Source organism: Actinocorallia sp. B10E7 (assembly GCF_039871655.1).
Lineage (GTDB): Bacteria > Actinomycetota > Actinomycetes > Streptosporangiales > Streptosporangiaceae > Actinocorallia.
Genome location: NZ_JBDPLZ010000001.1, coordinates 115,344 through 227,141, shown reverse-complemented (window position 1 = coordinate 227,141; position 111,798 = coordinate 115,344). Strand labels below are relative to the sequence as shown.

General features: G+C 70.6%; 106 protein-coding genes, 3 tRNA genes and 1 pseudogene (2 of these 110 running past the window's edge). 57 read left to right on the top strand and 53 right to left on the bottom strand.

Going from position 1 to position 111,798, the window contains the following annotated elements; genetic code table 11:
• On the bottom strand, positions 1–126 hold the start of the coding sequence (locus tag ABGB12_RS01065; protein WP_347673718.1) for a M57 family metalloprotease. Its footprint begins 507 nt before the window's first position; 126 of the gene's 633 nt are visible here — the first part of the coding sequence; its start codon is at positions 124–126; the stop codon falls past the left edge of the window.
• Between the two features lie 530 nt (positions 127–656).
• Positions 657–1,028: an integrase core domain-containing protein gene (locus ABGB12_RS01060; RefSeq protein WP_347673716.1), complete on the bottom strand. Its 372-nt coding sequence runs from the start codon at positions 1,026–1,028 to the stop codon at positions 657–659.
• 452 nt (positions 1,029–1,480) lie between these two features.
• Between ABGB12_RS01060 and ABGB12_RS01055 the strand changes: the two genes are divergently transcribed.
• Positions 1,481–1,894 carry an IS30 family transposase gene (locus tag ABGB12_RS01055; RefSeq protein WP_347673714.1) on the top strand — a complete coding sequence of 138 codons (414 nt, stop codon included), beginning with the start codon at positions 1,481–1,483 and terminating at the stop codon, positions 1,892–1,894.
• Positions 1,895–1,911: 17 nt separating this feature from the next.
• On the opposite strand, the gene ABGB12_RS01050 is transcribed toward ABGB12_RS01055, so the two are convergent.
• The 6 genes from ABGB12_RS01050 to ABGB12_RS01025 all read right to left on the bottom strand — a co-directional run bounded on the left by ABGB12_RS01050 (position 1,912) and on the right by ABGB12_RS01025 (position 6,917).
• Entirely contained in the window at positions 1,912–3,510 is a 1,599-nt protein-coding gene (locus tag ABGB12_RS01050; protein ID WP_347673713.1) for a hypothetical protein, read from the bottom strand.
• A gap of 114 nt (positions 3,511–3,624) precedes the next feature.
• Positions 3,625–3,939 (bottom strand): hypothetical protein, encoded by a 315-nt coding sequence (locus ABGB12_RS01045; RefSeq protein ID WP_347673711.1) that lies wholly within the window; start codon positions 3,937–3,939, stop codon positions 3,625–3,627.
• A 446-nt stretch (positions 3,940–4,385) separates the two neighbouring features.
• Complete coding sequence (locus ABGB12_RS01040) at positions 4,386–4,703, bottom strand: helix-turn-helix transcriptional regulator (RefSeq protein ID WP_347673710.1); 318 nt, start codon at positions 4,701–4,703, stop codon at positions 4,386–4,388.
• Positions 4,700–5,065 (bottom strand): type II toxin-antitoxin system RelE/ParE family toxin, encoded by a 366-nt coding sequence (locus ABGB12_RS01035; RefSeq protein WP_347673708.1) that lies wholly within the window; start codon positions 5,063–5,065, stop codon positions 4,700–4,702. The genes ABGB12_RS01040 and ABGB12_RS01035 overlap by 4 nt, the downstream gene beginning before the upstream one ends.
• A 634-nt stretch (positions 5,066–5,699) precedes the next feature.
• Entirely contained in the window at positions 5,700–5,981 is a 282-nt protein-coding gene (locus tag ABGB12_RS01030; RefSeq protein WP_347673707.1) for a hypothetical protein, read from the bottom strand.
• Positions 5,982–6,194: 213 nt separating this feature from the next.
• Positions 6,195–6,917: an SDR family NAD(P)-dependent oxidoreductase gene (locus ABGB12_RS01025; RefSeq protein ID WP_347673705.1), complete on the bottom strand. Its 723-nt coding sequence runs from the start codon at positions 6,915–6,917 to the stop codon at positions 6,195–6,197.
• Between the two features lie 143 nt (positions 6,918–7,060).
• On the opposite strand from ABGB12_RS01025, the gene ABGB12_RS01020 reads away from it, so the two are divergent.
• Both ABGB12_RS01020 and ABGB12_RS01015 read left to right on the top strand, forming a co-directional pair.
• Positions 7,061–7,999 (top strand): AraC family transcriptional regulator, encoded by a 939-nt coding sequence (locus tag ABGB12_RS01020; protein ID WP_347673703.1) that lies wholly within the window; start codon positions 7,061–7,063, stop codon positions 7,997–7,999.
• Between the two features lie 298 nt (positions 8,000–8,297).
• On the top strand, positions 8,298–9,536 hold the full coding sequence (locus ABGB12_RS01015; protein ID WP_347673701.1) for an MFS transporter: 1,239 nt from the start codon (positions 8,298–8,300) through the stop codon (positions 9,534–9,536).
• Positions 9,537–9,623: 87 nt separating this feature from the next.
• Here ABGB12_RS01015 and ABGB12_RS01010 read toward each other — a convergent pair.
• The 4 genes from ABGB12_RS01010 to ABGB12_RS00995 form a co-directional block, all read right to left on the bottom strand.
• Positions 9,624–9,700 (bottom strand) — tRNA-Lys (locus tag ABGB12_RS01010).
• A gap of 24 nt (positions 9,701–9,724) precedes the next feature.
• Positions 9,725–11,011: an MFS transporter gene (locus tag ABGB12_RS01005; protein ID WP_347673700.1), complete on the bottom strand. Its 1,287-nt coding sequence runs from the start codon at positions 11,009–11,011 to the stop codon at positions 9,725–9,727.
• 216 nt (positions 11,012–11,227) lie between these two features.
• Entirely contained in the window at positions 11,228–11,743 is a 516-nt protein-coding gene (locus ABGB12_RS01000) for a helix-turn-helix transcriptional regulator (protein ID WP_347673698.1), read from the bottom strand.
• Positions 11,744–11,840: 97 nt separating this feature from the next.
• Positions 11,841–12,755 (bottom strand): LLM class F420-dependent oxidoreductase, encoded by a 915-nt coding sequence (locus tag ABGB12_RS00995; RefSeq protein ID WP_347673696.1) that lies wholly within the window; start codon positions 12,753–12,755, stop codon positions 11,841–11,843.
• Between the two features lie 213 nt (positions 12,756–12,968).
• Here ABGB12_RS00995 and ABGB12_RS00990 point away from each other — a divergent pair, with 213 nt between their 5' ends.
• The 6 genes from ABGB12_RS00990 to ABGB12_RS00965 all read left to right on the top strand — a co-directional run bounded on the left by ABGB12_RS00990 (position 12,969) and on the right by ABGB12_RS00965 (position 18,583).
• Positions 12,969–15,119, top strand: coding sequence for a nitrate- and nitrite sensing domain-containing protein (locus tag ABGB12_RS00990; RefSeq protein ID WP_347673694.1), 2,151 nt, complete (start codon positions 12,969–12,971; stop codon positions 15,117–15,119).
• Positions 15,109–15,525, top strand: a complete 417-nt coding sequence (locus ABGB12_RS00985) for a roadblock/LC7 domain-containing protein (protein WP_347675001.1) — start codon at positions 15,109–15,111, stop codon at positions 15,523–15,525. Before ABGB12_RS00990 ends, ABGB12_RS00985 begins: the two co-directional genes overlap by 11 nt.
• On the top strand, positions 15,525–15,896 hold the full coding sequence (locus tag ABGB12_RS00980) for a DUF742 domain-containing protein (RefSeq protein WP_347673693.1): 372 nt from the start codon (positions 15,525–15,527) through the stop codon (positions 15,894–15,896). Before ABGB12_RS00985 ends, ABGB12_RS00980 begins: the two co-directional genes overlap by 1 nt.
• Positions 15,877–16,452 (top strand): ATP/GTP-binding protein, encoded by a 576-nt coding sequence (locus ABGB12_RS00975; protein WP_347673691.1) that lies wholly within the window; start codon positions 15,877–15,879, stop codon positions 16,450–16,452. The genes ABGB12_RS00980 and ABGB12_RS00975 overlap by 20 nt, the downstream gene beginning before the upstream one ends.
• Complete coding sequence (locus ABGB12_RS00970; protein WP_347673689.1) at positions 16,449–17,705, top strand: ABC transporter substrate-binding protein; 1,257 nt, start codon at positions 16,449–16,451, stop codon at positions 17,703–17,705. The genes ABGB12_RS00975 and ABGB12_RS00970 overlap by 4 nt, the downstream gene beginning before the upstream one ends.
• A 113-nt stretch (positions 17,706–17,818) precedes the next feature.
• Entirely contained in the window at positions 17,819–18,583 is a 765-nt protein-coding gene (locus ABGB12_RS00965) for a hypothetical protein (protein WP_347673687.1), read from the top strand.
• 49 nt (positions 18,584–18,632) lie between these two features.
• Here the strand turns inward: ABGB12_RS00965 and ABGB12_RS00960 are convergent, their stop codons facing one another.
• On the bottom strand, positions 18,633–18,890 hold the full coding sequence (locus ABGB12_RS00960) for a DUF6401 family natural product biosynthesis protein (RefSeq protein ID WP_347673685.1): 258 nt from the start codon (positions 18,888–18,890) through the stop codon (positions 18,633–18,635).
• A 163-nt stretch (positions 18,891–19,053) separates the two neighbouring features.
• On the opposite strand from ABGB12_RS00960, the gene ABGB12_RS00955 reads away from it, so the two are divergent.
• The 3 genes from ABGB12_RS00955 to ABGB12_RS00945 all read left to right on the top strand — a co-directional run bounded on the left by ABGB12_RS00955 (position 19,054) and on the right by ABGB12_RS00945 (position 22,487).
• Positions 19,054–20,796: a GMC family oxidoreductase gene (locus ABGB12_RS00955; RefSeq protein ID WP_347673683.1), complete on the top strand. Its 1,743-nt coding sequence runs from the start codon at positions 19,054–19,056 to the stop codon at positions 20,794–20,796.
• A 111-nt stretch (positions 20,797–20,907) separates the two neighbouring features.
• On the top strand, positions 20,908–21,843 hold the full coding sequence (locus tag ABGB12_RS00950; RefSeq protein ID WP_347673682.1) for a GlxA family transcriptional regulator: 936 nt from the start codon (positions 20,908–20,910) through the stop codon (positions 21,841–21,843).
• An 11-nt stretch (positions 21,844–21,854) separates the two neighbouring features.
• Positions 21,855–22,487 (top strand): DJ-1/PfpI family protein, encoded by a 633-nt coding sequence (locus ABGB12_RS00945; protein WP_347673680.1) that lies wholly within the window; start codon positions 21,855–21,857, stop codon positions 22,485–22,487.
• Between the two features lie 42 nt (positions 22,488–22,529).
• On the opposite strand, the gene ABGB12_RS00940 is transcribed toward ABGB12_RS00945, so the two are convergent.
• Both ABGB12_RS00940 and ABGB12_RS00935 read right to left on the bottom strand, forming a co-directional pair.
• Positions 22,530–24,707 (bottom strand): MMPL family transporter, encoded by a 2,178-nt coding sequence (locus ABGB12_RS00940; protein ID WP_347673678.1) that lies wholly within the window; start codon positions 24,705–24,707, stop codon positions 22,530–22,532.
• A 35-nt stretch (positions 24,708–24,742) separates the two neighbouring features.
• Complete coding sequence (locus ABGB12_RS00935) at positions 24,743–25,270, bottom strand: DUF6223 family protein (protein WP_347673676.1); 528 nt, start codon at positions 25,268–25,270, stop codon at positions 24,743–24,745.
• A 215-nt stretch (positions 25,271–25,485) separates the two neighbouring features.
• Here ABGB12_RS00935 and ABGB12_RS00930 point away from each other — a divergent pair, with 215 nt between their 5' ends.
• Together ABGB12_RS00930 and ABGB12_RS00925 are read left to right on the top strand one after the other, a co-directional pair.
• Positions 25,486–26,616, top strand: coding sequence for a sensor histidine kinase (locus ABGB12_RS00930; RefSeq protein ID WP_347673674.1), 1,131 nt, complete (start codon positions 25,486–25,488; stop codon positions 26,614–26,616).
• Complete coding sequence (locus ABGB12_RS00925; RefSeq protein ID WP_347673672.1) at positions 26,613–27,293, top strand: response regulator transcription factor; 681 nt, start codon at positions 26,613–26,615, stop codon at positions 27,291–27,293. Before ABGB12_RS00930 ends, ABGB12_RS00925 begins: the two co-directional genes overlap by 4 nt.
• A 47-nt stretch (positions 27,294–27,340) precedes the next feature.
• On the opposite strand, the gene ABGB12_RS00920 is transcribed toward ABGB12_RS00925, so the two are convergent.
• On the bottom strand, positions 27,341–28,894 hold the full coding sequence (locus ABGB12_RS00920) for an IS200/IS605 family accessory protein TnpB-related protein (RefSeq protein ID WP_347673671.1): 1,554 nt from the start codon (positions 28,892–28,894) through the stop codon (positions 27,341–27,343).
• 297 nt (positions 28,895–29,191) lie between these two features.
• Positions 29,192–30,307, bottom strand: coding sequence for a hypothetical protein (locus ABGB12_RS00915; RefSeq protein WP_347673669.1), 1,116 nt, complete (start codon positions 30,305–30,307; stop codon positions 29,192–29,194).
• A gap of 208 nt (positions 30,308–30,515) precedes the next feature.
• Here ABGB12_RS00915 and ABGB12_RS00910 point away from each other — a divergent pair.
• Positions 30,516–30,819 (top strand): annotated as a pseudogene (locus ABGB12_RS00910) (transposase); the annotation flags it as partial.
• Positions 30,820–30,953: 134 nt separating this feature from the next.
• Here ABGB12_RS00910 and ABGB12_RS00905 read toward each other — a convergent pair.
• Positions 30,954–31,496, bottom strand: a complete 543-nt coding sequence (locus ABGB12_RS00905; RefSeq protein ID WP_347673668.1) for a hypothetical protein — start codon at positions 31,494–31,496, stop codon at positions 30,954–30,956.
• A gap of 262 nt (positions 31,497–31,758) precedes the next feature.
• Positions 31,759–32,250, bottom strand: a complete 492-nt coding sequence (locus ABGB12_RS00900; RefSeq protein WP_347673667.1) for a SigE family RNA polymerase sigma factor — start codon at positions 32,248–32,250, stop codon at positions 31,759–31,761.
• A gap of 424 nt (positions 32,251–32,674) precedes the next feature.
• Here ABGB12_RS00900 and ABGB12_RS00895 point away from each other — a divergent pair, with 424 nt between their 5' ends.
• A complete protein-coding gene (locus tag ABGB12_RS00895; protein ID WP_347673666.1) occupies positions 32,675–33,055 on the top strand; it encodes a hypothetical protein in 381 nt (126 codons plus the stop codon).
• Positions 33,056–33,141: 86 nt separating this feature from the next.
• Here the strand turns inward: ABGB12_RS00895 and ABGB12_RS00890 are convergent.
• The 4 genes from ABGB12_RS00890 to ABGB12_RS00875 form a co-directional block, all read right to left on the bottom strand.
• Positions 33,142–33,217: transfer RNA gene (locus ABGB12_RS00890), tRNA-His, on the bottom strand.
• Between the two features lie 66 nt (positions 33,218–33,283).
• Entirely contained in the window at positions 33,284–33,895 is a 612-nt protein-coding gene (gene orn, locus ABGB12_RS00885; RefSeq protein ID WP_347673664.1) for an oligoribonuclease, read from the bottom strand.
• 36 nt (positions 33,896–33,931) lie between these two features.
• Positions 33,932–34,867 carry a DUF2510 domain-containing protein gene (locus ABGB12_RS00880; RefSeq protein WP_347673663.1) on the bottom strand — a complete coding sequence of 312 codons (936 nt, stop codon included), beginning with the start codon at positions 34,865–34,867 and terminating at the stop codon, positions 33,932–33,934.
• Between the two features lie 35 nt (positions 34,868–34,902).
• The gene (locus ABGB12_RS00875; RefSeq protein WP_347673661.1) at positions 34,903–35,541 is read right to left on the bottom strand and encodes a hypothetical protein; all 639 of its coding nucleotides are present in this window, start codon (positions 35,539–35,541) and stop codon (positions 34,903–34,905) included.
• A gap of 191 nt (positions 35,542–35,732) precedes the next feature.
• On the opposite strand from ABGB12_RS00875, the gene ABGB12_RS00870 reads away from it, so the two are divergent.
• A complete protein-coding gene (locus tag ABGB12_RS00870; protein WP_347673659.1) occupies positions 35,733–36,758 on the top strand; it encodes a phosphotransferase family protein in 1,026 nt (341 codons plus the stop codon).
• On the opposite strand, the gene ABGB12_RS00865 is transcribed toward ABGB12_RS00870, so the two are convergent.
• A complete protein-coding gene (locus ABGB12_RS00865; protein WP_347673658.1) occupies positions 36,755–38,215 on the bottom strand; it encodes a sigma-70 family RNA polymerase sigma factor in 1,461 nt (486 codons plus the stop codon). The genes ABGB12_RS00870 and ABGB12_RS00865 overlap by 4 nt on opposite strands.
• A 141-nt stretch (positions 38,216–38,356) precedes the next feature.
• Entirely contained in the window at positions 38,357–40,564 is a 2,208-nt protein-coding gene (locus tag ABGB12_RS00860; protein ID WP_347673656.1) for a substrate-binding and VWA domain-containing protein, read from the bottom strand.
• A 371-nt stretch (positions 40,565–40,935) separates the two neighbouring features.
• Here ABGB12_RS00860 and ABGB12_RS00855 point away from each other — a divergent pair, with 371 nt between their 5' ends.
• Together ABGB12_RS00855 and ABGB12_RS00850 are read left to right on the top strand one after the other, a co-directional pair.
• Positions 40,936–41,874, top strand: coding sequence for an endonuclease/exonuclease/phosphatase family protein (locus ABGB12_RS00855; protein ID WP_347673654.1), 939 nt, complete (start codon positions 40,936–40,938; stop codon positions 41,872–41,874).
• 23 nt (positions 41,875–41,897) lie between these two features.
• Positions 41,898–42,716, top strand: a complete 819-nt coding sequence (locus ABGB12_RS00850; RefSeq protein WP_347673653.1) for an RNA methyltransferase — start codon at positions 41,898–41,900, stop codon at positions 42,714–42,716.
• 98 nt (positions 42,717–42,814) lie between these two features.
• Here the strand turns inward: ABGB12_RS00850 and ABGB12_RS00845 are convergent, their stop codons facing one another.
• The 3 genes from ABGB12_RS00845 to ABGB12_RS00835 form a co-directional block, all read right to left on the bottom strand.
• Positions 42,815–43,819, bottom strand: coding sequence for a hypothetical protein (locus tag ABGB12_RS00845; protein ID WP_347673651.1), 1,005 nt, complete (start codon positions 43,817–43,819; stop codon positions 42,815–42,817).
• A gap of 112 nt (positions 43,820–43,931) precedes the next feature.
• Complete coding sequence (locus ABGB12_RS00840) at positions 43,932–44,300, bottom strand: hypothetical protein (protein WP_347673649.1); 369 nt, start codon at positions 44,298–44,300, stop codon at positions 43,932–43,934.
• Positions 44,297–48,655 carry an SseB family protein gene (locus tag ABGB12_RS00835; protein ID WP_347673647.1) on the bottom strand — a complete coding sequence of 1,453 codons (4,359 nt, stop codon included), beginning with the start codon at positions 48,653–48,655 and terminating at the stop codon, positions 44,297–44,299. Before ABGB12_RS00835 ends, ABGB12_RS00840 begins: the two co-directional genes overlap by 4 nt.
• 184 nt (positions 48,656–48,839) lie before the next feature.
• Here ABGB12_RS00835 and ABGB12_RS00830 point away from each other — a divergent pair, with 184 nt between their 5' ends.
• Complete coding sequence (locus ABGB12_RS00830; RefSeq protein WP_347673646.1) at positions 48,840–49,220, top strand: hypothetical protein; 381 nt, start codon at positions 48,840–48,842, stop codon at positions 49,218–49,220.
• Here the strand turns inward: ABGB12_RS00830 and ABGB12_RS00825 are convergent.
• Together ABGB12_RS00825 and ABGB12_RS00820 are read right to left on the bottom strand one after the other, a co-directional pair.
• The gene (locus tag ABGB12_RS00825) at positions 49,217–51,430 is read right to left on the bottom strand and encodes a transglycosylase domain-containing protein (protein ID WP_347673644.1); all 2,214 of its coding nucleotides are present in this window, start codon (positions 51,428–51,430) and stop codon (positions 49,217–49,219) included. The genes ABGB12_RS00830 and ABGB12_RS00825 overlap by 4 nt on opposite strands.
• Positions 51,431–51,626: 196 nt before the next feature.
• Complete coding sequence (locus tag ABGB12_RS00820) at positions 51,627–52,676, bottom strand: FKBP-type peptidyl-prolyl cis-trans isomerase (RefSeq protein WP_347673643.1); 1,050 nt, start codon at positions 52,674–52,676, stop codon at positions 51,627–51,629.
• 284 nt (positions 52,677–52,960) lie between these two features.
• Here ABGB12_RS00820 and ABGB12_RS00815 point away from each other — a divergent pair.
• The 3 genes from ABGB12_RS00815 (at position 52,961) to ABGB12_RS00805 (ending at position 55,131) form a co-directional block, all read left to right on the top strand.
• A tRNA-Arg gene (locus ABGB12_RS00815) sits at positions 52,961–53,034 on the top strand.
• Between the two features lie 142 nt (positions 53,035–53,176).
• Positions 53,177–54,625: an AlkA N-terminal domain-containing protein gene (locus ABGB12_RS00810; protein WP_347673641.1), complete on the top strand. Its 1,449-nt coding sequence runs from the start codon at positions 53,177–53,179 to the stop codon at positions 54,623–54,625.
• Positions 54,622–55,131, top strand: coding sequence for a methylated-DNA--[protein]-cysteine S-methyltransferase (locus ABGB12_RS00805; RefSeq protein ID WP_347673640.1), 510 nt, complete (start codon positions 54,622–54,624; stop codon positions 55,129–55,131). The genes ABGB12_RS00810 and ABGB12_RS00805 overlap by 4 nt, the downstream gene beginning before the upstream one ends.
• Before the next feature lie 7 nt (positions 55,132–55,138).
• On the opposite strand, the gene ABGB12_RS00800 is transcribed toward ABGB12_RS00805, so the two are convergent.
• Entirely contained in the window at positions 55,139–56,455 is a 1,317-nt protein-coding gene (locus ABGB12_RS00800; protein ID WP_347673638.1) for an FAD-binding oxidoreductase, read from the bottom strand.
• A gap of 32 nt (positions 56,456–56,487) precedes the next feature.
• Between ABGB12_RS00800 and ABGB12_RS00795 the strand changes: the two genes are divergently transcribed.
• Positions 56,488–57,462 carry a cobalamin biosynthesis protein gene (locus ABGB12_RS00795; protein ID WP_347673636.1) on the top strand — a complete coding sequence of 325 codons (975 nt, stop codon included), beginning with the start codon at positions 56,488–56,490 and terminating at the stop codon, positions 57,460–57,462.
• A gap of 109 nt (positions 57,463–57,571) precedes the next feature.
• The gene (locus tag ABGB12_RS00790) at positions 57,572–58,138 is read left to right on the top strand and encodes a DUF1444 domain-containing protein (RefSeq protein WP_347673635.1); all 567 of its coding nucleotides are present in this window, start codon (positions 57,572–57,574) and stop codon (positions 58,136–58,138) included.
• A gap of 12 nt (positions 58,139–58,150) precedes the next feature.
• On the opposite strand, the gene ABGB12_RS00785 is transcribed toward ABGB12_RS00790, so the two are convergent.
• Positions 58,151–58,723, bottom strand: coding sequence for a helix-turn-helix domain-containing protein (locus tag ABGB12_RS00785; protein WP_347673633.1), 573 nt, complete (start codon positions 58,721–58,723; stop codon positions 58,151–58,153).
• A 126-nt stretch (positions 58,724–58,849) separates the two neighbouring features.
• On the opposite strand from ABGB12_RS00785, the gene ABGB12_RS00780 reads away from it, so the two are divergent.
• The 4 genes from ABGB12_RS00780 (at position 58,850) to ABGB12_RS00765 (ending at position 62,930) form a co-directional block, all read left to right on the top strand.
• Complete coding sequence (locus tag ABGB12_RS00780) at positions 58,850–59,533, top strand: DUF4328 domain-containing protein (RefSeq protein ID WP_347673631.1); 684 nt, start codon at positions 58,850–58,852, stop codon at positions 59,531–59,533.
• Positions 59,534–59,621: 88 nt separating this feature from the next.
• On the top strand, positions 59,622–60,254 hold the full coding sequence (locus ABGB12_RS00775) for a TetR family transcriptional regulator (RefSeq protein WP_347673630.1): 633 nt from the start codon (positions 59,622–59,624) through the stop codon (positions 60,252–60,254).
• A gap of 30 nt (positions 60,255–60,284) precedes the next feature.
• A complete protein-coding gene (locus ABGB12_RS00770; protein WP_347673628.1) occupies positions 60,285–61,247 on the top strand; it encodes a quinone oxidoreductase in 963 nt (320 codons plus the stop codon).
• A gap of 42 nt (positions 61,248–61,289) precedes the next feature.
• Positions 61,290–62,930, top strand: coding sequence for a serine/threonine-protein kinase (locus ABGB12_RS00765; protein ID WP_347673626.1), 1,641 nt, complete (start codon positions 61,290–61,292; stop codon positions 62,928–62,930).
• Positions 62,931–62,933: 3 nt separating this feature from the next.
• Here the strand turns inward: ABGB12_RS00765 and ABGB12_RS00760 are convergent, their stop codons facing one another.
• Genes ABGB12_RS00760 through ABGB12_RS00745 form a run of 4 tightly spaced genes read right to left on the bottom strand, consistent with a single transcriptional unit; the run spans position 62,934 to position 65,972 of the window.
• The gene (locus ABGB12_RS00760; RefSeq protein ID WP_347673624.1) at positions 62,934–63,878 is read right to left on the bottom strand and encodes an alpha/beta hydrolase; all 945 of its coding nucleotides are present in this window, start codon (positions 63,876–63,878) and stop codon (positions 62,934–62,936) included.
• 27 nt (positions 63,879–63,905) lie between these two features.
• Positions 63,906–64,910, bottom strand: coding sequence for an LLM class F420-dependent oxidoreductase (locus ABGB12_RS00755; RefSeq protein ID WP_347673623.1), 1,005 nt, complete (start codon positions 64,908–64,910; stop codon positions 63,906–63,908).
• A 50-nt stretch (positions 64,911–64,960) separates the two neighbouring features.
• Positions 64,961–65,137 (bottom strand): DUF397 domain-containing protein, encoded by a 177-nt coding sequence (locus ABGB12_RS00750; RefSeq protein ID WP_347673621.1) that lies wholly within the window; start codon positions 65,135–65,137, stop codon positions 64,961–64,963.
• A complete protein-coding gene (locus ABGB12_RS00745) occupies positions 65,130–65,972 on the bottom strand; it encodes a helix-turn-helix transcriptional regulator (RefSeq protein ID WP_347673619.1) in 843 nt (280 codons plus the stop codon). The genes ABGB12_RS00750 and ABGB12_RS00745 overlap by 8 nt, the downstream gene beginning before the upstream one ends.
• Before the next feature lie 149 nt (positions 65,973–66,121).
• Here ABGB12_RS00745 and ABGB12_RS00740 point away from each other — a divergent pair, with 149 nt between their 5' ends.
• A complete protein-coding gene (locus ABGB12_RS00740) occupies positions 66,122–66,544 on the top strand; it encodes an ATP-binding protein (RefSeq protein ID WP_347673617.1) in 423 nt (140 codons plus the stop codon).
• Here the strand turns inward: ABGB12_RS00740 and ABGB12_RS00735 are convergent.
• Entirely contained in the window at positions 66,541–67,380 is an 840-nt protein-coding gene (locus ABGB12_RS00735) for an oxygenase MpaB family protein (protein ID WP_347673615.1), read from the bottom strand. The genes ABGB12_RS00740 and ABGB12_RS00735 overlap by 4 nt on opposite strands.
• A gap of 179 nt (positions 67,381–67,559) precedes the next feature.
• Between ABGB12_RS00735 and ABGB12_RS00730 the strand changes: the two genes are divergently transcribed.
• The 11 genes from ABGB12_RS00730 (at position 67,560) to ABGB12_RS00680 (ending at position 81,177) form a co-directional block, all read left to right on the top strand.
• Complete coding sequence (locus ABGB12_RS00730) at positions 67,560–68,495, top strand: methyltransferase domain-containing protein (RefSeq protein WP_347673613.1); 936 nt, start codon at positions 67,560–67,562, stop codon at positions 68,493–68,495.
• A 144-nt stretch (positions 68,496–68,639) separates the two neighbouring features.
• A complete protein-coding gene (locus ABGB12_RS00725) occupies positions 68,640–69,227 on the top strand; it encodes a precorrin-8X methylmutase (protein WP_347673611.1) in 588 nt (195 codons plus the stop codon).
• Positions 69,224–70,267 carry an Rv2231c family pyridoxal phosphate-dependent protein CobC gene (cobC, locus tag ABGB12_RS00720; protein ID WP_347674999.1) on the top strand — a complete coding sequence of 348 codons (1,044 nt, stop codon included), beginning with the start codon at positions 69,224–69,226 and terminating at the stop codon, positions 70,265–70,267. The genes ABGB12_RS00725 and cobC overlap by 4 nt, the downstream gene beginning before the upstream one ends.
• A gap of 90 nt (positions 70,268–70,357) precedes the next feature.
• Positions 70,358–71,590: a uroporphyrinogen-III C-methyltransferase gene (gene cobA, locus ABGB12_RS00715; RefSeq protein WP_347673609.1), complete on the top strand. Its 1,233-nt coding sequence runs from the start codon at positions 70,358–70,360 to the stop codon at positions 71,588–71,590.
• The gene (locus ABGB12_RS00710; protein WP_347673608.1) at positions 71,587–73,347 is read left to right on the top strand and encodes an AAA family ATPase; all 1,761 of its coding nucleotides are present in this window, start codon (positions 71,587–71,589) and stop codon (positions 73,345–73,347) included. Before cobA ends, ABGB12_RS00710 begins: the two co-directional genes overlap by 4 nt.
• Positions 73,344–76,190 carry a hypothetical protein gene (locus tag ABGB12_RS00705; RefSeq protein WP_347673606.1) on the top strand — a complete coding sequence of 949 codons (2,847 nt, stop codon included), beginning with the start codon at positions 73,344–73,346 and terminating at the stop codon, positions 76,188–76,190. The genes ABGB12_RS00710 and ABGB12_RS00705 overlap by 4 nt, the downstream gene beginning before the upstream one ends.
• Positions 76,191–76,341: 151 nt before the next feature.
• The gene (locus tag ABGB12_RS00700) at positions 76,342–76,896 is read left to right on the top strand and encodes a single-stranded DNA-binding protein (RefSeq protein WP_347673604.1); all 555 of its coding nucleotides are present in this window, start codon (positions 76,342–76,344) and stop codon (positions 76,894–76,896) included.
• Between the two features lie 213 nt (positions 76,897–77,109).
• A complete protein-coding gene (locus ABGB12_RS00695) occupies positions 77,110–78,396 on the top strand; it encodes a diguanylate cyclase (RefSeq protein ID WP_347673602.1) in 1,287 nt (428 codons plus the stop codon).
• 74 nt (positions 78,397–78,470) lie between these two features.
• A complete protein-coding gene (gene ettA / locus ABGB12_RS00690; RefSeq protein ID WP_347673601.1) occupies positions 78,471–80,132 on the top strand; it encodes an energy-dependent translational throttle protein EttA in 1,662 nt (553 codons plus the stop codon).
• 128 nt (positions 80,133–80,260) lie between these two features.
• The gene (locus ABGB12_RS00685; RefSeq protein ID WP_347673600.1) at positions 80,261–80,713 is read left to right on the top strand and encodes a thioesterase family protein; all 453 of its coding nucleotides are present in this window, start codon (positions 80,261–80,263) and stop codon (positions 80,711–80,713) included.
• Positions 80,714–80,805: 92 nt separating this feature from the next.
• A complete protein-coding gene (locus ABGB12_RS00680) occupies positions 80,806–81,177 on the top strand; it encodes a hypothetical protein (protein ID WP_347673598.1) in 372 nt (123 codons plus the stop codon).
• Between the two features lie 40 nt (positions 81,178–81,217).
• Here ABGB12_RS00680 and ABGB12_RS00675 read toward each other — a convergent pair whose 3' ends face one another.
• The 5 genes from ABGB12_RS00675 to ABGB12_RS00655 form a co-directional block, all read right to left on the bottom strand.
• The gene (locus tag ABGB12_RS00675; protein WP_347673596.1) at positions 81,218–81,835 is read right to left on the bottom strand and encodes a hypothetical protein; all 618 of its coding nucleotides are present in this window, start codon (positions 81,833–81,835) and stop codon (positions 81,218–81,220) included.
• A 40-nt stretch (positions 81,836–81,875) separates the two neighbouring features.
• Positions 81,876–83,372 (bottom strand): glycoside hydrolase family 13 protein, encoded by a 1,497-nt coding sequence (locus ABGB12_RS00670; RefSeq protein WP_347673594.1) that lies wholly within the window; start codon positions 83,370–83,372, stop codon positions 81,876–81,878.
• An 18-nt stretch (positions 83,373–83,390) separates the two neighbouring features.
• Complete coding sequence (locus ABGB12_RS00665; protein ID WP_347673592.1) at positions 83,391–83,774, bottom strand: globin; 384 nt, start codon at positions 83,772–83,774, stop codon at positions 83,391–83,393.
• Between the two features lie 11 nt (positions 83,775–83,785).
• Positions 83,786–84,823 (bottom strand): mechanosensitive ion channel family protein, encoded by a 1,038-nt coding sequence (locus tag ABGB12_RS00660; protein WP_347673590.1) that lies wholly within the window; start codon positions 84,821–84,823, stop codon positions 83,786–83,788.
• Positions 84,824–85,041: 218 nt separating this feature from the next.
• Complete coding sequence (locus ABGB12_RS00655; protein ID WP_347673588.1) at positions 85,042–85,323, bottom strand: hypothetical protein; 282 nt, start codon at positions 85,321–85,323, stop codon at positions 85,042–85,044.
• A 355-nt stretch (positions 85,324–85,678) separates the two neighbouring features.
• On the opposite strand from ABGB12_RS00655, the gene ABGB12_RS00650 reads away from it, so the two are divergent.
• Positions 85,679–87,307 (top strand): XRE family transcriptional regulator, encoded by a 1,629-nt coding sequence (locus ABGB12_RS00650; RefSeq protein ID WP_347673587.1) that lies wholly within the window; start codon positions 85,679–85,681, stop codon positions 87,305–87,307.
• The gene (locus ABGB12_RS00645) at positions 87,304–87,840 is read left to right on the top strand and encodes a GNAT family N-acetyltransferase (protein WP_347673585.1); all 537 of its coding nucleotides are present in this window, start codon (positions 87,304–87,306) and stop codon (positions 87,838–87,840) included. The genes ABGB12_RS00650 and ABGB12_RS00645 overlap by 4 nt, the downstream gene beginning before the upstream one ends.
• Before the next feature lie 87 nt (positions 87,841–87,927).
• Here the strand turns inward: ABGB12_RS00645 and ABGB12_RS00640 are convergent, their stop codons facing one another.
• On the bottom strand, positions 87,928–90,009 hold the full coding sequence (locus ABGB12_RS00640; RefSeq protein ID WP_347674997.1) for a prolyl oligopeptidase family serine peptidase: 2,082 nt from the start codon (positions 90,007–90,009) through the stop codon (positions 87,928–87,930).
• A 340-nt stretch (positions 90,010–90,349) separates the two neighbouring features.
• Between ABGB12_RS00640 and ABGB12_RS00635 the strand changes: the two genes are divergently transcribed.
• Positions 90,350–90,862 carry an HNH endonuclease gene (locus ABGB12_RS00635; RefSeq protein WP_347673583.1) on the top strand — a complete coding sequence of 171 codons (513 nt, stop codon included), beginning with the start codon at positions 90,350–90,352 and terminating at the stop codon, positions 90,860–90,862.
• 9 nt (positions 90,863–90,871) lie between these two features.
• Positions 90,872–91,087 (top strand): zinc ribbon domain-containing protein, encoded by a 216-nt coding sequence (locus ABGB12_RS00630; protein ID WP_347673581.1) that lies wholly within the window; start codon positions 90,872–90,874, stop codon positions 91,085–91,087.
• An 87-nt stretch (positions 91,088–91,174) separates the two neighbouring features.
• Here the strand turns inward: ABGB12_RS00630 and ilvD are convergent, their stop codons facing one another.
• From ilvD to ABGB12_RS00615, 3 genes are all read right to left on the bottom strand, one after another.
• Positions 91,175–93,043, bottom strand: coding sequence for a dihydroxy-acid dehydratase (ilvD, locus tag ABGB12_RS00625; protein WP_347673579.1), 1,869 nt, complete (start codon positions 93,041–93,043; stop codon positions 91,175–91,177).
• Positions 93,044–93,341: 298 nt separating this feature from the next.
• Positions 93,342–94,097 (bottom strand): nuclease-related domain-containing protein, encoded by a 756-nt coding sequence (locus ABGB12_RS00620; RefSeq protein WP_347673577.1) that lies wholly within the window; start codon positions 94,095–94,097, stop codon positions 93,342–93,344.
• Between the two features lie 184 nt (positions 94,098–94,281).
• Complete coding sequence (locus tag ABGB12_RS00615; protein WP_347673576.1) at positions 94,282–95,415, bottom strand: PP2C family protein-serine/threonine phosphatase; 1,134 nt, start codon at positions 95,413–95,415, stop codon at positions 94,282–94,284.
• A gap of 159 nt (positions 95,416–95,574) precedes the next feature.
• On the opposite strand from ABGB12_RS00615, the gene ABGB12_RS00610 reads away from it, so the two are divergent.
• The 6 genes from ABGB12_RS00610 (at position 95,575) to ABGB12_RS00585 (ending at position 99,677) form a co-directional block, all read left to right on the top strand.
• A complete protein-coding gene (locus ABGB12_RS00610) occupies positions 95,575–96,276 on the top strand; it encodes an energy-coupling factor ABC transporter permease (protein WP_347673575.1) in 702 nt (233 codons plus the stop codon).
• Positions 96,276–96,608: a PDGLE domain-containing protein gene (locus ABGB12_RS00605; RefSeq protein ID WP_347673574.1), complete on the top strand. Its 333-nt coding sequence runs from the start codon at positions 96,276–96,278 to the stop codon at positions 96,606–96,608. The genes ABGB12_RS00610 and ABGB12_RS00605 overlap by 1 nt, the downstream gene beginning before the upstream one ends.
• 1 nt (position 96,609) lies before the next feature.
• Positions 96,610–97,386: a cobalt ECF transporter T component CbiQ gene (gene cbiQ, locus ABGB12_RS00600; RefSeq protein WP_347673573.1), complete on the top strand. Its 777-nt coding sequence runs from the start codon at positions 96,610–96,612 to the stop codon at positions 97,384–97,386.
• Complete coding sequence (locus tag ABGB12_RS00595; RefSeq protein ID WP_347673572.1) at positions 97,371–98,120, top strand: ATP-binding cassette domain-containing protein; 750 nt, start codon at positions 97,371–97,373, stop codon at positions 98,118–98,120. The genes cbiQ and ABGB12_RS00595 overlap by 16 nt, the downstream gene beginning before the upstream one ends.
• Positions 98,121–98,255: 135 nt before the next feature.
• Positions 98,256–99,191 (top strand): ATP-binding protein, encoded by a 936-nt coding sequence (locus ABGB12_RS00590; protein ID WP_347673570.1) that lies wholly within the window; start codon positions 98,256–98,258, stop codon positions 99,189–99,191.
• An 18-nt stretch (positions 99,192–99,209) separates the two neighbouring features.
• Positions 99,210–99,677, top strand: coding sequence for a ribose-5-phosphate isomerase (locus tag ABGB12_RS00585; protein ID WP_347673569.1), 468 nt, complete (start codon positions 99,210–99,212; stop codon positions 99,675–99,677).
• Here ABGB12_RS00585 and ABGB12_RS00580 read toward each other — a convergent pair.
• Positions 99,674–99,889 carry a hypothetical protein gene (locus ABGB12_RS00580; RefSeq protein WP_347673568.1) on the bottom strand — a complete coding sequence of 72 codons (216 nt, stop codon included), beginning with the start codon at positions 99,887–99,889 and terminating at the stop codon, positions 99,674–99,676. The genes ABGB12_RS00585 and ABGB12_RS00580 overlap by 4 nt on opposite strands.
• Positions 99,890–99,914: 25 nt before the next feature.
• Positions 99,915–100,529: a DsbA family protein gene (locus ABGB12_RS00575; protein ID WP_347673566.1), complete on the bottom strand. Its 615-nt coding sequence runs from the start codon at positions 100,527–100,529 to the stop codon at positions 99,915–99,917.
• Positions 100,530–100,654: 125 nt separating this feature from the next.
• On the opposite strand from ABGB12_RS00575, the gene pepN reads away from it, so the two are divergent.
• On the top strand, positions 100,655–103,204 hold the full coding sequence (gene pepN / locus ABGB12_RS00570; protein WP_347673564.1) for an aminopeptidase N: 2,550 nt from the start codon (positions 100,655–100,657) through the stop codon (positions 103,202–103,204).
• Between the two features lie 51 nt (positions 103,205–103,255).
• Here the strand turns inward: pepN and ABGB12_RS00565 are convergent, their stop codons facing one another.
• Complete coding sequence (locus ABGB12_RS00565; protein WP_347673562.1) at positions 103,256–104,020, bottom strand: hypothetical protein; 765 nt, start codon at positions 104,018–104,020, stop codon at positions 103,256–103,258.
• Positions 104,021–104,171: 151 nt separating this feature from the next.
• On the opposite strand from ABGB12_RS00565, the gene ABGB12_RS00560 reads away from it, so the two are divergent.
• From ABGB12_RS00560 to ABGB12_RS00550, 3 genes are all read left to right on the top strand, one after another.
• A complete protein-coding gene (locus ABGB12_RS00560; RefSeq protein WP_347673561.1) occupies positions 104,172–104,885 on the top strand; it encodes a L,D-transpeptidase family protein in 714 nt (237 codons plus the stop codon).
• A gap of 460 nt (positions 104,886–105,345) precedes the next feature.
• On the top strand, positions 105,346–106,368 hold the full coding sequence (locus ABGB12_RS00555; protein ID WP_347673560.1) for a serine/threonine-protein kinase: 1,023 nt from the start codon (positions 105,346–105,348) through the stop codon (positions 106,366–106,368).
• 41 nt (positions 106,369–106,409) lie between these two features.
• Positions 106,410–107,855, top strand: coding sequence for a beta-N-acetylhexosaminidase (locus tag ABGB12_RS00550; protein ID WP_347673558.1), 1,446 nt, complete (start codon positions 106,410–106,412; stop codon positions 107,853–107,855).
• A 21-nt stretch (positions 107,856–107,876) separates the two neighbouring features.
• On the opposite strand, the gene ABGB12_RS00545 is transcribed toward ABGB12_RS00550, so the two are convergent.
• Both ABGB12_RS00545 and ABGB12_RS00540 read right to left on the bottom strand, forming a co-directional pair.
• Positions 107,877–108,173, bottom strand: coding sequence for a hypothetical protein (locus ABGB12_RS00545; protein ID WP_347673556.1), 297 nt, complete (start codon positions 108,171–108,173; stop codon positions 107,877–107,879).
• On the bottom strand, positions 108,170–108,946 hold the full coding sequence (locus ABGB12_RS00540; protein WP_347673554.1) for an MBL fold metallo-hydrolase: 777 nt from the start codon (positions 108,944–108,946) through the stop codon (positions 108,170–108,172). Before ABGB12_RS00540 ends, ABGB12_RS00545 begins: the two co-directional genes overlap by 4 nt.
• A 39-nt stretch (positions 108,947–108,985) precedes the next feature.
• On the opposite strand from ABGB12_RS00540, the gene ABGB12_RS00535 reads away from it, so the two are divergent.
• Positions 108,986–109,384, top strand: a complete 399-nt coding sequence (locus tag ABGB12_RS00535; RefSeq protein WP_347673552.1) for a MerR family transcriptional regulator — start codon at positions 108,986–108,988, stop codon at positions 109,382–109,384.
• On the opposite strand, the gene ABGB12_RS00530 is transcribed toward ABGB12_RS00535, so the two are convergent.
• Complete coding sequence (locus ABGB12_RS00530; RefSeq protein WP_347673550.1) at positions 109,381–110,091, bottom strand: hypothetical protein; 711 nt, start codon at positions 110,089–110,091, stop codon at positions 109,381–109,383. The two genes, ABGB12_RS00535 and ABGB12_RS00530, sit on opposite strands and share 4 nt — an antisense overlap.
• Before the next feature lie 83 nt (positions 110,092–110,174).
• Positions 110,175–110,792, bottom strand: coding sequence for a TetR/AcrR family transcriptional regulator (locus ABGB12_RS00525; RefSeq protein WP_347673548.1), 618 nt, complete (start codon positions 110,790–110,792; stop codon positions 110,175–110,177).
• 232 nt (positions 110,793–111,024) lie between these two features.
• Here ABGB12_RS00525 and ABGB12_RS00520 point away from each other — a divergent pair, with 232 nt between their 5' ends.
• Positions 111,025–111,798, top strand: partial view of an FAD-dependent oxidoreductase gene (locus ABGB12_RS00520; RefSeq protein WP_347673546.1) — the 5' portion only. It continues 492 nt past the right edge of the window; the window shows 774 of its 1,266 coding nt (coding positions 1–774); it begins with the start codon at positions 111,025–111,027; its stop codon lies beyond the right edge, outside the window.

Sequence of the window (111,798 nt, the reverse complement as noted above, 5' to 3'; positions counted from 1 at the left end):
GCATTCGGTGGCGCTTTCGCAGATGGAGCCGAAGATCGCGCCTGCCGAAGAGTTCGGAACGATGGCCAGCACGCCCGAGAGTAGCAGTGTGCAGAGAAAGGCCATGGCCTTCTTCACCTGGCTCACACGGGTCTCCTGTGTCTCTTTTCTCGGCAGGAGAATCCTGATCCTCTACGGGGCGGGTGTCAATACACTCTTGGTGTCCGCATCAGGCCCGCCCGCGACCGCCGAGTCCTTCGCTGAAACCAGAAGAGTCCGTGGCCTGTCCCGGGCGCGGTAAAGGTGAATTGCTGGATTCTTGTGTCACCCGGTTCGAAGGAGCGGCACGAGACGATGTGGCTGTCTTTCGGAGTTCCGTCGCAATATGCTGGACCTGATCGAGGCCGCCGCTGAGCGTATGGTCCTACTGTTTTTGGTCATACAAGGGGATTTCGGTAGAAGGTCTGCTCAGGGCGCGGCCATAGATAGGCGTTGGCTCGTCCCAGATATGCTGAAATTGTCTGCTGCATTGTCGGACGAGTTCTCCATCTTGGACGAGGTGGGTGGTTAAAAAGCCCGGCTGTCGCTTCGGTCGTGGTGTCGTCCGTGCTGGAGAAGAAATCATGGCTTACAGTCTCGTCGAGAAAATCGCCTCTTGCTGTGCGGCGAGGTAGCGTCTACCGAAGCCGCTGGTCCAGAAGCGGATTCCGGTAACCGAGTCCTGAACGCAGGCGCCTGTGATCGTAGAACCCTTCGATGTAGCGCACAAACTGACGTCGTGCTTTAGCCCGGCTAGCGAAGGTGAAGCGGTTGAGCCGCTCGTTCTTGTGTATGGAGAAGAACGACTCCGCGAGTGCGTTATCCCAGCAGACTCCGGTCCGGCCGACGGATTGCCGGATCCCCATCGCTGTGAGTTTCCGGCGTTCCGCGGTCGCCGGCCGGATGCGCCACTCGTAATAACCCGACCGGGACATGCCCAGCCACAGGCACATGTCCCGCACCGCATGGTTCGCCTTCTCCGCGTCGATGAGCTCGTATCTCGCGGTCACCGATTCTCGGCTGCGAAGAAGGCGCCTTGAGTTCAACCGGTCGAAGCAACACCTGAGGTAGAAGCGCCTATCGGGGTGTTGCAGGTGGCGAGGTTGGGACGTCCGGGCCTGTCGGATGCGCAGAAGCGCGAGGTCTGGGAGCGGTGGAAGGATGGTCAGTCGCTGAGCGATATCGGCCGTGCTCTGGGGAAGGCTCCCGGTTCGATCCACGGTGTCGTGGCTGCGAACGGCGGGATCGTCCCAGCTGAGCGGAAGCGGGCGCCGGGGTCGCTGACGATGGCCGAGTGGGAGGAGATCTCCCGTGGGCTGGCCTACGGAGAGTCGTTCCGGGCGATCGCTCGCAGGCTCGGCCGTCCGCCGTCGACGATCAGCCGAGAAGCTGGCCGAGGACTGGTCGCCCGTGCAGATCTCCGGCTGGCTCAAGCTCACCTACCCCGAGCAGGAGGACATGCGTGTGTCTCACGAGACCGTCTACCGCACTTTGTTCATCGAAGGCCAGCACCGAAGGCCAGCAGCGCGGCCGGATCCGTGACGCGGTGACCATCCACGAATGCCCTGCCGAGGTCGAAGACCGGGCCGTGCCGGGGCATTGGGAGGGCGACCTCATCACCGGAGCCCGCAACAGCCACATCACCACGCTCGTGGAGCGCAAGTCCCGCTTCCTTCTGCTGGTCGCGGTCAACGGCAAGGACACCACCAGTGTCGTGTCCGCGCTCACCCGGCAGGTCCAGCTGCTCCCTGACGGGCTGGTGGAGCCCCTGACCTGGGACCTCGGCACCGAACTCGCCGACCACAAGCGGTTCACTGATGTCGCCCCGGTTTCACGGACTCGACGGAAGCCGGGGGTCCGCCGTGATCTGGAGTAGGCCTCGTCGGGTTGGTGTCACTGGCCGAGGGCGGCGAGGGTGACCAGGAGGACGGCTTCGGAGGGCGGTGTTCCCTGGGCGGTGGCGTGGACCTCTGCCTCCAGGGCTGTGCCGGACCAGGCTCGGGCGTGTTCGGCGGCCCGTTGGGCGATCTCGGGGGCGAGGCGCAGCGCCGTCTGTAGTTCGTCGGCGGTGTCGGTCAAGGCCAGGCGAAGGCCCGCGATGAGGTCGTCTCCGGAGGCGGTGAGACGGGACAGGAGAGAGGCTCCGAACTCGGGGGTCTGTTTCGCCAGGTGCAACGTGCCCAGTGCCATGAACCGGCGCAGCCGTCGCCGATCGGCGTCGGGGTCGCAGCTCTCGTGAGGGTGAGTGGTCTGATGGTCTGTGACGGCGGCCTGCCATCGGGCGGCGGCTTCGGGGTCGGCGAACCAGCCGTCGAAACCTGGAGTGAGTCCAGTGGTGTCGAACGCGTGACTCCATGCAGCCGAGACGCCTATCTGTTCGAAGGCCTCCTTGTATGACTGACGTGGGAGCTTGGGCACCGCGTTGGGCGGCAGGGTCCTGCCGGGGTCGGCCCGGTGCAGGTTGATCGTGTCCTGTACCTCGGAGATCCGCTGGGCCAGGCCGGCGCGGTCGATGGTGCGGACGGTGCCGTCCGGGAGCCAGAGCTTTCCACTGGACGCGGCGAGGGCCTCTCCGAGTTCCAGGGCGAGTGGAGGCAGGTCGGTACCCGGTGCGCTGTGCCATCGGGCGTCGGCGGGGTCGAAGACCTCACCGAACCCCGGCGTGCCGAGCAGGTGCGCCAAGGCGGTCGCGTTGTCGAGCCCGTCCCGGTCGGAGATGGCGAGGACGCGGCCGGGCTCGTGCAGTGGCGAACCTTCGGGGAACCCCAGCAGCCACCACCGGTGTCCCTCACCGTCCAGGTCACGTAGACCGAGCCGGTGGGCGAGGCACACGCCCAGACACGTCGCCGGGAGTCCGCCGAGGCCACGGCGGCCCGGATGGTAGCCGAGGTCGTGCAGCGCCGCGCGCAGCGTGTCGATGACGGTGCCGTCACAAGGCAGTTCGACTTCCAGGGACCGCCAGAACATCGCTGACCGCTCGGCGGCGTCGATGGGCGGCGTCGGCATCTGGTACCCGTCGAGCCCGGAACCCTTGAGGACGGGCAGGTGCTCGTCCGGCAGCGGCGGGCGGGCCCAGGCGTATCCGCCGATCCGGCCGGTGAGCGCCAGAACGAGGCGGATGTCGTCCAGCGGCAGCCTGAACTCGTGTGCCGTCGCCACCGCCGCCTGGGCGAACTCCTCCACCAGGGTCCACGTGGTGGTGCCGCGCAGCGACCGCAGCCAGCGGGTCCGCTCGTTCCCGAACCTGTGCGCGTGATCGATGAACACCAACTGCGGGGACGCGCCGAGGAACAGGACGTCCAAGGGGTCGCACCGCAGGTACCAGCTGTAGCGTTCGGCCGCGGTCGCCTGCATCGCGGCGCCTCGGACGTACGCCTGGGCCAGGTCGGCGGGCGGCCCCTCCATGTCCTCACCGCTGAGCTCCCCCAGTGGACCGAGAGCCGAAGCGATGGCCTCGTCGAGCCCCGCTACCCCGCTGACCGGAAGTTCCATGGCACAAGACTGGCACCGATCAGCTACTCACCGTGGTCGAATCGTTGGAGTCGGGCCCATCCGACCGATCGACCCCCGGCACGAACGCCGGTCGCGGGATTTCCCGCGACCGGGCTACCCCGTCCGATTCGGCGCCCCCCGGCTCACCAGGAGCGGGATCAGGCGCGCGCGCCAGGTGGGAAGGTGGACCTGGCCGCTGGACATACCGCCGTGGGCGAACTCCTGGCGATAGACGTATTCGTCGTCGGCAACCCTCAGGTCCGCCCCGACCACGGCGAGGAATCCCTCTACCAGGAGCTTTTCGAGCTCCCCGGCCTCGGCCGGGACGGACACTCCTGCCAGGTGCCGCCGAAGCGCCTTCCACGCGTGGGGGTCGCCTCGCGTTCCCCATTGCGGAGGGGGAGAATCGAACAACTCGTCAACCGTCATGTCTCCACCCTTGTGGATACACGCCTGGTGAGGGAACGGCGTGAGTCGGCAAAATGGTGAAGTCGCTGATGCCAAGTGCCTGGACCGCGTCGGCCCCCGCGCTGACGACCCCTGCCTCGACGAGAGGACGATCCGACGACGTCCATGCCGCCTTGGGGGAACTCGCGGAGCGCGGACACGGTGGGTCCCGTAATCGCTGCTTGCGGGAGCAGCCTCACTGCCGACTGTTGCCGCGGAGGCCGGGATGTCCGGAACCTTCGAGGCGTCTCAACCCGGGAGATGCACGTGGCGCTCACGCCCATAGTGATGGGTAGGCCCAGGTGAGTCCGGCGTCTCCGCGCGTTTCGGCGAGGAGCCGGCGTGCTCCGGCTTCGACCTCGGGGGGAGACTCCGGCGTCGTGCAACTCTCGCTCCAGGATCTCCCACCCCGCTGTATCGGTTTGTGGTCAGGCGATCGCGGTGATGTCTCCGTTGTCGAAGTAGATGGCCTGGTGAAGACGTCCGCCGAGGGCGGCGGCGTAGCGTGCGAGTACTTCCTGCCCGGAGATCTTGCCTTGTTCGATCTGGGAGACCCGTCCCTTGGTCACACCCATCCGTTCGGCGACCTGTTCCTGGGTGAGGCCCCGGCCCCGGCGGATCTCCGCGAGCCTATGTCCGAGGACTTCGGCGAGCAGCTCTCTTTTGCCTTCGGCCACAGCGGCTTCCCCGCCCGCCCGCTCGACGTGTTCTGCCCGGATGTCACTCCACCGTGAGTAACCGCTCATCGCCTGTCTCCCTCCTCTTCCGCGCGGGACTGCAGATAGATCCCGTACCGCTTTTCGGCCAGCGGGATCGCCTCGTCGTACCATTCGTTCCACCGACCGGCCTTGTCTCCGGCCACCAGCAGGATGCTGGATCTCCAGGGATCGAACGCGAACAGGATCCGTACGGTGCCCGGTCGCAACTCCTTGAGATTCTTGATCGTCGAGTTGGTGATCGTGTCCACCAGGGGCCGTCCCAGGCTGGGGCCGCCTTCGGCCAGAGCATCGATCGCCTGGACGACTCGCGCGTGTGTGGCACCGTCCAGGCCCTCGATCCACTCTCGCACCTCATCGACGACGTAGATCTCCCACCCGCTCTCCACCATACGTGAAGTTTAGTAATAGGTATACCTTGGCCGCTGGCGGTTCCGGCAACCAGACTCGAACGAGGTGTCTGCCAAACGGGCGAAGCTCAGGCCGGGGGTGCAGGGGGAGGAGCCCGTTGCCGGGGTTTGGGGGCTCGGCCCCCAATAGGCACAGTCCCGAGCGGAGCGGCTGGGAGTGGGGAAAGAGCGGGGCCTGGCGGTAGGCGAACCCGAGGATGGCCGTCGGCCGGATGATCGTTTGCGCCGGACGGGCGGCGGACGAGCAGACAACGAGCTAACACGGCGGACGAACCACCCCATAAACGAAACCAGCGCGCCCATGATCGGAATCATGAACGCGCTGGTAGATGAACTGTGCGCCGCCAGGGACTCGAACCCCGGACCCGCTGATTAAGAGCCCGCTCGACGCATGATCCTTGTGTGTCGGCCGGTGATTGGCTGTGTTGTTTTGTGTCGTCTTGGGGACTGTTCGTGGGATTCAGGTTGCCAGGCAGCGCCGGATCCTGAGGGTTGGTGATCAGCTGTTGGAGCTGACGTGGAGCGAGCTGGAGTCGGTGATGGGCACCGGATGGGGGCACGCGTTCGCTCGTGCGGCGGCGTGGTTCGGTGTCATGCGGCGGTGTCAGTGGACCGGTCACTGACGGGGCGGTCTCATGGTGTGGTCTCCGAAGCCGGCGACCAGGTCGAGGCGTCCGCGTGCCTTGACGAGCAGTCGGCGAGCTCCGGCTTCGATCTCGGCGGGGGAGACGCCGGCGTCGTAAAACTTCTGCTCCAGTATGTTCCAGAGGCCCCGGTCCTGGCCATCAGAGCAGGCACGGCTGCAGCGGCGGTCTGGGCCGGAACCGGTGCGGCGAAAGCGATGATGGTGCCGCCGACGAACCGTCGTGGAGCAGGTTGCCTCCAGCAGCGCGTCCATCGGCGAGCTTAGCGCCGCTTTCCTGCCCCGACCGAGAGACGAGCGCGTCCGGTCCGTGAAGGAACCTATTGCCCCATTGACCAGGACGTCGCCCGGTCGGCCTCGACTCGCCCAGGCAAGGGTGAGCAGAGCGAGTGCCAGACGGTGTCCCAGGTGCGGTGGCCCGTAGGACTGTCGTAAAGATGCTGAAGCGTTCCGGGTCGGAGAGTGCGGTCAGCCCGCCAGCATCTGCTCAAGTCGGGCCGGGCCTGCGGCGTAGACGGCGCCGGCCGCGGCAGAGGCGTCATCGGGCCAGACCACGGGCTCGCCCGCGGCCAGGGCCGCGATGATCCTGGCCGCGACGACCTCGGGGTCCGCCTTCTGCGCTTCGACACCGGCCAGCATCTCGGTGTCGATGCCTCCCGGGTAGGCGGCGAGAACCTCGATGCCCTCGGCGGCCACGGCGGCGCGCAGGGCCTGGGTCATGGAGTGCGCGGCCGCCTTCGAGGCGCAGTATCCGGCCATCGGCGCGACGGGGGCCAGCGCGATGAGGGTCAGCACGTTGACGATCGCTGCGTCTGCCGGTGCCGCCCGCAACGCGGGAAGGAAGGCCCGGACGGTCCGGAGCGCGCCGAGGTAGTTGGTGCGCAGATCACGCTCGAACAATTCCAGATCGCCGTCGAGCACCGTCCCGAAACCGAGGACGCCGGCGTTGTTCACCAGCAGCGTCACGTCGGGTGCCGCGACCGCTGCGGCCGCGACGCTGTCCGCGTCGGTCACGTCCAGCTTCAGCACCCGCACACGCGGGTCCCGCCGGACCGGCTCGGCCACGTCCTCCGGCACCCGCGAACCGACATACACCTTGCGCGCGCCCTGCTCCAGGAGTTCGGCGACGAGGCGGGCGCCCAGCCCGCGGTTGCCTCCGGTGACGAGCGCGACGGAATCGGAGATCTTCACAAGACGTCCTTCAATCGATGATCACTGACATGCTCACCTTAGAAACCAGCACCTGAGATTGACGATGCTCGAAAGACTCGATTCATTGCCCCAAAGTCTCAGGACCTCCCCGCACCACCACGTCCGGAGCCTACGATCGGCGCATGGACGTGCTCGGTGACATGTTGGCCGTCGCCCGTGTCGACGCCGCCCTGATGGCGACCTTCGACGCGAGGGCCCCCTGGGGGATCGAGCTGCCGGCGCGGCAGGGCGCCTCGTTCCACGCCGTCGTCGCGGGCACCTGCTGGTTCACCGCCGACGACGCACCGCCGCGTCGGCTGGAGCCCGGAGACCTGGTGCTGCTGCCGACAGGAGCCCGCCACGGACTCGCCTCCGCCCCCGGTATGCCGTCGCGGCACTTCGACGACGGCCTCAAGCGGACCCTCATCCGGCCGACCGGGGAACTCGTGATCGAAGGGCCCGGCGCCCGCACCCGGATCCTGTGCGCCGGCTACGGCTACGACACCGACCTCGCCCACCCCGTCCTGAGCCTGCTCCCGCCCGTCCTCCACGTCGCCACGGCACGACCCGAGAACGGCCCCTGGCTGCGGACCCTGCTCGACCTGCTCGCCCATGAGACAGGCGACCGCACCGCGACCGGATCGGGTACGGCCGCCGTCCGACTGCTCGACCTCCTGCTCATCCACGTCATCCGGACCTGGCTCGACACCGCGGCCGACACCGGCGACGGCCCGCCACCCTCCTGGCTCAACGGTCTGCGCGACCCCCTCACCGCACGCGCCCTCGCGGCACTGCACGAGCGACCGGGCCACCCCTGGACCCTGGAGGCACTGGCCGCGACCGTGAACGTCTCACGCGCCACACTCGCCCGCCGGTTCACCCGCCACGTCGGCGAACCGCCGCTGAGCTACCTCACCCGGTGGCGCATCGAACTCGCCGCCCGCAGACTGCGCGAGACCACCCTGCCCGCCGCCACCATCGCACGCGAAGTCGGCTACACCTCCGAATATGCCTTCAACCGCGCCTTCCACCGGATCCAGGGCTGTCCGCCCGGCCGCTACCGCCGCCAGCCCGCCCTCTGACGAATGGGCAGTGTCCGGTGCGGACGGTGCCGCCTTTGCCGTACCGACGTCGGGTATGAGGTGTCCCCGGACCCCGAGGACGAGCACGGCACCGCCGCCATCGCCCGACTGGCCCCCGCCTCGGTTCAACGGCCATTGGTCGTTCTGATGTGGGGCACATGCTCATCGCGCGCGTGGTATTGCGCCTGATTGCGGTCCAGCAACCACCTCTCGGGCGTCGAACGGCCCGGTTCCCACGGTGGAAGCGGCCTCATAAACACCTTTACTGCTGGACCTCGAGTACAGAATCATGGCGCCGGTGAACGCGCATGTGATCAAGGTCAATGGGCGGTTTCGGCGGTTGTGGACCGCCCGGGCGGTGTCCTTCCTCGGTGATTCGGTCGGCCTGGTCGCGCTCATGCTCCATGTGGAGAGCGCTGGGGGAAAGGCCTTGGCGCTCGCGGCCCTGCTGCTGGTCGGCGACTTCGCTCCCGCGCTGCTCGGACCGCTGACCGGCGCGGTCAGCGACAGGTTCGACCTTCGCAGGGTGATGATCTGCTGCGAGCTTCTCCAGGGCCTGACCGTGCTGGTGATCGTGCTCTGGCTGCCGTCTCTGCCTTGGCTGCTGGTGCTCGTGGCGGTGCGGGCGATCGCCGGCCAGACCTTCCAGCCGGCGTCCAGGGCGATCGTGCCGGTCCTCGTCGATGACCGTGACCTGCCGCAGGCAAACGCGGCGATCGGGTTCGGCACCAACGGCGGTGAGGCGCTCGGACCGCTGGTCGCGGCGGCGCTGTTCCCGTTCGTCGGGGTGCGTGGGGTGCTGCTGGTCGACGCGGCGACCTTTCTTCTCTCCGCGCTGCTGCTGGTCTCGATGCCATCCGTCCGCCCGTCACCAAAAGAGACGACGAGCCTGTTCGGCGACGCACTGGAGGGCCTCCGGTTCATCTGGGGCGATCGGCTGGTCCGGGCGATCGGCCTGGGTTTCTTCGCGGTCGTGGCCTTCAACGGGATCGACGATGTCGCGCTCGTCCTTTTCGCCAAGGACACCCTCGGCCAAGGCGACTCAGCGGTCGGGATCCTGCTGGCGGCGGTCGGGATCGGGTTGTTCGTCGGCTATCTCCTGCTGAACCGGGTGAGGCGGTTCTCGATGCCGTTCCTGCTGCTCGCGGGCTTTGCGATCAGCAGCGCGGGCAACCTGCTGACCGGACTGACCTGGGCGGTCGCCGCGGCCTTCCTCGTACAGGCCATTCGCGGGCTCGGTATCGCCGCCATGGACGTGGCCGCGGGCACACTGCTCCAACGATCCGTGCCCGGCCCTCTGCTGGGGCGTGTTTTCGGCACCTTCTACGGAGCCATCGGGGTGGCGGCGGCGCTCTCCTATGCCTGGGGCGGGCTTCTGCTCGACGTCACCAGCCCGCCGACGACCTTCATGATCGCCGGTGCCGGAGGCCTGATCACGACCCTCCTGACCGGGCTCATGCTGCGTAGATCGTCAGATGACGGCACCAGCGCGAAGACGCACGGCACCGTGTCCGGAGAAGCAGCCGACAGCCACTGACACGGCGAGCCAACGCGGCGGACAAATCCGCCTGTAAACGCCACCAGCGCGCCCATGATCGAAATCATGAACGCGCTGGTGAACGGTTGGTGCGCCGCCAGGGACTCGAACCCCGGACCCGCTGATTAAGAGTCAGCTGCTCTAACCAACTGAGCTAGCGGCGCCGGTGTCTTTCGACGAGGAGAACATTACCGGGGTCGGGGGAGTTGTGCGAATCGGCGGGTGGCCCGGTGGGCGCGGTGGATCTGCCAGAGGCCCAGGAACCACAGGGGGTACTGGACGAGCCAGGCCAGGCGGAAGGCGTCGAAGGTGAAGGCGGAGGTGGGGCTGGCCAGGTCGAGGACGAAGCCCATGGTCAGGATGGTGATCAGGGCGGCGGTGAAGCCGCCGGCGTTGACGATGCCGGTGGCGGTGCCCAGGCGGTGGGCGGGGTTGTGCATGCGGGCGTGCTCGAAGCCGATCATGCTGGCGGGGCCGCCGAGGGCGGTGGCGACGACCAGGGCGGTGAGCAGCCACAGGGGGGAGCGGCCGGGCAGGGCCAGGACGGCGGTCCAGGCCAGGACGACCAGCGAGGTGATCCCTGCGGCCACGCGGACGTGGTGGGTGGGGTGGGCGCCGAGCCGGCGGCCGATGAGGGGTCCGGCGGCCATGGTGGCCAGGACGAAGACCAGCAGCAGGGTGCCCGCGGTGGCGGGGGACAGGCCCTGGGCGGAGACGAGGTAGGGGTAGCCCCACATCAGGGCGAAGGCGTTGGCGCTGAACTGGGTGACGAAGTGGGTCCACAGGCCGAGCCGGGTGCCGGGGTTGCGCCAGGCTTCGCCGAGGTTCATCCGGGTGTCGCGGAGAGTGGGGAGGGCGGCGGCGCGCGGCGGGTCGCGCAGGACGGCGAAGGACAGGACGGCGACGAGGACTCCCAGGGAGGCGGCCGAGCCGTAGGCGGTGCTCCAGCCGGGGCCTTGCAGGAGTGCGACGAGGGGCAGTGCGCTGAGGATCTGCCCGGCCTGCCCCAGGATGCCGGTGAGTTGGGTGAGGAGCGGCGCGTAGCGGGGAGGGAACCAGCCGGTGGCGAGGTTGAGGACGCTGATGAATGTGGCGGCGTCCCCGGCGCCGACGAGGACGCGGGCGGCGATGGCGGTCGTGACGTCGGGGGCGAAGGCGAGCAGGAACTGGCCCGCGGCCATCACCAGCGCCCCGGACGCGATCATCACCCGGGGGCCGAACCGGTCGAGCAGCAGGCCCGCGGGGATCTGGCAGGCGGCGTAGACCAGCACCTGGAGGACGGCGAACACCGACAGGACGCTGGCGGTCGCCTGGAAGCGCTCGGCGGCCTCGATGCCGGCGACGCCGAACGACGTCCGGTGCAGTACGGCGGTGATGTAGGCGAGGATGCCCACCGCCCAGAGGGCCCAGGCGAGCCGTGTGGCACGGGTGGCCGGAGACGGAAGGGCGGCGGGCATTCTCGGGGCGTTTGGCACGATCTAACACTTTATGCGGGGTTAGGAAGGTGCCCTGGCCTCGGGTCGCGTGGCCCGAAACACATGAAACCCATGAATCACGTCCAATACATGGGCGACTGCCTCCTTCGGCTAAAGAGCAAATGCATCCACGGGAAGCATTCCCCGCCGGGTGGAGACACACTCGGTAACGAATTGCTCACCCAGGGTGATTTCTTGCTCACCGTGGGGAGGCCGTCAGCCGATGAGCCGCTCGCTCAGCACGCCCCGCCACAGGGAGATCGCCGTGGCCCGGTTGGGCACTCCCAGCTTGGAGTAGATCCGGTTCACGTGGTTCTTCACGGTCTTCTCGCTGAGATACAGCTCGCGGGCGATCTCCCCGTTGGAGCGCCCGGCGGCGATGAGGTCCATCACCTCGGCCTCGCGGGCGGACAGCCCGAGCCCGGCCCGGGCCGCCGCCCGCACCGCCCGTACGAAGTCGAGGTGGTCGAAGTCCTCGGCGAGGTCCGTCCCCAGCACCAGGACGCGGCAGCGCTGGTTCAGTGCCGGCGCGAAGGCCGGGTCGTCCAGGACGACGACGTCGGGCCGCAGTTGCAGGACGAGCGGCAGCGGGTCTCCGGGGGTGTCGCCGATGACGAGGGTCTCCGCGCAGGCGCCGATCCGCACGACCATGGACGCGCGTACCGCGGGGTCCGCGTGCGTCACCAGAACTCTGAGCGGCTCGCGTCCGTTCGCGGTCGTGCCCGTGGCCATGTCGGTTGCTCCCGATGTCTAAGGCTCTGCCCGTTCGGATAAGCCGGGATCCTAACCGTCGGTATAGCCCGCTGTCACTGGCGTGTGGAGCAATTCCTCACAGTTGGGAAAGAACCTCGGAGGCCACCAGATCGAGATGGTCCAGATCGGAAGGATCAAGGACCTGCAAATACAGCCGCTCGGCACCGGCTTCGGCGAACTGACCGATTTTGTCCACCAATTCGGAAGGTGTCCCCGCCAGCCCGTCGGTCCTCAGCTGTTCGGGCGAGCGGCCGATGGCCTCGGCCCGCCGCGCGATCTCCGCCTCGTCCCGTCCGCAGCACAACACCTGGGCCGTGGAGTAGACGAGTTCCCGCGACGCCGCCGCGGCCACCGCGCGCACCCGCGAGAAGGCCTCCCGGGTTTCGGCCACCGAGCGGAAAGGCATGTTGTACTCGGCGGCGTAACGGGCGGCGAGGGCCGGCGTCTTCCTGCGCCCGAACCCGCCGATGATGATCGGCGGGCCTCCGTCCTGGACGGGCTTGGGCAGTGCCGGTGAATCCGTCAGCGAGTAGTGCTCGCCGGAGAACGAGTAGGGCTCCGACGCCCGCCACAGTCCCGTGATGATCTGGAGTTGCTCCTCGAGCCGGGCGAACCGCTCCGCGGTCGGCGGGAAGGGGATGCCGTAGGAGGCGTGCTCCCGCTCGTACCAGCCGGCGCCCAGGCCCAGTTCGACCCGTCCTCCGCTCATCTGGTCCACCTGGGCGACGCTGATGGCCAGCGGCCCCGGCAGCCGGAAGGTGGCGCTCGTGACCATGGTGCCCAGGCGGATCGTGGAGGTCTCGCGGGCCAGCGCCGCGAGCGTCAGCCAGGCGTCGGTCGGGCCGGGAGTCCCGTCCCCCGGTCCGATGACCTGATAATGGTCAGACCGGAAGAACGCATCGAACCCGCACTCTTCGGCTCGCAGCGCCACCCGGAGCAGCTGGTCGTAGGTGGCGCCCTCCTGGGGCTCGGTGAAGATACGCAAGCGCATGTTTTCGTCCCTTTAGATGATGTGTAGCCGTATTGTCACCGAACGTTACGTGTCGGGATGGTTGCCAATCTGTTTCCGAAGCCTCCTTATGTTCAGCGAAAACGCACGCTATGATCACTATCTTTGTGAAATGAGTCACATTGGGGGATTGGTGCGATGGGCGGTGAGAAGCGGCGTCCGACGAGGTCCATTCGGCGTTTGATCGTCTCGCTGTTGACGGTACCCCTGGTCACGCTCGTCGCACTCTGGGGGTTCGCCGCGTCGGTGACGTTGAAGGACAGCTTCCGGCTGGCCCGGGCGGGCTCCTTCCTGACACTCGTCGTGGAGCCGGTCGAGCGGCTCACCGCCTCCCTGCAGCATGAGCGCCGGATGTCCCTGGCGCTGCTCGCGGACAGCCCCACCGTCGGGCGGGTCGGCCTCCAGGCCCAGCGCGCCCGCACCGACGAGGCCCGCGCGCTGTTCGTCGCCGCGTACCGGGACCCCGGGTTCGACGACATCTCCACCGACCTGATGGACCTCAGGACCAGCGGCCTCATGCAGGACCTCGAGCGGCTGGACACCCTCCGCACCGAGATCGACGGCACCAGGGCCGACCGGGCGACCGTCCTCGAGCGCTACACCGAGCTGGTCGTCGCCGGGAACATGATCTTCGACACCACCGACACCGGCGACGTCGCCATCAACCGTGACGTTCGTGCCCAGGTCGCCCTCGCCCACGCCCACGAGCTCATCGCCTACGAGGACTCCCTGCTGACCGGCGCGCTCACCGCCGGAGCGCCGACCCGGGAGGAGCACGCGGAGTTCATCAAGACGGTGGGCGCCCACCGCTCCCGGTACGCCGAGATCGCCAAGATGATGAACGCCGAGGACCGCGCGTACTTCGAGCGGCTCCAGAGCTCCGACCACTACCTGGGGTTCCAGGAGCTGGAGGACCGGCTGGTGGCCGACCGCGGCACCAGGGCCGAGCCCACGATCGACGCCGGAGAATGGCACACCGCCAGCGAGCGCTGGCTGAACGACCTGGTGCGCTTCCACTCCGACATCCGCGAAGCCCTGTCCGTGCGGGCCGTCGAGTACGCCGAGGGCATCCTGCTGAGGCTGGCGCTCGCCGGAGGCCTCGGCCTGATCGCGGTGGTCGTCTCGATCACGTTCGGCGTCCGGACGGGCGGCCGGATGGTCCGCGAGAACCGTCGGATGGTCAACGCCCTGAACGGGTTCACCGACGAGCGGCTGCCGACCATCTCCGAGCTGGTGCACGAGGGCGCCGAGATCGACCCGGACGAGGGCATGCCGCCCGGCGACTTCACCATCACCGAGGTCGCCCAGGTGCACGACGCCTTCGCCAAGTCCCGGCGCGCCGTGATCGCGGCGACCGTCAGCGAGGTAGCCGCGCGGCGCGGGCTCGGCGAGGTCTTCGTCAACCTGGCCCGGCGCAACCAGGTGCTGCTGCAGCGGCTGCTGCGCCTGTTGGACGCCATGGAACGCAAGGCCGGGAGCCCCGAGGAGCTCAACGACCTGTTCGAGATCGACCACCTGGTCACCCGGATGCGCCGCCACGCGGAGGGCCTGGTCATCCTCGCCGGACGGCCCGCCGGACGCACCTGGCGCCGCCCCGTCCCGGTCGTGGACGTGGTGCGCGCCGCGGTCGCCGAGATCGAGGAGTACCAGCGGGTCAAGGTCCCGCCGATGCCGGACGACCTCGCCGTGGCCGGAACCGCCACCGCCGACGTGGTGCACCTGCTGGCCGAGCTGATCGAGAACGCCACCATGTACTCCCCGCCGGAGATGCAGGTGCGGATCACCGCGCAGGCCGTCGCGCACGGCCTCGCCCTGGAGGTGGAGGACCGGGGGCTGGGCCTGGACGACCCCACGCGGGAGGCGCTGAACCAGACCCTCTCCCAGGCACCGGACTTCGACCTGTTCGACAGCGCCCGGCTCGGGCTGTTCGTGGTGGCGCGACTGGCCAAGCGGCACGACATCAGCGTGCGGCTCCGCCCGTCCCCCTACGGCGGGACCACGGCGATCGTGCTGCTGCCGCCCGGTCTGCTCGTCGAGGCCGAGGAGCCGGAGGACCCCGGACCGCCGTCCGCGCCGGCGCCCAGGCCCGTGGTGAGGCCGGAGCAGCCGGTCGCGGTCCCGGTCGTCCAGGAGGGCGAGCTGCCGCGACGGGTCCGCCAGCGCAACCTGGCCCCCCAACTACGTGAACAGGGCGGAACCTCCCCGGCGGCGGAGTCCGACGGATCCGTCCGCCCACCGGAACAGGCGCGCAGCCTCATGTCCGCGATGCAGCAGGGTTGGCAGCGCGGCCGGGAGGAGGTCGCGTCACAGGCGCGAGAAGAAGGACGGGATGACCATGACCAGTGACCTCACCACCCAGGTCAAGGGGGAACTCAGCTGGCTGCTCGACGCGATGCTCGAGCGGGTGGTGGAGGCCCGGCACATCGTGGTGCTCTCCGGGGACGGGCTGCGGATCGCCTCCTCCAGAGGCCTGGAGAGGGAGCAGGCCGAGCATCTGTCGGCGGTGGCCTCCGGGTTCCAGAGCCTGGCGCGGGGGACCGCTGAGCACTTCCAGGCGGGTGCGGTCCGGCAGACCATCGTGGAGATGGAGCGGGGCTTCCTCTTCGTCACCGCGGCCGGCCACGGCGCGTGCCTGGCCCTGCTGGCCGAGGAGGGCGCGGACGTGGGCGTGATCGCCTATGAGATGGCCCTGCTGGTCAGCAGAGTCGGGCAGCATCTGTCCGCCGAGGCCAGGGTGCCGGGCAAGAACTGATGGACGAGCCCGCCTGGGCCGACGAGGACGCCGGCCCGATCGTGCGCCCGTACGCGTTGACCGGCGGCCGTACCCGTGACGAACTGGGCGGGCGCCTCGACCTGATCGATCTCATCGAGACGACGGGCGAGGAGCCGACCCGGAAGATGGACCTCGGTCCCGAACACCTGCGGATCCGGCGGATCACCGCCGATCCGCTCTCGGTGGCCGAAGTGGCCGCCGACCTGGACCTGCCCCTGGACGTGGTCCGCGTCCTGCTCGGAGACCTGCTCCGGCACGGGCTGGTCCGCCGGCGGAAACCCGCCTCGGTGTCGCGCCTCATGGACGCGCGACTGCTCAAGGAAGTGATCGATGGACTCTCAGCCCTCTAGCCCCGACCCCGTCGCGATCAAGATCATGATCGCCGGTGGTTTCGGTGTCGGCAAGACGACCATGGTCGGTTCGGTCAGCGAGATCCGGCCGCTGCGCACCGAGGCGACACTGACCGAGAAGAGCGAGGGGGTGGACGACACCGCTCAGGTGAGCGGCAAGACCACCACCACGGTCGCCATGGACTTCGGCCGCATCACCATGCGGGACGGCTTGAGCATCTATCTGTTCGGCACGCCGGGGCAGGACAGGTTCTGGTTCATGTGGGACGAGCTGGCGTACGGCGCGCTGGGCGCGGTGGTGCTCGCCGACACCCGGAGGCTGGCCGAGTCCTTCGCCTCCATCGACTACTTCGAAGGCCGCGGCCTGCCGTTCATCGTCGCGGTGAACTGCTTCGACGGGGCCCGCCAGTACGCCGAGCAGGACATCAGGGCGGCGCTGGACCTCGACCCCCGGGTTCCGATCGTGCTCTGCGACGCCCGGTCCAGGGAGTCGGCCAAGGAGACGCTGATCACGCTGGTCGGCCACGTCCTCGACGGCGCGGGGATGAAGGCGTGAGAGCACGTCTGGCCGTGGCGGTGACGCTGTTGCTGACCCTTTCCGGCTGCTCGGGGGACGGCGGCCGCGTGAAGGCGCAGAGAGTGCCCGGGATCACCGCGGCTCCCTGCCCGAACGCCGTGGACAAGGGGAACGGCTGCATCTATCTCGGCACGCTCACCGACCTGTCGGGCCCGTTCAGCGCGATCTCCGTCGAGGCGACCCGGGCGCAGGACGCCTTCTGGACCCGGGTCAACCGGCAGGGCGGGATCGGCGGCTACGAGATCGACGTCTCCAGGTACCTGCGGAACACCCGGTACGACGAGGCGACGCACGAGAGGCTCTACAAGGAGACCAAGGACAAGGTCTTCGCCTACGCCCAGATGATCGGCTCCCCGCACACCAACCGGGTGCTGCCCTCGATGCTGGAGGAGCAGATCATCACGACTCCGCTGAGCTGGACGTCGCAGTGGAACTTCGTCCCGAACGTGCTGGAGGCCGGGGGCAGCTACTGCGTCGAGGCGATGAACGCCGTCGACCACGCCTTGGACGCCTCCTCTCGGGATCACAAGCCTCACAAGATCAAGAGCGTGATGTCGATCGGCTACCCGGGCGAGTTCGGCGCGGACTCCGCGGGCGGGGTGAGGATCGCCTCCCAGCGGCGCGGCCTGGAGCACATTCCCGTCATCATGGACCAGGGGACGGGCGCCAAACCCGTCTCGCAGATCCTGAAGCGCAAGCCGGGCCTGGTCGTCATCGCCGCCACCCCCGGTGACACCACCGCGATCGTGAAGACGGCGGTCCAGCAGGGGTACAAGGGAAGGTTCGTCGGCCACAACCCGACGTGGATCCACAAGATGGTCGAGGTCCCCGGCTTCCAGGGCCGCTTCTGGCTGGCCGGGCCCTGGCGGCCCTACGCCACCGACTCTCCCGGCCACGCCGCCATGCGCGCCGCGCTCGGCGACGTCACCCCGTCCGACGCCTATGTCAGCGGTTGGACGTATTCGTACGGGCTCAAGGCGGCTCTGGAGAAGGCGGCGAAGACGGGGAGCCTCACCCGCGCCGGCCTGCTGAAGGCCGCGGAGGGTCTCGACCAGGTCGACTACGAGGGGATCCTCCCGGAGGAGGCGGGGAACATGAGCAGGCCCTTCCGGAAGACGGTCTTCAGCGTGCCCGACGAGCGGCAGTACACCGGGATCCGGGTCGTGGAGGACTTCTACGAGGGGCCGACCGCCCATGCGTACGAACTCACCGGTCCGTGCGCCGAGAGGTGACATCCCTATTCCCGTGTGTCCGGTCTATGCCGGAGCTTTGATAAAGGCGTACTTTCTGTATCTATCTCCTGGGTAGGGACATCACAGATAGTCACCTTTCGGGGGAGTAGGCCATGAACGTCGGCGATACGTTGCGGGACGTGTTCGACACCGTCATCCGGACCCTGCCACAGATCGCGGTATTCATCCTGGTGCTGATCGTCGGATGGATCATTGCGAAGGTGCTGCGGAAGGTGGTCGACAAACTACTGGACAAAGTGCACTTCAACCGGCTCACGGAGCGCGGCTGGCTGGGCCGGGCGATGGACCGCAGCGAGTACAGCGCCAGCGGCCTGGTCGCGGCCCTGGTCTATTACGCGGTCCTGCTGATCACGTTGCAACTGGCGTTCAACGTGTTCGGCCCCAACCCGATCAGCAACCTGCTGAACGCCATCGTGGCGTGGATCCCCAGGGCGATCGTGGCGATCGTGCTGGTCGTGATCGCCGCCGCGATCGGGCACGCGCTGAAGAACCTGGTGGACGGGGCGATCGGCGAGCTGTCCTACGGGCGGCTGCTGGGCAACATCGTGGAGATCTTCGTGGTCGCCCTCGGTGTGATCGCGGCGCTGAACCAGGTGGGCATCGCCACCACCGTCACCACCCCGGTGCTGGTCGCGGTGCTGGCCACGGTCGGCGCGGTGATCGCGATCGGCGTCGGCGGCGGGCTGGTCCGGCCGATGCAGCAGCGCTGGGAGCGCTGGCTGAGCGGCTTCGAGAGCGAGACGGCCAGGAGCGGCATCGGCACCGCCCGCGCGCGGGGACGCGAGGACGCGATGCGGGGCGAGGGCGCGACGGCCGAGACCGAGTGGGAGGCTCGGCAGCGAACCCAGAACAGGTGACGTCACCGGGTCGTCCCGTCCGTCCGCTCCGGGCGGGCGGGGCGGCCCGTCAGCGGCCGTCGATCAGCCGCTGGACGGCGAGCACGCGCTGGGCGTGCCAGTCCAGGCGGGAGCCCAGGCGCCAGCCGGTCTCCTCCAGGGCCTCCAGGAATCCGTCGAGGTAGTCCTGGAGGGTGGCCCTGGTGACCGGGAGCCCGCTGGCGCTGATGATGTCCCGTACCGCGGCGGCGTGCTGGTCGGCGGCGGCGGCCAGGCCCGGGGCCCAGGGGGCACGGCCCAGAACGGTCAGGAACGAAGAGTCCGGCATAAACCCCAAAGATAGTCAAAGTTCCTCCATGCTCATGCCGCGCCGACTCGCCCGGCCGAGGCCGGATCGGCCGCGGCACCGGCCTTCTGGCTTATGCAAAGAATCCGGTAAAGCGAAGAATGTCCAGATTCGCTGAGGGAAGGGGCCGGGTACGTCCCGAGCCATGGACTACGACGTGCTGGTGATCGGCTCGGGGTTCGGCGGCGCCGTCACCGCCCTGCGGCTGAGCGAGAAGGGCTACCGGGTCGGAGTCGTGGAGTCCGGGCCCCGGCGCAAGGACCACGAACTACCCCGGACGACCTGGCAGGTGCGCGACTACCTGTGGCTGCCCGTCCTCGGCTTCCGCGGGATCCAGCGCTTCCACCTGCTGCACGGCCGACGAGGACGGGGAGGCCGCGCCCTGGTCCTGGGCGGGGCGGGAGTCGGCGGAGGCTCCCTCGTCTGCGCCAACCTCCTGCGCCCGCCGCCCGAGGACTTCTACACCGACCCGCACTGGGCGCACATCGCCGACTGGAAGAGCGAACTGGCCCCCCACTACGACCAGGCGGCCCGGATGCTCGGCCTCACCGAGAACCCCTCGACGACCGACGCCGACATCCTGCTCCACGACATCGCGGAAGACCTCGGCGCCGCCTCCACCTACCGGCGCGCGCCCGTCGCCGTCTTCTTCAACGAGCCGGCCGGAGCCGAGACGGCCGACCCCTACTTCGGCGGAGCCGGGCCCCGGCGGCGCGGCTGCATCGAATGCGGCGAGTGCATGATCGGCTGCCGGCACGGGGCCAAGAACAAGCTCACCACGAACTACCTCCACCTGGCCGAACGGGCGGGCGCCGTCATCCACCCCGACAGCGAGGCGATCCGGGTGAAACCCCTGTACGGCGGGGGGTACGCGGTCCACACCGTCAAGCCGGGACGGCGGCTGCCCGGGACCACGCGGAAGTTCACCGCCGATCAGGTCGTGTTCGCCGCCGGCACGTACGGCACCCAGCGGCTGCTGCACAGGATGAAGGCGGCCCGCGTCCTGCCCAAGCTGTCCGACCGGCTCGGCGCGCTCACCCGCTCCTACGCCGAGGTCTACGCCGGGGCCGCCCGGCCGCGGGCCGTCGGGCGTCCCCTGTACGAAGGAGTGGCGGTCACCTCGTCCCTGCGGCCCGACCCCCGGACGACCGTCGAGGTGCTCCGGTTCGGAAAGGGCTCCAACCTCACCGGGCTGCTGCGCGTCCCGCTCCTGGACGGGGACGGGCTGCCGCGCTCGCTCAAACTCCTCGCCTACACCCTGCGGCACCCCCTGCGGACACTGAGGCTGCGGGACGTCCGGCGCTGGACGGAACGGGGCCTGACCACCCTGGTCCGGCAGCCCAGGCAGGGCCCGTTCACCCTCGGCACCCGGCGCGGCACCTTCGGGTACACCCTGCGCGCCCAGGTCGGAGCCCAGGGGTACGGGCCGAGTTGGGTCCCCATGGCGCACCGGGTGGCGCGCCTGCTGTCCCGCCGCCTGGGCGGCCCCCCGTCCGGCTCGCTGCTGGACCTGCTGGGACTCCCGCCCACCGGCCACCTCTTCGGCGGCTGCGTCATCGGCTCCTCCCGCAGGACCGGCGTCATCGACCCCTACCAGCGGGTCTTCGGCTACCCGGACCTGCACATCGTGGACGGCTCGTCGCTCACCGCCGACCCCGGCCCCAGCCCCGCCCTCACCATCCTCGCCCAGGCCGAACGCGCCATGGCCCTGTGGCCGAACAAGGGCGAGACCGACACCCGTCCGGCCCAGGGCGGGTCCTACGCCCGCCTGGCCCCCGTCCCGCCCCGGCGTCCGGCCGTCCCCGAGGACGCCCCCGGCGCCCTCCGCATGCGATTCCCCGACGCGGGCCTGGGCGAGCCGGAGAACCTGGCCGGCTGGTCCCGGTGACCCACTCGCCGCCCTCCGGCCGCCTCGGCGGCCGGGACCGGGCGACGCGATGGCAGGAATCGTCACGTTCGTGTCATTGCCGCCATGCGGACGGCGGGGAAGGCTGGGGGCGTGAGAGTGGTGTTCCTGACCTATCCCGGATTCCAGAGCCTCGACCTGACGGGGCCGCTGGAGGTCTTCAGCCTGGCCGGCGGCTATGAGGTCGAGACCGTCTGCATGGGGGGAGGGCCGGTGCGCTCCCACAGCGGTCTCGCCTTCGTGCCGGACCTCGCGGCGGAGGACTGCGAGGGGCCGATCGACACGCTGGTCGTGGTGGGCGGCGAAGGCGTCGTCGGGGCCGTGGGCGACACGGCGACGCTGGACTGGGTGCGGGAGGCCGCCACCCGGTCCCGGCGGGTGTCCTCGGTGTGCAGCGGGACGTTCGTCCTGGCCGCCGCGGGGCTGCTCCAAGGGCGGGACGCCACGACGCACTGGCGGGTCTGCGGGGCGCTCGGCGAGTTCTTTCCCGAGGTGACCGTCCACGACGACCGGATCTTCGTCGTGGACGGCGAAGTCTGGACCAGCGCGGGCGTGACGTCCGGGATCGACATGGCACTGGCCATGGTGGAGCGCGACCTCGGGCCGGACACCGCGCTGCGGGTCGCCCGCGAACTGGTGGTGTTCGTCCAACGGCCCGGCGGCCAGGCGCAGTTCAGCACCCAGCTCAGCGCGTCCAGACCCGAGCACCCCGCGCTGGTCGAGCTGCAGAGCTGGATCCCCGAGCATCTGGACGCCGACCTGAGCGTGCCCGCCCTCGCCGAACGGGCCGCGATGAGCCCCCGGCACTTCGCCAGGGTGTTCACCCGCGAGACCGGTCTGACCCCCGGCGCCTATGTCGAGTCGGTCCGGGTCGAGACGGCACGCCGGCTGTTGGAGTCCACCGCCCTGCCGGTGGACGTGATCGCCCGGACCTGCGGGTTCGGCACCCCCGAGACCATGCACCGGAGCTTCCGGCGGCGGATCTCGGTCACCCCCGGCGCCTACCGGCACCGGTTCAGCGCACGTTGAAGGAGCCGTCCATGCGTATCGTCTTCCCCCTCTACCCCGGTTTCACGGCGCTCGACGCGATCGGCCCGTACGAGGTGCTGTCGCGGCTGCCCGGAGCCGAGGTGGTGTTCGCCGCCGCCGAGCCCGGCCCGGTCGCCGCGGACACCGGCACCCTCACGGTGCTCGCCGAGGCCGCCCTGGCCGACATCACCGGCTGCGACGTGGTGGTCGTCCCCGGCGGCCCCGGATGCGTGGCGGCCGGGCAGGACCCCGCCTACACCGGCTGGCTGGCCCGCGTCCATCCCGAGACGCGCTGGACGGCGTCGGTCTGCTCGGGCTCGCTGCTGCTCGGCGCGGCCGGGATCCTCGACGGGCTGCCCGCCACCTCGCACTGGGCGGTCACCGACGTCCTGCCGATGTTCGGCGCGATCCCCACCGCTCAGCGGGTGGTCTTCACCGGAAAGATCGTCACCGCGGCCGGTGTCGCCTCCGGCATCGACATGGCCCTGTCCCTGGCCGCCGAACTCGCCGACCGCGAGACGGCCGAGTCCATCCAGCTCTTCATCGAGTACGCCCCCCAGCCCCCGTTCGCCACCGGCTCGCCCGCCGAGGCCCCGGCCCCCATGGTCGAGCGCGTCCGGGAACAGGTGCTGGGAGCCGTCTGACGGCGCACCCGGCCCGTCCTCCCGAGCCGCGCCCGAGCAGGATCAGACTCCGGCCTCCTCCCCGACCACGGCACGTGCGGCCGGGGTCGCCTTCGGCGGCCGGCGTCCGGGCATCCACCAGTTGGCCTTGCCGCACAGCTCCATCACCGCGGGGACGAGGACCATCCGGACGATGGTGGCGTCGATGAGCACGGCGACGGCCATGCCCAGGCCTCCCTGCTTGACCGCGATGTCGGGGCCGAGCAGGGAGGTGGTGAAGACGGCGATCATGATGGCGGCCGCGGCCGTGATGACCTTGGCGGTCCGCGCCAGCCCCCGGGAGACGGCCGCCCGGGTGTCGCCGGTCCGCTCGTACTCCTCACGGACCCGTGAGATCAGGAATACCTGGTAGTCCATCGACAGGCCGAACAGGACCGGGAACATCATCATCGGGACCCAGGTCGTGACCGGCATGGCGGCGGGGAATCCCAGGGCCGGGCCGAACCATCCCCACTGCACGACCGCCACCACCACACCGTAGGCGGCGCCGATCGACAGCAGGTTCATCGCGGCGGCCTGCAGGGCGATCGTGACCGACCGGACCAACGCGATCAGCAGCACCATGGACATCGCGATGACGACCAGGATCATCAGAGGCAGGCGCGAGCCGGACTCCTCGGCGGCGTCGATGGTGCCGGCGTTCGGTCCGCCGACGAGGACCTGTCCGCCGCCGGGCGTCCGGGGCAGCACGTCGTCGCGGAGCTCGTGCACCAGCTCCGCGGTGGCTTCGTCCTGGTACCCGGTCGTGGGGAAGGCCGTGAAGGCGACGGCCCGCCCGTTCTCACTGACCAGAGGTGGCGTGGCGTAGGCGATGCCCTCGGTCCTGCCGACCGCTTCGACGACGGGACGCAGATCGGAGTCCTTGGAGTCGACCTCGGCGGCGAAGACCAGCGGTGCTCCGTAGCCTGGTCCGAAGCCCTCGGAGAGGATCTCGTACGAGACGTAGCTGCTCCTGTCTCGGGGCTGGACGCTGGCGTCGGGCTGGCTCAGCCGCATCGACAGCGTGGGGGCGGCCAGCACCAGCAGGACCGCGCCGGCCAGCGTCGCGGCGACCAGCGGTCTGCGCTGCACCACGTCGGCCCAGCGCTCGGCGAGCGTACGGTGCTCCCGGGACGGCGCACCGGCCTCCTGGTTCCGGCGGGATGCGCGGCGAGGCAGACGCAGCGAGTCGATCCTGTGTCCGGTGAAGCCCAGGAACGCGGGCAGCAGTGTCACCGCGGCGATCATCGTGACCAGCACCGTGATCGACGTGGCGACGGCCACCCCGGTCATCAGCCGCTGCCCCATGACGACCAGGCCCAGCAGCGCGATCACCACGGTCGTGCCGGCGAACAGCACCGCGCGACCGGCGGTGTCGATGGCCTTGGCCGTGGCGTTCTCGGGTTCGTCGCCGTCCCGAAGGCCGTCCTTGTAGCGGGTCACGATGAACAGCGCGTAGTCGATGCCGACGCCGAGCCCGATCATCGCACCGAAGGCCAGGGTGAAGTCCGGAGCGGGGACCAGGTGCCCCATCAGCTTCATCAGCGCGAGGCCGGCCACGATTCCCAGGAGGGCGGTCACGATCGGCAGGCCCATCGCCACCAGCGACCCGAAGGCGATGAACAGGATCACCGCCGCTGCCAGGATGCCCACGCTCTCGGCCGGCCCCTGCGGGGGAGTCTCGGCCTTTTCCGCCATGTACCCGCCCAACCCAAGCGTGACGCCGTCGCCGGAGGCGCCCTTGACCGTGTCCACCAGGGGCTTGACCTCGGCCTTCTCCACCTCCTCGTCGTTCAACGGGATGGTCGTACGGGCGATACGGCGATCCTCGGTCACCAGGGCCTCGTCCTGGTACGGCGAGGCCACCGGTCCGGTGACGGGTGAGGCGGCCAGATCGGCGACGACCTTCTCGATCTTCTGCCGGGCGGCAGGGTCGTCGATGCCCTTCTCCGCCCTGATCGCAAGGGTCAGCGTGTCCCCTTGCCGCTCGGGGAAGTGCTTCTCGATCAGAGCCTGCGCCTTGGCGGAGTCGGAGTCTCCGCCGGTGAAGTCGTTGTCGGGGGCGGCGCCGTAGCCGAAGCCGGCGAACGCCACGATGATCACGCCGACGATCCAGGCCAGGAGGACCAGGCGGCGGCGCCGGTGACAGAACCGGGCCAGTCCCGCCAAGGGCCCGTCCGTGCGGGGATTCTCGATCGCCATCGTCTTCTCCGTTCGTCTTCGCTGCGGTCGGCCGGTCAGCTGGTGCGGCGGGAGCGGGCCAGGGCCAGCCCGTTGAAGGCCAGGCCGATCAGCCCCACCGCCACGGCCACGATGGCCCCGGCCCGCCCGTTGCCGGTGCCGAAGCCACCGGCGGAGTAAGCCAGGTGCAGTCCGCCGATGACCGTGCCGACCAGTCCCGCGGCCCCGGCCGCGATGGCCACGCGCCGTCCGCCGCCGGAACCGGTGCGACCGGCGGAACGGGCCGCCCTCCCGCCGACGACCGCGCTGATCAGCCCCATCGCCCCGGCCACGAGGCTCCAGGACCGCCCGGTGCCGAGATCGGCGGGGGCGGCCAGCCGACCGGTGTCCTCCTGCAGCGGCTCCGACGAAGGCGGGGAGCCGGGCTCCAGCCCGGGCTTCGCACCCGCCTCGGCAGGCCGCGCGCTCCACGCGGTCCTGTCGACCTCGGAGATCTCCTTGCCGTGCGTGGCCGCGGGTGCGGTGAGCCCGCACACTCCGATCAGTGCGGCTCCGGCGACGGCGAGCATGAATCGGACGAACATGAGATGGCCTTTCTTCTGCGGCTGGATGTCGCCCGATCATGTCCGCCGGACCCGTCGCCGGTCGTCCGCCGGATGCAGGCACTTCGCGCTGCGGCTCATGGCGCATCCCGTTGCCGAGGAAGCCGCAGACGCCGCGAAAGTACTGCGTGCGCGGTAGACGGACGCTCGTCCACAGGCAGGAGGCGCGCGCGGCGAGGTCTGGTTAGGGTGCGCTTATGAGCACGGGACTGCCCGGTATCCGGGCCAGGAGCAAGGACTGGGCGATCGCGGTCTGCGTGGCGGCGGTGCTGCTGGTCACCGCGCTGACCGGGGACCACCCCGCCACCGATCTCGACGTGCTCGGCTACGCGCTGGTGGTGACGAGCGGACTGGTACTGGCAGCCGGCCGCCGGGCCCCGGTTCTCGTCCTGGCCGTCACCGGGTTGTGCGCGCTGGGTTACCAGGCGATCGGTCTCGAGGTGCCCGCCGTCGCGTACCTGTTCGCGGTGTACGCCGCCATGCGGTCGGGACATCGGATCATCACGCTGGCCGTGAGCGTGGCCCTGCTGCTCTCCCTCCCGTTCGCGGTCATGGCCTCCCCGGGGGGCGCGTCCGTGGGCGACGCGTTCGCGCAGGCCCGGGGCATACTCGAGCTGGCCTGGCTGATCGCCGCCGCTGCCGCGGGCGAGGCGCTGCGGCAGGCCGAGCGGCGGGCGGACGAGGCCGAGCGCACCCGGGAGGAGACCGCCCGGCTGCGCGCGACCGAGGAGCGGCTGCACATCGCGCGGGAGCTGCACGACTCGCTCACCCACCAGATCTCGATCATCAAGGTGCAGGCCGAAGTCGCCGTCCACCTGGCCCGCAAGCGCGGCGAACAGGTGCCGGAGGCCCTGCTGGCGATCCAGGAGGCCGGCCGTGAGGCGACCCGCGAGTTGCGAGCGACCCTGGAGACGCTGCGTGACGACGCCAGGATCCCGTCGAACGGGCTCGACCACGTTCCGGAACTGGTGGAACGCGCCCGCGGGACAGGACTGGACACGACGCTGACGGTCGAAGGGCAGCGACACGACGTGCCGACCGCGGTGGACCAGACCGCGTACCGGATCGTCCAGGAGTCGCTCACCAACATCGCCCGCCACGCCGCCGCCACCACGGCCTCGATCCGGATCGACTACCGTCCGGGCACCCTCGCCATACGGGTCGACGACGACGGCAAGGCCGTGCCGGGCACCGCCCCGGTGCCCGGCATCGGGCTGCTCGGAATGCGCGAGCGGATCACCGCCCTCGGCGGCCGCCTGCGCGCCGAACCGCGCAGCGAGGGCGGCTTCAGCGTCCAGGCCGAGCTGCCCGTGGGCCGGCCATCGTGATCCGCGTCCTGCTGGTCGACGACCAGCCGCTCCTTCGCGGGGGATTCCGGGCGCTGCTCGACGCCGAGGACGACATCGAGGTGGTGGGCGAGGCCGCCGACGGCGAGGAGGGCCTGACACTCATCAGGGAGTATCTGCCCGACGTCGCGCTCATCGACGTCCAGATGCCGGTCATGGACGGCATAGAGACGACCCGGCGCATCGCCGCGGACCCGGCTCTGGCCGGGGTGCACGTCGTCATCCTGACCAACTACGGCTTCGACGAGTACGTCTTCAACGCATTGCGCGCCGGCGCCGCCGGATTCCTGGTCAAGGACATCGTGCCGGAAGACTTCCTGCACTCCGTACGCGTCGCCGCGCGCGGTGACGCCCTGCTCGCACCGTCGATCACCAGGATGCTGATCAGCCGGTACGTCGCGCAGCCGCTCAACCCGGGAGCCGGCACGGGGCTGAAGGAGCTGACCAACCGTGAACGCGAGGCCGTCGCCCTGGCCGCGCAGGGCCTGTCCAACGACCAGATCGCCGACCGCATGGTGATCAGCCCGGTGACCGCGAAGACCCACATCAACCGGGCCATGATCAAGCTCCAGGCCCGCGACCGCGCCCAGCTCGTGGTCCTCGCCTACGAATCCGGCCTGGTGACCGTTCCTCAACACCGTCCAGGGGTGTCCCTGTGATCAGTGGCCTGCCCCGAACGGTGCTGGACAGGCTAGTCCCCTCGCTTTCACGCACCCGGCGGCTGCGCGGATCGCGTCCGTGCAGCCTTGCGGGTGGGGCGGGTTCCCTCGCGCCCCGGGACGCGGCGTTCGGCCTGGGCGGTCCGATGCCCCGCACCATCACTCCGGTGGTGTGGGGGTGGTGCCGTCCGACGCCGGGCGCCGTGGCCCAGGGCGCGTCGCCCGATCACGAGGCTCGCGGCCTCGTGCCGGGTCGTCTTGCGCGTAGGAGTGCCGGTGGGCTTCTGCCAGTACTTCGCTCCCCACACGCTGGTGTAGGCCGCATCCACCGCCACCACGGCGATGCCGCATTCGGCGGCCATCGAGACCAGCCGTGCTTTGAGGCGGCTGGTGGGGATGCCGGAGATGAGTCGGCGGAAGCGGCGGTTGCGGCCGTGCTTCTCCCGGGTGGTGGCCTCGGCGAAGTCCAGGTCCTCGATCGCGATCGCTTTCGCGCCGGTGCGGCGGGTGTGGTGCAGCAGCCGGGTCAGGGCGTGCCGCAGCTGGGCGTCCCGGTGCTGGGAGGTGCCCGACAGGTCGTAGTCGAAGCGGACCGGTGCGCCGACGGGGTTGCCGTGGACGTCCAGGCGCCAGGCGGCCAGGTGGTCGGCGTTGGTGTCCACCGCCACCACCCCGCCCGCGCGTGCCGCCTCCAAGGGGAGGAGGCGTACCGCCGGGCGCTGCCAGGAAGCGTCCACGTACCAGCGCCCCCGATCAGTGTCGAGGTGCAAGCGGTAGGCGACCGCCCGATCCGCCTCCACCCGGTCCGCCCACTCCCCGCCCCGATGCGCGAAGGAGATTTTCGCGGCCAGGATGTACCGGCCGTGGGGTGCGTTGGCGAGGTCGGTCAGGGGTGCGGGGAGTTTGAGGCTGGCCTGTCCGTCGGGGGTGATGCGGATGGTCTCGTTGCCGTACCGTTTGCCGCTCTCGCCGTCGGCGGCCAGGAACCAGCGGGCCGCCTGCCACCGCTTCCGCCACTGCTCGGCGGTGAGGTCGGCTTCCCGCAGGTGGTGGCGGGTGCGGGCCAGGGCGCGGCCGCCGCGCACCACGTGCACCCGCCCGGCGGCGAAGTCGGCCGCGACCTTCTCGCGGCGCTGTTTCAGCAGGGCCAGGCGGCGGGACTTGTGAAACCACTCGCTCCTGGAGCGGTAGCCACCTGGGGCGCGTTTGCTGCCCTTCTCGCCCACAGGCAGGGCCAGACGACGGCCGATGGTGTCGATGGCGGCGTCCAGGCCGGTCAGGTGCGCGGCCTGGGAGCGCAGGGACAGCGCCCACTGGTCGTGGGTGGCCTTGGTGATCGCCCCCGCCCACCGCGAGGAGGACTGGCCGGTCAGGTTCCGTTTGCGCTCCGTCCACCGCTGCGCGGTGTGCCGGAGACCATCAGCGCAGCGGATCGCCAGATCACGGCCCGCCAACGACCCCAGATGCGCACCCACCCGGCGCAGCACCTCCTCGTCCCAGGGGGTGAGGCCCTTGAGACGGGTGCGGACCGACACGCCTTGGGGCTGTGCGACGACGAACGGCGGGGTGACCGGCCGCAGCGGCCCCACTCGCTCAGCCATGCCGGGCCGTCCGCGAAGCCGAGCGGCAGCGGTGGATCGCCGACATACCGCACCCCTTCTCACCTGCCCTAGGTCACCGGGTGTGACCAAAAGACAACCTACTCCCGGTGCGGTGGGCTCGGACGGGAAACCGGAACTCCCTCCTTCAAGCATCCGGAGAGACCAGCGACCGGCACCCGGCCGCCGAGACCGACCGCACGGGATACGCCGCGAGGTCCACGGACGAGGCCACAGACGACCAGAAGAACCTCACTGACACTCCTGAACACTCAACCGGCCTTTCGAGCCTCCCGGCCTTCAGGGCAGCTCGAAGATCGCGGCGTCGTAGTTCCCGGTCGGCGGCTCGATGTGGCCGGCGCCGAGGAGGCGCTGGGTACCGGGCAGACGGACCATGTCAGCGACTCCGGGGGTTCCGCGGACGACGTGGCCCAGGAAGCGTTCGGTCCAGCGGCCGGAGGCGGTGCGGTGGGTGAGGAAGAGGTCCTCCTCCGAGACCCCGTCCGGGTCCGACGTGTCCTCGGAGGCCAGGAACCAGAGTCCGCCTCTGCCGTCGGGGACGGGCTCGAAACCGATCGGCACGGCGGGGTCGGTCTTCTCCTTCCGCCATTTGCCGTTCTTATAGCGCAGCAGGAAGGAGTTCTCCTTCGAATTCTCATCCTTCCAGTCCGAGATGTGGTAGCCGACCATCCAGACGTCCTTGCCATCGATGACCGGTGCGTCGAAGAGGGTGATGGATTTCCTGGTCTGCTCGGGCAGGAGCGCGCCCGGGTCCACGGTCTTCCAGCGCCGACCGTCGAAACGCACGACCCTGGCCCTGTCGTTCTTGTCGAAGCCCCACGCCCAGATCGTCTTTCCATGGGCCTTCGCGCCCCAGATGGAGATCGGGGTCTTGGCCTTGCGCCAGCGCCGTCCGTCGAAACGCAGAGCGCGGGGCCGCTGCGAGTCGAACACCCAGACTCCGTGCTTGCCGGTGGCGGCGACAGCGGAGACGATACGGGCGTCCCAGTGTCTGACGAGGCTCCAGCGCCTGCCGTCCCAATGCAGCAGGTAGGTCGCGCCTCGATCGTCGAACGAGTCGGACCCCACGGTCCAGACGTTGTTCGCGGACGAGGCGTCGGCCGCCTTCATCCAGCCGTTCAGGCCGCGAGGCAACTCGGCTCGCTTCCACGTGGAGCCGCTCTTCCGGTAGATGAGGGGCCTGTTCTTGTAGTCAGGGTGGGCCGTGCCGAACGCCCAGACGTTCTTCCCGCCCGGGGCCAGGATGATGTCGAAGCCGTTGTCGGCCTTGAGCGTGTTGAGCCAGACGGGCTTCAGCGGGTCCCTTTCCGCAGCGGTCGCCGTGCTCACCGGGACCGTCAGAACGCCCAAGGTGGCCGCCGCCATCGCGAAACGGCCGAAACTGAATCCCATCATGGCGGACAGCTTTCCATAAAGATCAACTAGTGGTACAGGTTTCGGATCATCCCTCGGATGAGGCAGGGTGTCATTTCTGGGGCCGGGGGTCGGCCTGCAGCCGCTGGTTGAACTTCGCCTTGAGTTCGAGGAACTCGTCATGGGCTTCGGCGAATTAGGTGCGGCGTTCGGTGGGGTTCGCGGTGACGAAGCAAAGCCATTTGCCGTCGGCCGCAAAGAGCTCGTCGCGCTGGTCGACGGCTACCGCGAGTCGACCGAGTCGTGGGCCGACCTGCTGCGCGACTGCAAACGCTGCGGGATACGCCCCCGTGCTCGCGGTCGAGGACGGTGCGCTGGGGTTCCGGGGGCGCGCTGCGAGAGGTGTTTTGCAGGCCGAGGAACAGCGCTGCCGGTTAACAAGATCGCGAACATGCTGGAGGGCGCTCCCGAAGTCGGCGCACCCGGGCGCGAAGAAGCATCTGGCGGAGATCTGGAACGCCGAGGACCTCGACCACGCCCGCCGCGCGGTCGAGGAGAACGAGAACGCTCGTTCGGCTCTCCTCCGCGCGGGACGGGCTTTCTCGCGTTTCCGGCCTTTGCATGATGACCACGCGAACGCTTCCGCCTCATTGTGGGGGCGATGAGGCATGTCAGGGAGTGATGAGATTTACGCTCGTGCGAGGGAGATCGCCATGGGCAGAGGGACGGCGTGGAAGCCGCGCTCGGCCGCGCGGGTGTAGGAGTCGCTGCCGGGGATCTCGGAGAGGCGGCCGGTGAAGGGCGTGGAGGGGAGGTCTCTGGCGGACCAGCACCCCGCAGTGCTGAGGATCAACTCCTCGCCCACGATCGGGGCCACGCGCATGGTCGCGTCGATCCTGGTGGTTTGATCGGGCGGGGATCCACGCCAGATGATCGCCAGCATTCTGCCGTCGGGCGCCCAGAGGGCGCCGCTGTCGGTTCCTGGGAACGGGCCGCTCCGTCCGCGTGCTCCGGAGATCCAGGCGGAGAAGCCGTTCGCCACCGGCGGGCCCGCGAGCACCTGGACGGAGTCCAGGCTGGCCTCAGCGAAGATCTCCGGACCATCGGAGGAACGGCCGGTCAAGGTCGCCCGGGCGATGACGATGGTCGCTCCCGCACGCCGTGCCTCGGCGAAATCGTCTTTCAGCGGCCTGTTATCGCATCCGGAGACGGGCACGTCGGCGGGGGCCACCGGAGACGGAGAATCGGCCTTCGACGGAAGGGCGCCCAGGGAGCCCTGTGGAAGGGCGTTCGGGGAATCGTCTGCTTCGCCCTGGGACAGGTGCGGCCATATGAGGATGGCCGATCCGGTCACGAGGATCGCTGAGGCGCATGCCGAGGCGATGCGCATGCGGGTGCGCCGCCGTCTTTTCGATCGGACCTTCGCCATGACGGAGGCCTGATCGGGAGCCTGTGATGTCAGGGCCTCGCGAAGCTGCTGCTGATCCATCGGGTCAGTACCTCTCTATCGGTGCCTCGTCGGACAGACGGAGGGCCGCCCGCGCTTGAGATGCCTGCGAACGGACCGTGGCCGGTGAACAATCAAGCGCTTCGGAGATCTGTTTGTCGTCCCAGTCCGCCAGGTATCTCAGCACGATGACGGCCCGTTGTTTCGGTGAGAGCCGGGAGAGGAGACGCTGGACTTCGTCCCGGTCGATCACCTGGTCACTGCCATCTGGGACGGCACGATCGAGAAGGCGGTCGTCACCGGACGGGTCGGTTCGCCGGCGCGCCGTCTTCCGCCGATCCGAAAGGTAGGTCGTGACGATCATGCGCCGCACGTAGGCCGACGGTTTGTCCATCGCCGAGATCCTGCTCCACCGGTCGGACGCCTTCGGGAGAGCGTCCGCCAGAACGTCCTCAGCGGTGTGAACGTCTCCCGTGAGAGCTCCGGTGAATTGAGCAAGGGCGGTGTATTCGGTGTTGACGAAGCCCTCGAAGTCCATGGATTCCTTCCCGCCGAGGTGCGAGCCTCGTCGTACTAACGTCACCGGGCGGCCGAGATGTGCAGGCGGAGCGGAAGTCCTCACGCCGAGGCGAGGGAGCCCGCGCAACGAGTGGCCGGCCGGGTCGCGTGGCGTCCCGGCCGGCATCTTCCTCTCCCCGTCGAACGCGCACCATCGCCGCTCGAATTACAGCTCTCGTTTCTTCCGGCCCCCGCTGGACGGCTGGTACGCGAAGAACAGCGGAGAGAGGAGGCCGAAGCCCGCCAAGCCCGTTCTGGTCGACTTCGCCGACGGCTGGCCCGGCCGCCCTGTCCCGCCGTGGCCGCCGGCCGCACCGGGGGAGCCGTACGAGCCGCCGTCCGGCCGGGGCGTCGTCTCCCTGGTCGACCCGCCGGGCAAAGGCCGCTGCGTCGAGTGCCGGTGCATGCAGCTCCTGAAGATCAACGGTGAGCTGATCGGCCACAAGTACCAGGGCGAGCGCTGCCCGGGTTCCGGCAAGAGACCGGCCGAGGCTCCGTCGATCGGAGTCTGGTTGCCGCTCCTGCCTCAGCTCACCCCGCACGGGCTACGGCACGGTCACCAGACCTGGATGGACGAGGGCGTCGTTCCCTACGTCCTTCAGTCCGAGCGGATGGGCCACGAGGTGCCCGGCATGCGCGGGACCTACAGCCACGTGAGCCCGATCATGCGCGCCAACCTGATCGACGAGCTTCAGAGCCGTTGGGAGCAGTCGCTGAAGGAACGGGCCGCGATCTCTTCGGGCTCCCTGGTGCCCGCTCTGGACCGGCTTCTGAAGGCGCTCTGAAGCAAGATCACTCCCAGCTCGCCCCCAGAATCGGACATGCTGAAACGTCAGAGGCCCTTCCGCCGGAGCGGAAGGGCCTCTGAGCTTGGGGTGAGTGACCGGGCTTGAACCGGCGACACCCAGGATCACAACCTGGTGCTCTGCCAACTGAGCTACACCCACCATGTTCGCTGCTTCGCCTCTCGGTGAGGCAGCGAAACAAGTGTAGCGCGTCCGGGAGGGTGGTCGTTACTCGTTATCGGCGGACTCCGCGACGACCTTGGCGGAGAGGGCGCGGGCGGTCTCCGAGTCGGGGCCGGGCTGGGGGACGAAGACGGCGGCGCGGTAGTAGCGAAGCTCGCGGATGGACTCGGTGATGTCGGCGAGGGCGCGGTGGCCGCCGGTCTTGACGGGGCTGGCGAAGTAGACGCGCGGATACCAGCGCCGGGAGAGCTCCTTGATCGAGCTCACGTCGATCATGCGGTAGTGCAGGTGGGCGTCCAGCGCCTGCATGTCGCGGGCGAGGAAGGAGCGGTCCGTGGCGATGGAGTTGCCGCACAGCGGGGCCTTCTTGGGGTCCGGGACATGGCTCTTGACGTAGTCCAGGACCGTGGCCTCGGCCTCGGCCAGGGTGACTCCGCCGGGGAGCTCCTCGAGCAGGCCTGAGGTGGTGTGCATGTCGTGCACCACCTTGTTCATCTGGGCGAGCGACTCCTCGGGCGGCTTGATCACCACGTCCACACCCTCGTCGAGGATGTTGAGCTCAGGATCGGTCACCAGGACCGCGATCTCGATCAGGGCGTCGCGCGCAAGATCGAGGCCGGTCATCTCGCAGTCGATCCAGACGAGTCTGTCGTTCATGCCCCCAACCTTAAGGGCCCCGGGGGACAGCCCGCTTTAGCCGGCCTTCAGGGAGCCGATGACCAGGTCGACGTCGCCCTGGTTGCGGTGGCTGTCGGGGAAGGAGAGGAAGAGCCCGGCGGGCTGCTCTCCGGGGCGGTCGACGAGGATGATCACGACCCGTTCGGAGCGGAAGTTCCAGCCCTTGGACTCGGCCTGCGGGAAGCTCACGCGGACCTCGTAGTACCAGGCTTTCTTGCCGCTGACGCTGTAGGCGCGGGAGGAGACGTCCTCGACGTTGTTCTGGGGGTAGAAGCCGGGGCGGACGAGGCCGAACCAGCTCTTGGCGGCGGCCTCCAGGTCTCCGTTGGTGTAGAAGACGCTGGCCGGTAGCTCTGCGGAGTAGATGGAGGCGACGTACTCGCTGCCGGGCCCGTCGTACTCCTTCTGCACCGAGGCGACCTGGCCCTTGGTCAGGCCGAGCTTGGCGTACGCGTTGCCGGAGGGGATGGTGGAGGACGTCCAGTCCCCGCCGAGCTGGGACCAGGACAGCCCGGAGGCCGTGTCGGTGATCGTCCCGACGACGGGGGAGCGGCCGGCGCCGGGCTGGGAGGGGCCGGTGCTCTGGGACGCGCGGGGGGAGGGCTCGTCGGACTCGAACGCTCCGACGGCCAGCAGGACCGCCACGACGGCGAGGACGACGACGACGGCGCCGCCGCCGATCAGGCCCACGAGCATGGTCTGGTTGCCCTTGCGGGGCGGGGGGACGGCTCCGGGGGAGCCGGGCGGCGTCCAGGGCTGCGGGGTCCCCTGTCCGGGGGCCTGCCAGGGCTGGGGAGTGCCGGGGCCCTGCGCGGGCGGCGACCAGGGAGCGGGAGTCGGCTGTCCGGTGGGCTGGGTCGACTGGGTCCATTGGTTCCCGTCGAACCAGCGCTGGAGACCGGGGGTGCCGTACGGGTCCGGGTACCAGCCGGGAGGAGTCTGGCCGCTCATGGCGCAGACCCTAGGGTAAAAGAATAACAAAGCGGTCAAATGCCTCCGGCGGCCTCGAGCGGGCGCTCCAGAGGGCGGGAGTTGACCAGCCCCACCTGCTCACCGCTCAGCCGGGGCCGCGGCGGTTCCGCGGGCTCCGGGCCGGTGAGCTTGCCGATGTCGATGGCGCCGGGTCCGGGCGCGTGGCACCCGGGGACCTGGGAGTGCCCGAAGTGCCCCCCGCGTGACCAGAACCGGCGCTCTCCCAGCGCCTGGTAGGACGCCGGGACCGCCGGCGGCGGCCCGGCGGGCCAGCGCCGCACGACCCCCCAGGAATCCAGCCAGTCCAGCACCGGACCGAGGTCGCGCAGCGGACCCAGGGTGAACGGCTGGCGCGCGAAGCCCACCACCATGATCTGCAGGCAGGCGCGCCCCTCTGCGCCCACCTCCGGTCCGATCAGGCGGGCCGCCCGGGTCGCCGGCACCTGCTGTACCACCTCTCCGCGCAGGGGGTTCCAGACCAGGTGGGCGGGGGTGCCGCCGGACTCCAGCGTCTGGGCCACCGACCGGGCGGAGACCGTCTGCGGATCGTTCTCACTGGTGCTCCAGACGGCACGCGGCGCGCCGCCCTTGAGTCTCCCTCCGTCGTCTCTGGTCGGCAGGCGTCCTGCCCCGGGAAGCCAGGCTTCGGCCACGATCGCGAACCCCCAATCGGGCGGGGGTTTTCCGCCCTGGATTGGCCAAGTCCTACCGTCCTAACCCACTTACTAGGGGTTAGTCCAGTCAGGCACTACCCGAGTTGAAAGTCCCTTACACGGAGAGAAAGGGCCGCTTGTGGAGGGGGCGGGTGGCGCGGGGTAACCGAGTCGCGTTCTAATTGTCTGCCATGAGCCTCGAACCCGTACCCGGCCTGGATTTCCCTCAGCTGTCGCGCTGGCTGGAGCAGGCCCTTCCCGACGCCGGAGAGCTGACCGGCGCCACCCTGATCGCCGGGGGTAGGTCCAATCTCACCTACCGGCTTGACCTGTCAGGACGGTCGGTGGCCCTGCGCCGCCAGCCGCTGGGCCACGTGCTGCCCACCGCGCACGACATGGCCCGCGAGTACCGGGTGCTCAGCGCGCTGGCCGGGGCCGGCGGGGTTCCGGTGCCCCGGCCGCTGGCACTGTGCACCGACAAGAGCGTGCTCGACGCCGACTTCTACCTCATGGAGTGGGTGGACGGACGCATCCTGCGCACGGTCGAGGACGCCGCGGACGTCACCCCCGAGCAGGCGGGCGAGCTCTCCCAGCGGCTGGCCGAGGCCCTCGCCGCCATCCACACCCTGGACGTGGAGGCCGCGGGACTGGGCGACTTCGGCCGTCCGGAGGGCTACATGGCCCGCCAGCTCAAGCGCTGGGGCCAGCAGTGGGAACGTTCGCAGACCCGGGAGCTGCCCGCCTACGACAAGCTGGTGACCCGGCTCGCCGAGGGGCTGCCGACGCACTCGCCCGCGTCCCTGGTGCACGGCGACTTCCGGCTCGACAACGCGCTCGTCCGGCTGGAGCCGAAGCCGGAGATCGCCGCCGTCGTCGACTGGGAGATGTCCACGCTCGGTGACCCGCTGGCCGACCTCGGCCTGACCCTCGTCTACTGGCTGGAGCCGGGCGAGGCCGAGTTGCCCGTCGGCGCGACGGTCACCGCCGCGCCCGGTTTCGGGACCCGCGCGCAGTTCGTCGAGGCGTACGCGAACCTCACCGGCTTCGACGTCAGCGGCCTGGACTACTACGTCGCGTTCGGCTGCTTCAAGCTGGCGATCATCCTGGAGGGCATCCACGCCCGCTTCCTGCAGAACGCCACCGTCGGCGAGGGCTTCGACAAGATCGGGGACGCGGTGCCCATCCTCATCGACCGGGCACACGCCGTCCTGGGTTAGACGGGTTGTTCCTCCTCTTCCGGAGGGAAGGGGGGGACCTCCTCCAGCGGCGGGCAGTCCCAGGTGACCTGGACGCTGCCCGCCGGGGTGAAGTCGATGTCGACCTCGCCCTCTATGCATGGATCGTCCCGGGTGACCCGGAAGGCCACGGTCCGGCTCTCGCCTTCCGCGAGGGTGCCCGAACCACCGCCGCTCACCTCGGCGTATCCCGCGGCCGACCACTTCACCGGGCCGCCCGCGGCCGTGATGGTGATCGCGCAGGCCCGGGCCGGATAGGCGATGGCGCAGGTGGGCGAGGAGAAGAGCAACTTGCCCGGCTTGGACGCCTTTGAAGGTTTAGCGGTGGGTTTGTCGCTCTGCTCGGGGCTCGCCGTCGAGGCGCTGGGGGTCGCCGAGGGAGACGTGCTCCGCGACGGCTTCGCGGAAGGAGACCTGGTCGTGGTGGAGGTGGGAGAGGGCTCGTCCGCGGGCTCCTCCTCCGGGTCCTCCAGCGGCTCCGCGGTGTACTCGGGCGCGACCTGGCTGGTGTCGGCGGCCTGTGGATTCCCCGCTTCCTCCGGCCGCAGGAGGAAGAGTCCGCCCATGAGCAGCGCGACTGCCGCCGCGCCCGCCAGCGGCCACACCGCGGAGGCCGCCTTCGGCCCGTCTTCTTCGCCTCCCCGGCTTCGCGGCCCGGCGGCCGGGGCCCGGTGCCCCTGGAGGACGCCGTTCTCACAGGGCCACCCGTTCGCGTCGAACGGCAGGGCCCGCCGGGCGATCTGAGCCCTGTCCTGGTCCATGCCCGGGTCCAGCGCGCTGGCCAGCACCCGCTGCTCCAGGTTCGGCGGGGTCATCGCGGTCGGAAGGACGGCCAGCAGCCGTCCGAGCTGGATCCGGCGGTGCCCCACCCGGGCCTCGACGGCGTCGGCGAGCTCGTCGCGGGACCCCTCGGCCAGCGCCGCGGCCTCCTCCAGGGAGAGCCCCAGCACTCCGGCGAGCTCGGTGTCCGACAGCCCGTGCCGGATCGTCAGGTCGACCGCCTCGCGCTGCCTTCCGGTGAGCGCGCGCAGCGCGTCGTGCGCGAGGATCCGCGCCTCGTGGTACCGGCGGCGCTCCTCCATGGACTGGAACTGATCCGGGGCCTCGGGCGCCGGCCGCCGCTGGGCGGGACGGTCGGGGCCGCTCAGGATCCGCTGGCACTCCCGCCTCGCCAGCGCGTACAGCCAGCCGCGCAGGTGGCGGACGTCGCGCAGCCGCTCGGCGTGGGCCTGGGCGGCGAGCAGAGTGTCGTGCAGGACGCGCGAGGCGTAGGGCTCGTCTCTCAGCAGGGCGTGGCAGTAGTCGAAGAGCTGAGGGCCGTACCTGTCGTAGACCCGGGTGAGCGCGTCGGTGTGCCGCGCCCGCAGCGCACGGACGAGCTCCTGGTCCTCGTGTACGGCGTCGTGCAAGGCGTCGTGCTGACCTGTCCAACCGGCCAACGCAGGCCTCCAGCAGTCGGGGTAGGGATCCGCTTACATGACGGCTCGCACTGTGTCACGGTTGACAGGGATACGTCCATATCTGGAAGAGGGGCACGGCCGATGGCCGTGCCCCTCTTCCGTCGTCCGTTCAGCGCCGGGTCAGCAGGTGGTGCCCTCCTGGCCCGCGCACATCCGCCGGGAGAGCGCCTTCAGGAAGATCTGGGTGATCTCCTCGGGCGTCCTGGGGATGTAGGCCTCGCCACCGGTGAGGTTGGTGATCCGCTTCATGGTCTTGAGCTGGCCCGGACCCGAGCCGATGCTCACCATGATGACCTGGATCGGCTTGCGCTTGTCGACTTCGTTCTTCAGCTGCGTCAGCAGCTGGTTCAGGGTGATGCCGCCGTTCGGGTCGTCGTTGCCCAGACCGTCGGTGAACAGCACGATCGAGTTGATGCGGCCCGGCTGGTGGGTCTTCTTCATGTGCTGGTAGGAGGCGAGCACCGTGTCGTAGAGGCCGGTGTTGCCGGTCGGGATCGCCTTGATGCCCAGCAGCCCCTGCTGGATGCGGCGCAGGTGGTTGGCCGAGCCGAAGCGCTTGTTGAGCTGCTCGACCGGCACGACCTCCTTCCAGTCCTGGTCCCCGACCAGCCGGTCGGAGAAGACCCAGGTGCCGATCTGGCTGTCGGGCGGGAACTGGGTCAGGCCCTTGGAGGCGATGGTGAGGATCGTCTGCATCCGGCTCGGACCGCCCGGGGTGATCGGCTGGGCCATGGTGCCGGAGATGTCGACGACCGAGAGCATCCGGATCGCCAGGGAGAGCTTGGACCAGTCCTGAGTGATCTTGTAGATCTCCTCCGGGGTGCTCAGCGGCAGCACCTTGATGCGCTGGGCGCTCAGCCCCATGCTCTGGGTGAAGGTGGCCGGGGCCTTGCGGTCCGGGCTGCGGAAGCCCAGCGCCTGGTAGTTCTTGACGGCGTCCGGAGAGCTCAGCGTGTTGGCCAGCTCCTGGGCGGCCTTCGCCTTGGCCTTGTCCTCGGTGGTGACGGTCACCGGGTAGTCGAGGCTCACCATGCCCTCACTGGGGTAGATGGTGACGGCCTTCTCCTTGGGGTTGCCGGTGTTGTGCGCGTACACCGACTGCTCGGGCGCGATCAGCAGCGGGAAGCGCTTGCGGGAGTCCTGGTGGAAGTTCTGGTAGAGCGAGTCCACCGAGGGGACGGTGTGGTTGCGGATCGTCTGCGCGATGCCGGTGAAGATGGTGTCGGCGTACTTGTCGCTCTGCAGCAGCGTGCGCAGCATGGAGATGGACGACATCCCGGCGCCGGTGTTGACGGGGTCGGGTACCCGCATGTTCAGCAGCTTCGGGTCGATGAGCTGGTTCTTGGTGACCGCGCCGCCCTCCAGGCCGCCCGCGGCCTTCAGGAGGTTGTCCCAGGAGGGGTTCTCGGCGAAGCCGTTCTTCTGCAGGTACATCGCCAGCGTCTGCGGGACCGCGACGACCACCGGGGTGGAGGCGATCGAGACCTTGGTCGGGGTGATGGCCTTCTCGTGGGTGGCCTGGACCAGGTTGGACCACAGCGACGAGTCGGGGATCCACACGTCGGGCTTGGTGGTCTGGCCCGCCGAGACGCCCTCGCCGGTCAGCACGGTGCGCACGGCGCCGGGGTCGGTGCCCACGATCTTCGCCGTGTAGCAGGCGCCGTCGATCTCCTTGCCGTCGAACGCCTCCGCGGACTTCGTGACGGCCGGGGCGATGTCCTTGGCCACCGCGACGGTCAGCGTGGTCGAGGAGCCCGAGCAGCCGCCGCCGCTCTTCTGGGTGAAGGCGTAGATGGCGACGCCCAGCAGCAGCGCGAGGCCGACCGCGCCGGCCAGCGGGCCGATGAGCGCGCCCTTCTTGCGCTTCTTGCGGGTGCCGTAGGCGCCGGAGTTGAAGGCGTAGTCGCCGCTGGAGTAGACCCCGCTGCCGCCGCCGCGGTTTCCGGACGAGGACTGGCCGGGACCGGTGGGGAAGGGGCGGTCGTAGGAGCTGGTCGAACTGTTGGCCGAGGAGGAGCCGGACGGGGGGACCGGTGCCGACAGATAGGGTTCGGACGCCGCCGGGTTCTGCGAGTATGAGGGGCCGCCAGGATCGGAGGCGCCGGTGAATCCGCCGGAGCCGAACGACGAACCGGAGGCGCGCGAGGCGAACCACTCCGGCTGGCCGTTGGAGTCGTTGACGGTCCGGTCCGCGGGGAGTCCGGGATTGCCCGCCGAGGAGCCTCCGGCCGCCCGCGGGCTGAACCAGTCACTGCTGTCGGCGGACGGATACTCCGAGGAGGAGCCGTATCCACCCTCGCCCGGGAGGTCGCCGGGGGGACGAGTCATGGTGCTCTCCGGGTTCTTCATGGGGCCGTGCCTGGTCCTGGGCGCACCGGGCGTTGGTCGGAGGCACTTTAGCCGTATCACCCAGGTGTTACAAAGGTGTCTAAACCGTTGATCTAGCGGCGGAACGCTGCATGTCCGGATTTAATTGGATTACCTGTCGGTAGCTAAAGGGGGGAGGGCGCCCCTGTGTCCGCCGGTATGCCCTACGACACAGCCGAGAGAGATACCTTGCCTGGGGTGACAACTCCCCTCGCCCCCCGTTCGTTGAGGTTGTCGTGGGTACTGAAGCTGTGACCGAAACGTTGTCGGACGAACCAGGGAAGACCCGGCGTCCAGCGAAAAAACAGACCGCATTCGATCCCGGAGGAGGGGTGCGGAGCTGGGCCGCGTGGTCGGTCACCGCCCTCTGGGCGGGCTGGGCACTGGGCTGGGCACTGGGCCTCGACGGGCTGGCGTTGTTCGAGCCGGTGGCCGTGCCGCTCATCTCCCTCACCCCTTACCTGGCGGCGGCCGCGCTGGTCCCCGTCCTGATCGCCGCTCTGCTCCGCCGCTGGTACGCGGCACTGGCCGCGACGGTGGCGGCCCTCGCCTTCGGGGCGATGCTCCTGCCCCGCGCCACCGTCGACGCGCAGGTCGGCGCGGACGGCCCCAAGCTGCGGGTACTGACCGCCAACGTCTTCTTCGGGCGGGCCTCCATGGGGGAGCTCGTCCGCATCGTGGAGCGCGAACGGGTGGACGTGCTGAGCGTCCAGGAGTTCACCCCCGACGCCCAGAGCGGCCTCGACGAGCAGGGGTTGCGGGCACAACTTCCCTACGAAGTGGTCGATCCGAGATGGGGTGCGGGCGGCTCGGCGCTCTACTCCCGGTACCCGCTCACCGAGCTCCCCGCGCTGCCCGAGACGGTCATGGCCCACCCCCGCGCCGCCCTCGAACTGGACGGACGGCGGATCGAGATGACGGCGGTCCACCCGCTGCCGCCCCTGCCGGGCGAAGGACTCGAAGACTGGAAGCACTCGCTGTCCACTCTGCCGTCCGCCGGCTCGGACGACGGAGTGATCCGGGTGCTCGCGGGGGACTTCAACGCCACCCTCGACCACGCGCGCTTCCGCGGCCTGCTCGACCGCGGCTACACCGACGCCGCGGACCGGCGCGGCGAGGGCCTGGCCAGCACCTGGGGCTTCTCCGGCTTCCCCCGGCTGACGCTCGACCACATCCTGGTCCCGCGTAAGGTGGCGGTCCGGTCCTACGACGTGCTGCGGCTGTCCGGCAGCGACCACCGCCCCGTCCTGGCCGAACTCCAGCTTCCCTGACCGACCCTGGGACAATCAGCGCCATGGCCGAACTCATCCACGTCCCCGACGCCTCCGACCCCCGGCTGGCCGACTACGTCCGCCTCACCGACGGCCAGCTGCGCAAGAGCCTGGAGGCCGAGGAGGGCCTGTTCATCGCCGAGGGCGCCAAGGTCATCCGCCGGGCCCTGGAGACCGGCCACCGCCCCCGCTCGATCCTCATGGCCGAACGCTGGCTCGAATCCCTCTCCGACGTGCTGCCCGCCCTCGACTGCCCCGTCTACCTCGTCTCCGACGCCACCGCCGAGGCCCTCACCGGCTTCGCCGTCCACCGGGGCGCCCTCGCCTCCATGACCCGCCTCCCCCTCCCCACCCTCCCCGAGGTCCTCGCCGGCGCCCGCCGCGTCATCGTCCTGGAGGACCTCGTCAACCACACGAACGTCGGCGCGATCTTCAGGTGCGCGGCGGCGCTCGACGTGGACGCGGTGGTGCTGGCCCCCCGGTGCGCGGACCCGCTGTACCGCAGGTCGGTGAAGGTGTCGATGGGGGCGGTGTTCGCGCTGCCCTACGCCCGGATGGAGGACTGGCACAAGGACCTCGCGGCGGTGCGGGAGGCGGGCTTCAGGCTGCTCGCGCTCACACCGGCGGAGAACGCGCTCGACCTGGAGGAGGCCGTCGCCTCGGCGGGGGAGAGGGTCGGCCTGCTCCTGGGCTCGGAGGGAGACGGACTGTCCTCCCACTGGATCTCCGAAGCCGACGCGGCGGTGCGGATCCCGATGAGCGAGGGCGCGTCGGCCAGAGGCGTGGACAGCCTCAACGTCGTGGCGGCGGCGGCGATCGCCTGCTACGCGCTCACCCGATAAGCCCGCGGCTCACCCGTTCACCGCACGGATCGGCGAAATCCGCTTCCGCCGAGCGGGATCGCGGCGAACCGGCCCCGCCGTGCGTTCCCACGGGCGGATCAGCGGGCGAATCGGCCCCGGGTGAGGCGCCGGTGAGCGCCTCGGACGGGACGCTTCAGCTGGATGAACAAGGCGGCGAAGAGCGTGAGCAGCATGCTCAGCCAGATGGCCTGGACGCGGGCGAGCCTGTCCATGTCGTCGGTGCCGCCAGGGCGGATCGCCGCGACGTTCTGAGAGGCGCTCAGAGGCTGGGAGGCGGAGGAAGGCCCAGCCACCACCAGGGGGAGCTGGGCGCTGTTGTTATCCGGCGGCGAATCGCCGGGAAGGGCCGTCTGCGGGGCGGTCGAGGGGAGCACCGAGTAGGGGGTCGCCGCCGGGCCCGGAGGCGCGGACGCCTGGGGAGCCGGCGTCGCGGAGGGTACGGGGGACGCCGTGGGAGTGCTCGTGCCCGGAGCGGACGCGCTGGGAGTGGCGGTGCCCTTCTTCGCGATGGTGAGGAGCTGGACGACCGTCTTGGGGGCGGCGGAGCGGGCAGAGACGGCCGCGGTGACACGCAGTGAACCGGGTGCGGCGGTAGCGGGGACGGACAGCTCCACAGGGACGAAATCCCCCTGGGCCGTCACGTCACCGAGGTTGCAGGTGTCCGAGGCGAGCGTGCAGGTGGGGGCGACCTTGACTCCGCCGCTCGCCGTCACCTTCAGCTTGGCGGCTTTCGCCACCGCTCCCGCCGCGTAGACGTGCGCCGTCGCCTTCACCTTGTCGCCCGGCAGGACGGCCGATTCGGGGATCGACAGGACGACGTGCAACTCGGGAGCCGCGGTGGGCGTCTCCGTCGGTTCGTCCCCGGTGTTCCCGTCGACGTCGTCATCCGTCTCATCACCCGTGTCGGCGTCCTCCGGCGGCGTGCTGGGAGAAGGCGTCTGCGACGGGGCGGAGGAGGGGCTTTCCACGGAAGGGGAAGGAGGGGGAACCGGTTCGTCAGTGGGGTCCGCGGCCCCCACGGCGGTGGCCACGAGGACCAGCGCCGCCGCCAAAGTCGTGCCCGTCCTCGGAGAAGGGTGCACGCCTTAAGACCTCCGCATCCGTATAGGACTCAGGTGTACTTTCAGCAGCCTTCGTTAAGGCTATCCGTACACGGAACGGATGATCGAATCAATGTGAAGTCGGCGTTATACCTCAGATGAACTCCTCGTGGAGTTCCTCCACTTCCGCCCGCGGTGCCCAGGTCTGCCACACTCCGTGGTCGATCCGGTCGAGGCCGAGCCGCTCGGCCACCGGACCCCGGCCGCCGACGTACTCCACCCGCAGCCAGGTCTCGTGCTCGCCGACCACGATGAACCGCTCCCCCCGCCAGCGGCAGGCCGTCCGGACGTAACGCAACCGCTCGATCTCCGAGGCCGGCACGCTGCGACGGTACCGGCCCGGACGAGTCTCGGCGAAGCCCTCGGCGGGTTGCGTCGTGTACAGGCGGACCTCGCCTTCCGGAGTCGGGCTCGCCTCGTATTCCGAGCCCTTCCAGATCGCGACGTAACCATCCCGGATCACTGCGGGACCTCCTTGGGCTGCTGGGCCGACGTCCAGCCCAGGACGTCGGCGTCGTAGACGGCCACCAGGGTCGCCGTCCCGTCTCCGCCGATGAGGTACAACTCGGCTCCGGTGGGCAGCCTGGTGCTGTCGCTCTTGAACTCGCGGATGCTGCCGGCCGAACCCGGCGCGAAGCCGTCGCCCTGGAACGGGCCGTGCTCGATCACCCAGCCCGCCTCGCCCCACGCGTGCAGCTCCTCCTCGGTGCGTCCGCCGAACGGCACCCGGTAGAGGTCCTCGCAGTGGGCGTGCCAGCGCAGGACGTACACCGCCTCGTCGGAGAGGGAGAAGGGGGATTCGGGGTACAGCAGGCCGAGGGCCTGGTAGAGCTGCGCCGGGGTGGCCAGCTCGGCGCAGTCGGCCAGCGGGTGGATGAACCCGCCGACCCGGTCGTACCCCTGCTCCAGATACCAGCCGACGTGGCCGTGCGGCAGCACCTTCTGCATCACCATCACCTGGGGTCCCCGCTCGCGCGGAGCGGGGATCTCCACGATCGGGTTCTCCGCCGAGGTGGCCTCGGGCGAGATGCCCGCCTCGGGCGAGACGCCCGCCTCGGCGGGGGCGTGCGGCGCCGCGTAGGGCTGCGCGAGCTCCCGGTGCTGGCCCTGGCGGACGGGCAGCCCCACGGACACCGCCCACTCGCTGAGCTCGCGGACCTGACCGCCGGTCAGGGACGCGCCGATCCGGGTGCCGGGGTTGAGGTGCAGCGTCCAGTCGGTGCGGCGCCAGTGCGAGATGAGGTCGGTGAAACCGACGGTGACGTACCGGATGTCGCCCACGGTCTCCTGCAGCCGCAGGTGCGAGGTGAACACCCGGACGGACGCCCCCGGCCCGGGCGGGCTGGCCGACAACGCGGCCGACCAGTCGAAGTCCGGGTGCTCGGGGGAGAGTTCCTCGGGCGCGGTGGCCGGGACCGGGACGAGCACCTGGGCGGCCAGCGTCACCCGCAGGAAGTCGTCGGTGTCGCCCGCGAGCACCGCCTCATCCAGGTCCTGGTCGACCCGGTTGCCGGGTTCGAAGTGGGCGGGACGTGCCCGCTGCGGTTCGGCCGGGGCGACGGCGGCGCGCAGCCGGTCTCCCGGCACGGTCAGGTCGATGGGCGTTCCAGGGTTGAGCACCAGGGCCCAGCCGTGCTCCGGCCAGTTCGCGGCGAGCTCCCGGAAGTCCGGCATGACGAACCGGGACTGGCCGACCGCCTCGTGCATCCAGCGCGGAGAGGTGAACGCCATGATCGCCTGCTCGCCCTTGAGGGGCACCGGGTGCCAGGGGAAGTCCGGTTCGCCCGGCCTGGCGCCCCAGGGCGTGTCCGGGTCGGCGGGGATCATCACCTGGGCGGAGGTCAGCAGTCCGAAGAACGTCTCGGCGTCCCGGCGCTGCGCCGCCTCGTGCAGCCGCTGCTCCAGCTCGTTCTGCGGGGAGAAGAAACCGGGCCGTTCGAGGGCGAGCTGGTCCACCCAGGTCGACACCAGCGGCAGCTGCTGCCCGGTCAGCGTCGCCGACGCGGGCGTGCCCGGGTTGATGGCCAGCGTCCAGCCCAGGTCGGGCCAGTGCCGCACCACGATCGGGAACGGCACCCGCACGTAGTCGACCTGCCCGATCACGTCCAGCAGCCGCTCGGGCGAGGTGAACGCCGGCACCGCCGGAGTCCCGTCGATCTCTCCCGGCTGCCACGGGAATCCGGGACGGCTCGGCCGCGCCGCCGCGTCCGTGCCCGGCGGCACCGGCAGCAGCAGCTCCGCTCCCATCAGCGCCTTGACCAGCGACTCCTCGTCGGCGGCCCGCACCAGCTCGGTCTCCACCGGATTGGCGGGGAGGAACCGCCCCCGCCCGGCGGACGCCGCGGCCCGTTCGGGCCCTCCGGCCGCGGGCTCGGTCCTGATCTCCTCCACGATCGGCGGCAGCCCGTCGATCTGCGTCTGCGCCGGGTCGTCCCCGGCCGCAGGACCCCGAGCGTGCTCGGCGGATCCGAAGACCCGGGCCCCGTCGTCCGGCACGGCATCTGGAACGCTCCCGTGCTGTTCGGGCTCCTGCCGTCCGAGCAGCGCGGCCACCGCGTCGGGAATTTCCCCGCCGCTCCGCTCCGGCCCCGTGACCGGCGCCACGGGCACCTCCGGCATGGGCACCTCCGGCATGGGAACCCCGCTCTGCGGAGGCTCCTGGCCGCCGTCCGCGCCGGATCCTTCGTTCCGCTCGGAGGAGGCATCGGGCTCGGGCCTCCCGCTCCCCGGAATCTCCTGACCGGTGACGGCTCCCGGCACTCCGGGCGCCTCCTCCGCCGAAGGCGCGGGCTCGGAAGCCTCACCCGAATCCGGCCCGCCTGCGAAGCCCTCCCGTTCCGAAGCCGCACCGGAAGCCCCGTCTCCCGCGGAAGCGACGCCCGCGTACGGGCCTTCCGGTCCGGCGGGCATGTCGGAAGTCATGGCTCCGCCCGAAGACCCCTGCTCGGGGAGAGCGACGGTCTGCGGCGCTGCCGTGTGCGGGGCTTCCGGCTCGGCGGGTACCTCGGGGGCCGCGCCCTTGGGCGTAGCCGCCGGTTCGAGGGATCCGACGATATGCGGGGCTTCCTGTCCGGCGGGTGCTCCGGGGGCCGTGTCCTCGGCCGCTGCCGCCTGCTCGGGGGAAGCGACGGTGTCGTGCGGGGTTTCAGGTTCGGCGGGCGTGCCGGGAATCGTGTTCCCCGCCGAAGCCACGTGTTCGGGAACGTCGGTGGTCTGCGGCGCTCCGGTGCGGAGGGCGTCCTGTCGCGTGTCCGCTCCAGGAGCTCCGGGAGCAGTGTTCCCGGCGGAAGAGGCCTGTTCGGGCGAGTCGGCTGCCTGGGCGGCTCCGGCGCGGAGGGTTCCCGGCGTGGTGGGAGCGCTGGAAGGCACGGCCTCCGCAGGGAGGGTCCGTTCGGGAGAGGCGGCGGTCCGCGGCTCTCCGGCGGGGGAGATCGTCTGGTCGGCGGGTGCTTCGGGCGTGCCGGGGAGGGCGGGACCGGCAGGAAGGGTCTGCCCGGCCGTGTCGGAGGCCTGCGGTGCCTCCGGGCGCGGACTCGTGTGTTCGGCGGGCGCCCCGGGGACGGCTCCAGCGGGAGCCGTCGGGGAGCCGGAGGCCTGAGGGGCCTCGGCGGACGCGCCGGGGGTGTCACCGGCCTGAGCGGGAGGTTCGGAGGAGGTGTTCTCCGCACCGGGCATACCGGGGGCCGCGGTGCCGGGGATGTCTCCGGCCGGGGGCGTCCGGTCGGGGAAGGCGGGGGCCGTGGTCTGCGGCGGCCCCGTGTACGGCGTGCCCTGCTCGGGGAGCGCGCCGGGGGTCACCGGGCCGGGGATGCCGCCGGCCCGGGGGAGGCGGTCGGGGGAATCGGCGGGCAGGGGCGTCCCCGCGTACGGACCCTCCGGGCCGGCCGGTGCGCCGGGAAGGCGCGTCTGCTCGGCGGAGGCGAAGGAATGCGGCGCTCCGGCCGACGGGATTCCCGGTTCGGGTGACACGCCGGGCGCGCCGGGGAGGCCGTCGGCCTGAACCGGTTGCACGGAGACGGGGTTCGGTTCTCCCTGACGCGGGGTGCTCTGCTCGGGCGTGCCCGGAGTGCGGGGGGCGTCACCCGGGAAGGGGACCTGCCCGGAGGCGGGCCCGGGGGCTTCGAGGTGCGGCATTTCCACGGGGGCCGCGGGGCCGGAGGCGTGCGCGGCCTCCCGCCCGGCCGGGACGCCGGGAGCGGGGGGCGCGGGGACGTCGGCGGGAGCGGAGAGGCCGCGGAGGGCGGCGAGGACCTTGGCCGCCTGCTGGGTGGCGTCCTGGAGGGAGCCGCTCTCCTGGACCGCCGCGAGGGCGCTCTGGACGGCGGGGGAGTCCGGGCCGAGGGGATCGGCGGCGCCGGGGGGAGGAACGGGAACGGCCCGCGGAGGCGCGGCGGGGCGGGGAAGACCCAGCAGGACGGGCCGGGGGTCGCCGTCGGCGACCTGGCGGAGGAACCAGGACGGCAGCAGGGCCTGTGGTGGAAGAGTCAGGTCCACGGCGAGCCACCAGTGGGAGTGGGGCCAGGCCGCGGCCACGTCGGCGAACCTCAGCCGCAGGTGGTGCTGGAAGCGGGGGCCGAGATGGGCGCGCATCGCTTCGGGAGAGGTGTAGGCGAGCACATGGGTGCGCCCGTCGACCTCCTGGGTCGGCCAGACGGGCTGGACGGTGTCGGCGAGCACCTGCTCTGCCGTTTCCGGCGGGAGCGGGACGATCAGGTCCGCTCCGGCCAGGACGCGGAAGTACCCCTCGGGGTCGGCGGCGTCGATCGCCCCGACCAGAAGGGTCTCCAGGTCGGTGGTGGGCTGCCATTCGTCGGCCACGTTAAGCCACTCCTTGGGCGTGCTGCGGACCCGTCTACCTTAATGCGGGCTTCATGCGGACCAGCGCTCAGTCTGTGGACGAAGTCGAACGCGGGCGGCGGAGGGAAACTCCGCGCACCCGCCTGCGGACCCTGCCCGTGCGCAATCATGGGAGCCTTGAGGATCACATCCCTGGAGGAATCGCATGCAGGCGGGGCGTAGCGCGCTCATCATCGTCTTGGTGACGGTCACGGCGTTGTCGGGATGCGGGGTCGTGGAGAGCATGACCGGCAACAAGAACGAGGTGTGCGCCGAGACCCAGCAGGCCTTCACCGACTTCGGGAAGAAGCTGAAGACCCTGCCCTCCACGGACAACGCCGCGTGGGGCCAGGCCGCGGACGACTTCGCCGCCGCCCTGGACGGCCTGGCGGCCAAGGCGGACGATCAAGAGCTCGGCCGGACCCTCAAGGACCTGGCGGCCTCCTGGCGGGACGCCTCGCCCGGTCTGAGCCAGTCCGGCGACGTCGCCCCGCTCACCGCGCTGCTGCGGGACCAGCCCGCGCGCTTGAGCGGGGCCTGCGGCTAAGGCTCCTGGGGGATGTCCTCCGGCACCGGGTCGACTCCCGGGTCGCCGGGGCCCGGGTCGGGCAGGACGATGTCCTCGTCCGGGTTCTCCGGCTGAGGCCCGGGCTCCTCGTTCGGCGGCGGCTCCTCCTCGTCCGGCGGGGTGCTGGGCGAGGCCGGGTCGGTGGCCGAGGGGCTCGGGTCGGCGTCGGGGTCGGTGGGCTCGTCGGCCGGCACCGGGTCGGGCTGGTAGGTGTAGTAGGTCGACGGCTCGGGGAACTCCTCGGCCTCCATGTTCGCGGTGGCCTCGGTCATGAAGGCCCGCCACACCTGCGCGGGCAGCACGCCGCCGTAGGCCGAGTAGCCGCGCAGATCCAGCGGCTTGTTGGGGTATTTGGTGTGGAAGATGCCTACTGAGGTGGACATCTGCGGGATGAACCCGTTGAACCACACCGCGGCACCCTTGTCGGTGGTGCCCGTCTTACCGGCCACATCCCGTCCGTCGTAGAGCTGGGCCGAGGTGGCGGTGCCGCTGGTGACGACCTGCCGCAGCGCGTACGTCGCGTCGGCGGCGACGTCCTTGCTGAACACCCGGACGCCTTCGACCTCGACCTTCTTCGTGCGGCCCGTCCGGTTGGTGAAGGACTTGATGACGTGCGGGGCGTGGAAGACGCCGTCGTTGGCGAACGCCCCGTACGCCCCCGCCTGCTGCGTCGGGCTCACGTCCGCGACGCCCAGCGCGTACGTCTCGGACTTGTCGGCGCCGTTGGCGGTCAGCTGCGAGCGGGGGATGCCCATGCTCTCGGCCATCTTGGTGACCTCGGAGTTGCCGATCTCCTTGGCGAGCCGCACGTAGGCGGTGTTCACCGAGTCGCGGGTCATCTGGACGAGGTCGAGGTAGCCGTAGCTCCCCCCGTGGGAGTTCCTGACGGGCGTCCCGTCGGCGGCGGTGTAGGTCGAGCCGTCCACGGTGTCGGTGAGCTCCTTGCCGTCGGCCAGCGCGGCGGCCAGCACGTACGGCTTGAACCCCGACCCGGCCTGGGCGCGCAGCCCGAAGGCGCTGCTCATCTGCTCCTTGAGGTAGTCGCGCCCGCCGTAGAAGGCGAGCACCTCACCGGTCTGCGGGTCGACGGCGCTCAGGCCCACCCGCTGCTCCTTGGGCATGTCGGACGGGACGTTGTCCTGGACGGCCTTGACCGCGGCGTCCATCAGCGGCTTGCGGAAGGTGGTGATGACCTTGAATCCGCCCAGGGCGAGCCGGCGGTCGGAGACGCCGTGCTTGTCGTGCAGTTCCTTCTTGGCCACGTTGACCATGTAGCCGACCTGGCCCTGGTAGATGTTCTTCTGCTTCTGCTTGGCCGGGGTCGGGAACTTGAGCTTCGCGGCTTCTTCCTGGGTGAGCGCTCCGGCGGTGACCATGCCGTTCACGACGTACTGCCAGCGCTCCTTGAGCTGCTCGCGGTTGTTCTTGGTGACCTTCTGGTAGAGGCTCGGCTGCTGGATCGTCGCGGCCAGGTAGGCGCTCTCGGCCGGGTTCAGGTCCTTGGCGTCCTTGTCGAAGTAGGCCTGTGCGGCCGCCTGGACGCCGTAGCTCTGCCGCCCGAAGTAGATGGTGTTGAGGTACTGCTCCATGATCCAGTCCTTGTCCTGGGACCGGCTCACCTTGAGCGAGACCATCACCTCCTTGAGCTTGCGGAAGACCGACCGCTCCTGGCTCAGCCCGCTGTAGTAGTTGCGGACCATCTGCTGGGTGATGGTGGAGCCGCCCTGCACCTGGGTGCCGGAGACGGTGGACCAGAAGGCGCGCACGGTCCCCTTGAAGGAGACGCCCGGGTCGGTGTAGAAGCTGCGGTTCTCCGCGGAGATGACCGCCTGCCGCATCGCCTCGGAGACCTTGTCCAGCGGGACGGGCTGGCGGTTGGTGCCCTCCTGGGCGATGACCGTCTTGCCGTCGGCGTAGTAGAAGACGTTCAGCTGCTCGCGGGCGCTGACCTGTTGGGTGGAGGGGACGGGGGTGAGGAGGTAGGCGACGGCGAAGGCGACCACGCACGCCCCGATCAGGCCGAGCACACCGTAGGAGATCTTCCGGATCAGCCGTCCCGGTCTGCGCGAGGGAAGGCCGGGCTGTGGAGAGGGGACGATGCTCTCGGCGGGCCCGTCGGTCTCAGCGGTCCCGTCGGTCTCCCCGTCGCCGTCCTCGGCCCGCGGGTGCTCCTCGTTCTCGTTCACCATGCCCCCGTTACCTTTCCGTGACCTTGACCCTACCTCGAACGGTCCGGTTCCACGCCCGTCCGACGGGGCTCCGGCGGAGCCCTGCCGTTCAGGAGAATTGCGGGCAACCTTCAAGAAGACGGTCGAAGCCGGTGAAAGGTTGCCCAGAAAGCGGAAAACGGCCGGCCTCTTCCCGGGAGGCCGACCATTTCCGCGATCAGTAGGACGTCAGGACGTCGACGACGAAGACCAGGGTGTCGTCTCCCTTGATCTTGGCGCTCTCGTTGCCCTTCTCGCCGTAGCCGTCGGCGGGCGGGATGACGAGCAGCACCCGGCTGCCGGCCTTCAGGCCGACCAGGGCCTTGTCCCAGCCGGGGATGACCGCGCCGGTGCCGATCTCGAAGGAGGCGGGCTCGCCGGTGGCGTAGCTGGAGTCGAACTCCTTGCCGCCGTCCCAGATCACGCCCTTGTAGTGGGCGGCCAGCTTCTGGCCCTTCACGACGACCGGGCCGCTGCCCTCGATGAGGGTCTTGACGGTGAGCTCCTTGGGCGCGTCCGCGTCGGGCAGCTCGATGCCGGGCGCCTCGCCGTCCTTCTTGGGCGCGGTGACCTTGGGCAGCTTGTCGTCGTCCTGCGCGGCCATGTCGCCGCTGATCTTGTACTGCTTGGTCACGACGTCCACGACGAAGATGACGTTGTCGCTGGGCTTCAGGCCGGTCTGGTCGCCGGTCTCACCGAGTTCCTTGACCGGCATGGTCACCAGGTAGCGGCTGCCCAGCGTGGCGCCGTTCATGGCCTCGTCGAGCTTCTTGAAGCCGCTGCCGCCCTGGGCGCCCACCGGAAGCGCGGTCGGGCCGTCCCCGCTGTAGCTGCTGGACTTCTCCTCGAACTTCTTGGCGCCCGTCCACTGATAGGTCTCGAAGTTGACGTACGCGGTGTCGCCGTTCTGCAGCTTCTCTCCGTCGCCCTTGATCAGCCGCTCGACACGGCTGGTGCTGTAGGGCTTCACCTCGGGGAAGGTGATCTTCGGGTCCTTGTTGAAGGCGCCCGTGATGGTGAAGTTCTCCTCCGGACGGGTCAGCATGTACGCGCCGCCCGCGACGCCGGCGATGATCGCCAGGACCAGGACCGCGACCCCGGTCTGCTTGATGCGCTTCTTGCGCAGTTCGGCCTTGTTGGCGGGACGCCGCAGGGAGCCCCTGCCCTTGTTGATGCCGTGGGGGGTGAAGTCGGTGCGACTGATGTCCCGGGCGCTCGGCAGCTTCACACCTGGGGTCTTCTCGTTGTCCGACATGGTCCTCTTGTTTCCAGCTCGACGACAGCAGGCAGGGTGGGCCACACTCTTTCAGCTCCGACCTAAGCCCGGAGTGAAATCACCCCAAAATACCGGCTCCCCGCACCCGGGGCCGCGCGATGGCCCTCAGCCTCCCACGCACCGGGTCCCCCGGCTTCCCGGCCGGGACGTGTATCGATGCCGTGTCGGGGACGAATCGGGCACAAATCTGCTGTTCCGGCGGCCTCCCGTGCCTTACACTCGGGGCGCGAAAGTGTGCGCCCATAGCTCAGCTGGATAGAGCAACGGACTTCTAATCCGTCGGCCGGGGGTTCGAATCCCTCTGGGCGCGCTGCCCGGCGACCCGCCGCCACCGTTCGATCGGTAGCGGCGGGTCGCTTCATATCCGGCATGTCCCGATGAAGCCGACCGCCCGGGTCGCGGTGGCCGAAAACCGCCAGTGCCGCACCGCTCCGTCGCCCACACTGGGAAGGGTGGACGACGAGAGCCGCTACAGGGCGGTACGCAGCAGGGACGCCCGGTTCGACGGGGAGTTCTTCTTCGCGGTGCGGACCACCGGGATCTACTGCAGGCCCAGCTGCCCCGCCACCACGCCGCTGCGCCGGAACGTGCGGTTCTACTCCAGTGCGGCGGCCGCGCAGCGCGACGGGTTCCGCGCCTGCAAGCGCTGCCGCCCGGACGCGGTGCCGGGCTCGGCGGCCTGGCACGTGCGGGCCGACGCGGTGGCCAGGGCGATGCGGCTGATCGCCGACGGGGTCGTCGACCGGGAGGGCGTCGACGGGCTCGCCGCCCGGCTGGGCTACAGCCCCCGGCAGCTGCGGCGGCAGCTGACCGCCGAGGTCGGCGCCGGACCCGTCGCCCTGGCCCGGGCCCAGCGCGCCCAGACCGCGCGGGTGCTGCTGCAGACCACCGGCCTGCCGATCACCGAGATCGCCTTCGCCTCGGGCTTCGCCAGCGTCCGCCAGTTCAACGACACCATCAAGAAGATCTACGCGGTCACTCCCGGGGAACTCAGGGCCGCGGGCCCGGGCCCCTCCTCGTCCTCCGCGTCGGGGACGGCGCTGCGGCTGGCCTACCGGGGCCCGTACGCGGCCGGGGAGATCTTCGACTTCCTGGCCCGCAGGGCCGTGCCCGGCGTGGAGGAGGTCGAGGGCCCCCCGGGCTCCCGCGTCTACCGGCGCACCCTCCGCCTGCCTGGGGGCCCGGGGATCGCCGCCGTCCACGAGGCCGGCGGAGACCGCGGCTGGCTCGACTGCGTCATGAGCCTGAGCGAGGTGAGCGACCTCACGGCCGCGACCCAGCGGATCCGCCGCCTGTTCGATCTGGACGCCGACCCCCACGCGATCAGCGAGCGTTTCGCGGCGGACCCGATTCTGGGCCCGGGCTCGGCGGAGGCTCCCGGCCTGCGCGCCCCCGGCGCGGCCGACCCCCACGAGGCCGCCTTCCGCGCGGTGCTGGGCCAGCAGATCACCGTGGCCGCCGCCCGCACCCAGGCCGCCGCGCTGGTCTCCTCCTACGGCACCCCCCTGCCGGAGCCCTCCGGCGGCCTCACCCATCTCTTCCCCACGGCGGAGGCACTGGCAGCCGCCTCTCTGGAGGAACTGCGCATGCCCCGCGCCCGCCGGGAGACCCTGCGGACGCTCGCCGAGGCGCTCACCGCAGGAGACCTCGTCCTGGACACGGGGGCGGACCGCGACGACGCGGAGAAGAGCCTCCTGTCCCTGCCCGGGATCGGCCCGTGGACCGCCGCCTACATCCGCATGCGCGCCCTGGGAGACCCGGACGTCCTGCTGCCCGGCGACGTGGCGCTGAACCGGGCGCTGGCCCGGGTGGGCCACCCCGACCCCGCCGCCTGGGCCCCCTGGCGTTCCTACGCCACCCACCTGCTGTGGAACTCGCTGCCCGGAAAGGCCCGACCATGACGCTCTACACCACGTTCTCCAGCCCTCTGGGCGTTCTGCTGCTCACCGGCGTCCGCACCGGGACGGGCCTGGCGCTGTCCTCCCTCTCCCTGCCGGACCAGCGCAACGCGCCCGTCCGGGCCGACACCTGGCGCCACGCCCCGACCGACTTCACCGAGGCCGTCTCCCAGCTGGAGGCCTACTTCTCCGGCGATCTCAAGGAGTTCGACCTGGACTTCACCACCACCGGCACCCCCTTTCAGCGCCAGGTGTGGAGCGCCCTGGAGGCCCTCCCGTACGGCACGACCACCACCTACGGCGAGCTCAACGCGGTCCTCGGCGGCACCCCCGCCCGCGCCCGCGCCATCGGCGCCGCCATCGGCGCCAACCCCCTCCTCATCGTCCGTCCCTGCCATCGCGTGATCGGCTCCACCGGCTCCCTCACCGGCTACGCCGGCGGCCTCCCCGCCAAGAAGGCGCTCCTCACCCTGGAAGGAGCCCTTCCCGCACCCCTCCCGCACCTCTGACCCGGGCTCAGGGAAGCAGGGCGCCGGGGTTGAGGAGACACCCGGGGTCCAGGGCCCGCTTGACGGCGCGGAAGGCCGCCAGCTCGGCGGGGGAGCGGCTGAGGTGGAGCCAGGAGCTCTTGGCCCGGCCCACGCCGTGCTCGGCGCTGATGCTGCCGCCGGCCAGGGCGACACGGCGCAGGACGGCGTCGGTGGGGTCCTGGCCGCCGATCAGGTTGACGTGGAGGTTGCCCTCGGCCAGGTGGCCGAAGAGGTAGAGCTCGGCATCGCCGATCAGCCCCGGCAGATCGTCAAGGAAGGCGGGGAGTTCGCCGAGAGGGAGGGCGACGTCCAGCTTCACGGGGACGCCCCGGCTGTTGATCGCCTCGGTGTGGGCCTCGCGGTAGCGCCACAGGCGGTGGCGGTCGGCGGCGTCGGCGGCGATCACGATCTCGGCGGCGGGCAGGGACTCCAGGACGGCGTGCAGCTCCGGCTCCGGGTCGCGCGAGGCCGCGCACTCGACCAGGAGGTAGACGGCGTGCTCCTCGCGGGTGGGGGAGGGAAGGCCGGTGTGCCCGCGGACCAGGCGCAGGCCCTCGGGCAGGAAGAACTCGGCCATCTCCAGGGAGTCCAGGGGGCGCAGGACGGCCAGCGCGGCGAGGGCCGCCGGGACGTCGGGAAGGCCCAGGAGCGCGGTGGCGCGCCGCTCCAGGAGGGGGACCAGGCGAAGGCGGGCCGCCGTGATGATGCCGAGGACACCCTCGCTGCCGGTGAACGGGAGCTCGAAACCCGTGTTGTCCTTGGGGAGGCCGCCCAGCCGGGAGATCACCGAGCCGTCGGCCAGGACGGCCTCCACCCCGATCACGTTGGCGCGGGTCGTCCCGTAGCGCAGGACCCGCTCGCCGCCCGCGTTGGTGGCGACCATCCCGCCGACGGTCGCGGCGTCGCGGGCCGCGAAGTCGACCCCGAAGTCCAGGCCGGCCGCCCGGACGTGCCGTTGCAGCGAGGCCAGGACGACGCCCGCGCCCGCCGTCACCTGCAGGGCGGCGGCGTCCACCGGGCCGAGCCCCGTCAGGCGCCGCAGGGAGAGCACCACCTCGCCCCCCATCGGCACCCCGCCGCCCACCAGGCCGGTGTTGCCTCCCTGCGGCACCACCGGCACGCCCTCCCCGGCACAGATCCGCATGACCTCCGCGACCTCGGCGGTATCGCCGGGAAGCGCCACCAGCGGGGTGCTTCCGCGCCAGCGACCGGTGAAGTCGGTGCAGTACCCGGCCGTGACCGAGGGGTCCGTCACCACCCGCGTGACCAGGGAGAGCCGTTCAGAGAGCCGTTCCATCAGCATGCCTTCGATTGTGGTGCACTACGGTCGGTCCGATGCGGGTGAGAGGTGGATCTGTGGATCGTGCGGGCAGGTCGCGGGCCATCGGGCTGCTCCTGGGAGTCGGCCTGGACGTGGTGTTCGCCGACCCCAGGCGAGGACACCCGGTGGCGGGGTTCGGCGGTGCCGCGGCGAGGCTGGAGAAGCGGATCTACGGCGACTCCCGGGCTCGGGGCGCCGTCTTCACCGGCCTCTGCGTCGGGACCGTGGCCGCGCTGGGCGTCCTGGCCGAGCGGAGGCGCCACCCGGTGGTCCGCTGCCTGCTGACGGCCGGGACGACCTGGGCGGTGCTCGGCGGGACGTCCCTGGCCAGGGAAGGAACGATCATGGCCCGGCACCTGGAGGAGGGCGACCTCGACGCGGCCAGGGCCAGGCTCTCCCACCTGTGCGCCCGCGACCCGTCCGGTCTGGACGCCGACGCCCTGGCCAGGGCGACCGTCGAGTCGCTGGCCGAGAACACCGGCGACGCCGTCGTCTCCCCGCTGCTGTGGGGCGCCGTCGCGGGGATCCCCGGTCTGGTCGCCTACCGGGCGGTCAACACACTGGACGCGATGGTCGGCTACCGCAGCGTCCGCTACGAGCGTTTCGGCTGGGCCTCGGCCAGGCTCGACGATCTGGCCAACTGGGTCCCCGCCCGGATCACCGGCCTGCTGACCGTCCTGGCCGCGCCCTCCGTCGCCGAGAACGGCGCGCGCAAGGCGGTCGCCGAGTCCTGGCGGGTCCTGCGCCGGGACGGGGCCCGCCATCCCAGCCCCAACGCCGGACGCTGCGAGTCCGCCGCGGCGGGGGCGCTGGGCGTCCGCCTGGGAGGCGCCAACTCCTACGGGGGCAGCCTGGAGATCAGGCCGGAGCTCGGGGACGGCGGCAAACCCCGGGTCAAGGACGTGCGCCGCGCGGTTCGCCTGAGCCGTGCCGTCACCGCGGGCGCCGCCCTGACCGCGGCGCTGCTGGCCCTGCGCGGACGCGGCTGAGGGGCCTCCCGCCCGGGGCCGCCCGAGACCCGCTTGACCCGCCGAAAGGCGGCGGTCTCCACCAGCCGCTATCGTGATCCGCCGAAGAACGAGCACGGAGGTCCGGAAGATGAGCGAACCGTACGACCTGATCGTCCCGATCCTGGGCGCCCGGGTCCCGGTCGACGTCAAGCTGGACTTCCCGCTGCCGCCGGACGAGACGCCCCTGCGGGAGGACTTCTCCGGCGAGCTGTACCTGACCTACGGGCTGGACCAGCCGCCGTCCGAGGACGGCAGGACCCGCTTCGAGCCGGTCACCCCGCGCCTGCTGCGCGAGCTGGGCCTGCAGGCCGACCAGCTGCGCGCCAAGGCCGCGGGCAACCTGCGGGTCCGCCGCCCCGACCTGGCGCTGAACTGGTTCCCCGGCGTCCAGGCGGTGACCGTCACCGTCGGCGGAGACCTGGAGGCCGGGCTGCTGCTCGACGAGCCGTTCCTGGAGAAGCTCGCCCAGGAGATGGACGGCGACCTGGTGGTCGGGGTCCCGGCCCGCGACGCCTTCACCGCCACCGGATCCCGGGACGAGCAGGGCCTGGCGAAGCTCCGCTGGGTCGCCGACCGGGTCTGGGCCAGGGGAGACCACCTGCTGTCGCGGCGGCTGCTGATCCGCCGCGACGGCCTGTGGGTGCCGTTCGGCTGAGCCGGACGCCGGTCAGCGCAGTTCGCGCAGCCCGTCCCGGAAGGCGCGGGTGTCGACGTCCCCGAAGAGGGTGCGCTGCACCATGTACCCGTGGATCAGCGCCACCAGCGTGCGGATCACGTTGAGCGCCGGCACCTCCCGGGTGATCAGCCCGGTGCGCTGGTAGAGCTCGACGTACCACAGCAGCGCCTTGGTGAACTCCGCCGCGGCCCGGTCCTCCCGTTCGTCCAGCGCCGAGGCGCGCAGGGCGGCGCTCCACACCTTCACGGCCAGGCCGGGAAAGCCCTGCTCGACGTGGGGGAAGGCCTCCACCGGCGTGGGCATCCGGCCGAAGGCGGCGGCGAAGACCCGGTGCACCTCGGCTTCGGTCTCGTCGGCGAACGCGGCGATCACCTCGTCCCTGCCGCGGAAGTAGCGGGTCACTCCGGTGAAGGAGACCCTGGCCTCGGCGGTCACGTCCCGCATCGAGGTGGCGTGGAAGCCGTTGCGGATGAAGCAGCGGCGGGCGGCGTCGAGGATCTGGGTGCGCCGGGGGTCGGGGTTCAGGGCGGGGAGAGGGGTGTTCTCTACGCTGTCTCGGGGCATGAGAGGTAGGTTTCCCCGCCGAGCCCCCACGTGGCGTATTCGACACCCAAAGCGCCGGTCAGCAGTACGTACACTGCGAGAAAAGACTGAGTTTCTGAAAGCGCGAGTGTCTGTCGGGAGTCGGCCATGCCCTGTGGGCTGTGCGGGGACATCATCCCCACTGTCTCTACCCGCTGTCCCGCCTGCGGTGCCTGGTCGCACCGGCGGGACTTCCGGGCGCTGGCCATCGGCCTTTTCGTGCTGTTGGGCTTCAACGCCTTCCTGGCGCTGGGGTCGGCGGTGAGCATGATGCGGCTGCTGGCCGGGCTGGACGGGGAGAACCCCTTCTCCTACGACGCCGCGTTCACCCTGCCGGTACTGCGCGCCTACAGCGACGTCTTCCTGATCTCCGGAGTGCTCGCGGCGGTGACCGGGGTGCTCTTCCTCGCCTGGTTGTGGCAGGCGCACGGGCAGGCGCCGGGCCCGCTGCGCTACCGCAGGGGCTGGACGGTCGGCTCCTGGCTCGTGCCGGTCGCCAACCTGTGGATGCCGCCCCGGCTCGTGCACGACGTCTGGGTCTCCAGCGGCCGTTACCGCATGGCGGGCCGGCACGGCGTCATGCTGGTCGTGACGGCCTGGTGGGCGAGCCTGCTGGGCGGGACGGCGCTGGCCAGGGTCTTCCCCGGCATGGGCGCCGGTTCGCTGGCCGACGCCAGGCTCGCGGTGGAGACGGGCATAGCCGCGGCGGGCGGTCTCGCCCTGGCCGCGACCCTCTGCATGGCGTTCGTCTTCCAGGTCACCCGGCTCCAGCTGTCCCCCGTGCTGCGCTGAGGCGGTTCAAGGCGGGCGGGCGCGGTGGTCCCGGCCGATATTCTTGGGCGCCCTCGTCCAGAGGGCGTCCGGCGAGAGGGGGACGATCATGATGGTGGGCGGGCTGCGCGAGCTCAAGAAGCAGCGGACCAGGCTGGCGCTCATCGACGCCGCCCTCGAACTGTTCCTGGACCGCGGCTACGAGCACACGACCATCGACGAGATCGCCGCGGCCGCGGACGTCTCGCAGCGCACGTTCTTCCGGTACTTCGCGACCAAGGAGGACGTGGTCACCGACCTCATCCTGCAGTACGACGCCCGTCTGCTCGAGCGGGTACGGGCGCGGCCCGAGGACGAACCGGTGCCCGCGGTGCTGCGGGCCGCGCTGCGCGGACTGCTGGAACGGCTGGAGGAGGGCGATTCCGTCCAGCTCCAGCGTATGTGGCGGCTGCGGCGGGTTCTGGAGACCCACTCCTGCCTGGTCGCCGCCTACCTGACCCGCTACTCCGAGACCTCCGGGCTGCTCGCCGCCGAGCTGGCGCGCCGCATGGGCGTCGACTTCGGGCGGGATCTGCGGCCCCGCCTGCTCGCCTCGATCTACCTGGGCGCGGTCCGGGTGGGGTTCGAGGACTGCGCCTGCCGCATGGTCTTCGAGCCCGGCGAAGTGGTGAGGCGTGTCGAGGAGTCGGTGACGCTCGCACTGGACGCGCTTCGGGAAGATTGGATGTGCTCCTCGGGTTGAGAGGGGAAGATCCAAGAGCCTGGAGGACTGATGCGCGCGATCGTCGCCGAGAAGCACGGGGGACCGGAGGTCCTGGTCCCCGCCGACCTGCCCGATCCGGTTCCCGGCCCCGGGCAGCTGCTGGTCCGGGTGGCTGCGGCGGGCGTCAACTACATCGACACCTACCACCGCACCGGCCGCTATGAGACCCACCCGCCGTTCACCCCGGGCGTCGAGGTCGCCGGGGAGGTCGAGGCGGTGGGCGAGGGCGTCACCGCCTTCGCGCCCGGCGACGTGGTGGCCACGGCCGACGCGATCGGCGGCTACGCGGAGAAGGCGCTGGTGGACCAGGCCAGGGCCGTGCCGGTGCCCGCGGACGTGGAGCCGGAACGGGCCGCCTCGGTCCTGCTGCAGGGCTTGACCGCCCACTACCTCACCCACTCCACCTACGCGGTGCAGCCGGGGGACACCGTCCTGGTGCACGCCGCGGCCGGCGGCATGGGGCTGCTGCTCACCCAGCTGGTCAAGCTGCTGGGGGGACGGGTGATCGGCACCGTCTCCACCCCGCTGAAGGAGCGCGTCGCCCGCGAGGCGGGAGCCGAGGAGGTCATCGGCTACGAGGACTTCCCCCGCCGGGTCAAGGACCTCACGGGGGGCCGCGGCGTGCCGGTGGTCTACGACGGGGTCGGCGCCGCCACCTTCGAGGGCAGCCTCGCCTCCCTGCAGCCGCGGGGCCTGCTCGCCCTGTACGGCGCGGCCAGCGGCCCGGTGCCGCCGTTCGACCCGATCCGGCTGGCCGGGGCGGGCTCGCTCTTCCTCACCCGGCCGACTCTGGCCCACTACGTGTCCACCTCGGAGGAGCTGCGGACCCGCGCCGAGGACGTCTTCGGCTGGCTGGCGGCGGGACGGCTGGACGTCCGGGTGGGCGAGCGGTACCCGTTGGCCGAGGCCAGGCGGGCGCACGAGGATCTGGAGGCCCGCCGCACCACCGGCAAGTTGCTGTTGATCCCCTGATCTACGCCAGAATGGGCGAACTCGTCCCCCCGAGGAGCCCCGATGGAACAGAACATCGGCCCTTACCGGCTGGTGAACAGGCTTGGCCGCGGTGGCATGGGCACCGTCTACCTGGCCCAGGACGCCGAGGGCCGCCAGGTCGCGATCAAGGTGATCAACGCGGAGCTCGCCGACGAGCCGGTCTTCCGCGACCGGTTCCGCCGCGAGGTGCTCGCCGCCCAGCGGGTCAGCCGGTTCTGCACGGCCAGCGTCTTGGACGCGGACCTCGAGAGCGACCCGCTGTACGTCGTCACCGAGTACGTGCAGGGCCCCACCTTGGATGAGCACATCCGGGGGTCGGGGCCCATGCACGGCTCCAGCCTGGAGCATCTGGCGGTGGGGGTGGCCACCGCGCTGACCGCCATCCACGGCGCGGGGATCGTGCACCGCGACCTCAAACCGGCCAACGTGCTGCTGTCGCCGGTCGGCCCCCGGGTGATCGACTTCGGTATCGCCAGGGCTCTGGACACGGTGGCGGCCGCCACCCGCACCGGCACGTTCGTCGGCACCCCCGCCTACATGGCGCCGGAGGTCATCCGCGGCCAGGGAGCCACTCCCGCCGCCGACATCTGGGCGTGGGGCTGCGTGGTGGCGTTCGCCGGGACCGGCAACGCCCCGTTCTCCGCGCCCAACGTCCCGGCCATCCTCTATCAGGTCACCCAGGGCACTCCGAATCTGGAGGGGCTGGACGAGGGGGTGCGCAAGCTCGTCGAGGCGGCGCTGTCCCCCGACCCGAAGGCGCGGCCGACCGCCCAGCAACTGCTGGACCAGCTGACCGGGCAGACCAGGGCGGACGCGGCGCAGGTCGCGCGGACCATCCAGTCCGAGTCGTTCGGCCTCGGCCAGGGACTCCAGCAGACGGTCGGCCTTCACTCGGGTCCTTCCTCCACGCGGTCCGAGCACGAAAGCGGGCTGCGTCGCCGGATCCCCGGCAACCGGAGGCATCTGCTGGTCGGCGCGGGAGTGGCCGTGGTGGCGCTGCTCATTGGGAGCACACTGGTCTACGCGACCCGCGAAGAGGGCCCGCCGAAGGCCAGCAGCGTCTTCGACGACACCTTCGACGACACCCGGACGGGCTGGTCCAGCGGCACCTTCATCCCGAACCTGTCCACCCGCGGCTATCTGAACAGCCGCTATCGGATGCTCACCACCAGCGGTTCTCTGCACAACGAGTCCGGTTCGCCGCACAAGGACGGAGAGAAGAAGCACCGGATCCCCTCCCGGGCCCTGGTCTCGGTGACCGTCAGGATGGCCGGGACGGGCAGCGCGTCGGCGGGCCTGTCCTGTTTCGGGGCCGACCCCTACGGAGAGGACGACGGCTACCGCTTCCTGGTCCGCTCCGACGGCCAGGGCATCGTCCTCAAACGGGTGACCGAGGACCGCGGCACGGCGCAGATCGGCACCAGGCCGGAGGCCGCGGGCTTCTCCGCGGGCAAGGACAACCGGGTGCAGATCGCCTGCGAGAAGCAGGGCACGGCGGTCCGGCTGCGGATGTGGATCAACGGGACGCTCGCCCTGGAGGAGGTCGACGAGGACGGGCCGCTGACCGAGGGCACCGCCGCGCTGCTGATCGAGCAGACCTCCTGGGACGGCAAGGGCCTGACCGCCGACTTCGACGACTTCCAGATCGCCGAGATCCGTTAGACCTCAGTTCTTCGCCGGCAGGTAGGCGCCGATCCAGCGGGCCAGTTCGGTGAACACCCGCTCCCGGACGGGCTGGGCGGACAGCACGAGGTCGTGCAGCCCGCCCTCGATCCGCACCAGCGTGAGGTGCCGTCCGAGTCCGGGCGACCACTTGGCGATGTGCTCGACGTCCAGGACGATGTCGGAGCCGGTGATGCCGTCGCCGCCGGGCTTGGCCGGGACCGTCCGGGCCGAGCACATGACCAGGACCGGCACGTCGATCGCCAGCCCGGCGTGGAGCCGCTTCTGCCCGCGCCGGATCGCCGCCAGCCACCCGGCCCGGACCGGGAAGCCCTCCAGCGGTTTGAGGGTCAGGTCGAAGTCCCACTCGCCCTGGTGCTCTCGGTGGATCGTCGTCACGTAGACGGGGGAGAGCCCGGCGGGCAGCTTCGTCTGCGGCCGGGGCCCGCGCAGGGCCCTGGCCAGGCCCACCCCGGCGAGCCGGTTCGGCGCGGACTCGTTGAGGTCGAAGAACGGGCTGTTGAGGAACAATCCCTGCACGAGCCCGCCGCCCTTGACCCGGTCGGCCCACAGCGCGGCGATCAGCCCGCCGGTGGAATGCCCGTTGACCAGCAGGACGTCGTGGTCCTCCCGGATGATCCGGACCGCCTCGTCGATCTCGGTGAAGTAGTCGCTGAGGCTGTCGATCATGTTGGGCGTCTGGTACGGGCGCAGGGAGCGCCCGTACTTGCGCAGGTCCAGGGCGTAGAAGTCGAAGCCCTGCTCCAGGTAGAAGTCCGCCAGGTGGGTCTGGAAGAAGTAGTCGACGAAGCCGTGCACGTACAGCACGGCCCGTCGCGTCGGCTCGGGGCGCCGTCGGCTCACCAGGGTGGCGACGACCTCGCCCTCGGAGTCGCGGCCCAGGGGGAGCTCTACGGCCTCGTAACCGGGCCCCAGCACGTCTTCCATGGCGTCATTCCATCACGTGGCGTGCGATCACGCATCGACCAGTTCGCGGATGGCCCTGAGGGTGGGCTCGTCCTTGACGCCGGCGAGCAGCAGCGTGGTGACGGGGCTGTTCTTCCACAGCTCGAGCCGCTCCTTGATCCGCTCCAGCGGGCCGAGCAGGGAGATGGAGTCGGCGAGTTCGTCGGGGACCGCCTTGATCGCCTCGTCGCGGCGGCCTTCCAGGAAGAGCTTCTGGACGTGCGCGGCCTCCTCGGCGTAGCCCAGCCTGCCGATGAGGTCGAGGTGGAAGTTCTTCTCCTTGGCCCCCATGCCGCCGATGTAGAACGCCAGCGGGACCTTCGCCCAGGCGAGCGCCTGCTCCAGCGGGGCCACGACGGTGGTGACGGTCGCGGTGATCTCGAAGCCGGGCCTGCGGCCGGCCAGCGAGCCGCCGAAGAGGGAGTCGATCTGCTGCGGGTCGACGAACAATGGCAGCCACCCGTCGGCGATCTCGGTGGCGAGCGCGATGTTCTTGGGGCCCTCGGCGCCCAGGTAGACCGGGATGTCCGGACGCAGGGGATGGGTGATGGAGCGCAGGGGCTTGCCGAGGCCGGCGCCGCCCGGGTAGGGCAGCGGGTAGTGCGGCCCGTCGCTGGTGACGGGCCGCTCCCTGGCCCACACCTTGCGCAGGATGTCGATGTACTCGCGGGTGCGGGCCAGCGGCTTGGGGAACGGCACGCCGTACCAGCCCTCGACGACCTGGGGGCCGGACGCGCCGAGCCCCAGGATCAGCCGGCCGCCCGACAGCGCGTCCAGGGTGAGGGCGTGCATCGCGGTGGCGGCGGGGGTGCGGGCCGACATCTGCACGACGGCCGTGCCCAGTTTGATGCGCGAGGTGCGCGCGCCGTACCAGGCCAGGGTGGTGAAGGCGTCGGACCCGTAGGCCTCGGCGGTGAACACCGAGTCGTATCCCTGCCGTTCGGCGGCGAGCACCGTCTCGGTGGCGTCCTCCGGGTCGCGCTGCCAGTAGCCGATGTTGATGCCGAGTTTCACGGGTCCCAACCTCCAGGTCTGTGTCCCCTGGAGATTAGAACACGTTCTAGTCAGCTCGAAAGACCTCGGAGGAAGTCGGTGAAACCCGCCCCGCTCAGGATGAGCGGGGCGAGCCCGGGGTTCTTGGAGTCGCGGATCGCCAGCCCGCCTCCGGGCAGTGCGGCGACCTCGACGCACTGGTCGCCGGAGCCGCTGCGGGAGGACTTGCGCCAGATGAGCTCAGCCACGGACCTGCTCCTTCGCCGCCTCGGCGATCAGCCGGACGGATTCCTCAGGGGAGAGCGCTTCATCGATGATGCGCTCGAATCGGTTCCTATGTTGAGTTATTGCCTCCGCGCTCTCGATGTACACGTCACCCATCGTGCCTTCGACATAGGCGATATCGGGGTCCGCCGGGTCGGGGAACGAAAGGATCGTGAACCGCCCGTCGAGGCCCGCGTGGGCGCCCCGGGCCAGCGGCATGACCTGGAGGGTGATGTTCTCCCGCTCCGCGGCGTCGACCAGCGACACCAGCTGGTCGCGCATCACCGCGTCGCCTCCGATCGGCCGGCGCACCGCCCCCTCGTCGAGGATGGCGTGCAGGTGCGGGGCGTCGGACCGCTCCAGGAGCGCCTGGCGCTGCTTGCGGGCGAGGATGCGCCGGTCGACGTCCGCCTGGCTCGGCAGGAACCGGCCCGCGGTGATCACGGCGCGGGCGTAGTCCTCGGTCTGCAGCAGCCCGTGGACGAGCTGGGCGTCCCAGGTGCGGATCTCCGATGACTCGTCCTCCAGGCCCACGTAGGAACCGCTGAAGACGTCGACGTAGGCGGTCCACCAGCCCATCTGGCGGGCCTCCCGGGAGAGTGTGAGCAGCGCGTCGCGCTCGGGGCTGGTCACCCCGTAGAGGTCGAGGATCTCGGCCACGTCGCGCGGGCGGGTCTGCCCGGTCTCCAGCCGGGACACGGTGGCGCGCGACCAGCCGAGCCGGTCGGCGACGTCTTGCAGGGTCAGGCCTTGGCGTTCGCGCAGGCGACGCAGCTCGCGCGCCAGCCGACGGCCTCGTACGGTCGGACGGTAAGTCATAGGAGGAGTTTGCTGCCGAGTCATGCGTCAGTACAGAAGAAACCAAGAATCTTCGGCAAGTCAGTTGCACAGGTGAGATTCCCACGACACGCTTTGCGGTGACGGTTCGGGGACCGGCTGTAATTGCTTTCGCTGGCGAAAGGGCGGCTGTGGAGCTCGCGATAGACCTCGGGAGAACCTGGACCTGGTCTCTGCCCACGGACGCCACGTGTCCACGGATCGCCCGCACCCTGGTCCGCGAGGCGCTGACGATGCTGGAGGTGCCGCGCGAGACGATCGCCGACGCGGCGCTCATGGTCAGTGAACTGGCGACCAACGCCTACCAGCACGCGGCCGCCCATCCGCCGCACGAACTGTGGATCTACTGCTTCGACGACTATGAGTTCTCCTGTGCCGTCTTCGACGGACTGCCCACCCGCGATCTTCCATTGGCCCTGGAACGCGCCGATTTCGGCCGTGGTCTGAGCATCGTCGCCGAGCTCAGCGGGGACCGGTGGGGGACCGATGCCGCGCACGCTCGACTCGACCCCCGCGTGCGCGGCAAAGCGGTCTGGTTCACCTGCGACCGTTAGGCGGCCCGGGCGCCCCCGTGCCGGGCCGCGAACAGCCTCAGCGGCCGCTCCCGGTTGACCAGCGTGTCGACCGGGCGGCCCCGCAACCCGCCGGGCACGACCAGCGCGGTGGCGCGGCCGGCGGCGAGCGCCGCGCGGAACAGCCGGTCGCGGCGCGGGCTCCAGGGGATGCCGAGCCCCTCGCGCAGCCGCCGGGGCAGCATCGCGCCCGCGGCCAGCAGGTTGACCCGGCTGTAGGCGGCGCCCAGCGCCCGGGGAATCCGCGGCGGGTCGCTGCCGAGCGCGACGACCCGGCGTGCGGTCTCGGTGACCTCCAGCTCCTCGTCCAGCATCCGCGCGAAGTACCGGCGGAAGGCCGCGTGGTCCTCCGGGCAGGCGCCCTCGGGTACGCCGCAGGCGTGGGCGACCAGCTTCTGCTCCCGGTAGAAGGTCTCGCGGTCGCGTGCGGAGAGGTTGCCGAAAGTGAGCTCGTAGACGGTGAGCTGGCCGTGGACGAGCGTCGCCCACACCCACAGCAGCAGCTCGGGGTCGAGGGCGCGGTAGGGCACGCCGTCGGCGGAGACGCCCTGGACCCGCCGGTGGATGCGGCGCAGCAGCTCCGACTGCCGGGCCGAGACCTCGGGTCGGCCGTAGGAGAGCTTGAGCTGGATGTCCAGGGTGCGCCACAGCCGGGCGAACGGATCGGAGGCGAAGTCGGAGTACTGGGAGACCCCGGCCGCGACCAGGGGATGGCAGACCTGCAGCAGCAGGGTGGGCGCGGCGGCCAGGGCCAGAACGGGCTCGTGGCCCACGGTCCAGGAGACGTCGCCGGGCCGGAACGGCAGGGCTTCACGCATGCCGCTCACCTCACAGGGATGGTAAGTGAGTGCTTATGTCCATGGTAGGCCGCGTCCGCCCTCAGGTGAAGGGCGCGGAACGGCCGGGGCGGGCGGTCCGGGTCCGGCCGGGACCGATGTCGCCGAAGAACGGCTCGAGGCGGGGAAGTGCGCCTAACGTCGGAGGAGTGGTGACGGTCATGGATGAGGGTCTGGAAGAGGACGTGCTCGCGCTGGCCGCGCGGGCTTTCGCCGCGGCGGGCATGGACGGCGGGGGCGCGATGGTCGTCTCGGCGCGCGAAGGAGGGCTCCGGCGAGCGGTCAACGTCTGCCGCGCCCATCCGAAGGTGGCCGTCCTGACGGGCCCCGGGGCGGGTCCGGCCGAGCTGGGACGGGAGCTGCACCCGCAGACGCCGCGCTCGTTCGTCGTCTGCGAGGGGCTGGGCGGCCCGGACGAGGAGGTGACGCACGCGCGCCCCGCGGAGGCGACGACCCGGCCGTGGCGGGACCCCCAGGTGGTGATCGTCCACGATCCGAGGTGGCGGGGCGAGACGTCCGGCTGGATCGCCGCGGGACGTCCGGGACCGGCGGGCTGGGCGCTGCCGGAGGAGCGCTTCGAGGGGAGCGGCGGACGGGTCCTTCCCGCCGAGGCGAGGGCGCTGGTGCTGGCCAGGCTCGGGCCCCGGCTCGGCGACCTCGTCTGGGACGTCGGGGCGGGCGCCGGCGCGGTCGGCGTCGAGTGCGCGCGGCTGGGCGCCGCGGTGATCGCGGTCGACCGGGACGAGGACGCCTGCGAGGTCGTCCGCCGCAACGTCCGGGCGCACGGGGTCAAGCTGGCGGTCGCGCGGGGGGAGGCCCCGGAGGTCCTGGCGTATCTGCCCGATCCCGACGCGGTCTTCGTCGGCGGGGGAGGCCCGCGGGTGATCGCGGAGTGCGCCCGCCGGGCTCCGAGGGTGATCGTGTCGGTCCTGGACGGGCAGGAGCCGGCCGGTCGGACACGGGAGGCGCTCGAGGACGGCGGGTTCTCCGCCGAGGTCGTCCGGCTCGCCGCCTTCCGCGAGGCCTCCTCTTCCGGCGGCGGGCTCCGGGCGGAGGAACCGGGGCCCGTCTTCGTCGTCTCGGGAGCGATACGCTGACCGGAACGTGCGCCTGCGGGGGAGTTGTCCGGTGGGCTGTGTTCGGGAGCGGGCGGTCACGGGCGCGGGTGGCCGGTCCTCGACGTCGGAGAGAAGATCCGCAGGGCCGCCGTGACGGCGGGCCCGGGTGGAGGAGGAAAAGGGATGAGCGTGCGGCAGCCGCACCCGATCGAGGTCGCTTCGTATGAGATCCTGCGCTCCCGGGTGGACCTGTCGCCGATGCCGCCGTTGTGGCGCGCCGTGGCGGAGCGGATCATCCACGCCAGCGCCGACCTGGAGTACGCGGTCGACCTGGTGACCGACGAGCGCCACCTGCGCCAGGGGCTGGAGGCCCTGCGGGCGGGCGCGCCGATCGTCGCCGACGTGCCCCCGGTGGCGGGCGGGATCACCGAGCGGCCCGTCGTCTGCCCGATCGACGACCCCTCCGCCGTCCGCATGGCCAAGGCCGCCGGGATCACCCGCTCGGCCGCCGCGGTCCGGCTCGCCTACTCCGAGGTGGGGCCCGGCGCGGTCTGGGTGGTCGGCAGCGCCGCCAGCGCGCTGGAGGAGATCATCCTGCGGGGCGTGCGGCCCAGCCTGGTGATCGGGCTGCCGGTGGGCTTCGTCGGAGCGGGCGAGGCCAAGGCCAAGCTGCGCGGCAGCGGGCTGCCGCAGGTGAGCAACGTGAGCGAGAAGGGCGGCGCGACGGTCGCCGCCGCGGCGGTCAACGCGCTGCTGTACTACCAGGGCTGACCGTGGACCTCGCACGGCACGATCTCTCCCACCACGGGGACGCCGAGGTGGGGGAAGGGCTCGTCGACTTCGCGGTGAACGTCCGGGCCGGCACCCCGCCGCGGTGGCTGGCCGACCTGGTCCGCGCGTCGGTCGCCGACCTGGCGGCCTACCCCGACCAGCGGCGGGCCCGGGAGGCCGTGGCCCGCAGGCACGGGCGCCCGGCCGGGGAGGTGCTGCTCACCTCGGGCGCGGCGGAGGCGTTCGTGCTGCTGGCGAGGGTGTTGCGTCCGAGCCGCGCGGTGGTCGTCCACCCGCAGTTCACCGAGCCCGAGGCGGCGCTGCGGGCGGCGGGGCACGAGGTGGAGAGGGTGGTCCTGGAGGGGGACTTCCGGTTCACCGCCGACGCGGTGCCCGAGGACGCCGACCTCGTCATGCTCGGCAACCCGACGAACCCGACGTCCGTGCTGCACCCGGCGGACGAGGTGCGTGCGCTGCTGCGCGAGGGCAGGACGGTCGTCGTCGACGAGGCGTTCATGGACTGCGTGCCGGGCGAGCCCGAGAGCCTGGCGCACGACGCGCGCCTGGTCGTGCTGCGCAGTCTGACCAAGACCTGGGGGCTGGCCGGCCTGAGGGCCGGGTACGTGCTCGGCCCGGCCCCCCTCATCGCCGAGCTGGAGCGCGCCCAGCCGCTGTGGGCGGTCTCCACTCCGGCGCTGGTGGCGATCGAGGCCTGCTCGTCGGACCGGGCGCTCGCCGAGGCCGACGCCTGGGCCCGGGAGCTGGAGGCCGAGCGTGCCCGGCTGGAAGGGGAGCTGCGCGGGCTGGGCCTGCACGTGGTCCCCGGGGCCAGGGCGTCCTTCCTGCTGGCGCGGGCCCGGGCCGGGGTCAGGGACGCGCTGCGGGAGCGGGGGATCGCGGTCCGGCGCGGCGACACCTTCCCGGGATTGGGACCCGAGTGGATCAGGGTCGCGGTGCGGGACCGGGCGTCCACCGCGCTCCTCACCGCGGCGATTCGCGAGTTGTCGGTTTCTTCCGACATCGTCACGATCCGCGGCTGAAAGCCTTCGATGGTAAGGCTCGCTTTCCAGGACGAGTACCTTTGTCACAGCAGTTGTCGAGTCCGTTGACGCAGATGGGATAGCTCGCCGGTGCCGCCGTATCTTCTGGGCCTCCGCCTCACCGGGCGCCGGGTCGTCGTCGTGGGTGGCGGCCGGGTCGCCCAGCGCCGCGTTCCCACCCTCCTGGCCGCGGGCGCGGCCGTGGAACTGATCAGTCCCGAGGTGACTCCCTCGCTGGAGGACCTGCTCGACCAGGTCGTCTGGCGCCGCAGGCCCTACCGGCACGGAGACCTCGAAGGGGCCTGGCTGGTCCAGGCCTGCGCCGACGACCCGGCCGTCAACGCCGCCGTCGCCGCGGAGGCCGAGGAGGCCAGGATCTGGTGCGTCCGAGCCGACGACGCGCATGCCGCGGCGGCCTGGACCCCGGCCACCGGGCAGGTCGGCGAGACCACCGTGGGCGTGCTGAGCGGCGGCGACCCGCGCCGGTCCGCCGGCATCCGCGACGCCGTCGTCGAGGGGCTGCGCGAGGGCACCTTCGAGGCCCGGCACTCCCGGCGCAAGCCCGTCGGAGTGGCGCTGGTCGGCGGAGGGCCCGGCGACCCCGGCCTGATCACCGTCCGGGGCAGGCAGCTGCTGGCCCAGGCCGACGTGGTGGTCACCGACCGGCTCGGCCCCCGCAACCTGCTCGACGAGCTCTCCCCGGACGTCGAGGTGATCGACGCGGCCAAGATCCCCTACGGCCGGTCGCTGCACCAGGACCGCATCAACGAACTGCTGGTCGAACACGCCAAGCGCGGCAGGTTCGTGGTCCGGCTCAAGGGCGGCGACAACTTCGTCTTCGGCCGGGGAGGCGAGGAGGCGCTGTACTGCGCGTCCCACGGCATCCCGGTGACGGTCGTCCCGGGGATCACCAGCTCCATCGCCGCGCCCGCCGCGGCGGGCATCCCCGTCACCCACCGGGGAGTGGCGCAGGAGTTCCACGTGGTCTCCGCGCACGTCCCTCCCGGACACCCCGACTCCACCGTCGACTGGGAGGCCCTCGCCCGCAACCGGGGAACTCTGGTACTGATGATGGCCGTCGAGCGAATGCGTCTGATAGCCGATGCCCTCATGCGCTATGGTCGGGCGACCGACACTCCCGTCGCGGTCGTCCAGGACGGAACCCTCCCGGGGCAGCGAACGATCGTCGCGTCGCTCGGCACGGTGGCGAACGAGATGACGGCGCACGGAGTGCGGCCACCGGCGATCGTGGTCGTCGGCGATGTCGTGCGCGTGGCAGAAGAGATCGGCAACTTGACTGCGGATATAGGGCGGGATCCGTGACATCCCCGGCGGACCAGAGCGCGGTGCGCGACGAGACCATGTCCGCGCCGACCGAGGGCTCGGCACCACTGGGCCGGGTCCTCGTCGAGCTGCGCGACCAGATCGACGCGCTGCGCTTCACCCTCGACGTACCCGGCGCGGACGACGCCGCTCTGGCGGCCAAGGAGATCCGCGACCAGCTGGACGACTACGTGCTGCCCAGGGTCAGGCAGGCCGCCACCCCCCTGCTGGCGGTGTTCGGCGGATCCACCGGCGCCGGCAAGTCCACCCTGGTCAACTCGCTCGTCGGCTCCCGGGTCTCCGGAACCGGCGTGCTGCGTCCCACCACGTCCAGCCCCATCCTCGTGTGCAACCCCGAGGACTTCACCTGGTTCATGGGCGAGGGCGACAGGCCCCCGGGCGTGCTGCCGACCATGGGCCGGGTCGAGGGCCCCGCGCCCGACGCCGTCGTCGGCGACCAGCTCGTGGTCATCCGCACCGAGGCCGTCCCCAAGGGGCTCGCGCTGCTCGACAGCCCCGACTTCGACTCGCTCTTCGACGACCACTACGAGTTCGCGACCAAGCTCATGGCCGCCGCCGACCTGTGGATCTGCGTCACCACCGCCGCCCGGTACGCCGACGCCCAGGTGTGGCGGATGCTGGAGCGGGCCCGCGAACAGGGCGCCAGCATCGGCGTCGTGCTCTCCCGGGTGCAGCCGGGGCCCGGCCAGGAGATCGTCGAGCACTTCACCGAGATGCTCGGCGAACGTGACTTCGGCGACGCGCCGCGGTTCGAGATCCCCGAGACCACCATCGTGGACTCCCGGCTGCCCGAGGAGACGATCTCCGGCATCCGGGAGTGGCTGCTGGAACTCGCCGAGAACGCCGAGGTCCGCGACGAGGTGATCGTCGAGACGCTCGGCGGGGTGCTCGACAGTTTCCGCACCCGCATCCCGCAGCTGGCCAAGCAGGTCGAGGAGCAGGTCGACCGCCGCGACCGGCTGGCCCGCGAGGCGGAGTCCGCCTACTCCACCGCGCTGGCCGAACTGGACGAGGCCACCCGCAACGGCTCGCTGCTGCAGGGCGAGGTGCTCGCCCGCTGGCAGGACTTCGCCGGGACGGGCGACCTGCTGCGGGCCCTGCACCTGCGGCGCGGCCGGGGCGGGACGCCCAAGGGCTCCTCGCGGCGGCGCCGGTCCGCGCCCCGCGTCCACGCCCTCAAGACCGCGCTGCGCTCGGCCCTGGAGGCGCTCGTCCTCGCCGCCGCCGAGCAGGGCGCGGAACAGGCGGTCCAGCGCTGGCAGTCCGACCCCGCGGGCCGGTATGTGCTCGGCGACCTCGCCGAGCAGCTCGGCCATGTCTCGCCCGAGCTGTCCCGGCGCATCACCCGCGCCGTCAGCGGCTGGCAGGACCACGTCCTGGAACTGGTCCGCACCGAAGGCGTGATCAAGCGGTCCATCGCCCGGGTCGTCTCCTTCGACGACGAGGCGCTGTCGGTCGTCCTGATGGTCGGCATCCTGGGCTACGGCACCAGCGACGTCGTCGTCGAGGGCGGCACCAGCGCCGTCCCCCAGCGCCTGCTCAAGTCCCTCTTCGGCGCCGAGTCGCTGCGTGGCATGAGCTCCAAGGCCAAGGCCGACCTGCGCAAGCGCGTCACCATGCTCCTGGACGAGGAGGGCCTGCGCTTCAGCCAGGCCATCGACCAGGTCGACATTCCCGACGAGAGCCTCGCCGTAGCCCTCTACCAGGCCACGTACAATCTCGAGGTCGCCCGATGACCCACCGGAACGAGGCCGGGACCCCTCCCCACGGAGAAGACCCCCTCGGCCTGGACCCGCACGCTCCCTCCCGGACGGACGGCGCCACCGACACCCCGTCCGCCCCGTCACCCACCGAGGACGACGCCCTGACCGGAGAGTCCGAAACCCCGCCGCCCGTCCCCGAGGACGACCCCCTCACCTCCCCCGCCTTCCGCGTCCGCCGCTCCTCGGACGCCTCCGAGGAGGACACGCTGACCAGCGGGGGTTTCCGTCCTCCGTCCTCCAGCCGTTCCGCCGAGGAGGACGACCCGCTGACCAGCGGTGAGTTCGGGGATTCCGCTTCTGACGACGACCCGCTGACCAGTGGGGAGTTCCGCCGCTCGATCTTCGCCTCCGCCGAGGACGATCCCCTCACCTCCCCGGCCTTTCCGGTGCGGAGGCCCCAGGACGATCCGTTCCTGAAGGGCGGTCTTCGCGGGCGGCCTTCCCGCTGGGGGCTCCGGGGCGATCCGCTGACCAGCGGCGAGTTCGGGCGTCCCACTGTTAATGGGACAAATGGGAATGAATCGCCCGCTGGTGATGCTCTCCGACGGGTGGCCTTCCATCAGATCTCCCAGGATGATCCGCTCGGCGCTCCCGATCTCGAGGACCGGGACCCCTCCCCGGACGGACAGGACACGGACGAAGAGTCCAGCCTTTCCCCTGTTGCGGGGATGGACAAGGATGATCCGCTGACCAGCGGCGAGTTCGGGCGTCCAGGAACATCCGGGGTGTTCGACGGGGATCCGCTGACCAGCGCGGAGTTCGGATGGCGGATGGCCGCGGCGGCGTCCGAGGAGGAGCCGCCGGAAGTGAGGCGGTACCGGCGGCCTGTGGTCCCCGAGGACGACCCGCTGACCTCGGCTGAGTACCGGGTGCCCCGGTCCGCGGAGCTGGAGGCCCTGCGGGCCGAGGCGGAGGCCGCGGCTGCCGGGAAGGCCGAGCCCCCCGTCGAGGAGACGGACGGGGAGGCCGAAAGCGCCGAGGCCGTCGAGGACATCGAGAGCGCCGAGGCCGTCGAGGCCGTTGAGGACGCCGAGGGTGTCGAAACGGCGGACGCCGCGGAGTCCGGTGCGGACGAGGAGGACCCCGGAGCCGGGGGACCGGCCGAGGACGAACTCCCGGCCGAGGACGGCTTGGAGATCGCCGAGGTACCCGAGGCCCCCGTGGAGGAGCCCGAGGAGCCGGAGGAGTCCGAGGCCAGGCCCGGGGACGTGGCGTTCGGCAAGCGGCTTGAGGCCCTGGAGCTGCTGATCGAGCTGGGCGAGGGACGCCTGGACGAGGAGCTGATCTCCGAGGCGTCGACGCTGCTGGAACGGGCCGGGGAGCGGATGCGGCTGTCCGGCGATCACACCGTCGTCACCCTGGCGGGAGGCACCGGGAGCGGCAAGTCGTCGCTGTTCAACGCGGTCTGCGGGCTGGAGCTGTCGCCCAGCGGGATGCGGCGGCCGATGACGTCCTCCGCCCACGTCTGCGTGTGGGGTCATGACGGCGCCGGGCCGCTGCTGGACTGGCTGGACATCGACAAGCGGTTCAGATACGCACGGGCCGGGACACCAGGGCCGAAGGGCTCGGGGGAGGAGAACCCTCTCGAAGGGCTCGTTCTGATCGACCTGCCCGACCACGACTCCATCCAGGCGGTGCACCGGGCCGAGGTGGACCGGTTCGTCGCCGTCGCCGACCTGCTGGTGTGGGTCGTCGACCCGCAGAAGTACGCCGACGCGGCCCTGCACCGCGACTACATCGTCCCGTTCGCCCAGCACGCCGCGGTCACCCTGATCGTCCTCAACCAGATCGACAGGCTCCAGCCCGAGGAGGTCGACGACTGCGTGAGCGACCTGCGGCGGCTGCTGGAGTCCGAGGGCCTGGCCGCGCCGCACATCGTCACCACCTCCGCGGTCACCGAAGGCGGAGTGGACGGCCTGCGCGAGGTCCTCGCCCAGGCCGTCGTCGCCCAGAGCGCCCGCGCCGACCGGCTCGGAGCCGACCTGGACAAGGTCGTCGAGCGGTTCGCGGTGCTGGCCGAGGGCGGCCCCGTCCCGGTCGAGATCGACGATGAGCGGGCCGAGGGCCTGGTGGACGCGTTGACCGTCGCGGCCGGCGTGCCCGCCGTGGCCGAGTCGATGGAGAGCGCCTACGAGCTGCGCGCCGCCGACTACGTCGGTTGGCCGTTCGCCCGCTGGACGGCCAGGCTGCGGCGTGACCCGCTGCGCACGATCAGGCTGACCGAGCTGCGCGAGGAGCTGCGCGGCGCCTTCACCGGCCCGATGGGCGCCCAGCAGGGCGAGGTCGACAACGCCCTGCACGGGATCACCGACGGGGTGACGGCGGACGTCCCCGAACCGTGGCGGCGCTCCCTGCGCGCGGCGGGCCGGGTGAACGCCTCGGAGCTCCCCGAGGCGCTGGGGGAGGCGCTGCGGGAGGTCGTCCCGTCCTTCAACCAGGTGCCCCGCTGGTGGTGGCTGGTGCGGATCTGGCAGCTGCTGCTGGTCCTCTTCGCCTTCCTGGGCACGATCTGGGTGGTGCTGCTGGTGGTCTACGGCGTCTTCGGCCTCGCCGACTCGCCCGGCCTGCTGGCCGACACCGGGATCCTGCCCTGGGTGGTCCTCCTGGTGAGCTGCCTGTTCGGCATGGGCGCCCTCACCGCCGCCGCCTGCCGCAACGTGGTCGCCCTCTCCGCGGCCAGACACGGCGAGAAGATCGTGAGCACGATGCGGGAACGCCTGGCCCGGGTCGCCGACGAGAAGGTCCTCACTCCGGTGGCCGCGGAGCTCAGTGTCCTGGCCGACTTCCGCACCGCCGTCTCCGACGCCCGCCGCTGACCGGCTTCCGGCCCGCCCCGCCCGGGGCGGGCTTTTCTTTCCCCGGGGTTTTCCCCAGAATCCGGTTCGGGCGTCTGCGGGGACGGGAGAGCCGGGAACCTGGGTGGCGGACGGGGTTCGACGGGAACCCCCCGGCTCCCGGGAGGGGCACATGGACGAGGCGCTGACGACGCTGGTCGGCTGGGTGGCGGCCCGGCCGCTCTACACCATCACGAGGAACGGGGTGCCCTTCCTGTCTTTACGAGCCGGGATGACCCCGCGCCGCTTCAACCGCGAGACCGGCCTGTGGGAGGACGGCGAGCCGACGTTCTTCGCGGTGAGCTGCTGGCGCTCCCTGGCGGAGAACGCCAACGCCTCGGATCTCGTGCCCGGCACCCCGATCGTCGCCCACGGGAGGCTCCGGGTCCGCGAGTACGAGCAGGGCGGTGAACGCCGCTTCACCGTGGAACTGGAGGCGTTGGCCCTGGGCCCCGATCTCACCCGGGGCAAGGCGGTCTTCCAGCGGGTCGCCAAAGGCGGCGTCCTCACGGTCGAGGACCGGGCCGAAGCCGCCTCCCTCTCCGACCGCGCCGCGGGCCTGAGCGCCACCCCGGCACTCCGCCCCGGCACGGACCCCCCGGAAACGGTCCCCCGGGAATCCGAAGACCCGAACCGGGAGGACCGGGAGGACCGGGAGGACCGGGAGGACCGGGAGGAAGCCGCCTGACGGGCTTCGCCGGCCCTCGGGGCCGGCGGAGCCCCCTCCGAGCCCCGGAGCGGCGGCTCCGTCCCTCTGGAGCGGATTCGAGTGGGCCGATTGTCGCGTACTGTGCCGGGGCGCATGCGATGGGCTCAAGAAAGGTACCGCTTTACGCCCCGGACCGCACAGGTTGCAACTATCGTGTTACCTAACGTGATAGGCGGCCGGAGTGGGGGAAGCATGACGGCAGTGCACCAGTCAGCCGCCGATGAGCATCGCCACGAAGGCGGCGAGTCAGGACGAGGCCCCGCCCGTTCCTCGCTGCTGGCACAGCCACTGCCCCTGGTGGTCTACGTGCTGGCCGTGGTGATCGCCTATCTGGCGTTGACGGCCTGGCAGCTGGCCGTCACCGGGTACCGGTTGCAGGACGCCTCCACCTTCCTGGCGCTCGCCCTGTGCGGGGCGGTCTGCATCGAGACCTCGCGCCGCCTGGGCATGCCCGCCGGCGTGGCGCGCGACCTGCTGTCGGCCTGGTGGCTGCCGGTGGCGCTGCTGCTGCCACCGGTCTACGCCCTGCTGATCCCGCTGCCGCTGCAGGCGCTGTCGCACTACCGGGTGCGCCGGACCATGGCCTACCGGCGGGTCCTGGTGACCGCGGCGACGGGCCTGTCGGGGCTGGCCGCCTCGCTCGTCTTCCACCGCGCGGTGCCCGAACCGCTGGCGGACGGCTCCCTGTGGGTGGTCCAGGAACGGGGGGCGCTGCTGGTGGCGCTGGGCTGCGCGGTGCTCTTCGTGGTGCTCAACACCCTGCTGGTGGGCACCGCGGTCTGCGCCGTGCGCGAGGGCCGCTGGCGGGACGCGTTGTGGAACAGGGAGACGCTGCTGCTCGACGTGGTCGAGCTGTGCCTGGGCCTGCTGATCATGATCAACTGCGTGATCTCGCCCGCGCTGCTGCTGCTGGTACTGCCCCCGGTGGTCCTGCTCCAGCGCAGCCTCATGCACCAGCAGCTCCAGGCGGCGGCCCGCACCGACGCCAAGACCGGCCTGCTCAACGCCGGGGCCTGGCAGCGCGAGGCCGACCTCGAGCTCTCCCGCGCCGAACGCTCCCGTGAGGCGCTGGCCATCCTCCTGATCGACATCGACTACTTCAAACGGGTCAACGACACCCACGGCCACCTGGTCGGCGACCAGGTCCTGGTCAGCGTCGCGGGCACCCTGTGCCTCCAGCTCCGGGACTACGACCTCGTCGGCCGCTTCGGCGGCGAGGAGTTCGCCGTCCTGCTGCCCGGCGCCGACACCGTCGAGGCCTGCCGTGTCGCCGAACGCCTCCGCGCCCGCGTCCGCCGGCTGGCCGTCCCCGCCGAGGACACCACCGTCTCGGTCACGATCTCCATCGGTGTCGCCCTCTACCGCACCCACGGCCAGGACCTCATCGAGCTCCTGGCCTCCGCCGACCTGGCCCTCTACCGCGCCAAGCAGACCGGCCGCGACCGGGTCTGCCTCCCCGCCGTCCGCAAATCCGGCTGACGCGGGTCGGCGGAGTGAGGAAGGTGTGGCTCCGGACGGCGTGGGCAAGAGGTCTGAGCCAATAGGCTAGGAGCATGGCCGAGTACATCTACACGATGCAGCGTGTGCGCAAGGCGCACGGCGACAAGGTGATCCTGGACGACGTCACGCTGAGTTTCCTGCCCGGGGCCAAGATCGGCGTGGTGGGTCCCAACGGCACCGGCAAGTCGACGCTCATGAAGATGATGGCCGGCCTGGAGCAGCCGTCCAACGGGGAGGCCCGGCTCATGCCGGGGTTCACCGTCGGAATGCTCCAGCAGGAGCCGCCGCTGAACGAGGAGAAGACGGTCCTGGAGAACGTCCAGGAGGGCGTCGCCGAGACCATGGGCATGCTCAAGCGGTTCAACGAGATCGCCGAGCAGATGGCCACCGACTACAGCGATGACCTGCTGGAGGAGATGGGCAAGCTGCAGGAGCAGCTCGACCACCGCAACGCCTGGGACCTGGACTCCCAGCTGGAGCAGGCGATGGACGCGCTGCGCTGCCCCGCGCCCGACCTGCCCGTCACCCAGCTGTCCGGTGGCGAGCGCCGCCGCGTCGCGCTGTGCAAGCTGCTGCTGGAGGCCCCCGACCTCCTGCTGCTGGACGAGCCCACCAACCACCTGGACGCCGAGTCGGTGAGCTGGCTGGAGTCCTTCCTGGAGAAGTACCCCGGGACGGTCCTGGCGGTCACCCACGACCGGTACTTCCTGGACAACGTCGCGGGCTGGATCCTGGAGATGGACCGCGGCCGCTGCTTCCCCTACGAGGGCAACTACTCGACCTACCTGCAGAAGAAGGCCGAGCGCCTCAAGGTCGAGGGCAACAAGGACGCCAAGCGCAAGAAGCGCCTGGAGGACGAGCTGGAGTGGGTCCGCTCCAACGCCAAGGCCCGCCAGACCAAGAGCAAGGCCCGGCTGCAGCGGTACGAGGAGATGGCCTCCGAGGCCGCCAAGACCCGCAAGCTGGACTTCGAGGAGATCCAGATCCCGCCGGGCCCGCGCCTGGGCGGCACGGTGATCGTCGCCGAGAACCTCACCAAGGGCTTCGGCGACCGCCTGCTGATGGACAACCTCTCCTTCAACCTCCCGCCGAACGGCATCGTCGGTGTCATCGGCCCGAACGGCGTCGGCAAGACGACCCTGTTCCGGATGATCATCGGTGAGCAGCAGCCCGACGAGGGCAAGCTGCGCATCGGCGAGACCGTGCAGATCTCCTACGTCGACCAGGGCCGCGGCGGCATCGACCCGCAGGCCAACGTGTGGCAGGTCGTCTCCGACGGCCTCGACCACATCAAGGTCGGCCAGGTCGAGATGCCGTCCCGCGCCTATGTCGCGGCGTTCGGTTTCAAGGGGCCCGACCAGCAGAAGAAGGCGGGCGTGCTCTCCGGCGGCGAGCGCAACCGCCTGAACCTGGCGCTCACCCTCAAGCAGGGCGGCAACGTGCTGCTGCTGGACGAGCCGACCAACGACCTGGACGTCGAGACGTTGTCGTCGCTGGAGAACGCTCTGCTGGAGTTCCCCGGCTGCGCCGTGATCACCTCGCACGACCGCTGGTTCCTGGACCGTATCGCCACCCACATCCTGGCGTGGGAGGGCGAGTCGAACTGGTTCTGGTTCGAGGGCAACTTCGCCGACTACGAGAAGAACAAGATCCAGCGTCTGGGCGCGGACGCCGCCCGCCCGCACCGGGTGACGTACCGCAAGCTCACCCGCTGATCTTTTAAGGTCCTCACGGCCATGCCCGCGGCGGTGCCGCGGGCATGGCCCTTTTTCCGGGTAGGGGCGGATGCGGCTGTACCATCAAGGCGCCCGGACATTTCCCCCAAGACCCCCAAGGTGAAGACATGGAAGACATTGCGACGCTGCCCCGGCAGGAGGACACCGCGTACCGCCACGTCTACGAGTTCTACATCCGGTTCGGGGACATCGACTCCCAGATGCACGTGAACAACGTGAAGTTCCTGGGCTACCTGGAGGACGCCCGGCTGGCCATGTTCCACGCGGATCCGATCCGGGCGGGCCTGGAGCCTGTGCGGGGCATGGTCGTCTCCCGCCACGAGATCGACTACAAGGTGCCGCTGACCGGCGTGATCCACCCCATCCGGGTCGAGACCTGGGTGACCGAGCTGCGGGCCGCCTCCTTCAAGCTCGCGTACGAGGTGCGCGACGACGACAACCTCTACGCCACCGCGACCTCGACCCTCGTCGCCTTCGATGTGGAGGGCGCCCGGCTGCGCCGCTACACGGCCGCCGAGCGCGAGTACATCTCCCGTTTCGTCAAGCCCGCGGACGCCTGACCGCGCCTTTGCCACCGGTCCCTCCGCGGGCCCTGTGCCGACCCGATCGAAGCCGGTAACGTGAGCCTCCCTGTCGCGCTGAGGGAGGCATCTTGCGCCGTTTGCTGCTGACCGTCCTGATGGCCGGTGGAATGGTGATGGGGGCGGCCACCCAGGCCGGTGCCGCCGGTGTCACCTGCGTGACCGTGAAGGCGCCCAAGGCGTGCAAGGGCGTCAAGCGATGCGAGTGGGGCGGCGACCCGGACGCGATGTGGGTGGAGGTCAAGGGCGGCACCCGGAAGCTGGCCCTGTCCCGGGCCGCGAAGGCACGCGCCAACCTCGGCGCCGCCGAGGTCAAGCCCCGGACGGTCAGCATCCTGGCCCGCGCGGGCAGGAAGAACAAGATCGTGCTTTCCCGGACCTACAAGCTCAAGGGCAAGCACTGGTACTTCTCGTACAAGAAGAACTGCTGGTACGTGAAGTGACGACCGGCCCCGTCGAGGCGGGGCCGACCGTCCGGTCCTCTCAGGGCTCCATCACCCAGTGCTCCTTCAGGTCGAAGTAAGCGGGTTCGCCCACCTCGAGCTTCATGAGCTCGTCCATCGCCTCCTTGACCCTCCCGGTCGGCTCCTTGGACTCGTTCTCCCTGGCCTCCCTCTCGGAGGTGAAATAGGCGAACTGGGTGTAGGCGTCCTCCGCCGGGTGCCTCGCCAGGACTACCCCCAGCAGGTCGGGACGCCACTCGGCCATGTCCTCCTCCATGCGGCGCATGAGCGAACACACCTTGTCGAAGTCCTGGAGCCTGCCCTGTATCACCTGGACGAAGCCGGCGCGGCCGAAGAAGTCCGACCGCCCCTCGGGGAAGACCTCCACCTGTTCGCAGTCGTGGAAGGAGACCTCGCCGCTGAAGTACTTGGCGGTCTCCATCCACCACTGGTGCTGCTCGGGCCGCTCGCTGTTCCGCCGGGCCGCCTCCACCGACTCGAAGCAGACGGAGGTGAAGAAGGCGCCGTCCTCGGTGACCCCGGCCGTGCTTCCCAGCCAGCCGGACGCCTCGGGGGCCAGCTCCGCCTTCCACCTGTCGAAGGACTCCTTCATGGCGGCGGGGTCGGTCACATGCCCTTGGATGATCTGGATGAACATCACGCGTCTCCTCTCAGAGAAGCGGATTCCGGTCAACTGATCAAGATCTCAGCCAGACGGCACCACCTCCCGCGATGCGTCCTTCGGCCACCGGGCCGCTGGCCAGAAGGACGTCCCCCTGGAACTCGACGGGCTCCTCCCCGAAGTTGACCGCGCAGACGAGATCACCCCGCCGGAAGGCCAGCACCTCGGGGTGGGGCCACTCCTGCCATTCCAGGGTAGGCGGCAGGGTTCCCCGGAGGGTCCTGCGCAGGGCAAGGGCGCGTCGATAGAAGGAGAGCATCGACGACGGGTCCCGCTCCTGGGCCTCGACCGTCAGCCGCCCCCAGTCCGACGGCTGGGGCAGCCAGGGCTTGCCCGTGGTGAAACCGTAGGGCTGCTGCGTTCCGGACCAGGGGAGCGGCACCCGGCAGCCGTCCCGGCCGATGCCCTTGCCCTGGAAGAAGATCGGGTCCTGGCGGGCCTCGTCGGGCAGGTCGAAGACCTCCGGCAGGCCCAGCTCCTCGCCCTGGTAGAGGTAGGCGGAGCCGGGCAGCGCCAGGATGAACATCAGCGCGGAACGGGAACGTTCCTCGGCGCCGTACCGGCTGCGGTGCCTGATCACGTCGTGGTTGGACAGCACCCAGGTGGGCGCCCGGCCGCTGGGGGAGTCCAGGCAGGTCTGGACCGTCTCCCGGAACGCACGGGCCGACCAGGGGGCCAGCAGCAGGTGGAACTGGAACGCCTGGTGCAGCTCGTCCGGCCGGACGTACAGGGCCAGGTCCTCGGGCGACTCCGTCCACACCTCCCCGACGGCCATGCGTTCGCCGGGGTAGGAGTCGAGGATGGACCGCCAGTTCCGGTAGATCTCGTGGACCTCGGGCCGGCCGTACATGGGGCTGCCGGGCGCGTGGGTGCCCAGCGCGCCCAGGTCCGGCAGGTCGGGGTGCTTGAACAGCCCCGCCGCGACGTCGATGCGGAACCCGTCGACGTCGCGGTCGAGCCAGAACCGCAGGACGCTCTCGAACTCCTCGCGGACCTCGGGATGGTGCCAGTTCAGGTCGGGCTGGTCGGGGGTGTACAGGTGCAGGTACCACTGCCCGTCGGGGGTGCGGCTCCAGGCGGGGCCGCCGAAGTTCGATCGCCAGTCGTTGGGCGCGGTCTCGCCGTCCCGGAAGTGGTAGCGCTCACGGCCTTCGCCGGTCCGCACCGCCTCGGAGAACCAGGGGTGGGCCGAGGAGGTGTGGTTGGGGACGATGTCGATGATGATCCGCAGTCCGAGCCGGTGGGCGTCGGCGACGAGGGCGTCGAAGTCGGCCAGGGTCCCGAAGCGGGGGTCGACGTCGCGGTAGTCGGCCACGTCGTAGCCGCCGTCGGCCAGGGGCGAGGTGTAGAAGGGCGTCAGCCACAGCGCGTCGACGCCAAGCCCGGACAGGTAGGGGAGACGGCGGCGCAGTCCTTCGAGGTCTCCCTCTCCGTCGCCGGAGGCGTCGGAGAAACTGCGCGGGTAGACCTCATAGACCACGGCGTCGCGCCACCAGGGGGTTGTAGTCGTCATGGGGGACGATCTACCCGCTCAGCCGTCGGAGTTCACCAGGCTGTAGGCGGCCCGGGAGAGATAGTCCCAGAGCATCTCGGCGGCTTGTGGTGGAAGGTCCAGTCCGTCCATGGCTTCGCGCATATGGCGCAGCCAGGCGTCCCGCTCGCGTTTCCCGATCTCGAACGGGACGTGCCGCATCCGCAGCCGGGGGTGGCCCCGCTGCTCGCTGTAGGTGCCCGGCCCTCCCCAGTACTGCATGAGGAACAGGCACAGGCGCTCCTCCGCGGGTCCGAGGTCCTCCTCGGGGTACATGGGGCGCAGGACCGGATCCTCGGCCACGCCCTGGTAGAACCGGTGGACAAGGCGACGGAATGTCTCCTCGCCGCCCACGGCCTCATAGAAGGTCACCTTTTGGCTCATCGCCCCCAAGCCTATGCCAGGCTGCCGAGAGTCACGCCCGCTTCGTCGAAGGCCCGCTTCACCCGGGCCCTCAGCTCCCGGGTGACCTTGTGCTGCTGGTTCGGAGCCGTCTTGATCGTCACCCGGACGACCACCGCGTCGTTGGTGAGCGCCTGGACGCCCCAGACGGACGGGTCCTCCAGGATCAACTCCTCCCAGTCCGGGTCGGCGGCCAGCGCGTCGGCGGTCTCCTGCAGCAGCTTCCGGATGTCGTCGACGTCCTGGTCGGGGGCGATCGGCACGTCCAGGAGGGCGCGGCCCCAGTTCTGGGACTCGTTGCCCAGCCGGTTGATCTCGCCGTTGCGCACGTACCAGACCACCCCGTTGACGTCGCGCAGCCGGGTGATGCGCAGCGAGACGGCCTCGACGGTGCCCTTGGCCGAGCCGGTGTCGACGACGTCTCCCACCCCGTACTGGTCCTCCAGCAGCATGAACAGGCCGGCCAGCAGGTCCTTGATGGTGTTCTGGGCGCCGAAGGCCACCGCGGCGCCCACCACGGTGGCGCCGGTGAGGATGGGGGTGAGGTTCAGCCCGATCTCGCCCAGCACGGTGAAGATCGCCACACCGTAGATCACCACGGAGGCGATGCTGCGCAGCACTGAGCCCAGCGTCTCCATCCGCTGCCTGCGCCGCTCGTTCATCAGCGCGGTGGCGGTGGTCTGGGGCTTGGCGCGCATCCGGCCCGGCACGGTGCCCGTGGCGATCCGGGCGGTGATCCGCGTGATCAGCCGGTGGACGTAGTACCGGAACACCATGGCCAGGACGAAGGCCATGACCGCCCAGATCAGCGCGGTGACCAGGCCGTCGAGCCAGTTGTGGAAGAAGCGGGTGAAATCCTCGCTCCGGGAGAGGTTCCAGGCGGTCCTGCATGCCACGCTGGGCTTGGCATCACAGACGTCCTTGGGTATCGGCTCGCCGATGGAGAACAGAAGGACCCCTCCCCGGGTCGGCCGGCGGTATCCGCCGAGGTCGTGCGACTTGGTACGGGACAGATCGTAAGGGACGGACACGATCGGGTCGTACATGTCGCTACGGCCAGGCCTGCCTGTCGGCCCGGGGAGGGTCCCAGCACGCATCCGGCCCCCCTCCGGACGGATCGGATGCGTGTTCGGGCGGGTCCGGCGGTCGGTGGGTTGTGGGGACCGCGCGGATCCGGGGTGGTGCGGGCGGGTCCCCCGGGGCACCGGCCTCCGCGCCTGGTGCCGGCCCCTGGGGAACCCACCCGGGTCTAGACGGTCTTCGGTTCCAGGACGCGGGCCACCTTGCGGGCGGCGGTGTCCGGGTCGTCGACCCTGTGCAGGCGCTCGCCCCAGCTCCACCAGAAGTAGTGGTCGGCGGTGTCGGGGCCGGGAGCGCAGGTGACGTTCTCGGTCAGGCTGGCGGCGTCGGGATTGACGACCCGGAGGAAGGCCGGTCCCGAGCGGGTCTGCACCACCCGTGCCACCAGACCGCGAGCGTCCAGTGCGTGGACCAGTTCCTCGAGGTGGGCGATCCGCTCGTCGCTGACCACCTGGCACCCCCTCGGAGTAGGTTGTGAAACTTTCGTCGTCGGCTGCTGCCAGCAGAGAATTGCAAGCCCGTGGGGACCGGTCAAGAGCGGGATTCCGGGCGCCGGACGAGCTTCTTGCGCCCGAGTGGAACGTTCTTCCTCCCGGGTTCCAGGATCCTGGGCTGGAGGAAGGCTTGTTGCTCCCGGTGCGGTCTGCATTCTTGGGGGATGGTTGGCCCGGAGCGATACGCAGGGTTACGTTGTGAGCGCTGTATCAATTACAGCAACTGACCGAGAAAACCGGTCGCCAACGCTCGGGGGAGTGCAGAGTGGTGACGTTGCACACACCCGGCGAGTGGTGAGGAGGCCGGCACGGATGGCAGAACCCCCCCTGAAAGAAGCGGAGCGGGCGCGTTGGATGCGCGCGCAGGGCTTGGCCCGCGGTCTGAGCACCACCCAGATCGCGGCGGAGATCGCTGAACAGTGCGGTCCTTTGTTCAGTACGAGCCGGATCAAGGCCCACCGTCTGGCCCATGGGGTGGCCCTGTCGGATGTGGTGGCACAGATGCGAGCGCTCTATGAGATGGACGGCAAACCACCCCCGAAGATCGGGGAGACGCTGCTGTCCGCCTACGAGAGCGGATACAAACGCCCAGGTCCGGAGTATCTGCACTACCTCTGCCTGGTCTATCGCGTCGAGCCCGGCGATCTCGGTTACCAGGGCCCCTGCGTCTGCGGACGGGGCCATGAACAGCGTTTCGGCGCCGGCACGCAGCTGTCGGCGATCCGGGACGAGTCGGAGACCCTGATCGGCGCGGTCCTCGACCGCGGTTGGATCAACCAGCAGTTCGAGGGGGGGCCTCACCGCGCCGAGGCCTCCGCCTCGATAGACCTAGGAGAGGAGGACGTCGTGCTTCGCCGGACACTTCTGCAGTTGCTGGCCGGGGCGGGCGTGGCGCTCGACGGCCAGTTCCTCGGAGCTGTGGACCAGCTCCGCAGGAAGATGGACGACACCCTCGTGAACGCGACGGTGTCGCCCACGATGCTCGACCAGTGGGAGGAGACGATCCTGGGATACGGGCGGTCGTACCAGTCGACCCCGTCCCTGAGGATGCTCTGTGACGTCCTGCTGGACTTCAGCGAGGTCCGGCGCCTGTGCGACCAGCGCCAGCCGATCGAGCTCCAGGAGAGGTTGTGCCGGATAGCCGCGCAGCTGTCCGGGATCTCCGGGCTGATCATGATCAATCTCGGTGACCACCGGCTGGCCCGCTCGTTCTTCCGCACCGCGCGGACGGCGGCCGACGAGACCGGGGACCGCAGCCTGCGCGCCTGGGTGACGGTGCGCGAGGCCCTCCTCCCGCTGTATTACGGGGACCCGAGGGAGGCGCTGCACCTGGCTCGCAAGGCCCAGGACCTGGCCGGGCGCACCCCCAACGTCGCCGCGGCCATGGCGCCCGCAGTCGAGGCGCGCGCGCTGGGCCAGCTGGCCCTGCGCGGCCGTTCCGACGCCGCTCCGACCGCCCGCCGCGCCCTCGTGCGCGGGCGCGCGGTGTTCGACCAGCTCTCCAAGAACGACACCACCGACCTGGTCTTCGGCTTCACCGACCGGCAGATGTCCTTCTACGAGGGCGACACCTACACCAACCTCGGAGACCACCAGAAGGGCGAGGAGGTACTGCGGTACGCGCTGACCCTCTACTCCCCGACGGAGGTCATCGACCGCACCCTCGTCAAGCTCGACCGCGCCGCCTGCTCCATGTACGCGGGGGAGCCCGACCAGGCCGCGGCCCGGGCCCGCGAGGCCATCATGGACCTCGAGCCCGAGCACCGCTCCGACATCCTCATGCACCGGGCCCGCCAGCTCGCCGCCGCCGTCCAGCAGCAGCACGGCGACCTGCCCGAGCTGAGGGAGCTGCGGGAGGCGCTGGCCGGCCCGTCGGTCCAGAGCCCGCTGGGGCCCGGCGAGAGCACGGTCTCCTCCGGTTCGCCCGCGGACCGGGCTTGAACGCGGCGGGGCCGGTCGGCAGCGCCCGGGTCCGGCGCGCCGAGGTCACGCCCATGCGGCGGTACGGTGACCTGCTCCTGCGGCGCTACCTGCCGGAGGACCACGCCGAGGTGCTGTCACTGCACCGCGAGGGCCTGGCCAGGATCGGGTTGAGGCCCGGCGACGGCGTCTACTACGAGCATGATCTGCACCGTCTGGAAGAGCTCTACCTCAAGGACGGCACGGGAGAGTTCCTCATCGGCGTCCGCGAGGGCGTGCCCGTCGCGATGGGCGGGCTGCGCCGGGTGGACTCCTGGACCGGCGAACTCGTCCGGCTGCGGGTCCGTCCGGAGCTGCAGCGCCACGGCTACGGGGCCGCCATGCTGACGGCGCTGGAGGACCGCGCGAGGGAGCTCGGCTACGGCCGGCTCGTCGGAGACACCACCGAGTTCCAGGGGGCGGCTTTGCAGCTCTACCAGAAGTTCGGCTGGAAGGAGACCGGCCGTAAGACGATCAACGGGATCGTGAACATCTACGGGGAGAAATTCCTGTGAGGAACGTTCCCGCTTCCTCCTGACCCCCCATGACGCCGTTCCCAGCACACCTGGGGCAGGGAACGGCGTCATCCGCGGGCGGAAGGGTCAGAGGGCGAGCCCGGTGTGGCGGGCCATGAAGGACATGGTGTCGACCGACAGGTCCACGGTGCGGCTCAGCGACCGCGCCCCGTGGCCCACCTCGGCCTCGTTGCGCAGCAGGACCGGACCGCCTTCGGGGTTCGGCGCCACGGCGTGCTGCAGTGCGGCGCACATCTTGCGGGCGTGCAGCGGATCGACCCGGGTGTCGCTCTCGAACACCGTGAACAGCGTCGCGGGGTAGGCGACGCCCTCCTTCACATGGTGGTACGGGGAGTAGCCCAGCAGCCACTCGAACTGCTCGGGGTCCTCGGCCGAGCCGTACTCCACGTTCCATGTCTGGCCCAGGCCGAACCGCTCATACCGGATCATGTCCAGCAGCGGGGCGGAGCAGACGACCGCCGCGTACAGCTCGGGCCGCTGGGTGAGCGCCGCGCCGACGAGCAGCCCGCCGTTGGATCCTCCGGAGACGGCCAGCTGTCCGGGAGTCGTCCAGCCGTCGGCGATGAGCCGTTCGGCGGCGGCATGGAAGTCATCGAAGACGTTCTGCTTGTTGCCGAGCATCCCTGCGCGGTGCCATTCCTCGCCTTCCTCGGACCCGCCGCGCAGGTTGGCGATGGCGTAGACGCCGCCGGCCTCCACCCAGGCAAGGATGCCCGCGGAGTAGGCCGGGGTCAGCGAGACGTTGAAGCCGCCGTAGCCGTACAGGACGGTCGGCTTAGGCCCGCCCTCGAGGGAGCCGAGCACCAGCATCCGGACGGTCGTGCCGTCCTTGGAGGTGTAGGCGATCTGCCGGGCCTCCACGGGCGGGACCTCGACGCTGCCGGGAGGCGCCGCCCACAGGGTCGTCTCCCCGGTGCGGGCGTCGTAGTGCTGGACCCCGCCGGGGGTGACGCTGTCGGTGTAGCCGAACCACGCCTCGTAGCCGCCCTCGGGCCGCTCGACCAGGCCGCCTATGGAGCCCAGTCCGGGCAGCGGGACCTCGCCCAGCCGCTCCCCCGTGCCCAGGTCGTGGACGCTGATCTCGCTGACGGCGTGCCTCGTCCAGCCCGCCAGCAGCACCGGGCGCTCCAGGTCGTCGAGGATGGCGAAGTCGCTGAGGACCGCTTCGCCGTCCTCGGGGAGCAGGTCCTTCCAGTTCTCGTACGCCAGGTCGGACGGGTCCGCGACGGCCAGACGGGCGCGCGGCGCGTCCCGGTCGGTGAAGATGTAGGCCCGCCCGTCACGTCCGAAATGCACTCCGGTCTGGGCGTCCACGTCGAGCTGGACGGGCTTCAGCTCGGGAGCCTCCAGCGGGCTCGCGGCCAGGTCGGCGTACCAGAGGTCGTTGCGGGGCGCGGTGCCGCGGGAGGCCGAGATGGTCAGCCAGCGGCCGTCACGGCTGACGGAGACCCCGTAGTAGTTGGTCTTCTCCATGCCGTCGCCGAAGATGAGGACGTCGTCGCGGTCCGGGTCGGTGCCCAGGCGGTGCAGGTAGACCCGGCGGTGGTACTGGTCCTCGCCCTCGGGCACCTGGTCCTTGGGCAGCCTGCGCACGTAGTAGAACGCCTCGCCGCCGGGCAGCCAGGCGATGTTGCTGTAGCGGCAGCGGTCGATGGGGCCCTCGATGGTGTCCCCGGTGGCCACGTCCATGACCGAGAGCTTGGACTCCTCGTCGCCGCCGACCGACAGCTGGTAGGCCAGCAGCCTCCCCTCCTTGTCGGGCTGCCAGGCGTCCAGGGTGGTGGTGCCCGAGGCGTCCAGCGCGATCGGGTCGATCAGCGCCCGCTCGGTGCCGTCGGGGTCGACGGTGTAGAGGACGGACAGCTCCTGCTCGGCGGTGCGGCGCATGAAGAACCGGCGTTCGCCCCGCCAGATGGGGGCCGAGACGCTGCCGGAGCCGAGCAGTTCGGTGATCCGGGCCCGGAGCCGCTCCCGGCCCGGCAGGCCGTCCACCTGGGAGTGGAACAGCTCGTCCTGAGCCCTCAGCCATTCCTTGGTCTCGGCGCTCTGCGCCTCCTCCAGCCAGCGGTAGGGGTCGGCGATCCGATGCCCGTGGAGCTCTTCGACGATGTCCTGACGGTGCGCTGCCGGGTAGTCCATGGGGCTCAGCCTACTCAGCCGAGAGGGGAGTGATCCGCTTCTCTCCGGTGCCTCCAGTGGTGATCCTCTCCTTCCGGACAGGACTGCGACCTTCTTCAACGGGGCATAAAGGGGTAGCGCGAACCGCTTCTCATTGGTCACACTGTTGACAGAGTGGAGTCGTCGGCTCCCCTTGGTCACCCTGCCCAGAGGAGGTCCTCGTGGCGGATGCGTCGGATTCGGCCGAGCCAGGTGCCCGGCCTCGTGACTCTCTGTGCGGTCGGACACGGCGGAGACCGGACCGCGAACGACGACGAAGGCGAATAAGGCGGACGTCGTCCGGCCTTCACCCCCGGGTGGAGGCGGGCTGATGCGCCAGGTCCTTCTCCTGAACGCCACGTACGAACCACTGACGACCCTGCCCCTGCGACGGGCGGTATGTCTTGTGCTGCGGGAGAAGGCCGAGGTCGTGCACCACGACTCCTCGGGCGCCCACCTGCGGTCCGCGAACACCTCCCTGCAGGTGCCCTCGGTCATCAGACTGAGGCGATATGTCCGTATTCCTTTCCGTACCCGGATCCCGCTGACCCGGGCCGCGCTCATGCGGCGCGACAACTACCGGTGCGTCTACTGCGGCAAGAAGGCAGAGACCATCGACCACGTGCTGCCGCGCAGCAAGGGCGGCCAGCACACGTGGGAGAACTGCGTGGCCTCCTGCACCCCCTGCAACCACCGCAAGGCCGACCGGCTGCTGGAGGAACTCGGCTGGTCCCTGGACATCCCCCCGGCCGTCCCGCGCGGTGCCCACTGGAGGCTGATCGGGCTGATCGGCTCCGACGGCGATCCGCAGTGGGCCGCCTATGTCAGGGAACCCGCCGCATAAACTACGTCCATGCCCCGCTATGACTACCGCTGCCGCTCCTGCGGCGCCACCTTCGAGCTGTCCCGTCCGATGGCCGCCTCGGCGGACCCAGCGGCCTGCCCTGAAGGCCACACCGACACCGTCAAGCTCCTGTCCACCGTCGCGGTGACCGGCGGCGCGACCGCCCCGGTCCAGCGCCCTTCGGGCGGCGGAGGCGGCTGCTGCGGCGGAGGCTGCTGCGGCTGATTCCGCCGGCCAGGGCGGAACCCGCCCCGTGACGAAGGCCCCGCCTCCCGTGGGAGAGCCGGGGCCTTCGTCACGCGGAGCCCGGGATCAGCGGGTACCGCCGAGCTGGGAGATGTCGCGGGCGGCGCCGGTGGAGGCCGACGTGGCCATCGCGGCGTAGGCCTGCAGGGCGGCGCTGACCGGACGCTGGCGGTCCTTGGGACGGTAGCCGCCGAGCTCCGCCAGCAGCTTTTCGCGGCGGGCGGCCAGCTCCTCCTCGGGGACGTCCAGCTCCAGGACGCGGCGCGGGATGTCGATGATGATCCGGTCGCCGTCCTCCACCAGGGCGATCTTGCCGCCGCCGGCGGCCTCGGGGGAGGCGTGGCCGATGGACAGGCCGCTGGTGCCGCCGGAGAACCGGCCGTCGGTGATCAGCGCGCAGGCCTTGCCCAGGCCCCGGCCCTTGAGGAAGGACGTGGGGTAGAGCATTTCCTGCATGCCGGGACCGCCCCGGGGGCCCTCGTAGCGGATCACCACGACGTCACCGGCCTTGACCTTCTTGCCGAGGATGCCGTCGACCGCGTCCTCCTGGGACTCGAAGACCACGGCGGGGCCGGAGAACGTCCACAGCTCCTCCTCGACGCCCGCGGTCTTCACGATCGCGCCGTCGGGGGCGATGTTGCCGTACAGGACGGCCAGGCCGCCGTCCTTGGTGTAGGCGTGCTCGACCGAGCGTATGCAGCCGTTCTCGCGGTCCAGGTCCAGGGAGTCCCAGCGGGTGTCCTGGCTGTAGGCCTCGGTGGTGCGCACCCCGCCGGGCGCGGCGTGGTAGAGCTCCAGCGCCTCGGGCCCGACCTGCGGCGAGGCCGGGTCCCAGGCGTCCAGGAACTCGCCGAGGGACGAGCCGTGGATGGTGTGGACGTCCCGGTGCAGCAGCCCGGCGCGGTCGAGTTCGCCCAGCAGGGCGGGGATGCCGCCGGCCCGGTGCACGTCCTCGACGTGGTACTTGGCGGTGGCGGGCGCGACCTTGCAGATGCAGGGCACCCGGCGGGACAGCTCGTCGATCTCCTTCAGGCCGAAGTCGACGTTCGCCTCGCGGGCGGCGGCCAGCAGGTGCAGGATCGTGTTGGTCGAGCCGCCCATGGCCACGTCCAGGGCCATCGCGTTCTCGAAGGCGTCGCGGGTGGCGATCGACAGCGGCAGGACCGAGTCGTCGTCCTGCTCGTAGTAGCGCCGGGAGATGTCCATGACGGTGCGCCCGGCCTGCTGGAACAGGGCCTTGCGGGCGGCGTGGGTGGCCAGCGTGGTGCCGTTGCCCGGCAGGGACAGGCCGATCGCCTCGGTGAGGCAGTTCATCGAGTTGGCGGTGAACATGCCCGAGCACGAGCCGCACGTCGGGCAGGCGTTCTCCTCCATCTCGTCCAGGGCCTCCTGGGAGACGGACTCGTCGGCCGCGGCGATCATCGGGTCGATGAGGTCGAGCTTGCGGACGGTCTTGGCGGTGCCGTCGACGACGGTGACCTTGCCGGCCTCCATCGGTCCGCCGGAGACGAAGACCGTCGGGATGTTCAGCCGCAGCGCGGCGATCAGCATGCCCGGGGTGATCTTGTCGCAGTTCGACAGGCAGATCATCGCGTCGGCGCAGTGCGCCTGGACCATGTACTCGACCGCGTCGGCGATCAGTTCGCGCGAGGGCAGCGAGTAGAGCATGCCGGCGTGGCCCATGGCGATGCCGTCGTCGACCGCGATGGTGTTGAACTCACGCGGGATGCCCCCGGCCTCGCGCACCGCCTCGGCCACGACCTGGGCGACCTCGCGCAGGTGGACGTGGCCGGGCACGAACTGGGTGAAGCTGTTGGCGATCGCGATGATCGGCTTGCCGAAGTCCTCACGGGCGACGCCGGTGGCGCGCAGCAGGGCACGCGCGCCCGCCATGTTCCTGCCGTGGGTGACCGTACGAGACCTGAGCGGAGGCATGAAAGGGACTCTCCCAACCGTGGATCATGAAGGTGGGTGGCCCCGGGTAGGGGGCGGCACGAAGAAATCGGTGCCCTCAGCCTACCGAACGACGGCACCCCGGCTGCTTTGGCGGGGTGCCGGGGAACAGGTGACCGCAGCGAAGCGAGGATCGCCTGTTCCCTTTCGGGGGTCTGGGGGTCGCCCCCCAGATCGACAGGTGATCGTGACCGCAGCGGAGCGAGGATCGCCTGTTCCCTTTCGGGGGTCTGGGGGTCGCCCCCCAGGCCGACAGGCGACGGGCGCCCGGACCGCCGGGTCAGTCGAACTTGGACGGCAGGACCTTGGCGGCGGCTGCGGCGATCCTGGCGACCTCCTCGTCCGTCAGGACCTTCGGGCGCTTGCTCAGGTACGTCCGGGCCTTACCGCCCGAGTAGACGTCCACGTTGCGCACGGTCATGACCCGCCAGGGCACGGACGGCCCGTAGATCGCCACCGAAGGCTGCACCGGGATCTCCTGGCCCAGCGCCAGGCTGAGCAGCCGGCTGGCCTGGTTGGCCTCCCAGCGCGCCTCGTCCAGCCTGTCCTTCTTCTCGAACGGGCCGTGGAACAGCCGCATGTGCGACAGGGTGCGCACGGGCAGCCGCTTGTCCCAGGACTCGGAGTCGATCGCGAACACCCCGGTCGGGCCGATCACCAAGTGGTCGATCTGCCCGTCGCTGACGCCGTCGTCGTCGCGGGGGATGGCCCGGGCGTGCAGGATGTGCCAGCCCTTCTTGGCCAGCCCGTTCAGCTGCTTGGCGGTCTTGCGCTCGGCCGGTGACGCGGGGTGACCGCCGTCGCTCGCCCTGGCCTTGCGGACGGTGTCGACGATCACCGCGACCACCGCGGCGGTCAGGCCGACGCGGAGGTCGAAGGCGATCGCGAACAGCATGCCGATGACGGAGGCGAAGGCCACCCGCAGGATCCATCTGCGCACGTCGGGACGGGCGAGTAGTTCGCGGAACTCGAGCCTTCCGTCCGGTTTGCCTGGGGGCTGCCCTCGGCCGCCGCCGGTCTCGCCACGGTCGGTCATGGCCATAACTCAACACCTCTACGAGAAACGGACGTTTCGTGGTCAGGGGACCCGCGTACATGATCCTCTGCGCGCAGAGTAACCAGATTCGCCGACGGTCGCCTAGGGGTGTCCGGTTGATAGTTTTCTTGCCGGTCCTGTCGGTTTGACAACATTTACCGGTAGGTAGATTTCACTTCCCGGCTCACTGGCGCCAGAGCAGGACCAGGGCGCAGTCGTCATCGTGCGCGTCCGAGAGCGTCTGGACGATCTCCCGCGCGCCCTGGCGGAACCCGTGGGGCACCAGCCGTTCGGCCTCGCCCAGAAGGGCGTCGATGCCCGCGTCCAGGTCCCGGCCGGGGGCCTCGACCAGGCCGTCGGTGTAGAGCATGAGCGCGTCGCCGGGTCCGAGGCGGCCGGTCTCCGGTTCGCACTTGAGGTCGGGCACCACGCCCAGCACCACGCCCTTGGCCGTGCCGACCTGCCAGGTGCCGCTGGCGGAGGCGAACTTGACGGCGGGGGGATGCCCGGCGGACTCGATGGTGTACTCCCCGGTCCCCAGGTCGAGGACCACATGGACGGCGGTGACGAATCCCTCGTCCCAGCGCTGCCGGTGCAGATAGGTGTTGCAGGCCGAGAGGAACGTCTCGGGACGGACGGAGCCGAGCAGGCCGCCGAACGCCCCGGACAGCATCAGGGCCCTGGTGCCGGCCTCGATGCCCTTGCCCGAGACGTCCACCAGCGCGACCTCCAGGAGGTCGCGTTCGTCGTCGGCCGAGCGGTGCCGGCAGGAGACCACGAAGTCGCCGCCGAAGGAGGATCCGCGGGCCTGGGCCAGTTCCACCTTGCTGTCCCAGCCGCGCGGCAGCGTCGGGATCTGGCCCTGCCGGTTCAGCCGGTCGCGCAGTTCCAGCAGCATCGACTCGCCGCGCAGGCCCTGGACGCCCAGTTGCTGGCGGGTGCGCGACAGCGACAGGCCGAGCAGGGTGGTCAGCGCGAGGGTGATGACGATGCCGGGGGAGAAGCTGCGGTCCAGCGCGAAGGAGTCGATGCTCAGCACGACCGCGACCACGACGAGCAGCGCGCTGAAGGCGCGCACCCGCAGCACGAGGCCGCCGGCCAGGACGATGAGCACCAGGGCGCTGGGCGGGAACCAGCGCTGGGAGACCAGGAGCGTTCCCAGGCACATGAGGACCGCGGCGAGGGAGAGGGTGGCGAACAGGTACCGCTCGCGGATGCGCCCGCGCTGCAGCCAGCGGTAGAGGAGCACCAGGAAGGGCACGCGCCTCAGCTGGGCACGTACCTTCGGCGGGAACAGGTGAACCAGGCGCTGAAGCATGTTGCCCGCCACTGTACCGAGCGAATCGCTTGGAGTGCGGTAATCCACCGCACCCTTACCTCGATGCCACCGCCCGGCCGTTGCTATTGCGAATAGCTTGCAATTACTCTTGGCGGGTTCCAAACTAGAACAAAGGGCTCCTAGCAGGGAGGATTCACCGTGCATGTTCCCGACGGGTTCATCGACGCGCCGGTGTCGGTGACCGCGGGTGCGATCGCCGCGGCCGGGATCGCCGTCTCGCTGCGCGGCGCGCGCCGTGAACTGGACGATCTGACCGCCCCGCTGGCGGGACTCACCGCGGCGTTCGTCTTCGCCGCGCAGATGCTCAACTTCCCCGTCGCGGGCGGCACCAGCGGCCACCTGCTGGGCGGGGCGCTGGCCGCCGTACTGGTCGGGCCGTTCACCGGGATCCTGGTGGTCTCGGTGGTCCTCATCGCGCAGGCGCTGATCTTCGCCGACGGGGGGCTCACCGCCCTCGGCGTCAACATCACGGTCATGGCGATCGTCACCGCCCTCGTCGGGTACGGGGTGTTCAAGCTCCTGGTGAAGGTGCTCCCCCGCACCCGTCCGAGTGTGACGGCGGCGGCCTTCACGGCCGCGCTGGTCTCGGTTCCCGCCTCCGCCATGGCCTTCGTCGCCTTCTACGCCGTCGGCGGCACCACCGAGGTCCCGCTGTCCACGGTCATCCCGGCCATGCTGGGCGTGCACGTCCTCATCGGCGTGGGCGAGGCGCTGATCACCGGGCTGACGGTCTCCAGCGTGCTGGCCGTCCGGCCCGACCTGGTCTACGGGGCCCGGGGCCTGGCCCGGCCGCTCCGGCTGACGGTCGAACCGCAGAAGACCGAGGAGGCCGCGGCCTGATGAGCATGAAGCGTCTGCTGGCCCTCGGCGTGCTCGTCGCCGCCGTTCTGGCCGGGATCGTCAGCTACTACGCCAGCTCCAGCCCCGACGGACTGGAAAGGGTCGCCGGGGACAAGGGCATCAACGCCAAGGAGGAGGAGCACCCGCTGGGCGACTCCCCGCTGGCCGACTACGGCGTGAAGGGCGTGGAGGACGAGCGGGCCTCCGTGGGACTGTCCGGGGTCATCGGCGTGGGCGTGGTGCTCGTCGTGGGCACGGGGCTCTTCTGGGGCCTGCGGAGCAGGCCGGGCTCCCGGGAGGGCTCCCAGAGCAAGCCGAAGACGCACTCCTGAGATGGGCGCGGGCCACTCCCACACGCTGTACCGGCCGGGGGACTCCCCGGTGCACCGGCTGCCTCCGCACTGCAAGATCCTCGCCGCGCTCGGCTTCGTGCTGGCCGTGGTCGCCACTCCGCGCGAGCAGATATGGGCTTTCGCGGCCTACGCCCTGCTGCTCGCGGGAGTGACCGCCTACGCCCGGGTGTCGCCGGGGCACGTCGCCAAACGGGTGCTGATCGAAGTGCCGTTCGTGGCGTTCGCCTTCCTGCTGCCGTTCCTGGCGACCGGGCCCCGGGTGGAGGTGCTGGGCCTGGAGGTGAGCCAGAACGGCCTGTGGGGGGCCTGGAACATCCTCGCCAAGGGCACCCTCGGCGTCATCGCCTCGATCCTGCTGGCCACCACCACCGAGCCCAGGGTGCTGCTGCTGGGCGTCGAACGGCTGCGCGTCCCGCAGCTGCTCACCCAGATCGCCACTTTCATGTTCCGTTACGGCGACGTGGTGGTCGAGGAGATGCGCCGGATGAAGGTGGCCCGTGCGGCACGCGGCTTCGAGGCGCGTGACCTGCGTGATGTCCGGATCCTGGCGCGCTCCCTCGGCGCGCTGTTCCTGCGCTGTTTCGAGCGGGGCGAGCGGGTCCACCTGGCGATGCTGAGCCGCGGTTACGAGGGGCGGATGCCCGTTCTGCAGAGGGTGGCGGCCTCCGGCGGGCAGTGGGCCGCCAGCGCGACTCTGCCCGGGGCCGCGGCAGTGGTCTCGCTGGCTGCTTGGATGGCACAGTGGATGCTTCTCTAGAGGTCAGCGGGCTGGCCTACGCCTATCCGGACGGAACCCAGGCGTTGTTCGGCGTGAACGTCATGATCGGCAAGGGTGAGAGGGTGGCCTTGCTGGGGCCCAACGGGGCCGGCAAGACGACCTTCGTTCTTCACCTGAACGGCATCCTGCACGGAGGCGCCGGGACGGTGCGTGTCGGCGGGCTGAAGGTCGACCCGGGGGACAAGAAGGCGCTCAAGGAGATCCGCCGCCGTGTCGGCCTGGTCTTCCAGGACCCGGACGACCAGCTGTTCATGCCGACCGTCCGGGAGGACGTGGCGTTCGGGCCGGCCAATCTCGGCGTGCGCGGAGCCGAACTGGAGCGCAGGGTCGTCGCTGCGCTGGAGCGGGTCGGCATGGCGCATGTGGCGGACAGGGCGCCCCAGCATCTGAGCTTCGGGCAGCGCCGCCGGGTGGCGGTGGCGACGGTCCTGGCGATGGAGCCGGAGATCCTGGTGCTGGACGAGCCGTCCTCCAACCTGGATCCCGCCTCCCGCAGGGAGCTCGCCGAGATCCTGCTGTCCCTGGACGTCACGGTGCTGATGGTCACCCACGACCTGCCGTACGCCGCGCAGCTGTGCCCCCGCGCGCTCATCCTCTCCGAGGGGGTGATCGCCGCGGACGGGCCCACCCGCGAGTTGCTGTCCGACGAGGAGCTCATGGCGGCGCACCGGCTGGAGCTCCCCTACGGGTTCGTCGTCCCGCAGCACTCCTGATGCGGCACCCCTGATCCGATGGATCTCCGGGTGTGACGGCGCGTTCCGGTTGCGCCACCGCGGGTGATTCGCAAGACTGGCCATGACAACGGTTTTCATTCTTGTATCACTGGATCGCACTCTCCGGGGGGCACTGTGAAGGTCGCGTTCGTGGGCAAGGGCGGCAGCGGGAAGACGACGCTCTCGTCGCTGTTCATCCGCCATCTGGCCGGGGTGGGGCTGCCCGTCGTGGCGGTGGACGCCGACATCAACCAGCATCTGGGCGTCGCGCTCGGCCTGGCCGAGGGCGCGGTGGTCCCCGCCCTCGGCGACCACCTGCCGGAGCTCAAGGAGTACCTGCGCGGCGGCAACCCCCGGATCTCCTCGGCCTCGGCGATGGTCAAGACGACCCCGCCCGGCGAGGGCTCCCGGCTGCTGCGCCTGAACGGTCCCGACCCGTTCCACGTCGAGTTCGCGCTCTCCCTCGAGCCCTCCCTCAAGCTCCTGGCCACCGGCCCGTTCACCGACGACGACCTGGGCGTGGCGTGCTACCACTCCAAGACCGGCGCGGTGGAGCTGTACCTCAACCACCTGGTCGACGGGCAGGGCGAGTACGTCGTGGTCGACATGACCGCCGGGGCCGACACCTTCGCCTCCGGGTTGTTCACCCGGTTCGACGTGATGTTCCTGGTGGCCGAGCCCACCCGCAAGGGCGTGAGCGTCTACCGGCAGTACACCGAGTACGCCCGCGACTACGACGTGACGATCAAGGTCGTCGGCAACAAGGTCCACGACGAGCAGGACGTCGCCTACCTGCGCGAGCACGTGGGGGAGGACCTGCTCACCTGGTTCGGCCACTCCCCGGCGGTGCGGGCCGTCGAGCAGGGGCGGCCCGGCGCGCGTCTGGAGGAGGCCGGGGTCGCCGCCCTGGACGTGCTGCGCAAGACCGTCGACGAACAGGTCAAGGACTGGCCGAAGTACCTGCGCCAAGCCGTGGAGTTCCACCGGAAGAACGCCCGGAGCTGGGCCAACCGGGCCGTGGGCGAGGACCTGGAGGCGCAGATCGACCCCGGGTTCGCGTTTCCCGCCTGACCTGGGAGACTAGAGGCCATGCGAGTTTTCCTGGGATCCGACCACGCCGGCTACGAGTTGAAGGAACACCTGGTCGGGTGGTTGAAGGCCAACGGCCATGAGCCCGTCGACTGCGGCCCGTCGGTCTACGACGCCCTCGACGACTACCCGCCGTTCGTGCTGCGTGCGGCCGAGGCCACCGCGGCCGAGCCCGGCTCCCTGGGCATCGTGCTGGGCGGTTCGGGCAACGGCGAGGCGATCGCCGCCAACAAGGTCAAGGGCGTGCGTGCCGCGCTGGTGTGGAGCGAGTCCACCTCGACCCTGGCCCGCGAGCACAACGACGCCAACGTGATCAGCCTCGGGGCGCGCCAGCACTCGCTGGAGGAGGCCACCCGGTTCGTGGAGCTGTTCCTGGCCACCCCGTACTCCGGCGAGTCCCGGCACACCCGCCGGATCGACATGATCAGCGAGTACGAGACCGACGGGAAGCTGCCCCCGCTGCCCTAACCCTGACCGCCGTTCTTGCGAAGCCTGCGAAGACGCCGCCGTTCTCCCTTGCGGGAGGTCGGCGGCGTCTGCGTCTCCGCGTTCTGCGGGGTGCCGCTCTCCCCGTCCGTTCCGGGTGCTCCGGCGTCGGCGGAAGCCTGGTCGTCACGGGGACGGGAGACGTCCCGGACCCGCATCGCCATCCCCGGGGTGATCCGCGTCTGCTGGCTCACGGACCCGACGGTACCCGTGGCGTTACTACTCGAAACTGGGCGAAACGTCGCGAGAGCGCTTGAGCTCAAAGAAACCGGGCGTGCCGGCGACCAGACGCACGCCGTCCCAGAGCCGGACGGCGTCCTCGCCCCGGGGGGTCGGGGTGACCACCGGGCCGAAGAAGGCGACGCCCTCGACCTCGATGACCGGGGTGCCGACGTCCTGGCCGACCTTGTCGATGCCCACCTTGTGGGAGGCGCGCAGCGCCTCGTCGTACTCCTCGCCGCGGGCCGCGTCGATCAGGGCCGGGTCGAGGCCGGAGGCCTCCAGCGCCTCGACGACCACCTCGTCGCTCACGCCGCGCCCCTGCTCGTGGATGCGCACGCCGAGCTCGGTGTAGAGGGTGCCGAGGATCTGCGGCCCGTACTTCTGCTCGGCGGCGATCGCCACCCGTACCGGGCCCCAGGCCTTCTCCATGGCCTCGGCGTACTGGGCGGGCACCTCGCGGCCCTCGTTGAGCACGGCGAGGGACATCACGTGCCAGCGGGGTTCGATCGGCCGCAGCGCGGCGACCTCGTGGATCCACCGGGAGGTGATCCAAGCCCAGGGACACATCGGGTCAAACCAGAAGTCGACCGGGACTCTCTCGTTTTCGGACAAGCCAAACTCTCCTCACCTCAGGCTGTTTCCTCTGCGGACAACCCGGGGAACGAGCGGCGAATTCCCGCGGGCCGGGTAGACATGAAAAGATCCAGAGAGCTATCGGACGGATTTCGGGAGGGCACGTGGCAGGCAACCTCACGCGCGACGAAGCGCGGGAAAGGGCCCGGCTGCTGACCGTCGAGTCGTATGAGGTGGAGCTGGACATCACCGCCGGTAACGGCGAGGGCGCGGTCTCCACCGGTACCGAGCGCTTCGGCTCGGTCACGACGGTACGGTTCGTCGGCGCCGAGGCCGGTGCGACCACCTTCATCGACCTGCACGACGCGGTCGTCACGGAGGCCGTGCTGAACGGGACCCCGCTCGACCCCTCCACCTACGACGCCGAGAAGGGCAGGCTCCCGCTGCCCTCCCTGGCCGAGTCCAACGAGCTGGTCGTCAAGGCGGAGATCCTCTACTCGCGTACGGGCGAAGGCCTGCACCGGATGGTCGACCCGGTCGACGGGAGCGTCTACCTCTACACGCAGTTCGAGACGGCCGACGCGCACCGCATGTTCGCGTGCTTCGACCAGCCCGACCTGAAGGCCGTCTACACGTTCACCGTGACGGCGCCCCAGGGATGGCAGGTCGTCTCCAACACCGCTCCGGAGCAGGAGGGCGGGGTGTGGCGCTTCCCGGTGACGGAGAAGATGTCCACCTACATCACCGCGCTCGTCGCGGGCCCGTACCACGTGGTGCGCGACTCCTACGACGACGGGCGCATCCCGCTGGGCATCTACTGCCGGGCGTCCCTGGCGGAGTTCCTGGACGCCGACGCCATCTTCGAGGTCACCAAGCAGGGCTTCGAGTACTTCGAGCGCGTCTTCGACGTCAAGTATCCCTTCGGCAAGTACGACCAGCTGTTCGTGCCGGAGTTCAACGCCGGCGCGATGGAGAACGCGGGCTGCGTGACGTTCCTGGAGGACTACGTCTTCCGCTCGCGCGTGACGGACGCCGCCTATGAGCGCCGTGCGGAGACGATCCTGCACGAGATGGCGCACATGTGGTTCGGCGACCTCGTCACCATGCGCTGGTGGGACGACCTGTGGCTGAACGAGTCGTTCGCCACCTACATGTCGGTGCTGTGCCAGGCCGACGCCACCCGCTGGAAGAACGCCTGGACGACGTTCGCCAACCTGGAGAAGGCCTGGGCGTACCGGCAGGACCAGCTGCCCTCCACCCACCCGATCGCCGCCGACATCCCCGACATCCGCGCGGTGGAGGTCAACTTCGACGGCATCACCTACGCCAAGGGCGCGTCCGTCCTCAAGCAGCTCGTCGCCTACGTCGGGCTGGAGAACTTCCTCGAGGGCGTGCGCCGCTACTTCCAGCGGCACGCGTGGGGCAACACCGTCCTGGCGGACCTGCTGGACGCGCTGGAGGAGACCTCCGGCCGGGAGCTGACCTCCTGGTCCAAGGAGTGGCTGGAGACCTCGCAGGTCAACACGCTGCGGCCGTCCTACGAGCTGGACGAGTCCGGCGCGTTCTCGCGGTTCGAGGTGCTGCAGGAGGCCGTGGCCGAGTACCCGACGCTGCGTTCGCACCGTGTCGCGATCGGCCTGTACGACCGGACGGACGAGGGCCTGGTGCGCCGCAAGCGCGTCGAGCTGGACGTCGTCGGCGCCCGTACCGAGGTGCCGGAGCTCGTCGGCGAGCGCCGTCCCGACCTCGTGCTGGTCAACGACGACGACCTCACCTACGCCAAGATCCGGCTGGACGAGCACTCGCTGCGCACGCTCGTCTCCTCGATCGGCGAGATCAAGGGGAGCCTGCCGCGGGCGCTGTGCTGGTCGGCCGCGTGGGACATGTGCCGCGACGCGGAGATGGCCACCCGCGACTATGTGAAGCTGCTGCTGTCGGGCATCGGCGGCGTCACCGACATCTCGGTCGCCCAGACGCTGCTGCGCCAGGTCCGCACGGCCGTCAGCCAGTACGCCGACCCGGCCTGGCGGGACACCGGCCTGTCCCTGCTGGCCGACGCGCTGTACGACCTGGCGCGGGCCGCGGAGCCCGGCTCGGACTTCCAGCTCAACTACGTCCAGGCCTTCACCTCCTCGGCGATCTCCGACGAGCACCTCGACTACGTCAAGGGCCTGCTCGACGGCTCGGTCGTGCTGGAGGGCCTGAAGGTCGACACCGACCTGCGCTGGACGCTGCTGCGCCGGCTGGTCGTGCGGGGCAGGGCGGGCGAGGCCGAGATCGAGGCCGAGCACCGGCGGGACGTCACGGCCGCGGGCGAGCGCCACGCCGCCGCGTGCCGGGCCGCGATCCCGACGCCCGAGGCCAAGCGAGCGGCGTGGGACCGCGTCATCGGCGGGGACCTGCCGAACGCCGTCTTCCGCGCCACGCTGGGCGGGTTCGTGGAGCCCGACCAGGCCGAGCTGCTGGAGCCCTACACCGAGGAGTTCTTCGCCGAGGTGGGCCGGGTCTGGCGCGAGTGGAGCAGCGACATGTCGCAGACGTTCGCCGAGGTCGCCTACCCGTTCCTCAACATCTCGCAGGCGACGATCGAGCGCACCGACGCCTACATCGAGACGGAGAAGCCGCCGTCCGCGCTCGTCCGGCTGTTGTCGGAGGGCCGTGACGGGGTGGCGCGGGCGCTGCGCGCCCGGGCGAAGGACGCCGCCGCGGGCTGACGGAGCTGTTCGAAGGGGCCGTCCGGAAGTTCCGGGCGGTCCCTTTTCGCGTCAGTCCAGTTCGCCGCGCAGGCCCTGGAGGCTGGGGCCGTACAGGTGCAGCACGCGGGAGCTGAGCTCCTGGACGCTCACCGCGCCGGACTTCCCGGCCGAGCGGCGGTGGATCCAGGAGGGGATGCGCCAAGGCCGCATCAGCACGACGCCGCCCGCGGTCATCCGGGTGTCCTTCGGCTTGCCGCCGTGCACCGCGACGATGATGGACGCCTTGACCGGAACCCCGAGGTCGCCCGAGAGCGCCTCGGAGACGCTCTGCGCGAGCTTCTCGAGCTTGGCCACGACGTGGGCGTGGGACGCCTTGCCGACGAACAGCCGTCCTTTCACGGAGAGCAGTGTGTCCTCGGGGGAGTACACCTGGTTCTCCACCAGCCAGACCCGGCCGTCGCCGACCACGAGATGGGGGAAGGGGCCGTAACCGGGGACGACGCGTCGGTGCAGCACGCTGTAACCCCGTAGTTCCAGCACCTTCAGGATGCGCGCGGTGTGCGAGGCTCCGCTCTCTCCCCGCCGCCACACCCGGGTGGTCAGCCGCTTCTGGGCCTCGACGAGCAGGTCGGTGGCGATGTAGGCGAGTCCGGCGACGACGGCGATGACGGGGTTGACGAGCCACCAGGCCAGGGCCGTGATGATGACCGCGTTGCGTGCCCGGGTCTTCCACCGTCTCTCCCTGCCCTCCATCCACAGCCGTTCGTGGACCTGTTGGGGGGAGTTGCCTACCAAGGCCGAATTGTCGCTCTGGTAGATGTTGTTGCCGAACATACTTCTATGGTCGCTTAATCACGGTCAAAAGCAATATATCCGAGCGGTAACGGAGAGTTGTCAAATCACAGGACGGACTCCGCTGTTGACACTCTTCGCCGCGATATGGTCGTGTTTCTCAGATCGGATCGATCATCCTTGGGGTGCATAAGTGAAGAAAGTCACGCTGGGGGCGGTGCTGCTCGCCGGTTCGCTCGTCCTGGTGCCGCTGGCGGAAGGGGCTTCCGCGGCGCCGGCCGCGGTGCCGGCGGGCGCGCGGGCGGCGGCCGAGCCGAATCTGAAGGTGGGCAGCAAGGGAGCCGCGGTCAAGCGGCTGCAGCTGCGGCTGAAGGAACTGAGCTATGACCCGGGCAAGGCCGACGGGAACTACGGCTCGACGACCCGGGCAGCGGTCTGGGCGTTCCAGAAGGTGAACAGACTCGAGACGAAGACCTCGGGCCTCGTCGGCAAGAAGACCTGGGCGGCGCTGAAGGACCCGCAGACGCCGAAACCCGTCACGCCCAAGAGGCTGCGGGAGTCCAACCGGGTCGAGCTCCTGATCGGACGGCAGCTCGTCGTCGTGTACAAGAAGAACAAGATCGCCCTGATCAGCCACACCTCCACCGGGAGCGGCCGGTACGAGGACGGGGCGGTCTCCCGTACGCCGCGCGGAAACTTCCGCGTCTACCGGAAGATCAAGGGCGTCCGGGTGGCCAGGCTGGGCACGCTGTACAACCCGATCTACTTCTACCGGGGGTACGCGCTGCACGGTTCGGCGAACGTCCCGCTCTACCCGGACTCGCACGGCTGCGCCCGGCTGCCCTTCGGCACGGACATGAAGATGTTCGGCCTGGTGCCGATCGGCTGGCAGGTCTACGTGAAGTGAACGACGTAGAAGGCCCGGACCTCGCGAGGTCCGGGCCTTCTACGTTTAGCCGGGGCCCGTGTGCTAGGACCTCCCACCCCTGGGGCTCTTGCACACGGGCCGCCGGTCCGCCGCGCGATCCCCTGACACCGGTCGTCGTCCGTCGAGGAGGAGCCGACGACGATCGGCGGTCCGGGTTCCGCGCGACCCCGCTTAGCGGAGATGTCTCAAGACTAAGGAACGAGATCGCACGGAAGGCTACGTCCCCGTGACGTGTTTGTTTCGTACGCTCCAATTCGCGGGGTGCCCCGGCCGTGTACCGGATGGCCACATCGGGATGACGATTCGGTTGCATGCGCCTCCCGCGACGGACAGATGGGGCACCCTGGACCTCGGACGATCTCGGTCGACGGAACAGGTGCAGGTGCGGGAGACGCTGCCGGGTGGCATACATCCGCTGACGACGCAGGACCCCCGGACGGTGGGCGGCCTTCAACTGCTGGGCCGTATCGGCTCGGGCGGGATGGGCACCGTCTACCTCGCGGAGGAGGCCGACGGGAGACGGGTGGCGGTGAAGATCATCCATCCCCGGCTGGCCGAGGACAAGGTCTTCCGCGCGCGCTTCGCCGACGAGGTGGCGCTGGCCGGACGGGTCGCCTCGTTCTGCACGGCGCAGATCATCGGGCACGGCGAGGACCGGGAGCTCCACCCGTCGGGGCTGCCGTACATGGTCAGTGAGTACATCGGCGGGGTCCCCCTGGCGCGGCGGGTGCACGAGAGCGGGTCCCTGCCCGTCTCGGACCTGCACGGGGTGGCGCTGGGAGTGGCCACGGCGCTGGCCGCCATCCACGAGGCGGGGCTGGTCCACCGGGACCTCAAGCCGTCCAACGTGGTCCTGACCCTCTCGGGGCCGCGGGTCATCGACTTCGGCATCGCGCGTGCGCTGGACGCCAGCACCTCCTGGACGACGACGGGGACCGTGCTGGGCACCCCGGGCTGGATGGCGCCCGAGGTGCTGGTGGGAGGGAGCGCCACCCCCGCCGCGGACGTCTTCGCGTGGGGGCTGCTCATGGCCTACGCGGGCACCGGGCGCCCGGCCTTCGGCGCGGGGCAGGCGCTGGACGTGGCGCGCCGGGTCGTGCAGGACGAACCCGACCTCGAAGGGCTGGAGGAGGGGGTGCTCCGCGAGCTCATCCGCGCCGCGTTGAGCAAGGCGCCGGAGGAGCGGCCCACGGCCCCGGAGCTGATGATGCGCCTGGTCGGACGCGAGCCGGAAGAGCCCTCTCCCGCGTCCCCGCCGGCGCCGGCGCCGGATGCTGTGCCGGCCCGTTCCGCCCGGCCCTGGGGCGCCATCGCGCTGATGGCGACGGTCGCGGCCCTGTCGCTGGGGATGGTGGTGGCGCTGTCCAGGAATCCGCCGGTCCCCGCGCAGACGCCGTCGAAGGTGACGCCTTCGATGCTCGAGATGGTGCAGAAGGCGGGGGAGGAGAGGTCCCGGCCCTGAGCCCCTTTTAACTGTTAATAAACCTGTCTATTATGGGTGTCGTGAACCCTTCGCTGATTCCGGCTCCGCACACCCTGGTCGTGCACGACGGCGCTTTCGAGCTCACTCCCCGGACCGCCGTGCACGCCCCGGAGTGCCACGCCACCGGGTTCCTGACGGCGCTGCTGCGGCGTGCCACCGGCTACGCGCTGCCGGCCGCCTCGGAAGGAGCGCTTCGGCTGTCCCTGGACGGGCCGGAGGAACTGGGCCGGGAAGGCTACCGGCTGGACGTCGACACCGAGGGCGTACGGCTCCGAGCCCACACCGAGGAAGGGCTCTTCCGGGGCGTGCAGACCCTGCGCCAGCTCCTGCCCGCGCGGATCGAATCCCCGCGCCCGTGCCCCGGCCCCTGGCCGATCCCGTGCGTCTCCATCACCGACGCGCCGCGTTTCCGCTGGCGGGGAGTGATGCTCGACGTCGCCCGCCACTTCTTCGACGTGGAGGCGGTCAAACGTTTCATCGACCGCGCGGTCCCCTACAAGTTCAACATCCTCCACCTGCACCTGACGGACGACCAGGGCTGGCGCCTGCGGATCGAATCCCATCCCCGCCTCACCGAACACGGCGCCACCTCCCAGGTGGGCGAGGGGCCGGGAGGGCACTTCACCCAGGCCGACTTCGCCGAGATCGTCGCCTACGCGGCCGCCCGCCATATGACGGTCGTCCCCGAGATCGACCTCCCCGGCCACACGCAGGCCGCCATGGCGAGCTACCCCCACCTGGCCCCCGACGGCGCCGACACCGGGCTCTACCGCGGCATGAAGGTGGGCTTCAGCCAGCTGGCCGTCCACAAATCCACCACCTACGACTTCCTGGACGCGGTCTTCGCGGAGGTGGCCCCCCTCGCCCCCGGCCCCTACCTGCACCTGGGCGGTGACGAGGCCCACCAGACCAGCGCCGAGGACTACGCGGCCTTCATGACCCGCACGATCCCGCTGGCCGCCGGCCGGGGCAAGACCGTCGTCGCCTGGCAGGAGGCCGCGGCCGTCCCCGGCCTCCCCGAAGGCACCCACCTGCAGTACTGGCGCCCCGCCCGCGAGCCCGTCGCACCGGCCCTGGCGGACGCCGCCTCTCGCGGCCTTCCGCTCATCATGTCCCCCGCGGACCACGCCTACCTGGACATGAAGTACGACGACTCCACCCCTCTCGGCCTCACCTGGGCGGGGACCCTGGGCGTCCGACAGAGCTACGACTGGGACCCCGAGGCCCTCGTCCCCGGCGCCCGCGTCGTCGGGATCGAGGCACCCCTGTGGACCGAGACCCTCACGACCCCCGACGACCTCGACCACATGCTCTACCCCCGCCTCCCCGGCCTGGCCGAGGTCGCCTGGTCCCCGGCCGCCAGGGACTGGGCCTCCTACCTTCCCCGGCTGCGCGCCCACACCCTCCGCTGGGACGCCGCGGGCATCACGTCCTACCACCGCTCCCCCGAACTCCGGGAGGACTGACCCCGCTCTGAACCGGTGCCGTCAGTCCATCCCCCGTTTGCCGGGGGCCCAGAAGGGTTTGACCCGGATCGCGGTGCGCGGCCAGCCGAGCTCGCGGACGAGGTGGTTCCAGACGTAGGTGCGGAGCACGTCCTGGAAGCCGCTCAGCCAGGTCTGCGGCGACCGCAGGTCTCCGACTCGCAGGCGGACGTGCTGACCGGGAATCCAGTCGAGACTCCGCAGCGCCTCTCCGGCGATCCGCACGCGGCGCATCCGGGGAGTGAGGAGTTCGGTCTCGGTCACCGTGCCGGGCAGCAGGACCCGGTCCAGGAGACTCATCGGACGGCCTCCCGGTACGTCCAGCGCCGCCCTGTCGGGAGGAGGACCGTCTCGGGGGCTCCCGGCGTGGAGGCCGAGATCGCGGCGGCCTCCTCTCCGGAGCCGTGGCGGCGGACCAGGCGGGCGGGGAGGTCCTTGTCGTCATGTGCGTCGTGGATCGGGATCAGGACGCGCGCTCCGAGCACCCCGGCGCCGCGCACGGCCTGCTCCGGCCCCATGACCACGGGCGGGCCGAGGGGCGCGCGCAGGCCGTTGACGGGCAGCAGCGCCACGTCGACGGCCGGATGGGCCTCGCGGTGGCGCTCCAGGAACGCCACGTCGCCGATCTCGCCGCCGAAGAAGACCCGCACGCCCTCCCCGTCGAGCAGATAGGCGTTCCGGCGCCACCACGACCTTCCTCCGGCGGGTACCGCCCGTACCGCCAGCTCGAGCGCCGGCCGGTCGCTTCGGCCCCACTCCAGATGCCGTACCCGTGTGAATCCCAGGGAACGGGCCTGCCGGGCCATGCGGGTGGTGCTCACGTAGACGGGCGTAGCTGATTTGTGCGGGTACTCCCGAAGTGCTCGGAGATCCCAATGGTTGGGGTAGGCGTGGCTGGCGACCAAGGCGGTCAGCCGGGGGAGTTCGGCGACGGTCATGCCGAGCGGCTCGCCGCGGTGCAGATGCCACCGTTCGGTGAAGAACGGGTCGGTGAGGACGGTGTGTTCGCCGAACTCCAGGAGGACGCACGAATTGGCCACGCGGGTGACGGCCAGAGATGTCCGGTTGCTCATGCGGCAACGATCGAGGTTAATGTGCACATGAAGTCAAGCATGACGATCGGGGAGCTCGCCGGACGGTTCGGGCTGCCCACGCACGTCCTGCGCCACTGGGAGAGCATCGGCCTGCTGGCTCCGGAGAGGCATGACGGCGGCCACCGCCGCTACGGACCGGAGGACCTGGGGCGGGTGGCGATGATCCTGATGGGCAAGGAGGCGGGCCTGGGGCTGCGGGCGCTGAGCCAAGTGCTCTCGACGCCCGACCCGATGGACCACGCGGAGCTGCTCAAGGAGCACATCGCCGTCCTCGAACGGCGCATCGCCCAGGCCCAGGCCGCCAAGGACCTCATCGAGCATGCCCTGGACTGCCCGCTTCCCTTCGCCGAGTGCCCGCACGCCCGCGAGCAGATCGCCTCCCGGATCCCCGCCGATCCCGGGACGGCGCCCGGCTAGTCGGCTTCCTCTGCCCCGCTCCGAGTCGGCGTTTCGGTCGGGGCCGCGCCCCTGCGGGTGGAAGGGGAACCGGCCCGGGTCGCCGCCGACAGCGTCGCCACGATCGACGCCTGGAGCGCCAGTTCGCCCACGTTCCCCATCCACGGGTGCGCGACTCCGGCGGCCGCCGCCGCGAACATCGTGATCGAGCCCAGGCACAGCCAGGGGCTGCCCGCGGACCGCCAGATCATCACCCCGAGGGCGAGCAGGACGAGGATCGTGACGACGGCCGGGATCGGGGGGCCTTCGGTGCTCTCGTTGGTGTAGCGCAGGACGTCCGCGTACTTCTCCGGAGCCAGGCTCAGCCTCACGATGTCTTCGACGGCGCCCAGCCCCATCAGGGCCAGGACCAGCGCCCAGCCGGCGACGGCGGCGGCCCGGGTGGCCGCCCACCCGACGCCCAGACGTCCCGCGAGGACCCCGCCCGCGATGATCAGTAGGGGGGTGAGCAGCGCGTGCATCCAGAACCGCGGCGCGCTCAGTGCTTCCAGCGTCTCGCCGAACCCCATCGGATTCCCCGCCGCGATGACGAAGTTGTCATAGGCCAGCCCCAGGCAGATCACCGCGACCAGCACCGCCACGCCGCCCGCGGCCTTCCGCTGCCGCGCCGCGATGCCCGCCAGGACCAGCATGCACACCCCGAGCCCCGCCATCACCGATGAGACCACGGAAACCTCGTCTCCCACAGAAGAACACCGTTTCCCGGGAAAACTATCCCGGCCGCGGTCTCCTGGCCATACCCGCCGCTCCGTCAGGGGCGGGTCGCGGCGAGGACGAGGTCGACCATCCTGTCGATCTCGGTGTCGCTGGGGCGGCGGCCCAGCATCAGGGGGCCCAGGAACAGGGGGGACACCAGCATCGTCACGACCGTTCCCGGGGCGTGGGTGTCGTTGGCCTCGCCGCGGGCCACGGCACGGGCGACCATCTGCCGCCAGGCGCCGAGGACGGGCCGGTACTGGTCGACGACCAGGGCGTTGAAGTCCGGATGGCGGCGCCCGGCCATGATGCCCGACATCGCCAGGTCGACGGGGTCGGCGGCGAACGAGGCCACCAGGTGCGCGAAGGCGCGCACGTCGGACTCCCAGGAGCCGGTGTCGGGGGGCTCGACCCGGCGGACGTGGAGGGAGAGGGCCTCGATGAGGAGGTCGTCGTGGGTCGGCCACCAGCGGTAGATGGTGCGGCGGCTGACCCCCGCCCGTTCGGCGACCTCGACCGTGGTGAAGGTGATCTTCCCCTCCGCCAGGAACGCCAGGACCGCCTCGCCCACGGCGCGGCGCACCCGTTCGCTGCGGCCGCCGCTTCTGGTGCGGACGCGGGCGGCGGACCGGTCGTCCGGGGAGGGGGGGTCCTCCGGCCTCGGCGTGCCCACCTCTCGCCCTCCCGTGTCTGCGCAGGATCCGGACCGCGGGGCCGGTGGCTCCCGCCGCCCCGCCAGTTTAGGGCCGGGGCGGCGTTCGGTCCGGGCCTCGGAACGATGAAACGGATTCTTAACGTCACATGATGTCTACTTTGCGGGTCTGAGGTGAGAGGATCCTGCACGACATCGATGTGACGGCCGTCTCCGTACGGCCATGCATCGTCCACCGAGGAGAGGAGCCCTCATGCGGGACCAGTACGACGTCATCGTGGTGGGAGCCGGTCCGATCGGCTCGTCCGCGGCCCGGCACCTCGCCGACGCCGGGCACGCGACCCTGATCGTCGGGCCCGAGGAGCCGGCCGGATTCGAGGACCATCAGGGAGTCTGGGCGGGGCACTACGACGAGGGCCGGCTCGCGCACGTGCTGGAGGTCCCCCTCATGACCTGCCTGCTCACGATGCGCTCGATCGGCCGGTTCGAGGCGCTGCGCGAGCGCACCGGCATCACCTTCACCACCCCGACCCACTCGCTGGCGGTCATGCCCCGGGACACCGGGGCCGACAGCCGGGGCGGCAACTGGTTCGACCGTGAAGCGCTGTCCCAGAACGCCCGCGACCTGGGGATCGAGGTGGACGAGCTGGACGAGGACGACCTGTGCCGCGAGTACCCGTCCCTCACTCTGGAGCCGGGACACGTGGCCCTGGTCCAGCGCGACGCCTTCATCCTCAACCCGCGCGCCCTGGTGCGGGCCGAGCTGGCCGCCGCCACCGAGGCGGGAGCGGTGCTGGTGCGCGACGAGGTCGCCGGCGTCGAGAAGGAGGACGACGGCGTCCGGGTGACCACCCGCTCGGGGGCGTCGTGGCGGGCCGGACGGGTGGTCCTGGCCACCGGCGCCTCCAGCAACGCCACGGGCCTGCTGCCCCGCCCGCTGCTGACGCCCACCTTCGGGGCGACCGCCGTCCTGGTCGAGGTGACGGACCCGGACGCGGTCCAGATGCCCACCATGATGTACCTCAAG

What these genes read in the sequence shown, in the direction of transcription:
- ABGB12_RS01050 (WP_347673713.1), bottom strand. Translation starts at nt 3,510, where the DNA reads ATGGAACTTCCGGTCAGCGGGGTAGCGGGGCTCGACGAGGCCATCGCT.
- ABGB12_RS01045 (WP_347673711.1), bottom strand. Translation starts at nt 3,939, where the DNA reads ATGACGGTTGACGAGTTGTTCGATTCTCCCCCTCCGCAATGGGGAACG.
- ABGB12_RS01040 (WP_347673710.1), bottom strand. Translation starts at nt 4,703, where the DNA reads ATGAGCGGTTACTCACGGTGGAGTGACATCCGGGCAGAACACGTCGAG.
- ABGB12_RS01035 (WP_347673708.1), bottom strand. Translation starts at nt 5,065, where the DNA reads ATGGTGGAGAGCGGGTGGGAGATCTACGTCGTCGATGAGGTGCGAGAG.
- ABGB12_RS01030 (WP_347673707.1), bottom strand. Translation starts at nt 5,981, where the DNA reads ATGGACGCGCTGCTGGAGGCAACCTGCTCCACGACGGTTCGTCGGCGG.
- ABGB12_RS01020 (WP_347673703.1), top strand. Translation starts at nt 7,061, where the DNA reads ATGGACGTGCTCGGTGACATGTTGGCCGTCGCCCGTGTCGACGCCGCC.
- ABGB12_RS01000 (WP_347673698.1), bottom strand. Translation starts at nt 11,743, where the DNA reads ATGGCCACGGGCACGACCGCGAACGGACGCGAGCCGCTCAGAGTTCTG.
- ABGB12_RS00995 (WP_347673696.1), bottom strand. Translation starts at nt 12,755, where the DNA reads ATGCGCTTGCGTATCTTCACCGAGCCCCAGGAGGGCGCCACCTACGAC.
- ABGB12_RS00985 (WP_347675001.1), top strand. Translation starts at nt 15,109, where the DNA reads ATGACCAGTGACCTCACCACCCAGGTCAAGGGGGAACTCAGCTGGCTG.
- ABGB12_RS00980 (WP_347673693.1), top strand. Translation starts at nt 15,525, where the DNA reads ATGGACGAGCCCGCCTGGGCCGACGAGGACGCCGGCCCGATCGTGCGC.
- ABGB12_RS00975 (WP_347673691.1), top strand. Translation starts at nt 15,877, where the DNA reads ATGGACTCTCAGCCCTCTAGCCCCGACCCCGTCGCGATCAAGATCATG.
- ABGB12_RS00965 (WP_347673687.1), top strand. Translation starts at nt 17,819, where the DNA reads ATGAACGTCGGCGATACGTTGCGGGACGTGTTCGACACCGTCATCCGG.
- ABGB12_RS00960 (WP_347673685.1), bottom strand. Translation starts at nt 18,890, where the DNA reads ATGCCGGACTCTTCGTTCCTGACCGTTCTGGGCCGTGCCCCCTGGGCC.
- ABGB12_RS00955 (WP_347673683.1), top strand. Translation starts at nt 19,054, where the DNA reads ATGGACTACGACGTGCTGGTGATCGGCTCGGGGTTCGGCGGCGCCGTC.
- ABGB12_RS00945 (WP_347673680.1), top strand. Translation starts at nt 21,855, where the DNA reads ATGCGTATCGTCTTCCCCCTCTACCCCGGTTTCACGGCGCTCGACGCG.
- ABGB12_RS00940 (WP_347673678.1), bottom strand. Translation starts at nt 24,707, where the DNA reads ATGGCGATCGAGAATCCCCGCACGGACGGGCCCTTGGCGGGACTGGCC.
- ABGB12_RS00935 (WP_347673676.1), bottom strand. Translation starts at nt 25,270, where the DNA reads ATGTTCGTCCGATTCATGCTCGCCGTCGCCGGAGCCGCACTGATCGGA.
- ABGB12_RS00930 (WP_347673674.1), top strand. Translation starts at nt 25,486, where the DNA reads ATGAGCACGGGACTGCCCGGTATCCGGGCCAGGAGCAAGGACTGGGCG.
- ABGB12_RS00920 (WP_347673671.1), bottom strand. Translation starts at nt 28,894, where the DNA reads ATGGCTGAGCGAGTGGGGCCGCTGCGGCCGGTCACCCCGCCGTTCGTC.
- ABGB12_RS00915 (WP_347673669.1), bottom strand. Translation starts at nt 30,307, where the DNA reads ATGATGGGATTCAGTTTCGGCCGTTTCGCGATGGCGGCGGCCACCTTG.
- ABGB12_RS00900 (WP_347673667.1), bottom strand. Translation starts at nt 32,250, where the DNA reads ATGGACTTCGAGGGCTTCGTCAACACCGAATACACCGCCCTTGCTCAA.
- ABGB12_RS00895 (WP_347673666.1), top strand. Translation starts at nt 32,675, where the DNA reads ATGCAGCTCCTGAAGATCAACGGTGAGCTGATCGGCCACAAGTACCAG.
- orn (WP_347673664.1), bottom strand. Translation starts at nt 33,895, where the DNA reads ATGAACGACAGACTCGTCTGGATCGACTGCGAGATGACCGGCCTCGAT.
- ABGB12_RS00880 (WP_347673663.1), bottom strand. Translation starts at nt 34,867, where the DNA reads ATGAGCGGCCAGACTCCTCCCGGCTGGTACCCGGACCCGTACGGCACC.
- ABGB12_RS00870 (WP_347673659.1), top strand. Translation starts at nt 35,733, where the DNA reads ATGAGCCTCGAACCCGTACCCGGCCTGGATTTCCCTCAGCTGTCGCGC.
- ABGB12_RS00860 (WP_347673656.1), bottom strand. Translation starts at nt 40,564, where the DNA reads ATGACTCGTCCCCCCGGCGACCTCCCGGGCGAGGGTGGATACGGCTCC.
- ABGB12_RS00850 (WP_347673653.1), top strand. Translation starts at nt 41,898, where the DNA reads ATGGCCGAACTCATCCACGTCCCCGACGCCTCCGACCCCCGGCTGGCC.
- ABGB12_RS00830 (WP_347673646.1), top strand. Translation starts at nt 48,840, where the DNA reads ATGCAGGCGGGGCGTAGCGCGCTCATCATCGTCTTGGTGACGGTCACG.
- ABGB12_RS00825 (WP_347673644.1), bottom strand. Translation starts at nt 51,430, where the DNA reads ATGGTGAACGAGAACGAGGAGCACCCGCGGGCCGAGGACGGCGACGGG.
- ABGB12_RS00805 (WP_347673640.1), top strand. Translation starts at nt 54,622, where the DNA reads ATGACGCTCTACACCACGTTCTCCAGCCCTCTGGGCGTTCTGCTGCTC.
- ABGB12_RS00800 (WP_347673638.1), bottom strand. Translation starts at nt 56,455, where the DNA reads ATGCTGATGGAACGGCTCTCTGAACGGCTCTCCCTGGTCACGCGGGTG.
- ABGB12_RS00795 (WP_347673636.1), top strand. Translation starts at nt 56,488, where the DNA reads ATGCGGGTGAGAGGTGGATCTGTGGATCGTGCGGGCAGGTCGCGGGCC.
- ABGB12_RS00790 (WP_347673635.1), top strand. Translation starts at nt 57,572, where the DNA reads ATGAGCGAACCGTACGACCTGATCGTCCCGATCCTGGGCGCCCGGGTC.
- ABGB12_RS00785 (WP_347673633.1), bottom strand. Translation starts at nt 58,723, where the DNA reads ATGCCCCGAGACAGCGTAGAGAACACCCCTCTCCCCGCCCTGAACCCC.
- ABGB12_RS00780 (WP_347673631.1), top strand. Translation starts at nt 58,850, where the DNA reads ATGCCCTGTGGGCTGTGCGGGGACATCATCCCCACTGTCTCTACCCGC.
- ABGB12_RS00775 (WP_347673630.1), top strand. Translation starts at nt 59,622, where the DNA reads ATGATGGTGGGCGGGCTGCGCGAGCTCAAGAAGCAGCGGACCAGGCTG.
- ABGB12_RS00770 (WP_347673628.1), top strand. Translation starts at nt 60,285, where the DNA reads ATGCGCGCGATCGTCGCCGAGAAGCACGGGGGACCGGAGGTCCTGGTC.
- ABGB12_RS00765 (WP_347673626.1), top strand. Translation starts at nt 61,290, where the DNA reads ATGGAACAGAACATCGGCCCTTACCGGCTGGTGAACAGGCTTGGCCGC.
- ABGB12_RS00760 (WP_347673624.1), bottom strand. Translation starts at nt 63,878, where the DNA reads ATGGAAGACGTGCTGGGGCCCGGTTACGAGGCCGTAGAGCTCCCCCTG.
- ABGB12_RS00745 (WP_347673619.1), bottom strand. Translation starts at nt 65,972, where the DNA reads ATGACTTACCGTCCGACCGTACGAGGCCGTCGGCTGGCGCGCGAGCTG.
- ABGB12_RS00735 (WP_347673615.1), bottom strand. Translation starts at nt 67,380, where the DNA reads ATGCGTGAAGCCCTGCCGTTCCGGCCCGGCGACGTCTCCTGGACCGTG.
- ABGB12_RS00730 (WP_347673613.1), top strand. Translation starts at nt 67,560, where the DNA reads ATGGATGAGGGTCTGGAAGAGGACGTGCTCGCGCTGGCCGCGCGGGCT.
- ABGB12_RS00725 (WP_347673611.1), top strand. Translation starts at nt 68,640, where the DNA reads ATGAGCGTGCGGCAGCCGCACCCGATCGAGGTCGCTTCGTATGAGATC.
- ABGB12_RS00705 (WP_347673606.1), top strand. Translation starts at nt 73,344, where the DNA reads ATGACCCACCGGAACGAGGCCGGGACCCCTCCCCACGGAGAAGACCCC.
- ABGB12_RS00700 (WP_347673604.1), top strand. Translation starts at nt 76,342, where the DNA reads ATGGACGAGGCGCTGACGACGCTGGTCGGCTGGGTGGCGGCCCGGCCG.
- ABGB12_RS00695 (WP_347673602.1), top strand. Translation starts at nt 77,110, where the DNA reads ATGACGGCAGTGCACCAGTCAGCCGCCGATGAGCATCGCCACGAAGGC.
- ettA (WP_347673601.1), top strand. Translation starts at nt 78,471, where the DNA reads ATGGCCGAGTACATCTACACGATGCAGCGTGTGCGCAAGGCGCACGGC.
- ABGB12_RS00685 (WP_347673600.1), top strand. Translation starts at nt 80,261, where the DNA reads ATGGAAGACATTGCGACGCTGCCCCGGCAGGAGGACACCGCGTACCGC.
- ABGB12_RS00675 (WP_347673596.1), bottom strand. Translation starts at nt 81,835, where the DNA reads ATGTTCATCCAGATCATCCAAGGGCATGTGACCGACCCCGCCGCCATG.
- ABGB12_RS00670 (WP_347673594.1), bottom strand. Translation starts at nt 83,372, where the DNA reads ATGACGACTACAACCCCCTGGTGGCGCGACGCCGTGGTCTATGAGGTC.
- ABGB12_RS00665 (WP_347673592.1), bottom strand. Translation starts at nt 83,774, where the DNA reads ATGAGCCAAAAGGTGACCTTCTATGAGGCCGTGGGCGGCGAGGAGACA.
- ABGB12_RS00650 (WP_347673587.1), top strand. Translation starts at nt 85,679, where the DNA reads ATGGCAGAACCCCCCCTGAAAGAAGCGGAGCGGGCGCGTTGGATGCGC.
- ABGB12_RS00635 (WP_347673583.1), top strand. Translation starts at nt 90,350, where the DNA reads ATGCGCCAGGTCCTTCTCCTGAACGCCACGTACGAACCACTGACGACC.
- ABGB12_RS00630 (WP_347673581.1), top strand. Translation starts at nt 90,872, where the DNA reads ATGCCCCGCTATGACTACCGCTGCCGCTCCTGCGGCGCCACCTTCGAG.
- ilvD (WP_347673579.1), bottom strand. Translation starts at nt 93,043, where the DNA reads ATGCCTCCGCTCAGGTCTCGTACGGTCACCCACGGCAGGAACATGGCG.
- ABGB12_RS00620 (WP_347673577.1), bottom strand. Translation starts at nt 94,097, where the DNA reads ATGACCGACCGTGGCGAGACCGGCGGCGGCCGAGGGCAGCCCCCAGGC.
- ABGB12_RS00615 (WP_347673576.1), bottom strand. Translation starts at nt 95,415, where the DNA reads ATGCTTCAGCGCCTGGTTCACCTGTTCCCGCCGAAGGTACGTGCCCAG.
- ABGB12_RS00605 (WP_347673574.1), top strand. Translation starts at nt 96,276, where the DNA reads ATGAGCATGAAGCGTCTGCTGGCCCTCGGCGTGCTCGTCGCCGCCGTT.
- cbiQ (WP_347673573.1), top strand. Translation starts at nt 96,610, where the DNA reads ATGGGCGCGGGCCACTCCCACACGCTGTACCGGCCGGGGGACTCCCCG.
- ABGB12_RS00585 (WP_347673569.1), top strand. Translation starts at nt 99,210, where the DNA reads ATGCGAGTTTTCCTGGGATCCGACCACGCCGGCTACGAGTTGAAGGAA.
- ABGB12_RS00565 (WP_347673562.1), bottom strand. Translation starts at nt 104,020, where the DNA reads ATGTTCGGCAACAACATCTACCAGAGCGACAATTCGGCCTTGGTAGGC.
- ABGB12_RS00545 (WP_347673556.1), bottom strand. Translation starts at nt 108,173, where the DNA reads ATGAGTCTCCTGGACCGGGTCCTGCTGCCCGGCACGGTGACCGAGACC.
- ABGB12_RS00540 (WP_347673554.1), bottom strand. Translation starts at nt 108,946, where the DNA reads ATGAGCAACCGGACATCTCTGGCCGTCACCCGCGTGGCCAATTCGTGC.
- ABGB12_RS00535 (WP_347673552.1), top strand. Translation starts at nt 108,986, where the DNA reads ATGACGATCGGGGAGCTCGCCGGACGGTTCGGGCTGCCCACGCACGTC.